General features: G+C 55.8%; 64 protein-coding genes. 41 read left to right on the forward strand and 23 right to left on the reverse strand.

Annotated elements, in window-relative coordinates:
* The first annotated feature begins 704 nt into the window (after positions 1-704).
* From FE784_RS22910 to FE784_RS22930, 5 genes are all read left to right on the forward strand, one after another.
* Positions 705-1,841 (forward strand): amidohydrolase family protein, encoded by a 1,137-nt coding sequence (locus tag FE784_RS22910; RefSeq protein WP_176706447.1) that lies wholly within the window; start codon positions 705-707, stop codon positions 1,839-1,841.
* On the forward strand, positions 1,838-2,209 hold the full coding sequence (locus FE784_RS22915) for a Rieske (2Fe-2S) protein (RefSeq protein WP_139604570.1): 372 nt from the start codon (positions 1,838-1,840) through the stop codon (positions 2,207-2,209). Before FE784_RS22910 ends, FE784_RS22915 begins: the two co-directional genes overlap by 4 nt.
* Before the next feature lie 66 nt (positions 2,210-2,275).
* On the forward strand, positions 2,276-3,172 hold the full coding sequence (locus FE784_RS22920; protein ID WP_246132139.1) for an ABC transporter permease: 897 nt from the start codon (positions 2,276-2,278) through the stop codon (positions 3,170-3,172).
* A 53-nt stretch (positions 3,173-3,225) separates the two neighbouring features.
* Positions 3,226-4,104 carry a carbohydrate ABC transporter permease gene (locus tag FE784_RS22925; protein ID WP_139604572.1) on the forward strand — a complete coding sequence of 293 codons (879 nt, stop codon included), beginning with the start codon at positions 3,226-3,228 and terminating at the stop codon, positions 4,102-4,104.
* Between the two features lie 24 nt (positions 4,105-4,128).
* Positions 4,129-5,643 (forward strand): extracellular solute-binding protein, encoded by a 1,515-nt coding sequence (locus tag FE784_RS22930; RefSeq protein WP_139604573.1) that lies wholly within the window; start codon positions 4,129-4,131, stop codon positions 5,641-5,643.
* Positions 5,644-5,726: 83 nt separating this feature from the next.
* Here the strand turns inward: FE784_RS22930 and FE784_RS22935 are convergent, their stop codons facing one another.
* The gene (locus FE784_RS22935) at positions 5,727-6,512 is read right to left on the reverse strand and encodes a helix-turn-helix domain-containing protein (RefSeq protein ID WP_139604574.1); all 786 of its coding nucleotides are present in this window, start codon (positions 6,510-6,512) and stop codon (positions 5,727-5,729) included.
* 214 nt (positions 6,513-6,726) lie between these two features.
* Here FE784_RS22935 and FE784_RS22940 point away from each other — a divergent pair, with 214 nt between their 5' ends.
* Entirely contained in the window at positions 6,727-9,630 is a 2,904-nt protein-coding gene (locus tag FE784_RS22940) for a family 78 glycoside hydrolase catalytic domain (RefSeq protein ID WP_139604576.1), read from the forward strand.
* Positions 9,631-9,652: 22 nt separating this feature from the next.
* Here FE784_RS22940 and FE784_RS22945 read toward each other — a convergent pair whose 3' ends face one another.
* The 3 genes from FE784_RS22945 to FE784_RS22955 all read right to left on the reverse strand — a co-directional run bounded on the left by FE784_RS22945 (position 9,653) and on the right by FE784_RS22955 (position 11,609).
* Positions 9,653-9,967, reverse strand: coding sequence for a hypothetical protein (locus FE784_RS22945; RefSeq protein ID WP_139604578.1), 315 nt, complete (start codon positions 9,965-9,967; stop codon positions 9,653-9,655).
* A gap of 23 nt (positions 9,968-9,990) precedes the next feature.
* Entirely contained in the window at positions 9,991-10,419 is a 429-nt protein-coding gene (locus FE784_RS22950; RefSeq protein ID WP_139604579.1) for a hypothetical protein, read from the reverse strand.
* A gap of 152 nt (positions 10,420-10,571) precedes the next feature.
* A complete protein-coding gene (locus FE784_RS22955; RefSeq protein WP_139604581.1) occupies positions 10,572-11,609 on the reverse strand; it encodes an ABC transporter substrate-binding protein in 1,038 nt (345 codons plus the stop codon).
* 423 nt (positions 11,610-12,032) lie between these two features.
* On the opposite strand from FE784_RS22955, the gene FE784_RS22960 reads away from it, so the two are divergent.
* Both FE784_RS22960 and FE784_RS22965 read left to right on the forward strand, forming a co-directional pair.
* The gene (locus tag FE784_RS22960; RefSeq protein WP_139604583.1) at positions 12,033-12,845 is read left to right on the forward strand and encodes an SDR family oxidoreductase; all 813 of its coding nucleotides are present in this window, start codon (positions 12,033-12,035) and stop codon (positions 12,843-12,845) included.
* A 485-nt stretch (positions 12,846-13,330) separates the two neighbouring features.
* Entirely contained in the window at positions 13,331-14,014 is a 684-nt protein-coding gene (locus FE784_RS22965; RefSeq protein WP_139604584.1) for an OmpL47-type beta-barrel domain-containing protein, read from the forward strand.
* A gap of 81 nt (positions 14,015-14,095) precedes the next feature.
* On the opposite strand, the gene FE784_RS22970 is transcribed toward FE784_RS22965, so the two are convergent.
* Both FE784_RS22970 and FE784_RS22975 read right to left on the reverse strand, forming a co-directional pair.
* A complete protein-coding gene (locus FE784_RS22970; protein WP_176706448.1) occupies positions 14,096-16,378 on the reverse strand; it encodes a putative bifunctional diguanylate cyclase/phosphodiesterase in 2,283 nt (760 codons plus the stop codon).
* Positions 16,379-16,618: 240 nt separating this feature from the next.
* Positions 16,619-17,908, reverse strand: a complete 1,290-nt coding sequence (locus FE784_RS22975; RefSeq protein ID WP_139604587.1) for an aspartate aminotransferase family protein — start codon at positions 17,906-17,908, stop codon at positions 16,619-16,621.
* Positions 17,909-18,263: 355 nt separating this feature from the next.
* Here FE784_RS22975 and FE784_RS22980 point away from each other — a divergent pair, with 355 nt between their 5' ends.
* From FE784_RS22980 to FE784_RS23020, 9 genes are all read left to right on the forward strand, one after another.
* Positions 18,264-19,028, forward strand: coding sequence for an SDR family NAD(P)-dependent oxidoreductase (locus FE784_RS22980; protein WP_139604588.1), 765 nt, complete (start codon positions 18,264-18,266; stop codon positions 19,026-19,028).
* 116 nt (positions 19,029-19,144) lie between these two features.
* On the forward strand, positions 19,145-19,957 hold the full coding sequence (locus FE784_RS22985) for an IclR family transcriptional regulator (protein ID WP_139604590.1): 813 nt from the start codon (positions 19,145-19,147) through the stop codon (positions 19,955-19,957).
* The gene (locus FE784_RS22990) at positions 19,941-21,719 is read left to right on the forward strand and encodes an IlvD/Edd family dehydratase (RefSeq protein ID WP_139604592.1); all 1,779 of its coding nucleotides are present in this window, start codon (positions 19,941-19,943) and stop codon (positions 21,717-21,719) included. Before FE784_RS22985 ends, FE784_RS22990 begins: the two co-directional genes overlap by 17 nt.
* Positions 21,716-22,552 carry an amidohydrolase family protein gene (locus tag FE784_RS22995; protein WP_139604594.1) on the forward strand — a complete coding sequence of 279 codons (837 nt, stop codon included), beginning with the start codon at positions 21,716-21,718 and terminating at the stop codon, positions 22,550-22,552. The genes FE784_RS22990 and FE784_RS22995 overlap by 4 nt, the downstream gene beginning before the upstream one ends.
* A gap of 25 nt (positions 22,553-22,577) precedes the next feature.
* Positions 22,578-23,738 (forward strand): Gfo/Idh/MocA family protein, encoded by a 1,161-nt coding sequence (locus FE784_RS23000; protein ID WP_139604595.1) that lies wholly within the window; start codon positions 22,578-22,580, stop codon positions 23,736-23,738.
* Positions 23,739-24,007: 269 nt separating this feature from the next.
* On the forward strand, positions 24,008-26,341 hold the full coding sequence (locus FE784_RS23005) for a helix-turn-helix domain-containing protein (protein WP_139604597.1): 2,334 nt from the start codon (positions 24,008-24,010) through the stop codon (positions 26,339-26,341).
* Between the two features lie 582 nt (positions 26,342-26,923).
* Positions 26,924-27,901, forward strand: a complete 978-nt coding sequence (locus FE784_RS23010) for an ABC transporter permease (protein WP_246132140.1) — start codon at positions 26,924-26,926, stop codon at positions 27,899-27,901.
* A gap of 31 nt (positions 27,902-27,932) precedes the next feature.
* Positions 27,933-28,802, forward strand: coding sequence for a carbohydrate ABC transporter permease (locus FE784_RS23015; RefSeq protein ID WP_246132141.1), 870 nt, complete (start codon positions 27,933-27,935; stop codon positions 28,800-28,802).
* A gap of 108 nt (positions 28,803-28,910) precedes the next feature.
* Positions 28,911-30,500: an extracellular solute-binding protein gene (locus FE784_RS23020; protein ID WP_139604598.1), complete on the forward strand. Its 1,590-nt coding sequence runs from the start codon at positions 28,911-28,913 to the stop codon at positions 30,498-30,500.
* A 171-nt stretch (positions 30,501-30,671) separates the two neighbouring features.
* Here the strand turns inward: FE784_RS23020 and FE784_RS23025 are convergent, their stop codons facing one another.
* From FE784_RS23025 to FE784_RS23045, 5 genes are all read right to left on the reverse strand, one after another.
* A complete protein-coding gene (locus FE784_RS23025) occupies positions 30,672-30,896 on the reverse strand; it encodes a hypothetical protein (RefSeq protein WP_139604599.1) in 225 nt (74 codons plus the stop codon).
* 142 nt (positions 30,897-31,038) lie between these two features.
* The gene (locus tag FE784_RS23030) at positions 31,039-32,958 is read right to left on the reverse strand and encodes a hypothetical protein (protein ID WP_139604601.1); all 1,920 of its coding nucleotides are present in this window, start codon (positions 32,956-32,958) and stop codon (positions 31,039-31,041) included.
* A 212-nt stretch (positions 32,959-33,170) separates the two neighbouring features.
* On the reverse strand, positions 33,171-34,079 hold the full coding sequence (locus tag FE784_RS23035; RefSeq protein ID WP_176706449.1) for a DMT family transporter: 909 nt from the start codon (positions 34,077-34,079) through the stop codon (positions 33,171-33,173).
* 144 nt (positions 34,080-34,223) lie between these two features.
* The gene (locus tag FE784_RS23040) at positions 34,224-35,030 is read right to left on the reverse strand and encodes a phosphodiester glycosidase family protein (RefSeq protein ID WP_246132142.1); all 807 of its coding nucleotides are present in this window, start codon (positions 35,028-35,030) and stop codon (positions 34,224-34,226) included.
* Between the two features lie 487 nt (positions 35,031-35,517).
* A complete protein-coding gene (locus tag FE784_RS23045; RefSeq protein ID WP_139604604.1) occupies positions 35,518-35,988 on the reverse strand; it encodes a carboxymuconolactone decarboxylase family protein in 471 nt (156 codons plus the stop codon).
* Between the two features lie 201 nt (positions 35,989-36,189).
* On the opposite strand from FE784_RS23045, the gene FE784_RS23050 reads away from it, so the two are divergent.
* The 4 genes from FE784_RS23050 to FE784_RS23065 all read left to right on the forward strand — a co-directional run bounded on the left by FE784_RS23050 (position 36,190) and on the right by FE784_RS23065 (position 41,310).
* Positions 36,190-37,053: a sigma-70 family RNA polymerase sigma factor gene (locus tag FE784_RS23050; RefSeq protein WP_139604643.1), complete on the forward strand. Its 864-nt coding sequence runs from the start codon at positions 36,190-36,192 to the stop codon at positions 37,051-37,053.
* A gap of 120 nt (positions 37,054-37,173) precedes the next feature.
* On the forward strand, positions 37,174-38,094 hold the full coding sequence (locus FE784_RS23055; RefSeq protein WP_139604608.1) for a prenyltransferase: 921 nt from the start codon (positions 37,174-37,176) through the stop codon (positions 38,092-38,094).
* A 27-nt stretch (positions 38,095-38,121) separates the two neighbouring features.
* Positions 38,122-38,850 carry a DUF6081 family protein gene (locus FE784_RS23060; RefSeq protein ID WP_139604609.1) on the forward strand — a complete coding sequence of 243 codons (729 nt, stop codon included), beginning with the start codon at positions 38,122-38,124 and terminating at the stop codon, positions 38,848-38,850.
* Positions 38,851-39,171: 321 nt separating this feature from the next.
* Positions 39,172-41,310 carry a transglycosylase domain-containing protein gene (locus FE784_RS23065; RefSeq protein ID WP_139604644.1) on the forward strand — a complete coding sequence of 713 codons (2,139 nt, stop codon included), beginning with the start codon at positions 39,172-39,174 and terminating at the stop codon, positions 41,308-41,310.
* A gap of 155 nt (positions 41,311-41,465) precedes the next feature.
* Here FE784_RS23065 and FE784_RS23070 read toward each other — a convergent pair whose 3' ends face one another.
* The 5 genes from FE784_RS23070 to FE784_RS23090 form a co-directional block, all read right to left on the reverse strand.
* The gene (locus FE784_RS23070; protein WP_139604610.1) at positions 41,466-42,176 is read right to left on the reverse strand and encodes an HNH endonuclease; all 711 of its coding nucleotides are present in this window, start codon (positions 42,174-42,176) and stop codon (positions 41,466-41,468) included.
* A gap of 64 nt (positions 42,177-42,240) precedes the next feature.
* Entirely contained in the window at positions 42,241-43,218 is a 978-nt protein-coding gene (locus FE784_RS23075) for an HD domain-containing phosphohydrolase (RefSeq protein WP_139604645.1), read from the reverse strand.
* Positions 43,219-43,523: 305 nt separating this feature from the next.
* Positions 43,524-44,675: a Ger(x)C family spore germination protein gene (locus FE784_RS23080; RefSeq protein WP_139604611.1), complete on the reverse strand. Its 1,152-nt coding sequence runs from the start codon at positions 44,673-44,675 to the stop codon at positions 43,524-43,526.
* Positions 44,672-46,156, reverse strand: a complete 1,485-nt coding sequence (locus tag FE784_RS23085) for a spore germination protein (RefSeq protein WP_139604612.1) — start codon at positions 46,154-46,156, stop codon at positions 44,672-44,674. The genes FE784_RS23080 and FE784_RS23085 overlap by 4 nt, the downstream gene beginning before the upstream one ends.
* Positions 46,137-47,264 carry a GerAB/ArcD/ProY family transporter gene (locus FE784_RS23090; RefSeq protein ID WP_139604613.1) on the reverse strand — a complete coding sequence of 376 codons (1,128 nt, stop codon included), beginning with the start codon at positions 47,262-47,264 and terminating at the stop codon, positions 46,137-46,139. Before FE784_RS23090 ends, FE784_RS23085 begins: the two co-directional genes overlap by 20 nt.
* Before the next feature lie 425 nt (positions 47,265-47,689).
* Between FE784_RS23090 and FE784_RS23095 the strand changes: the two genes are divergently transcribed.
* Together FE784_RS23095 and FE784_RS23100 are read left to right on the forward strand one after the other, a co-directional pair.
* Entirely contained in the window at positions 47,690-49,018 is a 1,329-nt protein-coding gene (locus FE784_RS23095) for an ABC transporter substrate-binding protein (protein ID WP_139604614.1), read from the forward strand.
* A gap of 63 nt (positions 49,019-49,081) precedes the next feature.
* A complete protein-coding gene (locus FE784_RS23100; protein WP_139604615.1) occupies positions 49,082-51,922 on the forward strand; it encodes a stalk domain-containing protein in 2,841 nt (946 codons plus the stop codon).
* 125 nt (positions 51,923-52,047) lie between these two features.
* On the opposite strand, the gene FE784_RS23105 is transcribed toward FE784_RS23100, so the two are convergent.
* Complete coding sequence (locus tag FE784_RS23105; RefSeq protein WP_139604616.1) at positions 52,048-52,923, reverse strand: AraC family transcriptional regulator; 876 nt, start codon at positions 52,921-52,923, stop codon at positions 52,048-52,050.
* A 258-nt stretch (positions 52,924-53,181) separates the two neighbouring features.
* Complete coding sequence (locus FE784_RS23110) at positions 53,182-54,252, reverse strand: beta-propeller fold lactonase family protein (RefSeq protein WP_139604617.1); 1,071 nt, start codon at positions 54,250-54,252, stop codon at positions 53,182-53,184.
* A gap of 136 nt (positions 54,253-54,388) precedes the next feature.
* On the opposite strand from FE784_RS23110, the gene FE784_RS23115 reads away from it, so the two are divergent.
* The 6 genes from FE784_RS23115 (at position 54,389) to FE784_RS23140 (ending at position 61,886) form a co-directional block, all read left to right on the forward strand.
* Complete coding sequence (locus tag FE784_RS23115; RefSeq protein ID WP_139604618.1) at positions 54,389-55,354, forward strand: sulfurtransferase; 966 nt, start codon at positions 54,389-54,391, stop codon at positions 55,352-55,354.
* A gap of 15 nt (positions 55,355-55,369) precedes the next feature.
* Entirely contained in the window at positions 55,370-55,765 is a 396-nt protein-coding gene (locus FE784_RS23120; RefSeq protein ID WP_139604619.1) for a rhodanese-like domain-containing protein, read from the forward strand.
* Positions 55,762-56,022, forward strand: a complete 261-nt coding sequence (locus FE784_RS23125; RefSeq protein ID WP_139604620.1) for a sulfurtransferase TusA family protein — start codon at positions 55,762-55,764, stop codon at positions 56,020-56,022. The genes FE784_RS23120 and FE784_RS23125 overlap by 4 nt, the downstream gene beginning before the upstream one ends.
* A 24-nt stretch (positions 56,023-56,046) precedes the next feature.
* Entirely contained in the window at positions 56,047-57,165 is a 1,119-nt protein-coding gene (locus tag FE784_RS23130) for a YeeE/YedE family protein (protein ID WP_139604621.1), read from the forward strand.
* Positions 57,166-57,356: 191 nt separating this feature from the next.
* Positions 57,357-59,831 carry a hypothetical protein gene (locus tag FE784_RS23135; protein ID WP_139604622.1) on the forward strand — a complete coding sequence of 825 codons (2,475 nt, stop codon included), beginning with the start codon at positions 57,357-57,359 and terminating at the stop codon, positions 59,829-59,831.
* A 222-nt stretch (positions 59,832-60,053) separates the two neighbouring features.
* A complete protein-coding gene (locus tag FE784_RS23140) occupies positions 60,054-61,886 on the forward strand; it encodes an FAD-dependent oxidoreductase (RefSeq protein WP_218103798.1) in 1,833 nt (610 codons plus the stop codon).
* A gap of 90 nt (positions 61,887-61,976) precedes the next feature.
* Here the strand turns inward: FE784_RS23140 and FE784_RS23145 are convergent, their stop codons facing one another.
* Complete coding sequence (locus tag FE784_RS23145) at positions 61,977-62,255, reverse strand: helix-turn-helix domain-containing protein (protein ID WP_139604623.1); 279 nt, start codon at positions 62,253-62,255, stop codon at positions 61,977-61,979.
* Positions 62,256-62,477: 222 nt separating this feature from the next.
* Here FE784_RS23145 and FE784_RS23150 point away from each other — a divergent pair, with 222 nt between their 5' ends.
* Both FE784_RS23150 and FE784_RS23155 read left to right on the forward strand, forming a co-directional pair.
* Positions 62,478-63,785 (forward strand): ABC transporter substrate-binding protein, encoded by a 1,308-nt coding sequence (locus tag FE784_RS23150; RefSeq protein ID WP_139604624.1) that lies wholly within the window; start codon positions 62,478-62,480, stop codon positions 63,783-63,785.
* A gap of 697 nt (positions 63,786-64,482) precedes the next feature.
* Complete coding sequence (locus tag FE784_RS23155) at positions 64,483-68,934, forward strand: copper amine oxidase N-terminal domain-containing protein (RefSeq protein ID WP_176706450.1); 4,452 nt, start codon at positions 64,483-64,485, stop codon at positions 68,932-68,934.
* A 489-nt stretch (positions 68,935-69,423) separates the two neighbouring features.
* Here the strand turns inward: FE784_RS23155 and FE784_RS23160 are convergent, their stop codons facing one another.
* Complete coding sequence (locus FE784_RS23160) at positions 69,424-70,242, reverse strand: AraC family transcriptional regulator (protein WP_139604626.1); 819 nt, start codon at positions 70,240-70,242, stop codon at positions 69,424-69,426.
* A gap of 136 nt (positions 70,243-70,378) precedes the next feature.
* On the opposite strand from FE784_RS23160, the gene FE784_RS23165 reads away from it, so the two are divergent.
* A complete protein-coding gene (locus FE784_RS23165; RefSeq protein ID WP_139604627.1) occupies positions 70,379-71,701 on the forward strand; it encodes an ABC transporter substrate-binding protein in 1,323 nt (440 codons plus the stop codon).
* A 60-nt stretch (positions 71,702-71,761) separates the two neighbouring features.
* Positions 71,762-75,427 (forward strand): cadherin-like beta sandwich domain-containing protein, encoded by a 3,666-nt coding sequence (locus FE784_RS23170; protein ID WP_139604628.1) that lies wholly within the window; start codon positions 71,762-71,764, stop codon positions 75,425-75,427.
* Positions 75,428-75,625: 198 nt separating this feature from the next.
* On the opposite strand, the gene FE784_RS23175 is transcribed toward FE784_RS23170, so the two are convergent.
* On the reverse strand, positions 75,626-77,788 hold the full coding sequence (locus tag FE784_RS23175) for a helix-turn-helix domain-containing protein (RefSeq protein WP_176706451.1): 2,163 nt from the start codon (positions 77,786-77,788) through the stop codon (positions 75,626-75,628).
* Between the two features lie 399 nt (positions 77,789-78,187).
* On the opposite strand from FE784_RS23175, the gene FE784_RS41065 reads away from it, so the two are divergent.
* Genes FE784_RS41065 through FE784_RS23190 form a run of 3 tightly spaced genes read left to right on the forward strand, consistent with a single transcriptional unit; the run spans position 78,188 to position 82,195 of the window.
* The gene (locus FE784_RS41065) at positions 78,188-79,846 is read left to right on the forward strand and encodes an extracellular solute-binding protein (protein ID WP_176706452.1); all 1,659 of its coding nucleotides are present in this window, start codon (positions 78,188-78,190) and stop codon (positions 79,844-79,846) included.
* Positions 79,847-79,893: 47 nt separating this feature from the next.
* Positions 79,894-80,847, forward strand: coding sequence for a carbon-nitrogen hydrolase family protein (locus tag FE784_RS23185; RefSeq protein WP_139604631.1), 954 nt, complete (start codon positions 79,894-79,896; stop codon positions 80,845-80,847).
* 25 nt (positions 80,848-80,872) lie between these two features.
* The gene (locus FE784_RS23190) at positions 80,873-82,195 is read left to right on the forward strand and encodes an ABC transporter substrate-binding protein (RefSeq protein WP_139604632.1); all 1,323 of its coding nucleotides are present in this window, start codon (positions 80,873-80,875) and stop codon (positions 82,193-82,195) included.
* Positions 82,196-82,280: 85 nt separating this feature from the next.
* Here FE784_RS23190 and FE784_RS23195 read toward each other — a convergent pair whose 3' ends face one another.
* On the reverse strand, positions 82,281-84,593 hold the full coding sequence (locus tag FE784_RS23195; protein ID WP_139604633.1) for a helix-turn-helix domain-containing protein: 2,313 nt from the start codon (positions 84,591-84,593) through the stop codon (positions 82,281-82,283).
* A gap of 241 nt (positions 84,594-84,834) precedes the next feature.
* Here FE784_RS23195 and FE784_RS23200 point away from each other — a divergent pair, with 241 nt between their 5' ends.
* The 3 genes from FE784_RS23200 to FE784_RS23210 all read left to right on the forward strand — a co-directional run bounded on the left by FE784_RS23200 (position 84,835) and on the right by FE784_RS23210 (position 88,253).
* Positions 84,835-85,755 carry an ABC transporter permease gene (locus FE784_RS23200; RefSeq protein ID WP_139604647.1) on the forward strand — a complete coding sequence of 307 codons (921 nt, stop codon included), beginning with the start codon at positions 84,835-84,837 and terminating at the stop codon, positions 85,753-85,755.
* A 16-nt stretch (positions 85,756-85,771) separates the two neighbouring features.
* Positions 85,772-86,638 carry a carbohydrate ABC transporter permease gene (locus FE784_RS23205; RefSeq protein WP_139604634.1) on the forward strand — a complete coding sequence of 289 codons (867 nt, stop codon included), beginning with the start codon at positions 85,772-85,774 and terminating at the stop codon, positions 86,636-86,638.
* A gap of 82 nt (positions 86,639-86,720) precedes the next feature.
* Positions 86,721-88,253 (forward strand): extracellular solute-binding protein, encoded by a 1,533-nt coding sequence (locus FE784_RS23210; protein ID WP_139604635.1) that lies wholly within the window; start codon positions 86,721-86,723, stop codon positions 88,251-88,253.
* Positions 88,254-88,910: 657 nt separating this feature from the next.
* Here FE784_RS23210 and FE784_RS23215 read toward each other — a convergent pair.
* Positions 88,911-90,008, reverse strand: coding sequence for a response regulator transcription factor (locus FE784_RS23215; RefSeq protein ID WP_139604636.1), 1,098 nt, complete (start codon positions 90,006-90,008; stop codon positions 88,911-88,913).
* Positions 90,009-90,302: 294 nt separating this feature from the next.
* Between FE784_RS23215 and FE784_RS23220 the strand changes: the two genes are divergently transcribed.
* Positions 90,303-91,208, forward strand: a complete 906-nt coding sequence (locus FE784_RS23220; protein ID WP_139604637.1) for a DinB family protein — start codon at positions 90,303-90,305, stop codon at positions 91,206-91,208.
* 44 nt (positions 91,209-91,252) lie between these two features.
* Complete coding sequence (locus FE784_RS23225; RefSeq protein WP_139604638.1) at positions 91,253-92,029, forward strand: class I SAM-dependent methyltransferase; 777 nt, start codon at positions 91,253-91,255, stop codon at positions 92,027-92,029.
* The last annotated feature ends 72 nt before the right edge of the window (positions 92,030-92,101 follow it).

The raw sequence follows: 92,101 nt of genomic DNA on the forward strand, positions 1-92,101 counted from the left end.
CAACCCCAACCCCAACCCCAACCCCAACCCCAACCCCAACCGACTTAAAACTCCCAAGGCAGCTCGATCCTGCAGCTGTGTACAATTTCCAAACCCGCAGCAGACGGAAGACTCGCGTCTCTCGGCTCGCACTGCATTTATGCACCTCGGTTGGCGGTTAAGTGCAAGTTGCTAGGTTGCTAGGTTGCTAGGTTGCTAGTTGCAAGTTGCAAGTTGCCGGGTGCATGCTGCTGGTTCACGGGTGTGCCGGCTGTTTGGGGCTGAGTGTTGCAAGCGATCCCCTTCATCCGAACCGGCTATTATAAACAGTTTTCATACGCAATAGCGCAAATGATTTTCTTCTCCGGGATGATACCCCCGGGCTCCGCACAAGACTGCCAATACCCGCCTATTCTCGACAAATATGTACAAGCTATAAATCGCTGCATCCTTGTGGCAATAGCCACATGCTTTTTTCCAAATAGATGAAAAGGTTTTCATCTGTAGGCGCATTTCCATCTATTTCTACGCAAAAAAGTGAAAATAAAATCATAAATGAGTGTATGTAAAACGGACAAAGACGGATGTATGATGAAGGCGAGATCTCAATCCGATAGCCGAGAAGGGGGATGCCGGGAGAGAACACAGAGGGCTTGCGCCGATTAGGGACAAAGTCTTTCGGCAACGTAATCTTAGAGAAGGAACGGATAGGAGAGTGGGCTTCGATGGAAACTACGGAGAGCGGCATGCCGGTCAAGAAACAGAAGCTGAAACGGTCCATCATCGATACGGATATTCATGGGAGCGCTCCGCGCGAAGAGCTGCTGAAATATATGCCGCGCATTTACCGCGAGCAGGTCGCGACGTTCGGATGGCGGCTGCCGACGCAGGGCGGCATGTTTCTGAACGGAGGCACCAACGGCAGTATGCAGGACATCAAGCTGCCGCGCAACGACACGCATGAGGACAACTACTTGAACTACGTTCGCGAGCATCATCTGGAGAAGTACAATATCGAATACGGGATTATGACGGGCGGCGGGTATGAGGTGCATGCGGCGACGGACACCGATTTTGCGGCTGCGGTGTGCTCCGCCCACAACGATTACTATATCGAACGGTACTTATCCCGCGAGAACAGACTAAAGGGCTCGATTCTCATCCCGAAGCAGGACCCCGTTCTGTCGGTCAAGGAGATCGACCGGGTCGGCCATCACCCCGGCATGGTTCAGGTAGTCGTCTCGAACGGGGCCCAGAAGCCTTACGGCCAACGGTTTTACCATCCGATCTACGAGGCTTGCGTGCGGCACGATTTGCCGTTTACGATCCATGTGAGCATGGAGGGCATCGGGATCAACAACCCGCCGACAGGAGCCGGTCACGTTACGAGCTACATCGAATATCGGTCAGCCCGCGCGCAAATTATGATGGCCCATCTGGCCAGCTTTATATTCGAAGGCGTGTTCGATAAATACCCTACGCTGAAGCTCGTCATGATGGAAGCCGGAATGCTGTGGATCGCGCCGCTGCTATGGAGGCTGGACGAGGACTGGAAGGCGCTTCGCCATCAGACTCCATGGGTTAAGGAGCCGCCCAGCGAATATTACCGCAAGCACGTGTACGTCACCTCGCAGCCGCTGGAGCTGCCGCCGAAGGCGGAGCTGATCAAGCCGATGTTCGAGGCGATTCATGCGGAGACGAACTTGATGTTCGCGAGCGATTTCCCGCATTGGGATTTCGATTCCCCGCTGCACGCTTTTCCGAAGCTGGACGAGGAGACATGGGACTCGATCTTTTACCGGAACGCCGCCCGCTTGTACAGGCTGCCCCAGCGCAAAGGCGCGGAGGAGGCGACCGCATGACACGTTATCCGGTGGGGCGCGTCTCCGAATGGAGCCCGGGCTCGAAGAAGATCATTCGCGTCGAAGGACGAAGCATCGGCGTGTACAACGTCGACGGACAATTTTACGCGATCCGCAATTTGTGCCCGCACCAGGGAGCCGAGCTGTGTGCCGGAATTACGACGTCCTTCGTCACGTCGAATGCCCCGGGCGAATTTTGCTTCGAGCGCGAAGGCGAAATCGTCCGCTGTCCGTGGCATTTCGGGGAATTCGATATCAAGACGGGCCAAATGGTCGTCGATCCGAGAACGAGAACGAAAACGTATGACGTTACGGTAGAGCGGTATGACGTGACCGTTGACGAAGAGCAAATTTTCGTCCACATGTAGAGCCCGGCCGGTGTCCGAATGAATAATTGAAACAGGCGGTGAGCGGACATTAAAGCTGCGATAACGTTGCTGAAAAAAGATAAGCTGCTTTACTTGATGGCCATCCCGGGAATTTTGTTTTTCATCGTGTTCCACTATGTGCCGATGTACGGCATTCTTATCGCATTCAAAAAATATAACCTGTACCAGGGCTTCGGCGGAAGCCCCTGGGTCGGGTTGGACAATTTCGTCAAGCTGTTCGAAATGGGCGGGTTCCGCAGAGCGCTCGGCAATACGATTATTATCAGCTTCTACCAGCTCCTCTTCGCTTTCCCGGCTCCGATCATACTCGCGATTATGCTCAACGAAGTGAGGCACATGCTGTACAAGCGATTCGTCCAAACCGTCATCTACTTGCCCCACTTCGTATCATGGATTATTATCGCGGGTATTTTGTATGCGTTCTTCTCTCCTTCTACCGGCGTGATCAGGGAGCTTGCGGTTTGGTTCGGCTATGAGGGGACGATTACGAACTTTTTGAGCAGCAAGGAATATTTCCGCGGACTGCTCGTCGTATCGAACATCTGGAAGGAGGCGGGCTTCGGCACGGTGCTGTATTTGGCCACGATCGCCTCGATCGACCCGCAGCTGTACGAAGCGGCCAAAGTGGACGGAGCGAAGAAATGGCGGCAAATTTGGCATATTACGCTGCCGGGGCTCAGGACGACGCTCGTCATATTGCTCATTATCCGCGTCGGACACATTTTGAATGCGGGGCTCGATCAAGTGTATGCGCTTTATAATCCCCAAGTGTACGAGGTGAGCGAAATATTGGATACGTTCATCTACAAGCTTGCCTTCGAGGAGGCAAAATACGATCTGTCCACCGCTACCGGCGTATTCAAATCGGTCATCGGGCTCGTGCTCGTCCTGATCACCAACTATATCGCCAAAAAAATCGACCGCGACAGCGGGCTGATCTGATCGACTCAGAAAAACGAAGTTCGACTTTCCGAAACCTGCAAGGGAGGGGCTGCATGAAACAATCGTTCGGCGAGAAGGCGGGCTACTGGACTTTGAACGGCCTGCTGCTCCTGTTATCGTTGTGTACGCTGTATCCGTTCTGGCACGTGCTGATGTATGCCCTGAGCGATCCGAAGCTGTCGATGGGCGGAGGCGTGTTCCTGCTGCCGAGAGGCTTCTCGCTCGTTTCGTTTCAAATGCTGCTCGACAGCAAAGGCATTTATACCGCTTATTGGAACTCGATCGTCAGGCTGTTTCTCGGCACATTCGTCAATTTGCTGTTTACGATGATGCTGGCTTATCCGCTGTCGCTGCGCCGGTTTATCGGGAGAAATACGATTACGCTGATGATTTTTTTCACGATGCTGTTCAGCGGCGGCATGATTCCGACCTATTTGCTCGTCAAGCAGTTGGGCCTGCTCGATTCGATATGGGCGCTCATCATTCCGGGTGCGATCAGCGCTTGGAATTTGCTCATTATGAAAAATTATTTCCAGAGCATTCCGCCGGAGCTGGAGGAGTCCGCGAGCATCGACGGAGCTTCGCCTTCCCGGGTGCTGTTCACGATCATCCTGCCGGTATCGATGCCGGTCATGGCGGCTATCGCCCTATTCTATGGAGTGGCGCATTGGAACAATTATTTCGACGCCATCCTGTATATCAACTCGCAAAGCAATCAGGTGCTGCAGGTGTTTTTGCGGACGATGCTGAACGGCAGCTCGCTGCAGCAGGTGCAGGGAGCCGACAATTTCGTCTCCCATATCGGGATGGTAACGGAAGAATCGGTCAAGATGGCGACCGTCATCGCGTCCGTGCTGCCGATGCTGCTCATTTACCCATTTCTGCAAAAATATTACGTGAAAGGCGTATTGATCGGCTCGGTAAAAGGCTAAGAATATACCAAGAGGGGGTTCGCTATGCGCAGGAAAACGGTTACCCGGACAGCGATGGCGGGGATGTCGGTGTTGATCGCGACAATTATGGCAAGCGCTTGCAATAATGCCGCGAAGGAGCAGGGAGGGGACCAAGCGAAGCCGGGCGAAAGCCCGACCATAACGATTTTGGCGAGCAAAAGCACCAATTTTCCCGAGAACAACGCCGTCATCCAGGAAATACGCAAACGGACCGGCATCAATGTGCAGGTTATCGCCGTCGACGGGCCGGATTACGACAATAAGCTGAACACGATGATCGCCTCGGGCAGTCCGCCGGACATTTTCCGCGTATCGAGCAAAGCGAAAATGATCGATCTCGTCGACAACAAGGTCGTCATGCCGCTGGACGATTTGCTTGCCAAATCGGGGAAAAACATCGTCGACAACAAAGGCAAATATTTGAAAGGCGCAGGCTATATCGGCGGGAAAACGTACGCGATCCCGAACGCCTACGTGCTGGGCAACGGCTTGGCGATCCGCCAGGACTGGCTCGCGAAGCTCGGGCTCAAGACGCCTGCTACGCTGGACGAATATGAGAGCGTTCTCAAGGCGTTCGCGACGAGAGACCCCGACGGCAACGGCAAAAACGACACGATTCCTCTCGGGCTGTCGGTCGCGTCCGACCAGACGTTCGAGCATATTTTCGCCGCTTATGGCGTTCCGTTCAAAAGAGGCTTGCTCGTCGACGGCAAAGTAACGCCGTGGTCGATCGCTCCCGGCTACCTCGATGCGGTCAAATTTTACAACAAGCTGTATCAGCAAGGACTCGTCGAGCCCGATTTCTCCACGATCCCGTCGCTGCAGGAGTTCGAGAAGCTGTGGAACGGCAAAATGGGCGCATTCCAGTTCAACCCCCCCGGCACGACGCAAAACTGGCTGACCCGCTATATCGAGAATCCGAAGCCGACGTTCGTCTACACGATTATCAAAGGCCCGAACGGGAAGGGCGGCAACACCCGATACGTGCGCGAGGATACGGGACCTTGGACGTTCATTTCGAGCAAATCGAAAAATCCGGAGGCGTCCATGAAGGTGCTGGACTTCCTCGTCAGCGAGGAAGGTGACCGATTGACGTGGGCCGGTATCGACGGCAAGCATTATTCGATGAAGGACGGCAAATTCGAATGGATCAAGCCGTTCGACGATGCGGTCCAGCTGCGGAACGAAGGCGGATTTGCCTACGCCGGCATTATGCAGCGTCTGGACGGGATGGAGTACCAGCTGATGAACGAAACGACCCGCAAAGGGATCGACTTGTCGGTCAACAGCCCGATACCGGATGCTTATATTTTCGGCGTGCCGGAAATCGAGCGGGACAAGAAAAAAATATTGGACGACATGGAGCTGGAATTCCGAACGTCGGCGATCGTGTCCAAGGGCGATTTGGATAAGCTGTATGCGGACTACAAGAAAAAATATTTGGCCGAGGGCGGCAGCGTCTGGATCGAGCAGGCTACGGCCATTTACAAGAAGGAGCAAGCCGAGCTGAACAAGTAAGCGGTTACCCAAGCAAATGAGGTCATGTCGATAATAGCCTCCGTCCGGATCACATCGATCCGCCGGGGGTTTTGTTCGTCCGCCTACATCCGGTAAATGTGTCGGTAAACGGACGGATTGAGTCCGACCTTGGCGCGGAATACGCGGCTGAAGTACGAACCGCTTTCGTAGCCGCACCGGTCGGCGATCGTCTCCAGCGTATCGTCCGTCTTCAACAACAGCCGCTTCGCTTCTTCGAGGCGCAGTCCGGTGACGTATTCGACCGGCCCGACGCCATACGCCTCTTGAAACCGGCGCGTCAGCTGGGGCTGCTTGATGCCGAGCATGGAGGCGATGCTCCGCATATTGATTTCGCCGAACATGTGCCGGTGGATGTAGCCTGCGGCTTGCTGCATCAGGGGATCGACCGTTTTTTTGCTTCTCAGCGCGATCTGCCTCTCCATGTCGCACAGGAACAGCAGATCGGCCACGAGATGGTGGCTTACCTTCGGGATCGGCGCATTGAAGCCGGGTCTGTCTTGGAAGCCTCGCAAATAGGAGTACGTGGAGGACAAGCGCGTCGTATCGCTGATCGATACTTTCCCGATCGGGATCCATTCGTCCGGCTCGTTTCCTTCCGGGTTCAGGGCGAAATGGATAATATGGAACACGACCTCGCCGTGTGCCCTGCGCTTGAACGGGATGCCCGGGGGGCAGAGGACGATGTCCCCGAAAGCGGCGATTCCGCTCTCGTCGCCTACTTCATAATCGAATGAGCCGACCTCCATGGCGATCATCACGTAATCCTTGTACGTATCCTCGGGCTGGATAAAGCCCGGCTGAGGACCGGCATATACGTATCCTTTCATCTCGAATCGGTTGGCTGGCATGGCGGCTGTCCTCCTTTGAACTTAAGGCCGGGCGAACAAACAAACGGAGGGTGGACTTATTCGCCGGACTTCCACGAGTATACGATCAGAATAGCACATCCGTGACAATATAGCCCTACATTTTCGGCAATAACAACCGTTTTCCGCGTACGAAAACAAACTAAAATGAAGGTGATGCAAGCCTAAAATCAAAGGTTTAGAGGATGTGGGTCTGTTGATAAACGGCAAAGAGTGGTCGGCTGAATGGATATGGGGCGGCGAGGAGGAAAGTCCGAGGAACGAATGGCGCTGCTTCCGGCGCTCGTTCGCGCTGCCCGAAGGATCGTCAGGGCCGGCGAAGCTGAGCATTAGCGCCGACTCGCGCTATGTGCTGTATGTGAACGGCGCGCAGGTCGGACGGGGACCTGTGCGTTCCTGGCCTGCGGAGCAATTTTACGATACATACGAGGTCGGGCATTTATTGAAGCCCGGGGAAACGAATACGATTGCCGTACTCGTGATCCATTTCGGCGTCTCCAACTTTTACTACATTCGGGGACGCGGCGGGCTGCTGGCCGAGCTGCTGCTGGAGTCGCCGGAGGGCGTGAGCGTGGCTGCGGGGACGGATGCGGCCTGGAAGACGGCGAAGCTTGCCGCGCAGCATCCCGAGGCTCCGCGCATGTCGTGCCAGCAAGGGTTTGCCGAGGTGTACGACGCAAGGCAGTGGGATGACGGCTGGGCAAAGCCGGAGTATGACGATCGCGGGTGGGGGAACGCCGACTCCGTCGGACAAGTGGGCGAAGGACCGTGGAAATCACTTATTGCCAGAGACATTCCTTTTTTGACCGAGGAGAAGACGGTTCCGGAACGGATCGAATCGCTTCGTCGGGTGAAAGCGCCGGCGTGGACGGCCGCGATCGATCTCCGCGCGGCGATGGTGCCGGACAGCGTCAATCACGCCAATCATGTGCAATATGCGGGGTATTTGGCCGCGCTGCTAGTCGTGAGCGAGCCCGGAACCGTAACGGTCGGTTTTCCGGGCGGACCTCGTACGCCCAACGTATGGATCGACGGCAAGCAGCTCGAGAACGGGTACGGTGTGCGGCCGGAGCGTTATTACGAGGTTGAGCTCGAACGCGGTGAGCATTTGCTGCTCATCGACGTTTCTTCGACCGATCATGGAGCGGCCTATCATGTAGCCGCCGACGGTACGGCCAAGTTCGAGCTTCGTTCGCCGCTGGCGGCGAACGGCGGCGAATCGGCAGACACCCCCTTTCTGATCGTCGGTCCGTTTGACTCCGCGGTCAATATCGATCATCAGGGCATCGTCCCGATCAACCGCGAGCAGCCCGATTTCGTCAGAGCGAAAGGAATTGCGGCGGCCGGAGATTTGCGGCAATTCGCGGCTTGGATACGGCCGCTGCCCGCGGCACTGTACACCGAGGATGACGTATTCGGAGCGGGCGTTTGGCAAATAGAAGCGGAGGCTTATGCGGTTCCCCGCGCGTTCGAAAATGCCATAATCCCGTCGCCGGAGCCGGCCGTGCTTCCGCAATTTGCGCAAGGGGATTGCGAGCTCGTCATCGATTTCGGCAAGGAACGTTCCGGCTTTATCGGCTTCGAGGTGGAGGCGGAAGCGGGAACCGTGATCGATTTGTACGGCATCGAATATTTGAAGGGCGATTACCGCCAGCATACGTACGGACTCGACAATACTACCCGCTATATATGCCGCGGCGGCAGACAGAGCTTCCTGTCTCCGGTGCGCAGAGGGTTCCGCTACCTGCTCTTTACCGTACGCAACTCGGACAAGCCTGTGAAGCTGTATGAAGTGTACGTCAACCAAAGCAATTATCCGGTTACCGATGCGGGCAAGTTCGAATGCTCCGATCCGCTGCTCGGTCAAATTTGGGAGATCAGCCGCCATACGACTCGGTTGTGCATGGAAGACACATTCGTCGATTGTCCGGCCTACGAGCAAGTATTCTGGGTAGGAGACGCACGGAACGAAGCTCTCGTCAACTACTACGTATTCGGTGCTCTCGATATCGTCAAGCGCTGCTTGAAGCTCGTGCCGGGCTCCAGGGAGATGACGCCGCTATACGTCGACCAGGTGCCGAGCGGGTGGAACAGCGTCATTCCGAACTGGACGTTTTTCTGGGTGAACGCCTGCGCGGAATACGTCGAGCATACCGGGGACACGGCGTTTGCAGCCGAAATCTGGCCGGCGGCGCGCTATACGCTGGAGCATTATTTGCAGAAAATCGACGAGCGCGGCCTGCTGTATATCAAGGGCTGGAATTTGCTGGACTGGGCGCCGATCGACCAGCCGCGCGACGGCGTCGTGACGCATCAGAACATGTTCCTGACGCTTGCGCTGCGCAACGCGGTCAAGCTCGCCCGAACGGCCGGAGCGGACGCAGCGGCGGCCGACTCTTTCCTTGCGGCGGCGGATGCGCTGCAGGCAGCGATCAATACGCATCTGTGGAATGCGGAAAAGGGTGCGTACCTCGATTGCATTCACGTCGACGGCCGGCAATCGTCCATCTTTAGCATGCAGACACAGGTCGTGGCGGTGTTGTGCGGCGCGGCGCAGGGCGAACGGAAGGCGAAGCTCGAGGGGTATTTACTGCACCCGCCAGAGGGCTTCGTGCGGATCGGCAGTCCGTTTATGTCCTTCTTCTATTATGAAGCGCTCGTCCAGTCCGGGCAGCATGCGCATATGCTTGAGGATATTCGTGTCAATTTCGGGCAGATGATCGAGCACGGCGCGACCACCTGCTGGGAGATGTATCCGAACTTCGCGCAGAACCGGGCCAATCCCGACCAATTGACGCGCAGCCATTGCCACGCCTGGTCGGCCGCGCCCGGTTATTTTCTCGGGGAAAGCATACTCGGCGTCAAGAGGAAATCCCCGGGCTGGAGCCGTGCGGCGATCGAACCGAATCCGTGCGGACTGAAATGGGCGAGAGGAGCGGTTCCGCTGCCCGACGGAGGTCTGATCGAAGTGGACTGGCGCATCGACGGCAGCCGGATGCTGCTTCGGGTGTCCGCTCCGGAAAGCGTTGAGCTCGATATTCGCATTCCGGAAGGACTGGAGGGCGAAGTGGTCCGGTCCACGACGATACCGCTCCGTTGATCGTACAAGGTCTCGCGTCCGTTCAGAGGCGCGAAGCCAAAATATGCGGCAAAACCGGAAGCAGACGGTGGCGGGTAAGCGAGTCGTCATAATTCCATTTGGCTTCGGCCAGGTGTATATTGCCGCTTCGGAAGGCGTACAGATTTTGCCAAGCCTGACTTTCCGTCAGAAGCCGAGCCTCGCTTCGCGAGCGCCCTTCGCCGGAGATGAGCAGGAACAGGCGGTCGGCGTCATGTTCCCGCACGGAGGCGACCGTTTTCTCCACAGCGTCGGCTGCGCCGGCCATATGATGGGATCGCTGCTGGCTTTCCATCAACAGAGCGAGCAGCTCCAGCAAGGCGGCCTGCTTGCGCAGAGCCGTCAGCTCGTCGCTCTCGTCCGCTGTTCGGTTACCGAGCAGAGGGCGGCAAGCGGGCGGCCGGCAATTTCCTGATGGTAGGGAAGCAAAGGAAATCCGCCGGCCAAGGGACGCGCTTCCCCGAGCCGGCATATGAGAAACTCGACGAGCCAGCCGGTCGGCAGGCCAGGTTGGACAGGCATGCCGAACCGCCCGCCAGGTCTTAGCTGAAGGCAGGTTCCTTGTCTCAACGAGACGGAAATGCCGTCCAGATCGATGATGCCGGGCCCATCCGCAAACAGGGCTATCGCACAACGATAGTCCTCGTTGGCGGCATCGGCGGCGGTCTGTTCTGCGGCTCCGGCAGTTCCGGATTCCCGGGAACATTCGCCGAACGGACGCACGTCTGTAAGGATAAACGTATGAGAATGCATAAAGGCAAGTCGAGCCATATGGGGGGCGGCCTCCCGTTAAGTGCCATTGAGTGAGAATTATTATCAACGTAATAAGTGTAACGAAAAACAGTGACCGTTTCAACAAGATTGTTGAACGGTCACTGTTTTTCTACTCCATTCGCGTGCGCTGACCGGTCGGCGCGGCACGGCTATTTGCCCATGATGCGCAGCAGCTCGTCGAGCAGTCTTTCGCGGGTAATCGGGTCGTCGAAGTTCCACTTCGACTCGAAGGCGTATACTTGTCCGTTTTTGACCGCGGGAATCGCCTTCCAGACGGCGCTGTCGGTCAACGCCTGCTTGGCGGCTACCGTCTCCGCGGCGTTGTTGGATAGGAGGAACACCCAATCCCCGGCGTACTCGGGCAGCACTTCGTTGGAAACGGTAATGAACCGTTTCGATTCGTCGATTATTCCCTTCACCTTCGGAGCCGGCTTGAATGCCAATACGTCGAATACCGTCACCGCGAGACCGCGGTTGCCCATCACGTAAAGCTGCTTGCCGAGCTGAAGCAGTACGGTCGCGGTATCGTCCGGCTTCGTCTTCAGCCGGTCGATCGCTTTTTTCGCCTTCGTCTCGTAACCGGCTATCCAGGCTTCGGCCTCCGCTTTTTTGCCAGCGGCATCGGCAAGAAATCGGAGCCGTTCATACATCGGAGCGGCGGAATCGTAGGCGACGGCAGGCGCGATTTTGACCAGCGATTGGACTTTCTCGTTGTTGACGACGCCGTCGAGCAAAATCAAGTCTGGCTCCAGCGCGACGATTTTCTCCAGGCTGGCCTCGTTGCCGCCGATATCCTCGATACCGCCCAGCAGCTCGGGGTATACGATTTGGCTGGCGATGACACTTAGAGAAGCGCCGACAGGCTTGACGCCAAGCACGAACAGATCGCCGGGGCTGCTGCCGATATATACGATTTTTTTCGGCGCGACCGGAATATCGAACGTTCGTTTCGTGTAATCCGTAATCGAACGCATCGCGGGCTTGGACGCCTCGGCTTTGGCGGAGTCCGCGCCGCCGTTCTTGCCGGCAGCGGATTCGCCCGCGGCGGATTGGGCGCCGGCTGCGGGATTGCCGCCGCCATTGGCCGCGCCGCCAGGAGTGCCGCTCGAGCATGACGCGAACAAAACGACGCAGAGTGCGAGCGCTGCGGCGCATCCCAAAGCGGAGACTAGATTGCGGAGATTCATAAGGTGCCTCTTTCGCTGTATGGTATCGGCTTGTCAGCGATAATGAGAACCATTATCACATCCTGATGTTAATTATAGAAGTTTCGGCCGGGTGGACAATGGATAGACGTCTGTTTTTTTATTGGACAAAACTATATAAGATGAACTAAAGAATCAGCTAAGAGTAGCCTAATGTAATGGAAGAAGGGAATTGCCTTGTAAGCGAGTTTTGGCTCCCAAGTTTCAACCTTTGCCGTAGGCTATTCATTCAAAGAAACTCAAAACAACCTGTCTGAAGCTGCAAGGCAATCCCTTCTGGAATGGAATGAACGTTAAAACCTTTAGTTCAACTTATATAGAATGACGGAGTGCGGCGATGGTAAACATGCAGTTTTGGGTAATATAAGGGGGAGTGGTCAAAAATGGTACAAAGGAGTGTCTAACATGCCGCAAACTCAAGTAAAGGCCGAACAGCAGCTGCAGCGCGTCAAGGATCAGGTCGCCTTCGTCACCGGAGCGGGCTCCGGAATCGGACGCGCGGCGGCCATCCGGCTGGCGCAGGAAGGCGCCAAAGTATGTCTCGCCGATCTGAAGGAAAATCGCGCCGACGAGGTGAAGAAGCAGATCGAAGCGGCTGGCGGTCAGGCGATCGTCGTCGACATCGACGTGTCGGACCCGAAACGGATGAGCGACGGTATCCGTCAAACGTTCGAGCAATGGAACCGGCTCGATATCGTATTCGCAAATGCCGGCATCAACGGCACATGGACGCCGATCGAGACGATGACGGAGGAGGACTGGGACAATACGCTTACGACGAACCTGAAAGGAACGTTTCTGGCCGTCAAGTTCGCGATTCCCCATATGAAGCAAAACGGCGGAAGCATCATTATTACGAGCTCCATTAACGGAAGCCGCAAATTTTCCAGCTTCGGCGCGTCCGCCTACAGCGCGTCCAAAGCCGGACAGGTCGCCTTCGCGAAGATGGCGGCGCTCGAGCTGGCGCGCTACAAAATCCGCGTGAACGTCATATGCCCGGGCGCCATCGAGACGAACATCGGCGAGAATACGAAGAAGACGCCGGAGCTGAAGCAGATTCAGATTCCGGTGCAATATCCGCAGGGGAGCCAGCCGCTGGAGCATAAGGCCGGCAAGCCCGAGCAGGTGGCCGATCTCGTCTTGTTCCTCGCTTCCGGCGAGTCGAGCCACATTTCGGGAACCGAGATCGTTGTCGACGGAGCGGAATCGCTGCTGTAGATGGAAGTGCAGTGTCAAACAGAGAACAATAGAGTCGCGAATCGTTTGCGACTCTTTTTTTGATCTATCCACTACCCATTCCCTCCAACTCGTTAAAGGTTGGGTTTATACGACAGGACCGTTCGGTAAAGGTTGGGTTTATACGACAGGACCGTTCGGTTAAGGTTGGGTTTATACGACAGGACTGTCAGGGTGTTGGGGTATTATGCCGTGGCGGTTTTAACTTGCCTACGAATAAAGGAACTGCATTCCGTTATGGTCCCGAATTCCGTTACTCGCTTGAAGATAACGGAACAGGCTTCCGCTATATTGAGCTTTCGGGGTGAAAATAATCGTGAACAGCGGAATAGCGGAACGGTTTTCCTTTATTATGCGCTCAATACGAGGGCTCGGCTCAATAGCACACTCAAGTTCCGTTATTTGTCGGACTTGCGTTCCCAGACGGTAGCGGGCTTGTCTTCCCAATCGCCGAACGGGGGAAACGGGTGTATACGGTACCGTTGTCGGTCCGGCTCGTGGCGACGGACGAATTTTCCGCCGTAATCGGAACAGTGTACCGACTCGGCGGAGTGGCGGAGTGGCAGCCCTATAACGGACCGATCGGCTTCGGCAACGACGGAATTTATGAGGTGCGGTACCGTTCCGAGGATTCGGCGGGCAATACGGAGACGGCGAAATCCGCAGCGCTCCGATTCGACCGGACGACACCGGCTATCTCGGCAAACGTAACATCATCGGTATATGCGGATTCGGGACAAATCGATTTGCAAATAACGTTCGGCGATGCTGGCTCGGGTACGGATCATTCCCGAACGGTGGTAACGCTTGACGGGCAGCCGATCGCGAAGGACGCGAGCTTGCAGCTGCATACGCTTCCGCTCGGTCAGCATACGATCGCGGTAACGGCCGAGGACTTCGCCGTTAACGCCGCCGGTGCGACATTCCCGGTCCGGACGGAAACGAGCGTTCAATCCGTCGGGGCGCTGATCGACCTGTTCGCCGCGAACGGTTCGATCGATAACGGCGGTATAGCCAATAGTCTCCGACGGCAGCTGGCGAACGGCTCGTTGCAGGCTCTGCTCCATCATCTGCAGGCGCAGCGGGGCAAACATGTGTCGAACGTGGCGGCGGATGTGCTGATCCGGGACGTCGGTGCATTGCTGCAGTAAAGCGTTTAGCGGTGAGCGGAAGGCAGAACGATGGGCGATTCGGCGTGAATGAGGCCGGAGCGCCCGTTTGCCGCAATGTCGTCAAGATGCGCTTTCCATCAGCAATTGTTCCATATCCTGCTTCGGCATCGGCTTGTAGAAATAGTAGCCTTGTATCCGGTCGCAGCCGATCGACCTTAAAAAAACGTACTCGCTCTCCTCCTCCACTCCTTCTGCGACGATCGTCAAGCCGAGGCTCGAAGCCATAGCCGCGATCGCCCTTACGATACTGGCCAAGCTATTGTTGGCCGCAACGTCCCGGATGAACGATTGCGCGATCTTAAGCGTATCGACGCCGAACGTTCGCAAATGTCCGAGCGACGAGTAGCCGGTCCCGAAATCGTCCATCGCGAGACGGATGCCGAGCGCCTTAAGCTCGGCCAGCTTGCTGGCCGCATCGCCGGTTTCCGATATCGCCGCGCTCTCCGTTATTTCAAGCATGAGCAAATGCGGCTGCATGGCCGTTTCTGCCAAAATCGCTTGTACGCGCTCCACGAAATCGTCTTGCTCGAGCTGCTTCGGCGAAACATTGACCGCCATCTCCACATCGAGCCAGCCGGATTTCCTCCATAGCTGCGCCTGCCTGCAGGCCGTCCGAAGCACCCATTCGCCGATCGGGACGATCAGTCCGGTCTCCTCCGCAAGCGGAATAAATTCAGCCGGATTGACGGGCTGACCGGAGCCGGTCCGCCAACGCAGCAGCGCCTCCACGCCGACGATCGAACCGTTTTCCGCGCTTACTTGCGGCTGGTAAAAGAGCATCAGCTCATTTTGCTCGAAAGCTTTGCGAAGCGCATGCTCCATCGTCCAGCGCTTGAACAAATCGCCGTTAAGCTGCTGCGTGTACAGATGATGTCTTCCGCCGCCGAGCGATTTGGCCCGGTACATGGCTGCGTCCGCATTTTTCATCAACGTGTATGCGTCCGTCCCGTCTTGCGGATAGATGGCGATCCCGATGCTGGCCGAAGAGCGGATTTCGTGTCCGTCGACCAGGAGCGGAGCCGCTATCGCGCTTCCGATCCGGTTGGCGAGCCGAGGCAATTCTTCGGCTTGTTCCAGCCGTTCGATCAGCACGGTAAATTCGTCGCCTCCTTGCCGGGCGATTGAAATCGGTTCATGGAGTAGGCTTCGCAGCCGGTCTGCGACGATGCGGATCATCCGGTCGCCGGCCATATGGCCCAAATTGTCGTTGACATATTTGAAACGGTCCAAGTCGATCAGCATGACGGCCAAGGCGAGATGCTCCCGTTCGGCCCGGGCGATCGCCTCGGACAGCTTCATTTCGAAGCAGCGCCGGTTCGGCAAATTCGACAACGGATCGTGATCGGCGAGAAAACGGGTCCGTTCGAGGCTCGACTGAAGCTTTCGGCACAAAGCGTCGTTCTCCAGCAGGACGATGACCTGGCGAACGAGAATACAAACGATGATCAGGGTGCTTGCAACCGAAATCAATTCCCACCGCTCGCCGCGTTCGATCATGACGAACAACAGCGCGATCAGCGCAGCGTAGGGATATGCGATTCGCATGAGATCGGCGTTTGCCGAGTCGTCCCTTTGCGTTCCGGTTACTTGAAGCTCGACGGACGCCATTCCGGCGTAAGCGATCAGAAATAAGCCGAGCGACCAGAACGGGCCGATCCAGAGCGCCGTTTCGAAGTTGCCGTTCGCCATCCGCAGCAGGTACAACGAATCGGCACAGACGTTCAGCAGCAGCCCGAACGTCAACGCTCTCATGACCCGGACATGAAACAGCTTGCCGTAGCCGAAATGGGCCAAAAACAGGCAGCCGATGATGCACACGTCGGCCATCGGGTAAAACGTGACCGTGGCGGTCATCGTCCATGAGCTTGTGGCTTCCAAAATCGTCTCGATAGCCGGCTTTGCAATGAACTCGCAGCTTAGCGCGGTTATGGACACTCCGAGAATGATCGCATCGAACAGGAAGCGAAAGCCCTGAAACGCGTTTTTTACGCGGACCAGCAAATAAACGAGCGCAAAGACCATAAAGACGCTCTGCATCGCCCAGATCAGATCGGCAATGCTGGGGACGGGGGCGGGGATATCGTATATCCATTCGTATCCGCTCCAATACAGCTGCGCGATCGCGTACAAGACGCTTCCAATCGAGAGCAGCAGCCAAAACCACCGCTCATGGCCGGAATGCGCGCGAAATACGGCGAATAAAACAAATGCCGAAATCAAAGGAGGAAGCGCTTCCAATATTAGCGCGGCGTCCAGCTGATTCGGCACGAAATAGATCCATACATATTCCAAGGCGACATACAGAAGCGAGAACAGCAAAAACGATTGGCGGTAACGTAGCATAGCCTTCGACATCCTTTCATGATAGCAAACGCTCGTGCGGGATCGATTCGATCGGCGGGATAATGCCGTAAGGCTGCAGGAAAAGTCTAGGAGAAACAAATAGTTTTTTGTCGAAAAATAGTTCTTTGTGCCTATTATATCAAATGTTTGCCTAAAGGGATAGTTAAATATTAGTGCAAAAAAGGCCTCATCTTTAGAAATTCTCTAAAGATAAAGCCTTTCTGTTTACGGTTGAAGCCTTTATTTGCCGACCATTTCCTTCAGGACCGTCTCGATCGCTTCCAGCGTAAAGTCGACGTCCTTGTCGGTATGGCTGTAGCTGAGGTGGTTGCGCTTGATGTTCATCGGCATTTTATAGATGCCCTTCTCGATCAGCTTTTTCCGGTATGCAACGTAAAATTGCGCGTCGTTGTGCTGCAGATCGGTGTAGTTCACCGGTTCGAAATCCATGAAATAGGTCGTCCAGGTCGAGCCGAAGCCGGCTACGTAAGCTTTGATGCCGAGACGCTCGACAATGCCGCGGATTTCCGTGCGCATCCGGTCGCCCAAGCGGAAAATGTGCTCGTGCACCGGCTCGTTCTCCATCGTCTCGATCGTGGCGATACAGGCGGCGGTGCCTACGGCATGTCCGTTGTAGGTGCCTGCAAACCAAACGTCGCCGCCCGGTTGGGTGTTGAAGCGCTGCATGTACTCTTTCTTGCCGGCAATGGCGGCGACAGGGAAGCCGTTGGCCATCGCTTTGCCCATCGTCGTCAAGTCGGGAGTCACGCCCGCTACTTTCTGATAGCCGCCGAGGTCGTGGCGGAAGCCGGTGATGACTTCGTCGAAAATGAGCAGGGAGCCGTTGGCCGTGCAAAGCTCGCGAAGGCCTTCCAGGAAGCCCGGCTGCGGCATGATGATGCCGATATTGTGCGGGATCGGCTCCAAAATGATTGCCGCGATTTCGCCTTTGTTTTCATTAAAGGTACGCTCGACATCATCGAGATCGTTGAACGTGCAGACGAGCGTATTGTCGATCGCCTCGTCCAGGATGCCGGCCGATCCGGGATCGCGCTTGCCGATTTTGTCCCAGGCGCTGAGCATATTGCGGGCGACATAGTCGTGCCAGCCGTGGTAGCAGCCTTGGAACTTCATAATTTTTCTCCGCCCCGTTACGGCGCGGGACAGGCGGATCGCATGGTAGGTCGCTTCCGAGCCGGAGTTGCAGAGCAGCACTTGCTCGGCGGAAGGGACGTGGGTCGTTATTTTGCGCGAGGCCTCGATCTCCAGATCCGTCGTGCCTACGCCGTACATGTCGGTCGTGCTGAGCGCCTGAATGACTTTATTGTTGACGTAAGGATAGTTGTGACCGAGAATATAAGGCCCGAATGCGGCTTGATAGTCGATATATTTTTTGCCGTCGGCGTCGTAGATGTAGGCGCCTTCCCCTTTCGTAAAGACGAGAAACGGCTCTACGTTCCTTGTTGCGGAATGAACGCCTCCGGGCGTATATTTATTGCTTTCCTCGCGAAGCTTGGCGCTGTTGTTCATGTCGCTCCTCCAAATATTCAGTATATTAAATATCGTTCAATAAGTTGATTATAGGGTGTCGTTATTCCAGAAGTCAACCGGATATTAAGGGAACCCGACATTTTTTAACGATAAAGAAAGTTTAACTTCGCTAAAGTACTACAGCGAAATAAGACTTTCATTACCAAGAGAAACAGTCGCTGAATCGCGGTCGCTCATCTTCGAAATACGTCGATATACGTTTTTCTTATTGTTTTCACGACAGTCGCAACATTCAATTGACAACGAAAAAAGGATTCCACTATTATTATAGTGAATAATGTTCAATATACTAAGTCGACCATTCCGAGATGTTTGTCGGAGGAGGAACTAATTGATGAAGCTATCCGGGAAGAAAGCGTTAATAACGGGCGGGGCTCAAGGAATCGGGCAGGGCATCGCCGAGAAATTTATGCGCGAAGGCGCGGAGCTGTATTTGCTCGATGTGAGAAGCGGGGAATTGAAGGAAACGGTCGAGGCGCTGCGCGGCGAATCGTCGTCGCGGGTCGAATACGCCGTATGCGATCTCAGCGACTTGGACGCCACGGTCGCTGCGGCCGAGCGAGCATGGTCCGAGATGGGCGGCATCGACATTTTGATCAATAATGCGGGTATCGCGTTTCGCGAGCCGTTCACGGGAATATCGCTCGAACGTTGGAAAAAAGTGATGGACGTCAACGTCAATGCGATGTTCGTGCTAAGCCAAGCCATCGCGAACCGGATGGTCGAATGCGGCCAAGGCGGCTCGATCGTCAACATGACCTCGAAGAACGGCTTGGCCGGAAGCTCCATGCTGGCCCATTACAATGCTTCCAAGGGCGCCGTCGTGCTGCTGACCCAATCGATGGCCGTCGAGCTCGCTTCGCACGGGATCCGGGTCAATGCGGTTGCGCCGGGCTTTATCGACACGCCGCTCGACCGGAAGCTGAAGCAGCAGGACCAATCTCTGAACTTGACCGCGCGGACGCCCATGGGCCGGCTCGGCTCGGTGGAAGAGGTTGCGAACGCCTTCCTGTTCCTCGCCTCCGACGATGCTTCCTATATAACGGGAACGACGCTTCCGGTGGACGGCGGGCATCTGGCCAATGCCGGCGAGCTGTAGGCACGGATTTTTTTGAAATTCCGATTAACGAGTCCGAAAAAATGAGAATCGAAATCTAGTATAACCCGAATAAGCATTACGGATACGACCAAGCACGAGAGAAGGAGGAACCGTCATTGAAAAAGCAGCCGAAGGAATATTCGGTTCCCGCCATCGATAAAACGGTAGCCATTCTGAACGCGGTGGCCGATCGTCAGCTATCGATACAAGACATTCATACGACGCTTAACGTTCCGAAATCGACCGCTTTCGTCATTCTCAACGCGCTGGAGCAATATTCGCTTATCCAGAAAACGCCGGAAGGCAAATACAGGCTAGGTCACGGGGTGCTGCGTTGGGGGATCGGCTATATGAAGTCGATGGATCTCGTGACGATCGCCCGGCCGCACTTGGAGAGTTTGATAGCGGATACGCCATTCACGGCTCATCTGGCCGTATCGGAGAAAGATAAGCCGGTGTATGTGGATAAAGTGGAAGGAAACGGGTTCGTCCGCTTCGCCACCAATATCGGACAAATCCAGCCGCTGCATATGTCCGGCGTAGGGAAAGCGATCGCGTCGGGCATGTCGGACGAGGAAATCGCCGTCCTGCTGACGGCGGAGCTGGAGGATGCCCCGGATAAGCTCGGGCGGACGCTGGAAAAACTGATGGAAGACGTCCGCTATGTGCGCAAATACGGGTATTCGATCGAGGACGAGGAATTCGAAGAGGGCATCCGCTGTATCGGAGCGCCGATCCGCAACGAGAACGGGCACGTGTTCGCTTCGATCAGCATCACGTCCTTGAATAAAGATTTGCCCGCCACGAAATTTCAGCAGGTCGGGGAGGCGGTCCGGGATACGGCCGACCGCATATCCGCGGAGCTCGGGTATATGCAGCAGCAGACGATGCCGAAAGGGGAATTGCCGAGACATGGGAACGGGCGATAACAAGGAAACCGGCGCAATCGGGAAACAAACCGGCGACGGCGATCAAGAAAAGCTTCGCGGAGCGAAATATTTTCAGGATCCGGGCTTTTGGGGATTTATCCACCGGTCTTTTACGAAATCGATGGGGTATACGGACGAGGATTTGCGCAAGCCGGTCATCGGGATCGCCAACACGTTCAGCGAGCTGAACAAATGCCATTCCAACTTCAACGAGCTGGTCGACTACGTGAAGCGGGGAGTGTGGCAGGCCGGCGGCTTGCCGATGGAATTTCCGACGATCTCCATCGGTGAGCCGTACGTGAAGCCGACTACGATGCTGCTTCGCAACCTGATGGCGATGGATACCGAGGAAATGATCAAAGCCCATCCGCTCGACGGCGTCGTTCTCGTAGGCGGCTGCGACAAAACGGTGCCGGCGCAGCTGATGGCCGCGATCAGCGCGAACGTCCCGGCGATCGTCCTGACCGGCGGACCGATGCTCAACGGCAGGCTGAACGGACAGTCTCTGGGGGCCTGTACGGACTGCTACAAATATACGCTCGAGCATAAGGCGGGCAACATTACGGACAAAGAGCTGTCGACGGCTGAAGACGCGATTTGCCGCAGCGACGGACATTGCATGGTAATGGGAACGGCCAGCACGATGGCTTCGATCGCGGAAGCGCTCGGCATGGCGCTGCCCGGCTGTGCGGCGATTCCCGCTCCGGATTCGCGCCGCAAGCATATGGCCGAACGGACGGGCAAGCAAATCGTGGAAGTCGTACGGCAAAACATTCGTCCGCGCGATGTCATTACGCCCAAATCGATCGAGAACGCGATTCGCGTGACGATGGCGAGCGGCGGCTCGACCAATGCGATCATCCATCTGGTCGCCATCGCGGGCAGGCTCGGCTACAAGCTGGAGCTGGAAACGTTCGACAAGCTCGCGGCCGATACGCCGTTCCTGCTCAACCTGAAGCCGTCTGGCAAATATATGATGGAAGAATATTTCGAAGCGGGCGGCGTTCCGTCGCTTATGAAAGAGCTGGAATCGAAGCTGCATACGGATTGCCTGACCGTGACCGGCGGAACTGTCGCGGATAATCTTCGCGGAGTATATACGATCAATTCCGACGTGATCGCATCGCTCGATCGTCCGCTTGCGGAACAGGGAGGCATCGCCGTCCTTCGCGGGAACTTGTCCCCGAACGGCGCGCTGATCAAGCAGACAGCCGTTTCTCCTCATCTGAAGAAGCATCGCGGCAAGGCGGTCGTCTTCCACTCGCCGGCCGATTTGGAGGCGCGCATCGACGATCCGGATTTGGACGTGGACGAGAACAGCGTGCTGGTGCTTATAAATGCCGGGCCGAAAGGCGCTCCGGCCATGCCGGAAATCGGGCAAATCCCGATTCCGCAGAAGCTGCTGCTGAAGGGAGTCCGCGATATGGTGCGCATCTCCGACGCGCGGATCAGCGGGACGTCCTACGGCGCTCTCATCGTGCATACCGCCCCGGAAGCCGCGATCGGCGGTCCGCTGGCGCTCGTCCGCGACGGCGACGAGATCGAGCTGGACATCGAGGAGCGCAAGCTGCAGCTGCATGTAGACGATTCGACGCTCGAGCTGAGGAGAAAGGATTGGAAGCCGGCCGAGCCCGCTTACGACCGCGGATACGGCTTGCTGTTTCTGGAGCACGTGCTGCAGGCGGACGAAGGCTGCGATTTCGATTTCTTGCTTCCCAAGGAGCTGCGCGAAGCGCGCAAGAAAGGCGGGAATGACCAATGATCTTCGATTGCCATACGCATCTGTTTTTGCCGGGACAAGTAGGCGGAGAATGGAAAGCGGCGGCCAAACGGGCGTGGAACGTCGACGACGTGATCGCCACCGAGGAGCAGCACCGCGAAAGCGTAAAAGGGTTCGACGGAGCGATCGTGCTGGCGTTCGATGCCCCGGCTGTCGGGGCGCACGTGCCGAATGAAGATGTCGCACGTTATTGCGCCACGGCGCCGGGCAAGCTGTTCGGCTTCGCCAGCGTCGATCCGAACCGGCCGAACGCCGCGCGTCTGCTGGAAGAGGCCATATCCGAGTACAAGCTTGTCGGATTGAAGCTCGGTCCGATTTACCAAAACTTTTACCCGAACGACAAGCAGCATTACGCGTTCTATGCCAAGGCGAGCGAATTGAAGCTGCCGATCATGTGGCACCAAGGCACGTCTTTCATTCCGGAAGGCTATTTGGACGCTTCCCGACCGGTCGAGCTCGATCCGATAGCCCGCACGTTCCCGGACTTGAAGATGATTATCGCCCATATGGGTCATCCGTGGATCGACGAATGCATCTCGGTCGTCCGCAAAAATCCGAACGTCTACATGGATATGTCCGCACTCGGCTCCCGCCCGTGGCAGTTCTACAACGCGCTTGTCTCGGCGATGGAATACGGCGTGACGCATAAAATTTTGTTCGGCTCGGACTTCCCGTTTTTCACGACGCAGCAAACGATCGATTTGTTCCGCAACGTGAACCAGTTCGCCAAAGGAACGACTTTGCCGCAAATTCCCGATCAGGTGATCGAGGACATTATTCACCGCAATACGCCAGAAATTTTGGGGCTCGTATAACCCCGATGGGACGGAGTTGATTCCTATGACGTTGAAGGTAGGTATCGTCGGAGCGCGGGGGCTGAGCAATTTGCTCGGCTTCCGGGCTATTCCCGACGTTGAAGTAACGGCGCTGTGCGATTTGCACGAAGGCTTGCTGAAGGAGCAGGCGGAGAAGTTCCATATTTCTAGCACGTACCGGATTTACGAGGATATGCTGGAATCGGACATCGATGCGGTCGTCATCTCGACGCCGATGCAGCTGCACGTCCAGCAGACGATCCAAGCGCTGGAGGCGGGCAAGCACGTCATGTGCGAAGTGACGGCCGGCGTTACGATGGACGAGCTATGGTGGCTGAAGGAAGCGGTCGAGAAGCATAGCGACAAGGTGTTCATGTTCGCCGAGAACTATTGCTACATTCCTACGAACCAGCTTATCGCGAATATGGTGAACCAAGGCTTGTTCGGCGAAGTGTATTTCGGCGAAGGCGAGTATATCCATGATGTCAAGCATCTGGCATACGGCTACAACCGCCGCGTACCCGGCGAGAAGGCCGCATCGGGCAAAACGTCGTGGCGCAATTATTGGCAGTTCGGCAAGCGGGGCAACTTTTATCCGACTCACAGCTTGGGACCGGTCATGCAATGGTTCAAGGGCGACCGGATCAAGTCGATTTCCACCTTCGCCACCGGCTGGCATACCGCTCCGCAATTCCGCCAGGAGGATACGTCGGTCACGATGTGCCAGATGGAGAGCGGCAAGCTGATCAAGCTGAGACTGGACTGTATGTCGAACCGTCCGCATAACGGCGCTTACTACACGCTGCAAGGGACGAAGGGCTGCTATGAGGCTCCCAGAGGACTGGGCGATCAGCACAAAATATATTTCCATACGGACGGCGAAGATCCGAACAAGGCAAAATGGCGGCCGCTCAGCGACTTCAACGACCTGCTGCCGGAACGGTACCGCAACGTCACGGAAGAGCAGCGCAGTGCCGGTCATTGGGGCGGCGACTACTTCATCGTGCAGGACTTCGTCGATTCGATCCGGAACGGCACGAAGCCGCCGATCGACGTATACGACGCTTGCGAGTGGACGGCGGTAGGACTGCTGTCCGAGCTGTCGGTCACGAACGGCGGCAAAGTGATGGACGTACCGGATTTCCGCAAAACCAGCACTTATAAGGAACAAATTATCCGGCTGTAACAGGCAACACCCGGCATCGTCATGCCGCCCGGCTGCAGGCACATGGGTCCCTCCATGTGCCTTGCGGCATTGGAAGCGGACTATTGTATACCACGGTGGCAATTGTGAACCTTACTTGTGTTCTGCGAAACAATGCGATCTCGCGCGCTCCCAGCCAAACACTATTGACCGGGGCGCGGATGGGATTTATACTGAAGCCCCGTAATAAGTAATCGCTTACATGATCCGTTTGTCGGTGAGACCGTTCCGATATCGAAGGAGTGACGGCAGTGAGGTTGCTGAACAAAATGAATAGCGTATTTTACCGGCTGTTTTTTTCTTACGCGGCTTTGCTGCTTGTGACGACAACTGCCGTAGGGATGACCTCGTACGTTTTTTTCACATCCAGCCTCAATGCGGAGGTGGAGAAGGTGCATTCCCGCATGCTGAGCCATACGGCCGATCAATTGTCGGGCAATGTGCTCGGCAAGGCGCAAAAGCTGATGCTGGAACTCGCTACGCGGCCGGACGTGCTCTATTTTTTCAATAATCCGATACCGGGCAATTACGCCAAAACGAAAAGCATTTCCGACGACCTGCTGGGCATCGCCTCGATGTACCCGGACATCGTCGATTCGGTTGCCGTCTATTACCGGGAAGGGAATGCCGTCATTTCCTCGAAGCAGGGAGTCGCTTTCCTGGACAGCGTGCCGGGCAAGGTGGCGGTCAGCACCGAATGGATCGAGCGGATGGACCGGGCGGGCGTCCCGACGCTATGGATCGAGACGCGCAACGTTCCGGTCAACGTAAGCTCGGGAGGCAGCGGCGCCGATTTGGTGACGCTCGTCGGCTCGTATCCGTACAACTCGACCGGAGAGAAGGCGAAAGGGTATTATGCCGTAAATTTGCGGGCGGAAGCATTCACCGATATGATCCGTTCGTCCGACGAGACGGACCGGGGACAGCAATGGATTGTCGATCGGGAAGGCCATACGGTCGCGGTCGGCAACGACCGGACGGAGGTGTTGGCCGATTCCGGCGCGGGCGTGCTGCGCGAGATCGCCATGTCCGGACGGGACACGGAAAGCTTGAACCGCACATTGAACGGCGTCGATTTCCTCCTGACCTACCGTACGCTGCCCTATAACAGCTGGAAGCTGGTGCAGGCGACGCCAGTGGACGATTACAACAAAAACGCCACGGCGATCCAACGGACGCTGCTGCTCGTCTGCTTGGCCGCGATCGTGCTCGGGCTCATCATATCCCAGGTGCTTACTCTCAACATGTACAGTCCTCTGAGATCTCTTCTGCGAACCGTAAAAGGATTGTTCGGGCCGACCGATCCGATCGGGGGCAAGGACGAGAACGAATACAAGCTGATCGACCGGGCCGTGGCCAACCTTTCGGAGAAAATGAGCGAGCTCGAGATGACGGTACGGGAAAATGTGCCGATTATCCGTCACAATCTCGTCTCCGGCTTACTGAATCGCAATATGACGAATGCGGGGGAGCTGGCCGAGCGGCTGCGCTTCCTCCATATGAGCTGGCCCGAGCCGGCCTGCTGCGCGTTGATCGTCGGGCTGGACGATCTTATGCTGAACGGGCTGAGCGAAGAGGACAAGCAGATCGTCATCTATAATCTCGTCAGGGAGCTGGAGCGGACGGATGGCGTCTCGGCGCAATGTACGGCGATCTCCACGTCCGCAACGGAAATATCCGCGATCGTTCACTCGACGGAACGGAATGAGTCGCTGCTGGCGGGCATGCTGGAGAAGCTGTTCGCCTACTCCGAGGAGCATTTCCGGCTGCAGCCTGCGGCGGCGTGGGGAGGCTGGGTCGAGGATCCGCTCCGGCTGCACGAATCTTATGCCCAGGCGAAGGCCGGCTGGAGCTACCGATACTTTATGCCCGACCGTCGGCTTTTTCCGCATTCGGAATGCTCGGTCAGGGAGAAGAGCCGGGAGGAGGTTCCGGAGGCGCTGCAGGAAGCTTTCGCAGAAGCATTGCGAAGCCGCAGTCCGGAGCTGGTCCGGCAATCGGTGAACGAGCTTGTGGCGAGAATGGAGCGGGACTGTTTGTCCGCGGACTATTGCCACGAGAAATGGAAGCAATGGGTGAACGCGTACCGCCAATATGTGAAGGATATGAACCTGAAGTCGTCCGATGTGGTCGATGCCGAATCGCTCGAACGGTTCCAGCGCATTTCGGATATCCGCGATTTTCGCGAATGGCTGCTGGATGCCGCCCTGCAAACGTTCCGATACGTGGAGGAACGGGCGCGCAGCAGGGGGAGCGAATCGGTCGAGCGGGTCAAATCGTTCGTCGAGGCGAATCTGGGTCAAGATTTGAGCCTGCAGGTCGTCTCGGAACGCGTAAGCCTGCATCCGCGATACTTGAGTCAGCTGTTCAAGGAAGAAACCGGCGTCAACTTTGTCGATTACGTCAACAGACGCAGGCTGGAGGCGGCCGCGCAGCTGATCAAGAAGTCCGAGCTGAACGTGGAGCAAATCGCCGGCAGCGTCGGCTTCAACACCCCGGCGTATTTTATCAAGAAGTTCAAGGAAGCGTACGGCGTTACCCCCAAGACGTACAAAATCAATTACACGACTTCCAACCAGCAATAGCAGCAGTCCAATCCAAATAAGACGTGTCCGGCGGTCCGATCGGCTAAAACCGCGCCGGTACACGTTTTTTTCTGCATCGGCACAATCCTTGTACAATCTGGAGTTTTTTTGAAGAGGCGGGTGAAACGTGCAGTTGTCAATAGAGGAACTGTCTTCCGTTATTGTTCCAGTTTCCGTTACAGGCTTGAAGTTAACGGAGCCGCCTTCCGCTATCTCGAGCTTTCGCGATGAAAATGGGAGCGAGCTGCGGAATAGCGGAACGGTTTTCCCTTATTTTGCAAACAGCAGGGGGACTCGGGGCAATAGCATACGCCAGTTCCGCTATTTTGCGGAACCACAGCCACTGCGAGCGTCGGCGAAGGCAGCCAGCTATCGCCGATCATGCGGTACATGCACAACTGTACGCGAATGATGCCGCCGCAGTTTTTTTCATCAAATGCAAATCGTTTAGACGGGAAAATGCGCCAAATCTTGAACCTGTTCTATAATCTGCGCTATTTGGTATTGTCGGTTTTCCCGCCTCTCTGTATCGTAATGGCATGGCGAGACACACATAACCGAACAGAAAGGAGCGCTTTGCAAATGAATCGTCCCCTCGATCCGAAAGCGTTTGCAGGACAACCTGCAGCTACGGGGACCGGTATGCACAACCGGTTTTTGAAATCGTTCGGCGGCTACTGGAAATACAAATATTTGACCCTGCTGTTCATTCCGGCCGCCGTATACTATTTCATCTTTCATTACGTGCCGATTTACGGCGTGCTGATCGCCTTCAAGGATTACAAGTTCAGTCTGGGCATTATGGGTAGTCCATGGGTCGGCCTCGAGCATTTCCGCGATTTATTCGCGCTGGGCAGCTTTTGGCAAGTGTTCCGGAATACGGTGACGATCAGCTTCTACAAGCTGGCGTTCGGGTTTCCCGCGCCGATCCTGTTCGCGCTGCTGCTCAATGAAATCCGGCTTTCCTTCTTTAAGAAAGCGGTGCAGACGATCAGCTATTTCCCCCACTTCCTGTCGTGGGTCGTCCTGGGAGGGCTGGCCATCCAGTTTTTGTCCCCGTCGATCGGACCGGTCAACATTATTATGCAAGCGCTGGGCTTCAAGCCGATTTTTTTCCTGGGGAGCACCGAATGGTTCCGCTCCGTACTAGTCGTCACGGACATATGGAAGGAGCTCGGCTGGGGAACGATCGTCTACCTGGCGGCGATTACGGGAGTCAATCCGGAGCTGCACGAGGCGGCGACCGTCGATGGAGCCAACCGGTACCACCGGATGCGCTTTATCACCTTGCCGGCCATGGCGCCGGTCATTACGGTCATGCTCATTTTCGCCGTAGGCCGGCTCGTGAACGACGACTTCGATCAAGTATTCAATCTGTACAACAATGCCGTCATGGAAGTCGGCGACGTGCTCAGCACGTATACGTACCGGGCGGGGCTTGTGAACATGCAGTACAGCTTCTCGACCGCGGTCGGATTGTTCAAAAATATTATCGCCTTCGCGCTCGTGCTGACGGCGAACGCCTTGGCCAAGAAGTTCAACGAATACGGCTTATGGTAGCCGCAAGCCGGTTAGAAAGCGGGGGACAGCCTTGAAGCTTCACAGAGGACATATTTTCGACGTCATCAACGCCGTCTTCATGATCGCGTTTTGCGCCACCACGATCTTTCCGTTCCTGCACTTGCTCTCTTTGTCGCTAAGTACGGGGAACGTGCCTCTGACGCAAATCCATTTGATCCCGCCCGAGTTCACCTGGGCCAATTACAAAAAAGTGCTGACGAACGAATTCGTGCTCAGCGGCTTTGTCAACACGCTGACCCGAACGATATTGGGAACCGCGCTATCGCTCGCCGCAACCGTATTCGCCGCTTATCCGCTCGCGAAACGCTATTTCCCGCACCGTTCGTTCTGGACCGCCTTTATCGTCTTTACGATGTTTTTCAGCGGCGGACTCATTCCGAACTATTTGCTGGTGAAAAATCTCGGCCTGATGAACAGCGTATGGGCGCTTGTTCTGCCTGGCTTGGTCAGCGCATTCTCGCTAGTCATCGCGCGCAATTTCTTCATGGCGATTCCCGAGAGCCTGGAGGAGTCGGGCAAAATCGACGGGGCCAACGACATCGTGATCCTGTTCCGCATCGTCATTCCGATTTCGATGCCGATTATCGCCACGCTGTCGCTATGGATGGCGGTAGGCCATTGGAACGCCTGGTTCGACAGCCTGATCTATATGACCGATGCCAACAATCAGGTGCTGCAGGTCGTCATGCGGAGAATCGTGCTGCTCGGCACCAAGGATATGATGGATCTGAACTCGTTCGACGATCCGAACCTGGTTGTCAATCCGGAAACGATCAAAGCCGCCACGCTGATGGTTACGATTATTCCGATCGTCATGTTTTATCCGTTCCTGCAAAAATATTTCGTCAAAGGCGTACTTGTCGGTTCACTGAAAGGTTGATCGAGCAACGAACGGGTTAAACGCGGGGCCGAGTCCGGGTCGGCGACCGCGTTCATGCCATAGATCAGACACGCACAAACTATAGAACTAACGGGAGGTCCGACTACAATGAGAAAAGGATTCAAACCGCGCTTTGCCGTTACGATTTCCGCTTCGCTGCTGCTTGCTATGGCAGCTGCCGGCTGCGGAACGAAAGAGAAAGAGGCGACAGGCGGGAATTCGGGCGACGCCGTCCCGAAGGCGGACAAAACGTATACCGTTTCATGGGTATCCGGCCAATCGACGCCGGTGGACGCGAATGCCAAAATGATCAAATATTGGGGCGAGAAGCTCAACGTGAAGTTCGATATATGGAATATCGAATCGAAAAATTTTACCGAAATGATGAACCTCAAGTTCGCTTCCGGCGAAATTCCCGACCGGATGGTCGTTAACGGCTTCTCCACCCTTCAGCAGTATGTCAATCAGGATCTGCTCGCGGAAATTCCGCTCGATATGCTGAAGAAATACGCGCCGAACGTATATGCGAAAACCGAGAAGGAAATGCCGAACGCCTTCGAATACGCCAAGGTTAACGGCAAAATTTACGGCATTCCGAAGCTCGTCATGTACGATCGCTTCCGCAGTCCGATCGTCTGGAGAGGCGACTGGCTGAAAAACGTCGGCATCGAGAAGCCGCCGGAAACGATCGAGGATTTCGAGAAAACGATCTACAAGCTGGCGAACGAGGATCCGGACAAGAACGGCAAGAAGGACACGTACGGCCTGTCCGCTTCCTCGCTGCCGCTCGTCTACGGGGCGTTCGGTTATTTGCCGGACCGCTGGAGCCAGAAGGGCGACAAGCTCGTCTACGGCGCCGTGCAGCCGGAAATGAAGGATGCGCTGCAGCTGCTGAATAAATGGTACAAAGCCGGCGTAATCGATCCCGAGTTTATTACCGGCGAGAATACGGGCGGATATTGGGCGCTGTCGCACGCGTTCATCAACGGACGGATCGGCTTGACGAGCCTCGGCGCGTTCTACCACTGGAAGCCGCTGCTGTTCGACGGAGATACCGCGTCCCACGATTACGTCGAGATGAAGAAGGTCAATGCGCAAGCGGCCGATGCGCTCGTTCACGGCCAGCCGCCGAAAGGCCCGAATGGCAAAATGGGCGCTCCGCAGGGCAGCATGCTGAACGGAAATTTCATCTCGTTCGGCAAGCCGCTCGAGAAAGATCCGGAGAAGCTGGCGAAGGTGCTGCAAATTATCGATTCGATCAGCGCTTCCTCTTATGAAAGCTATGTAACGGCAATGTTCGGCATCGAAGGGCAAGACTGGTCTTTCGACGCGGACAAAGTGCCGCTGCTGAAAAACAATTTGTCCACCCAGGATCTGGAGAAAATGGGCGCCAACAACGTCATGGAATCGCTGGAGCTGCCGGAATTCTCCTCGATCTCGATGTCGAAACGGAACAAATGGGCGTCCGACAACGGCTATGAGAAGGGCGGCATCCGCAATCAATTGCTGACAGCGCTTCCGTCCCAAGCCAAATTCCAGACGGAGCTGCAGAAGATGCAGGATCAGACGTTCATCTCGATCATTACGGGGGACAAGCCGATCTCCGAATTCGACGAGTTCGTCAAAAAATGGAAAACGGGCGGCGGCGAACAGATGGAAAAGGAAGCGAGCGAATGGTTCGCCAAGCTGAAGAAATAAATGGTCCGGAGCGGTGCGTCCGCATCGGGCTAACGGGACGAAGATTCCGGAGTTGAATAAACCTCCACGCCGCCGGCTTTTTCCGGCGGCGTGGAGGTTTTATTCGTGGCGAGCTATCGTCTTGTTCGTGTCGCTCCAATAAGGGCGGCTTGAACCCCGTATTTAGCGCAATCAGATCAGCAGCACGATGGCGAGCAAATCGAACAGCACGAGCGGCAATATGAAGGGGGCGAAGAAGGTCGTGCCGACCTTGCCTTTCCGTCTGCGCGTCTTCTGCAAGTGCACGTGCGTACCGGTCACCTTGACGATTTTGCCGATATGCGTTTTTCCCGATTTCGTTCTGATCTTGACCCGCCGATTGAGCATGGCACGAGCCGTTTTATAAAATTCCGCCATGTTGTACACCTCCCGTCTGCTACTACCGTATGCGGGTCGCAGAAGATCGTGAGGGCTTGCCGTCGTATATTTGGGGCCGAGCGTCTCCATGATGCGTCCGCCCGCCTGATAATAGCGGAAGCCAGCGTGGAGGAATCGGGTATCAGGGCTGCTGCAGCCGGATTTCCAACGAAAGCAGCTTGTCGGTTTTGTCGATCTCGTAGACGAGAACGATGGAACGATCGGGGAACGGGACTGTCATGCCGAACAGCATTGGCCGTTGAGCGTCGGTTTGCTGCCGCTCCTGCGCGCTGGCGCCGCCGTTTCCGGCTGGCGCCTGCTCTGCCGGCGGGGACAAGCTTTGCGTCTCATGACCGTTCTGGACGCCCGCCTTTGTCATATATCCGAGCATTTCCGCCATTCCGGCCGGCTCGTACAGCTTGCGCAAATAGTCCGTCCATTGCCGCTCGGTCCAATCCGGCGCCGTAATTTGCGCGTTGCCGGCTCCGATCGCCTGAAGCTGCTTCTTGACCATGGCTCCGTCCGCTTCCTGCAGGGCCGCGGCCAACTGGACGAACAGCCGTTTCGGTCCGACGCCGATGTGCTCGTTTTTCGATTGGACCATGGCGAAAACATCTTCCTTGCTCCATTCGGATGCAAACCAGTACGTGTCGAAATCGCCGGGATTTACTTTGCTTGCGCGCGGTACGAAGAAACGACCGTCGGCGGATACGCGAAAGAGAGAGCCGGCCTCGAACCGCGACGGATATTGCATGATGAACACGTGGCGTCCGTCTCCGCTTACGGTCATTTCCAGCGACATCGGTTCTCTTGCTTTATCTTTCAAAGCCAATATCGAAGCGGCTCCATCTCGGCTCGAATAGTAGAAGGAGCCGTCCTCGCTTCGCTCGCGGACGAGCCGGTATACGATCGTCTGCTCCATCGGCACGTTTACGACGCGGATGGCGGAGCTGTTGCCCGAGCGGGTCACGTTCTCTTGGGAAACGTCCCAGTACACGGTAGCGGTACCGCGCAGCTCGCTATAAGAGCGTCCATCGGACATGTCCGGCATGGCGATTCGAATCCGATACGGATTCGGCTGCCATTCGTACGTATTGTACGTTTGATCCGACGCATACATTGCGTCGGAGAAGCCGGATTGAAAAGAAACGCCGCTTAATTCCGTCTTGTCGCCCTTCATCACCCGGTCCGCGGCTCGAATCGGATAGCCTGCGGAAAAATAAACTCCGACAACCGGGACGACAAATAGTAATGCAATCGCGGTCATCGTTTGCAATCGGCTGACCGGAATCGTCTCGGTCCTCATCCGTACGGCGGCCCCGTTCTCTTTGTTCATCTTTTCGTGGAGCCTTCTCATGAATTCTCCGATCATCAGCGTTCCGACGGTGCTGTACAAAAGCATGCATAGGTAATAATCGAGAGGTTTGTCCAGCGTTCCGACAATGCTGACGATTGCGGTAAGGAACAGCGCAAGCAGGGCGAAAGGCACCATCGACCGGAAATGGGCGCGAAAGATCGAAGGTCCGGCCGAGATCGCTTCTGACAACGAATAGTCGCGCAGCACGATCAAATACGGCACGAGGGAATAGAAGAAACCGAGCAAAAAAACGGCGGCTCCGATCGGCCACGCCCACATGGCCAGCATCATGCCGGCAAAGGCAACGGCGGCGTACAGTACAGACCAGCCCAGCATCCGCTTGAAATAACGCCTTCCGTATTCACGCAGCGGCGACGGACGCTCTTGCAGGACCGCGCTTCGCAGTCCGCCCAAATATACGGCTCTCGCGTAGCTCTGCACCGCGATAACGGCGGCTGAGACCGCGATTGTCCGCCAGACCGATACCGCGCCTCCGTAAGGCAGGTAGGAGAACGGTACTTTCAAATCTTGAATGGAAGGCATCCATAACGGAATCGTCCCGTGAATACCGGACTGTACCGGCAATTGCGTATTGCCGAGCAGAAAAATCGGATGAATCGCAAAGCCGAAGTATACGCCGAGGCCTACCATGGCCGTTAGAAACACGTCGGTCAGCATGACCAGCAAGATCAATTTGGGATACAAGCGGCACCCTCCATTTCGTTTATATCTCTATGTAGAAGGAGACGCCTTTTAGGCTTGAATAGTTTCGAAAAAAAACAAATTGACATATGTATTGTCTTTTGTGGATGAGGTTGGAAATCGTTCGCATAAAAAAGGAGGCGCCGCTCATTCGGAGCGGTCGCCTCTTTGTATTCGAGCTCAGGATGCGGCCTGCGCGCCCGAAGACGGGCGAATTATGTCCGCAGCGTCTGTGCGGCCTTTTTGCTCGCGGCATTCAGCTTATAGTTGGACAAGGCGACGCCGAGAAGGATGAGCACGCCTCCGGCGATTTGCGCGGGCCGGATCGGATCGCCCAGCACGAAATAGGCGACGACGATGGCAACGAAAGGAGGAATATTCATAAACATCGAGCTGGTGGAAGCGCCGACGGCGGAAATGCCCTGATTCCACCAGAAGCCGGCCAGTCCTTGGCCGAATATGGCGGCAGCGGCCAATATGATCCACATCGTCGCGTGCGCGCTCACGTGCAGATGACCTTGAATGCCTTCCATCACGGCGGCCGGGGTCATCAGGATCGTCCCGATTACGGTCGCCAATATCGTAATGTCGTAGGAAGCCATGCTTCTCGTCAAACGCCGTATAAACAGCAAGCTGACCGACAAGGCGAGCATCGCGAGCAGCAAGTAGACGTCGCCGTGGGAGATGCCGAGCGCTTTGCCGCCGAACAGCACGATAAGAGCCACGCCCGCCAGAGCGATAAGCGAGCCCGCCAATTTGTAGACGGTGATCGATTCGCCGAGGAACAGCCTCGCGAGAAAGATGGTGGCTACGGGAGACAATGCGATGATGAGAGACGCATTCCCGGCTGTAGAGCCTTGCAGGCCTGTAAAATAAAAGAACTGGTTCAACAGCGTCCCGAAAAATCCGGCGAAGATGAGCAGGGCGATGTCCCGGCCCGTCGGCCGTTTCATTTTGCCCCCTATAACCCCGACCGTAATCAAAAACAATGAGGTCAGAAGCAGCCGCGAATACGATAAAAAGATAGGGGAAAAATCCCTCAGCAAATAAGCGCTCGCCACATAGTTGAAGCCCCATAGCAGCGATACGCCGAGCAGGCGGAACAATACGATTCGATCTTTCAATGCCGCAGCCTCCATGATGGTCATAGATTAATCCTACCAGTATAAGGCCGGTACATGAAAAACGTCAACGCGGTACGTACCCGATTTTAAGCCGAATTTGTGCGATATCGGTCTGAAAAACGTCGTTTAAACGCTATCAAACGGTTATTTCATGACCGCAACCATTTGGTATACCGGCCTCTTGTCGCCGGCGAGACGGAATTGTTCCGTCTGCAATTGGGACGAGCCGTCCCCGTCCAGGAAAATGCCTTCGACGAGCTTGCGGTCGCCCAACTGCTCCATAATGGCTGAACGGAATTGCTCTGCCGTACAGCGGGTCGGGGAAACGATCATATACAGCCGGTTATGGCTGTCGTAGACGAGCCCGGTACGCATATGTCCGTTATCGTAGCCAGGCATTTCCTGGGCGATCATCTCGTTCCGCCAGCCCGCTTTATCGCCGAGACTCATGCTGACGCCGCCTTGCGCCCAATAGTGCCGCTTGTCCGTTACGACAAGCTCGTCCGCTTCCGTCACGATCTGCACCGAGAAACGGTTGACGTTTTCGTCCCACACGAGCGTTCCGCGCTTCAGGTGGTTGTTGATGCCGGTGTTGTACCAGCCCGAGCCGTAATCGCCCGGTGCTCCTTTCAAGGGGCGGTCGTTGACGACGGCGATGCTCAGCAGTGAGCCTTCCCAAAAGAAGCCTCCGTTAACGCCGTAATAGGGGGTTTCGGTAACGTTGGCGTCAATCGTCCGGAGTCGGATACGGTCCGGGGTCGTTTGAATCGCATGCAGCTCGACGCCGTTCGAGCCTATGAATTTGTCATAGCGGTAATGATCGGTGATATCGGTTTTGTCCGGTATTACGATCGGGAATACGAGCAGCAGAGCGACCAGGGTTATGGCGGCGGCTATAGCAAATTTCTTTGAAATACGCGGCGGACGAAGACGTACGACGATTATCCGCACAGTGTCACTCCTCGCAATGGGGATGGGCTTGATAGTATAGTATACTAGTTATTGCCAGAATCATGCAGCATAGCGATAATTTTTTGAAAGAATCGTAGGCTTATAGATCCGTTAAAGGGGGCAAGCAGTGGAGTATCATATAATAGAGGAACTATATTCCGTTATTGTCCAGAATCCCGTTTCACTCTTGAAGATAACGGAACAGGCTTCCGTTATCTGGATGTTTCGGGGTGGAAATGGTCGTGAACAGCTGAAATAACGTAACGGTTTTCCGTTATTTTGCAATCAGCACAAGTATTCGGATCAATAGCATACTTCTGTTCCGCTATTTGCTGGATTCGCGGTCCCGCAAGGCGTCGGCAAAAGCAGCCCGCCTTCACCGATCATGCGGTACATGCACTCCTGGACGCCAATTATGCGGCCGCAAAAAAAGACGGCCAATAATGGACGCCTTTCTTCGTTCTATGACGACGAACCGCCGATGCACTTAACCGGCCGAAACGCTGACCATTTGCCTGGTCGAGACGTTAAGGCGATTCCAGAGATTGGCCGTGGCGATTCCGGCGATAATAGTGGCCAGCGCCTGCTCATCATAGTGTCGGGCTGCCTCGCTATAGATCTCGTCCGTCACCGGGTCTATCCGGTCGCTCAGTCGGGTGGCCGCCTCGCTGAGCGCGAGGACAGCGCGTTCGCCGTCGCTGAAGTGCGGCGTTTCACGCCATGCCGCTACGGCCAGAAGCCGCTCTGCCGTTTCGCCTGCCGCCAAGGCATTGCGCGAATGAAGTTCAACGCAGACGCTGTCTCCATTAATCTGGCTTGCCCGAAGATAGGCAAGGAAGAGTGTCCGGCTCGGAACGCCGGTTTTCTCTGCGGACGCGAACAGGGCTTTGCCCAGTGCTTGCAAGGCTTGGATCGCTTCGGGCACGATCATTGCGGGACTATTCATTCTTGAATGCATGGTAAACACTCCTTCACAGTTCTGATCGGAGCCGATCATCCGGCCCTTCACTACGATGACGGATTGAACCTCAGCAATGTGACAAGTCTGCGAGAGATGCGGATATATGAAACAAGCGCAGTTTTTTTGTCACATCGGTTGATTTTGGTTCGTCAATACTTATAGAGACTAAATTTATACAAAGAAGGAATTCGAATGATAATAATCGAACACGAATGGTTGGCGGAGCAATTCGAAGCGCACCGGAAACACCTGCAGGCGGTGGCTTATCGGATGCTTGGATCATTGAGCGAGGCGGAGGATGCGGTACAGGAGTCTTGGCTGCGTCTCAGCCGTTCGAATACGGGCCCTGTCGAGAACCTGGGAGGCTGGCTGACCACTGTTGTCTCGCGGGTGTGCCTCGATATGCTGCGGTCTCGAAAATCAAGACGCGAGGAATCGATAGAAGCGCACTTGCCCGAGACGCTCGAGAGCCATGAGGGGATCGACCCCGAACGGGAGGCACTGCTGGCTGAACATGTCGGACTCGCGCTGCTGGTCGTACTCGGCAATCTGAATCCTGCGGAACGCATCACCTTCGTGCTGCACGATATATTTTCCGTACCCTTCACCGAGATTGCCCCAATTGTGGGCAAATCGGAGGCCGCATCAAGACAGCTTGCGAGCCGCGCACGCCGCCGGGTGCGGGGGGCGGGGACGGCGCCTGAAGCCGGGCTTGCCGGTCAAAGAGAGATTGTCGATGCTTTCCTTGCCGCGGCGCGGTCCGGCGATTTCGACACTCTGGTGACGGCGCTCGACCCGGATGTTTTGCTTCGGGACGATCGCGAGACACAAGACTCCAGAGAGACTCGAGGCGCAATGGCTCTGGCCAAGCAAGTATCGGGACGTGCACAGGCTGCGCAGTCAGCTCTCGTGAACGGATCGGTAGGAGCCATCGTGGCTCCTCGGGGAAGCTTGCTCTATGTACTTCGATTTACTATGAAGCAAGGGAAGATCGTCGAGATCGACTTGATCTCCGACCGCGAACGCATAGGTCGGCTCGATCTCGCGGTTTTGGACGGTTGACCCCGCAGGGAGATAGGAACATATCCTTTTCCATACAAATACCGATTTAACTTCACTCTCCATATGATTTATAATAAGATCGGGACTTTTCGTTCATTCTAATAGAAAGGGTCATCGATCATGGACAAGCTTAAGCTGTGGATGAAAGCGTCCCGGTTTCGCGTATTGCCGGTGATGGTCGTTCCGGTCGTACTGGGCGGCTTGGGCGCGTATGCATGGGACGGCGCGTTTCGTCCGGTTTTATTTCTTATCACGCTGCTGGGAGCGGCTTGCGTCCATTTGTTTTCCAATATGATCAACGATTTGTGGGATTTCCGAAATGGCGTCGATATTGCCGCGAAAGAAACGGCGGCGGCCATTTCCACGAATTCCGGCTTTTTGGCGAACGGGGTCATGTCGGAGAAGAAATTCGGAATGGTGACGTGGGCGTTTTTCTTTATTGCGCTACTATGCGGAATTGCGGTCAGCTTATATAGCGGATGGTGGCCTCTCGTTATCGGCGGTCTCGGCGGCTTGATCGCCTATTTCTATGTCGCTCCTCCGCTGAAATTCGGTTATCGGGGAAAAGGCTACAGCGAAATCGCGATCGTGCTCTCATTCGGCATTTTACCCGTAATGGGTACTTATTATGTGCAGGTCGAACAGTTCGGCTACCGTCCGCTGATGCTGTCGCTTCCGGTCGGATTGCTGACGACTCTGATTTTGTTCAATCATCATTTCCTGCATTGGAAAGCCGACCGTCAATCGGGCAAGCGCACGCTCGTCGTCGTATGGGGGGAGAAAAAAGCGTTGGCGTTCTCGCGCCTGTTGGCGGTACTGGCGTACGTGTCCCTGATCGCTTGCGCCGCGCTGCGGGTGCTGCCTTGGTATGCGTTGCTTGCGGCGTTCACGGCTATTCCGCTGTTCCGCGTATACGGCAATTTGAAGGACGAGAACGATTCGCGGGCTTACTTGCCTTTAATGGGCGCTTCCCTGCAAGCTTCGATCCGCTGCGGCGGACTGATGGCGCTCGCCCTGCTGCTGCAAGGGTTGCTGCACTAAACTATTCCGACCGAAGAGGTGGCTGACATGGAAATGCAAAAAACGTTCGGAGACTTCCATACGATATTGTCCGAAGGAGAAGTTTGGAAAATTGGCGGCTTTCCGCTGCAGGACGGAACGTTCTGGTCCTATCGCGAGCCCGACGCGGTAGTCATCGTCCGCAACGGCATGCTGTATGTCAGAGCTCCGCTCAGCCGGAAGCATGACAAAGTCCAAATATTGGACAACGCGAAGCATATGTACTACTCGGTAGAGCAAGTAGAGGTGCCGGAGACGGGAGAAGTCAGCTTCGAGCTGCAAATCCGCGCCCGCACGCAAAATACGGCGCCCGGCGATTTGTACGACGGCTATGTTTCGCTCAACCTGCTCGATTTCTCCACGGGCGCCGCGCTCGATTTCTTCGCTGGCAACGACAAGTATGCCAGCGTTTATGCGGTGCTGCCTTTCCCGGGGGTGCAGGTTCCGCCTTCGGACAAAACGCGTTATTTTTGCATTTTTAAAGAAGAGACGAACTTCAACGCCCGGGAATTCAACACATACAACATTACGTATAACCGGGGCGAGGACGAAGTCGTATTTTTCGTAAACGGGGAAGAGGTTCGTCGGGAGCGCAATGTGCCGATCAAATTCAACCGGTTCACGATCGCTCTCGGCATTATGACGGAGAAAGATTTGACGCCGGAAGGAAGCGTATCGGTTCACGGGCAAACCGTCATTGCCGAATATTCTCCGGTTATGGTAACGATCAAGGAGTAGCGTCGGCTTATTGTATCGTTAGACAGCTTGCTTATAATTTCAACGGAACCGCTGAGGCAGCCCTTGCCTTGGCGTTTTTTTTGCCCGCAGATCAATATTTCCTCGATGTATAAAACTATGAAGAGGATTCCGACGCTTGATAAAAGGGTTCTCGCCAAAACGGCGGGGGAAGCGGCCTTGTCCGGTTGGAGACGACAATACTGAACTTCCGCGAGGCTCCTACCAATACCCCCTTTTCCCGTAACGGATCGTTCGAATAGTTATGCTATGACGCAGATATAGAACCGCGGTCCGGACAAGGGGAGAATACAATTGAACAAAATGATGAAGACCGTTGCTAGCGGCACCCGCGCCAGCAGCGGGCAGGCAAAGAAAAAGCGGAGGCAGCCGCCGCGTCTCCGCACGTATTGGCGGCTCTTGCTGAGCGTTGCCCTATTGGCCGTGATTCTCTCGGTCGCCGCTATCGCGCTATGGATTCGTTCCCTCGATATCGGGAAGCTGGCGGACCCGCCGCTGGCGCCGACACAGCTGATGGACCGGAACGGCAAGGCGGCATCGGAGGTGTCCTCTTCCAAAATCGTCCCCGTCAAGCTGGAGCAAATCCCGCTTCATCTGCGCCAAGCCATTGTCGCGGTGGAGGACAGGCGCTATTACGAGCATTCGGGAGTGGACGGCCTCGGCATCGCGCGCGCCTTGTTCCGCAACTTGAAGCAAGGTGGGGTGGCGGAAGGCGGCAGTACGATCACGCAGCAGCTTGCCAAGAACATGTTTTTGACACATGAGCAGACTCTATCGCGCAAGCTGACTGAAGCGGCCTATGCGTACAAAATCGAGCAGACCTACGACAAAGACCGCATCCTGGAAACGTATTTGAATCAGATTTATTTCGGCGAAGGCCAATGGGGCATCCAACAAGCGGCCAAAACGTATTTCGGCAAAGACGTCGAGAAGCTTACGCTCGGCGAAAGCGCGATGCTCGCCGCCTTGCCGAAAGCGCCAAGCCATTATTCGCCGTACAAAAATATGGAAAAAGCGCTCGATAGGCGCAATCTCGTGCTCGGTCTCATGCTCGAGGAAGGCTATATTACCGACGCCGAATATCGCGGAGCGGTCGTGGAGCCGATCGTGGTGAGCGATGGCGGCAATGAGTCGCTGCGTGGCCAGTACGCTTATTACCTCGATCAGGTGATAGAGGAGGCAATCGAACGTTACGGCTTTACGGAGCGCCAGCTGTTGGGCGGGGGATTGCGCATATTCACGGAGCTGGATCCGACCGTTCAATCTTCTATGGAAGCGGCGTACGGCAACGACGCCCTGTTTCCGGCGAGTGCTCCGGATCAGCTGATGCAGAGCGGCGCCGTCATTCTAGATCCGTATACGGGCGGAGTGCGGGGCATAGTCGGGGGCAGGGGAAAGCACGTATACCGCGGCTTTAACCATGCGACCGATCTGAAGCGGCAGCCTGGATCCTCGTTCAAGCCGCTTATCGTATACGCGCCTGCGATCGAGAAAGGCTACGGTCCGACGTCCAGACTGTATGATGGCCCCCTGAACATTAACGGCTACAAGCCGACGGATTGGGACAAAAGAACGCGTGGCGAGGTGTCGCTGAAGGAAGCGGTCATCCGTTCGTGGAATATTCCCGCCGTCTGGCTGCTGAACGAGATCGGGCTGCAAACGGGCAAAGTGTTCGTCCAGAAGCTGGGCATTCCGCTCGCCAAAGGGGATGACAATCTGGCTCTGGCGCTCGGCGGGATGGAGGAAGGCGTTTCCCCGCTGCAAATGGCCCAAGCGTACGGTATGTTTCCGAACCTTGGCGTTATGATGCCGGCGCATACGATCGTCAAAATTACGGCAGCCGACGGTCGCGTTTTGGCCGAAGCGAAACCGGAGCCCGTGACGGTCATGTCGCCGACCGGAGCGTACGCGATGACCGGCCTGCTGCAGGACGTCATAAGGGAAGGAACCGGGGGGAATGCCGCCATGAGCCGTCCGGTGGCCGGCAAGACGGGAACGACCCAACTGCCGGCAACGAAGGAATTCGAAGGTATCGGCGACGGCTCCAAGGACGCGTGGTTCGTCGGCTATACGCCGGAGCTGGTCGGGGCTGTATGGATCGGATATGACCAGACGGACCGCAACCACTATTTGTCCACTTCGGGCGGTTACAACCCGGCGCTGGTGTTCAAAGAAATGATGAGTACGGCGCTCCGGGACGTTCCGGCCGTTTCGTTCAAGCAGCCGCCTCAAGTCGGCAAGAGCGACACCATCATCGCTCCCGGCAAAGGTAAAGGCGACGACAAAAAGGAACCTCCCGGGCAAGCGAAGAAAAACAACGACAAAGAAGAGGAGAAGCGCAAGGAGGAGAAGAAAAAGGAGCAGGAGCGGGAGAAGAAAGAAAAAGAGAAAGAGAAAGAAAAATCGAAAGGCCGCCATAATAACGATGACGGTGATGATTGACCGCTTCATGTGAAAACGATGGAACTAAAAACGCTCCTCCGGCAGCTATGCCCGGGGGAGCGTTTTCGTTGAGCGGATCGTTTGCCTTGGCGTTTCTCACTTTGTAGACTTTCCCAACAGAGCTGCCGATAATCTTTGCATGGACAATAGCCTATTCAGTCCTCGTCGAAATCCTCCATGAATTCGTCCAGACTGCGCGCCGCCTTGCTCTGGTTGCATAGGTTGCAGGCGCATACGCAATTGGCCGGCGTCGTATGGCCGCCCTTGGCGCGTGGCAGCAAATGATCGATCGTATCGCCGTATTCGCCGCAAAAGTGGCACGTATGCCGGTCGCGCATCAAAATATACCGGCGAAACGTTTTATTGTTGTATATGCGGCGGATCGTGTGGCGGTTGACGACGACCGCCGCGTGTTCGCGAACGAGCGTAACCGCCGTCTCCAAATCGGTTTCCTGATGCCAGCGGCGCCCTTTGTCCGTCCTTCCGCGCATCCGGACGATGCCTTGGCGGGTCGGCCTCAATATCGAAGCGTCGGGGCCCTCGGGTCTGGGCGGAAGCTCGGGCAGCGGCCGTTTGACTCGCCGCTTCGGGACTTCGGCCAGCTCCGTCGGCGACGATGCTTCCGGGGAAGGCGGGAGCGGAGCCGTCTCGCCTTCCTCCCCGACGATCGACCGCTCCGCCTCCTTTTTGCGGTTGCGGCAATCGCGGCACGCCCCGCGTCGCGACGATTTGCCCGACCTTTTGCCCGTTCGCCGCAAAAACTCGGTTACCGGCTTCGATTGCCCGCAATGCGCGCAAAGCTTCGTATCGGGGTCTTTTTTATTTTCTGTCGGACTATTTTGTTCCATAACCGGTTCCGGGCCCATCCATATACACCTCAAGTATAGTTTGCATCATCCGAGCGCCGGAGTATACGGCTAGTATCGTCAGCTAAGTATGCAGCGAAACAAACGAATCGATCAAATCCGGGTCGAACGACGTACCCCGATGATCCCGAAGGAAGGAAAGCGCCTTTTCCGACGGCCATATTTCCTTGTACGGCCTTCTTGAAGTCAGGGCGTCATATACGTCCACGATGCTGACGACCCGGGCCTCCAGCGGAATGTCCGTCCCTTGAAGCTTGGAAGGATACCCCGTGCCGTCCCATTTCTCGTGATGGTGCAATATAATGTTTCTGGCTACGGACAACTGATCCTTGAAGAAACTGTCCTGCAGCTCGCTGTTGATTTTCTCCAAAATGTCTACGCCGATCAAAGGGTGCATTTCCACGATCAGCCGCTCGTAGCTGGTCAGGGGTCCGGGTTTGTACAGAATGCCTTCCGGAACGCCCGATTTGCCGATGTCGTGCATGATGCTGGAATGGATGACGCTCTGGATATAATCGTCCGAGAGCTTCGATTTCATCCGTTCGTTGTGTCGGTTCAGCAAGCTTTCGGAGTATTGCTGCACCCTCGTCAAATGATCCTCGATCGCCGGATCGCGGATTTCGCAGGAGATGGCCAATACTTTCAGCAGCACGCCTTGAATGTTGTTCCTCCGGTCTTCCGCGATGTAGATGCCTTCCTCCAGATGCTCCAGCTCCCGGAAAATGCCGACATAATAACAGCTCCCGTCGAATGTATAAGGGGTGATCGAGATGGAGGAATGCCACAGCTCGCCGTTGCTTTTTTTGTTGATGAAAATGCCGGACCAGCTCTCGCCTTTATCCAGCGCCTCGTGCATGCTTTTGTAGGTCGCTTTATTCGTATATTTGCTCTTGACGACACTCGCCTTGGCGCCGAGTATCGTATCGCGTCTATAGCCGGTAATATGTTCGTAGGCTGAATTTACATCCACGATGTAATGGCTGGAATCCGTGATGATAACGGCATCCGACAAGGTGAGGAATAAACGCAGCGATTCGTTCATCATTTCTTCCCCCGTAATCAATATGCAGGCAAAACTATCCATAGTTTATCATATTTCAGGTCCGGCATCATACCGAAATCCGATTCGGGCCTATCATAAGAAGCAGAAAGCTAACCCTGCCGGACGGAAGCTCCGGAATGACGTCTTATCCGCATGATCGATGGAATGGCAAGCACACGTTCCGAATAGACAATGCAAGTATCGGGCAATAATTGCGGCAAACGCCTCCGGCAAGCTCGGAGGCGTTTGCATCTGCATCTGTACGCCCGGCATGGGCGTCATTGCGATCGATTTCCAAGCGGCGGTCACTCGACTCTTCCTTTATATTTGCCGGTATGCATCAATCGGACGGTGACGTCGATCCGGTCCAACGAATGCTCGTCCAGAATGAACTCGCCGTCTTGGTGGTGCTCGTGCCAGACAGCCGGATATTTCCGGTACAACGTTTCGCCGAGCTGGAGGACGTCGACTTTGAGCTTCAGTCCTTTTTCGTACGTTGTCCGGATCTGGTGAGCGATTGCTTTGGCCGCCTCTTCCTCGATTTCTTTTTTGGTAATGTCCCGCGCCATTTCATCCAAATACGATTCGATCATCAGCCTTATACGGAAATATGCCTTTCCGTTCCGGATGAACGGTTCAATGCGGGGCTTCGGCTTGATCAGTATGATCACCGCGTCCGGATCGTCATTGTCGGGAATATTGATCGGAGAGCGCTCCAGCTTTTTCTGGACCCAGCGGTATCCTTCCAGATCTTCTTCCGACAGCCAGCCGATCATTTGCTGCTTGTGGAAATAGTAAGCGCCGTCGATTCTGAACATGGGCATCGCCTTCCGGTCCTCGCTCCAGGACTCCTTGTCGAGAGTGAGTGAGGGAAGCATCGCCGTTTGGGCCGGTTCATTGAATTGCGCGACGATTTTATAGCCGTACATCGGCAAAATGTAAGAACGCTGGGAATAAATTTGCGAAGGCGTATCCAGCAGCGTATCGAGCGGAGACAAATTCAACACCGATTTCTGGGTGAAAATGTCGCGCAGCGATTCCTTCGTGCCATACATCAGCACATTATACCGGATTTCCCTGTACCGGTTCACCATATCGTACGCCTCTCTGACCCGCTGACCGTTCTTCAAAAATGTTTCGGTACAGACGATCGATTTGACATGACCCCAGAAAATGCGCAATTGGGATGTGGAATAAATGTCGTTCATCGATTCGGTAACCGTCACTCCTTCGCCTTTCCCGATCCATACCGGAATGTTTTTGCCGACTTGGGCCGATTCGCTTTTGGCGACGTTGGAGAAGTTGAGCACTTGGACATAAGTCACATATTTGCCGTCCACATAATCGAAACCGAGGGCGGTGACATAGGCCATATTTTGAATATCCTTGGAATTCCAGCAGCCGCAGAGCAGCGCCGTCACGACCGATACGAGAACAAGGACGGCCGCCTTTCTCATGGGTCGTCCTTGCCTTTGTGGTCCGGATCGATCGGATGCAGCGCCTGCGGCCGGTTTTTCATTTTGCTCCAGGGCAGCCTCATGAATCCTTTGAACAGGTCCTTGAAGATGAATGGCGACAATGGCGCCAAGTAAGGGACGCCGAACGATTTCAGCCTGGACATGTAGAACAGGAGCAGAATCAAGCTGAGGAGCAGTCCGTACATGCCGATGATCGACGAGGCGATAAAAATGCCGAGCCGGATCACGCTCACCGATGTGCTCAACGTTTGGTTGACCAGCGTGACGCCCATCACCGCGGTAATGGCCCCGACGACGACTACGGATGGGGAAACGAGCCCCGCCCGGATAGCGGCATCGCCTATGACCAGTCCCCCGATAACGGTCAGCGTTTGGCCGATCGAGCTCGGGAGCCGGACTCCGGCCTCCCGGAATATTTCCATGAGCAGCAGCAGCAGGAACATTTCCATCTGGGCCGACAAGGGGAGGCCGATCCGGGCCACCGAGATCGTCGCCATGAGCCGGAACGGAATTTGATCCTGATGGAAGGCGGACAGCGCGACCCAGAAGCCGGGCAAGAGAAGCGACATCCAGAAGCTGAATATACGGATCAGCCGTGCAAACGAGACGTATTGAAAATTGAAATGGATGTCCTCCGGCGACTTCAAAATTAGCGCGAACGTGGCGGGTGCAATGAGCACCAGCGGATTTCCGTCGACGATCAGGACGAATCTGCCGGCAAGCAGGCCGCTGACCGCATAATCGGGACGGCCGGTAAAGTCGATGAGCGGAAACAAAGAATAGTTGACGTCGGATAGCGCTTCCTCCAGCTGGCCGATGCTGTAAATGCCGTCCACATCGATTTTGCCCAGTCTGGCGCGAATTTCCTTTAACGTGTCCGGAGACAAAATGTCCCGGATATACAGCAAGCCGATCTTCGTTCTCGTTCTTCTGCCGAGAATGGACGTTTCGCAGCATAACGTATTGCTGCGGATCCGTTTGCGGATCAGGGCGACGTTAACCGTCAAATCTTCCACGAATCCGTCCTTCGGTCCCTTGATCGAGATCTCGGTGGTCGATTCTTCGGGAGTCCGTTCCGGCCTCCTGCTAATATTGAGCTTGTACAGGGCATTCGTTTCCAGGAAGGCAATGACTAGATCTCCTTGAAATACCGCATCCATTATTTGCTCTTCCGACGTGTCTTCTTCAAGAGCGTCGAGCGGCAGCGCGCCGTAGACGCGACAATGCCGAAGGTGCTCAAAGCCGTTTGCCTCATAGGCGCGGTTCAGCTCGGGGAGTACGACTTTCCCGATCAGCGAGCTGTCGCACAATCCCTCGGAATAAATCATGAGCAGCACCGAGGAAGGGTCATGCTCCGCGAAACGGTAATGCTGCATGTGCACATCGGAGCATCGCTCGAACAAAAGGCGCAGCCTCTGTTCCGTCCAAGCCTGCGCACACTCAAGCTTGCGTTCCTTCATGTCGTTCCTTTCCCTCCCCGGGCGGTTTGGCGAACCATGCGATGACGGCCCATGCCAATGTAATGAATAACGTCACGAACAAGGAAACGGGGAAATAAAGCTGGTACATCCATAAATAAAACGTATTTTGATCGCTGATCAGTATAGACAGAACGACAAAGCTGAGCGAAATCGCCACGACGGTCCATTTCCGCGACCTCGGCTTCCGGAGAGGAAGCAGGTCGACGAGCAAATATTGGGAGAGACTGATCCTGACGGTCGCCCCGGCCAGCCATTGATAGACCGACAGGAAATCGACATGCTCGATATAGTTGCCCAGTTTGACTAGACGCCACTGCTCGTATGGAGATACCATCTGCTTGGCCGCTTCCTTGGGACCGAATTCGGTAATCGCCCCGATAAGCGGGCCAAGCGTAATATAGACGAGTACGACGCCCAACAGCGTCATTTGCCACACCCGGACTTTCGATTTCAGACGGTGCTGCAGCAGCAGCAGAAGGGCGATTTCCACGAAGGCTCCCCCGGCGTAAACCATCCCCCTGAACGCGGGATACCAGCCGTTCTCCAGGAAAGGTCTCATGAGGGCAAAATCCTTCTCCGAAGTATTGGCTATCGCCACGAAATAGCCGAGAATGACTACGGTCGGGAGCAGAATACCCGCCCCGATCGCGATCGTGCGAAGCCCATGCTTGGCCAAATAATGGCAGACGAGAACCAAGGCGACAATCAGTACGTATTGGGGGGTGGCCGGCAAATAGTTCGTCACGGTCCAGATCGTCGTATGGATAACCGTCATGCTCCCGATCATATACAGCTGTAGGCAGATCGGCACGAGAAGCAGCCACGCCACGACCGGGTTCGTTTGCTTGGCGAGCCAGTCCTGCAGCTTTTGCCGGCCCGATTTTTTCATAATATAAACAAGGAGGCCGCACCAAGGAATGTACAACGCCGATGTCAGCAGGACCGATATCCAGGCATCCCTTCCGGATGAATCGAGCAGCAAAGGGTTCGCGATGACATGACTCGTGAGACCGTTGAACAGCATCATGACCATAAACGCTTGGGTGAAGCTGATCTTACCGATAGAATTCCCATTCGATTGTCCCATATCGTTTTCCCATCTGCGGCAATGAAGTTATGGCGGCGCGACAAGCGTCATTTTGTACCATTTCCTTTATTCGGCAAGGCTATGCATGGAAATTGAAGCAAGCTTTGCCGTTTGCGAACGGGCGTTTCCCGCATGACCGGCCTGAGCGATTCGACAGCCGCCATATTGCGGACTATAGCAAAAAAACATAAATTTTTTCAATAAAGTTACGTAGAGTCGGGTAAAGTTTATCTGCTATAGTGTAAATGTAAAGCGGTTGTAAGCAAGTGGAAGGAGGCAATATCAATGCCGAATGTGTAGCTATGCGCCAAGGAGGCAGGCCTGTTGCCTTCGGAGAAGCATGATGCCCGCAGACGAATACATTCGAAGGGGAAAGCGCTTTATTGCAAGCTGAACGACTATGTACCTTCCAGGAGGAGAGTCAGATGAGAAGGAGTAAAACGATAACCGCTTTAACCTTGCTTGCCGCGATTGCGGTGGTGACGGGATGCGGGGGAAACAAACCGGGAGCCGGCGGCGAAAATGGCCAATCCGCAGATGCTTCCAAAAAACCGGTCGTCAATACGAGTCCGGCGACGCTGAAGCTGTATTTGTCCAACAGCTCGCTGAGCGATCAGGATGTAATAACGCTTATCGAGGAACCGGTGAAAAAACTATATCCTCATATCAGCGTTGAAACGGTCAGAAACGGGAAAGGAACGACGATCGAAGAACTGCTCGCTACGGGCCAAACGCCGGATATTTTCTATACGAACATCGCGGATATCGGCAAATACAAGAGGTACGGCCTATTGGGCGACATTACCCCGTTGCTGAAAACGAATGGGGTGGACTTGAGCCGCTTCGATCCGCAAATGCTTGCCGGCGCTTCGTCGGAGCAGGGAGAAGTGTACGGATTGCCTTTTTTTGCTCACTTCAACGCCAATTACTACAACAAAGCGATTTTCGACAAGTTCGGCACTCCTTATCCGCAGGACGGCATGACATGGGAGGATGTCATCGAGCTGGCCAAGAAAGTGTCTCGCGTGGACAGCGGAGTGACGTACAGGGGGCTTGATCCCGATACGATCGCCCGTCTGGCGATGCCATTGGCGATTACGCTCGTCGATCCCAAGACGAACAAGGCGACGGTCAATTCGGACGGATGGCGGACCGTATTTACGTTGGCCAAAGAAATTTGGAGCATCCCGAATAACAAGCCGGATAAGCTGAACAGCTTTCAAGCCCGGAACTGGTTTATGCAAGATCAAAATATAGCGATGCTGCCCTACAACAATTTATTGAATATCGGACTGGAAGAGGCGACGAAAAACGGATTGAACTGGGACTTGGTTCAATATCCGAGCTATAAGGGGAAGCCGAACCTGTATGCGTTCGTCGATGCGCAAATATTCTCCATTTCCCAAACGAGCAAATACAAGGAACAGGCGGCGCAATTGCTGAGCGTCGTGACCTCGAACGAGGTTCAACTGAAGAGCGCCCGAACGACGGCCCGATTCTCCTCGCTGAAAGATCCCGCGATGAAGGAAGCGCTGGGAGCGGATATGCCGTTTTTGAAGGGGAAAAACCTGAAGTCCATTTTCAAAAGCACCGCGCCGGCCGCTCCCGCATTCTCGCCTTATGATTCTTCGGATGTACGAAATATCTCGTTCAAAAGCTTCGAAGAATATATGAAGGGCAAGGATCTGAACACCGCTTTAAGAGAGGCGGAAGAAAAAATCAATCAATGGATCGAAACCAACAAGATGAAATAAACCAAGCTGAATCTACCGCATTTGAAAGCGCTCTCTCAAGGTCCGGGAAAGGGGTTTCCGCGAATGAATCAGGCATGGAAGAGGCAATATGCACACTATTTGCGTATAAGCTTGGTATTCGGCCTGCTGCTGCAGACGTTCGGTTTCGTCTCTGCAGCGGAGGCAGAGGAGGGCGGTTCGGGATCGTCCGCGCCGGCCGTCAGCATTACCTTCGACGTGTATTCGGATATTTCCGAGGCGAACCTGGCCCTCGGCGGCGGATCGTCCGTTCTCAGTCTGGATTCCGCCGTTTACCGCGGCGATACCGGGAAAAGCGTCAAAATCAGCGGACGGACGCAACTGTATAACCGGGTAAAAATACCGCACGCTTTCGACGGTCTCGATATGCAGGCGGGCAAGCATTACAATATCTCCATGTGGGCCAAGGTCGGCGCGGGCAGCAGCGTGACAAACGGATATTTCTACCTGTCCGTCGTGACTTATCCGGGTACCCGCGGCCCTTCAGACCCGCCTTATTATTCCGATTCGGCCAATTATAAATTTCTGGTCGGCCAGGACGGGTGGACGAAGATTACGCTCCCGTATATGACGACCGGCAGCACGGTGTACGGGATTGCCGTAGAGCAGATCGCTTCCGGCAGCTGGACCGGAACGGTGCCGGTGCTCAATATCGACGATGTGGAGATCGTTGAAGTGCCGCCGCCGACGTCGAAGCTCATTACGTTCGATAATGCCGCAAGCTGGCAACAGGCGAATATTGGAGTCGGCGGCGGACAGCCGACGTGGAATTTGTCTCTGGACAATACGGTCGTGCACGGCGTATATGGCGGCAAAAGCCTTCATGTTGGCGGACGGACCCAGCTCTTCCACCGGATCAAAATCAATGATGCGTTCACGGGGCTCGATGTCACCCCGGGAACCCAGTACGACGTGTCACTATATGCGAGAGTAGGCGCGGCCAGTCCCGTAAAAGCCGGATACTTCTTTATTTCCGTCATCGATATCGACGGCACCTTGTCCGGCAGCATATCCTACTATAACGACAGGGCGAACTATCGGACCTTGGTCACCGATCAGGATTGGATCAAAATTACGCTGCCCTATACGGTCGGGGTCGATCCCCTGTACGGAATTGCCGTCGAGCAGATGTCGCTTCCCGGATACGCCGGAGTTGTCGGCGATGTGTACTTCGACGATGTAGAGCTCGTGAAAACCGGGTTTACGACGGAAATCCCGCCGTCGAGAATCCCGCCCAAAGAGATGCAGATTGTCGTAGACGACAAGCCGGTCGTCTTCCTGAACGCCAAGCCCGAAGTCAAGAACGATATCCCGTTCCTGCAATTGCCCAAAACGTTCTCCGCTTTGAGAGCGGATGTGACCTGGGATGCGCTGACGCAAACGGCGACCGCCGTGAAAAATGGAAGAACGAGCGCGATTGCCGCCGGCGAGTCGTCTGCCCAAGTAAACGGCGCGACAGTCGCTCTGGACGCTCCGCCTTACTTGAAGGACGGGGTGCTGATGGTGCCGGCATCATTCGTCGCGGATGCGCTGGAAGCAACGGTTTCGTGGGATGCGGAACAAAAAGTGGTGACGATCGAATCCAAGAAGGTCAATGTCATCGAGGTGGATACAAGCGAGGTTCAGCAAGAAATATGGGGATTCGGGGCAACGGCCAACGGTCCGGTTCACGATTTGATGAATATCGATACGCCGACCCGACAGATGCTCCTCGATTTATTGTTCGGTATGGAGGATGACCAAGCCGGTCTCTCGATCGTCAGACTGGAAGTGAACCCGTTTAAGAAGGACGATCCCGATCCGGGCAATGCTCTGCAAGCGACGATATTGCCGGCGCCGGGAGTATGGGACTTCGATACGGATCAGCATCAGAGGTGGTTCGCCGATGAGGCCGTCAGCCGTTATCCGTCCATGCGCTTCGCCGCTTCGGTGTGGAGCCCGCCAGCCTGGATGAAGGACAACGGGTCCGAGATTCGCGGAGGACATCTGAAGCCGGAGCACTATGACGACTTTGCGGAGTACTTGTTGACATGGGCCAAAACATATAAGGAAGATTACGGGTACGATTTACGCTGGCTAAGCATCCAAAATGAGCCCGAAGCGTTGATGGACTACGCCTCGGCGATTTATACGGGGCAAGAGCTGAGCAGCGTGGTGTCTGCCGTATACGACGCCTTCGAGACCGATGGAATCGATGTGGGGTTGGGCGCTCCCGAAGGCGGACATCTGGGCTCGACGTGGAAATTACTGAATCAGATGGACCCGGCGGCAGTGCAAAAGCTGGATTATATCGGTACCCACTTTTACACGTGGAATACGTACGACGCATATAATTACGATTTGCGCTCGTTCAACAAACCGCTGTTTATGATGGAATACAGCATGCAGCCACCGAACGATCCCCTGATGAACGGGGCTATCGAGGTCGCCGACCAAATCAATGCCGCGCTGGAGCAAGGATATAGCTCGTACCTGTACTGGCTGTTTGTAACGAAGCCTACGGCGGAGACCTCCTCCTCCCGGCGGGAAGCTTTGGTCAATTTGACGCTTGACGGCAACTATGTCGTGAACAAGCGGCTGTATGCGATGGGGCAGTTCAGCCGGTTCATCCGTCCGGGGGATTACAACTTGAAGGCGGAAAGCGGCAACAGCAACGTAACCGTAACGGCGGCCAAAAATACGACAACCGGCAAAGCGGTGCTCGTGGCGGCCAACCGCTCCACGGAACCGGTAACGGTAACGATTAACGGGATGTCCGGACCGGCTGTCTCGGTATACCGGACGAGCGACACGGAAAATATTGCCTCGATCGGGAGCTACGCGACGGGCGGCGGCAGCTTTACCTACACGCTTGCGCCGAAAAGCGTGACTACTTTCGTCGAGTAGGTACTGCCGGACGGAAACGAGAAAGTGACTGCCGATCATACGGCAGTCTTTTTCTCGTATTTGAACCCCACGTTTGGAATGGGGTTCCGTGCCGATCGGAGGGGCAGGACGCGATTCCTCCGCGGCTACTCCTGACGGACATAACGCTTGCGGAAATCTTTTGGCGTAAATCCGCTCTTTTCTTTAAACATTTTGTCGAAGTAATTAATGTTGCAAAACCCGCAAAGCTCGGCAATTTCCGAAATGGACCTTTCCTCGTCGAGCAGCAGCCGCTTGGCATGATCGATGCGCAGCTGGATCAAATATTGAACGGGAGGCAGCCCGAAAACCTTTTTGAACAGGCTTGAAAAATAATAAAGGCTCATATTCACATTTTTACAAACTTCCTCCATATATACTTTCTCGGCGAGATGCTCTTCCATATAGTCGATGGCCGGCTTCAGCCGCATGTATTGGTTTGCATACTGGTGGGGAGGGTTGCTGTTCAAATCTTGCTGGTATAACCGCAGCATGGGGACGATGATCCTGTACAGGCAAGAGAGAATGCTGTATTCGTGCCCCACTTGTTCCCGCGTGAACTCCTGGTAAGCCTTCTCCATCTCGACATTCAGTTCCGTCCACAGCGGATGGGACTCGGCATACCGGTTGGCAACCTTGTTCGATCTGAGAAAAAGGGACAGCAAGTGCCGGATTTCCAAGTTTTCCAATGTATACAACAGCGCTTTATCGAACACCATCCCTTGAATGACGCCGTTGACTCCGGGATAAGATATGACGGAATGAATTTGGCAGCTGTTGATAAAATAAATTTCGCCGGTTTCGGCGGTAAAGCTATGCTGATCGATTTGGATCTGAACCGGACCTTGTACGATTTTGATCAGCTCAAAATGCTCATGCCAATGGGAAGCCACCAAAATATTGCGGTCCCGCTGCATGCTCATTTTGAACGGAAAACGCTTTCCTTCAAACGTCTCGATCTTCTTGTTTGCCGCAGCAAGCATGGCATGACCCCCTCTCGCGAGCTACAGGCTGCATTCTTATATTATATCACGAAATTGCCGGCGTTCTATGCGCCCGCATGCTGAAATTTCAATCCCGCTCGCATGAAAAAACCTTCGAAGCCGCCGGAGAAGCGGAATCGAAGGTTTTGCGCCGTCAAGCTTTGACGTGCGGATGGGAAAGGCGTTCGAATCGTAAACTTTTGCAGTTTTACGAGGAATGCGTCCGCCTCTCCGAAGTCGGCCTGAGGCCATGCACGATCAGCAGCTGCCGCCGATTCCGGGCAGCGCTTTGATTTGAATCCCGTGAGGGGTGGCGCCTACCTTGATGCGCTCCACGATTTGCCGCGTTTGCGTATCGATGACGGCTACCTCGTTGGAACCGCTGAGCGTGACGTATGCTTTCGTTTGCTGCCGGTTATAGGAAATGTGTCTGGCACCGGCCAGGTCGTTGATCGTCTGGATCGGCTTGCCGGTCGCCAAATCGACGAATGTGGCGGCGTTTCCTTCCATGGAGGTGACGACCGCGCTTAGACCGTCCTCGGCGATGACGACGTCGGTCGCGCCGGCGGCGACGGCGATTTTCGATTCGAGCTTGCCGTCCTGCGTATTATAGATTTCCAACGTCCCGTCGCCGGCACTCGGCACGAACAGCTTCTTGCCGTCGTCGCTTACTTTGACCGCGCGTGGCGTCTTGCCGGTCGGGATGGTCAGAACGGTCTGCTTCGTCTTCACATTGACGACATATACTTTGTTGTTCTCGTGATCGCTGACGTACAGCTTGTCTCCGAACAAGCTTAAGTAGTTCGTCTTGGCTCCGGTCCCGAGATCGATCGTACCGGCTTCCTTGCCTTCCTTCGTGTCTACGAGATAGATGAACTGGTCGGCTACGGCCGCCACGTACAGCGTCTTGTTGTCCGGAGACAGCGCGAGGCCGTGCGGCATCGGGCCGACGGGTACTTCCTTCGTAACCTTGAGCGTCTGCGTATTGATAATGGAGACCGTGCTGCTGTTCATATTGGCCGCGTACGCTTCGCGCATCGTGCTGGAAAATACGACGGTCGAGGGAGCCTCGGACAGCTTGACCGTTCCGACGACTTTCCCGGTAGGGACGTCGATGACGGACAGATTGTTTTCCTTCTCGCTCGGCACGTAAAATTGGACGGCCGTCAATTTGCCCGCATCGGTTTGTACCGTTGCCGACGCTTCGCCCGTTTTGCCGCCGCCGGCCGCAAGCCGCGCCTTGGCCTGTTCTTTCGTCTCCATGGCGCAGCCGCCTAGCAATATCGATACTATCAAAGCCGCCGCCGCCATTTTTTTCTTGTGTCTCATCTTGTACTCTCCTGCCCCGTTCTCGTTGGTATGTCCGAAAAATTAAACCTTGTAAATCACTAGGGATAGATGTATTATACAGTGGAACTCATATTTGTGGCAAGACGCTTACGACACGGAGGGGAGAAAGATAGTTATGAAAAGCAAATTGGCACTTATTTCCTTGGTTCTTCTGGCAGGGATTACGGCCGCCTGCGGCAACAAGCCCGAGAGCAGTCCGACGAACGCGTCCGGAGGCGCGAGCGGCAATAAACCGGTACAAGAGGCGAAGGCGCCCGATACGTACCCGAATGCGCAACTGCTCGCCGACGTAAAGTGGGTCGAGGACAACATCAAGGACGGCAAGGTGAAAATTATCGACGCCCGTTCGAAGGGCTACGAGCAAGGACATATTCCGGGAGCGGTCTCGATCAACTCGGGTCTGCTGAAAGATTCCAAAAACCAGACGATCATTTCTAAGGAAGCTTTTACGGAGCTGTTCCAGAAAGCCGGCATCAACAGCGACACGACCGTGCTCGTCTACGACGAAGGCGGCGCCGGCAACGGCGCGACGCGCATTTTCTACGGACTGGAATATTACGGCTTGAAAGATAAAGTGAAAGTATTGAACGGCGGCTATTTGGCTTGGACGAACGCCGGCAAAGAAGTATCGACCGATACGCCGACCGTGGCCAAAGGAAACTTCACGGCTCAGCCGAATGAAAACCTGATCACGACGAAAGCCCAACTGCTGTCCGCCAATTTGGCGCAGTGCACGCTGCTCGACACGCGTTCCAGTAAGGAATATACTGGAGAAGACCTGCGCGGCAACAAGAACGGTGGCCACGTGAACGGTGCGATCAATACGGAGTGGAGCGAAGCGATTGACCAAAACCCGACAGACGGGGTGCCGAAATTCAAAAGCTTCAAAGATTTGAACGCGATCTATACGAAGGCCGGAGTAACCGATAAGGACAAGACGATTATTCCGTATTGCCAGACGAATATTCGCGGCGCGCATTCCTATTTTACACTACGTCTGCTCGGATTTAAAGATGTTCGCCCTTATGAAGGCTCCATGGCGGAATGGGCCAATAGCGACGACGCTCCATTGGTGAAATAAAGGAGGATTGCCGGCATGGCAGAGCGGATCGAGAACATTTCCCACCTGGATTGGCGGGAGCTGAAGGAAGCGTTGGAGGATACAGGCCGGGCGGCGATCGTAATCGACGTCCGGGAGCCGGAGGAATACGAGGAAGCGCATATTTCCGGCCTGCCGCTCATTCCGATGGGCGACATTATCGATTGGACGGAGCGGCTTGACCCCGAGCGGGAGTACGTATTCGTCTGCAGAAGCGGACGGAGAAGCTTCGAGGTCGCCAAATATTTTCAGAACAACGGCTTTGCCAATGTGCACAATTTTGCCGGAGGCATGTTAAGCTGGGCAGGGGAAGGAAATGCGACGGAAGCCGGCCCAGCCGAGCCGATCGATAGCTACGGACTGGACAAAACGGAAGGGGAGAACAACCAATGAGCCTCAACGAACAGCAGCTTCTCGAATTGAAACCGGATCATGTCGTAGACGCGATCGGCGAAGTTTGCCCTCACACGCTCAATCTGGCTTTGGCCGGTTTGAAGAAGGCGAAGCCCGGGGAAATCGTCGTGGAGATTACCGACCACAGCATCGCGACGAAGACGATTCCGGCCGCGGTCAAAATGAATAAAATCGGAGAATTTTTGGGTGTCGCGAAAAAAGGCGGCCAATATCACATCTTCGTCAAGAAATCATAAAGCTCATAAGGATGGTTGGCAGTAATGGCTTACACATGGGACGTCTTTTTGCTGGCTGCTTTCTTCGGCTTTGCATACGGCTTTTTGCTGCAAAAGGCGGATTTTTGTTTTGTCGCTTCGATACGCGACTGGATCAGCGTCCGGGACACGCGCATTTTGAACGGCGTGCTCGTCCTCATGGCTACGGCGCTGCTCGGATGGGCGATCGTGCTTACGACCGGCGCCAAAGGGATCGCGGACGTATGGACCGTGCCGATCGGCGGAGCGAACCTGCTCGGCGGATTGTTGTTCGGCATCGGGATGACCATTGCCGGCGGCTGCGGATCCGGTACTTTGTACCGGTGCGGAATGGGCTATGTGCAGTTTTGGATCGTGCTCGTATTTGCGATCGCCGGCAATCTGTTGTTCGCGCTCGTGTATGATCCGTGGGGACGCGACGTCATCGAACCGATGACGGTGGTAGATTCCGGGTATTCGCTGTACAGTCTGCCGCTGCCGGTTTACGCGATTCCTATCGCGATCGTCCTCGTCATGGTCGGAATCGCCATCGCCCGCTTCGGGGTCCGCGGCTTCGCCCAAGGGTTCAAGAGCGCCCTGACGGATTGGGAGGGCAACCCGTTCAAGCAGTCGCACTGGGATATCCGCCTCGTCGCGTTCCTGATCGGCGTCGTCGCTACCGTCCAATTCGCGCTAATGTCCAACGTCGGCATCACCGGCCCGGAGACGCGCATCGGAGCGGTTGCGGTCGCCCAGCTGTTCGGAGACGACTTCGTATTCAACAATACGTATTTGAACGCATTGTTCGCCGATTTTCCGAAAGTCGGGCTCGGACCGGAGGAAACGCTCGTTATTTTCCTCGTCATCGGCTCGATGTCCGCCGCTTTGCTGAGCGGGAGCTTCAAGCTGCGCTACCCGCGCAGATCCCGTCTGCCTGCCGCCATCTTCGGCGGATTGCTGATGGGCGTCTCGTCCCGGATCGCGCCGGGCTGCAATATCGCCAATGTCATTACCGGCGTAGGCGGCCTGTCGATCAGCAGCGTGCTCGTGCTGATCGGGATGATCGCCGGTATATTCATCGTCGTGGCGTACGTGTTCAAAATGCCGCTGATGCTGTTTCAGAAGGACGATTCGTTCGGCGCATAAGCTCGAATAAGCAATAAAGTTCCCCGGATGCGGTGCATTCGGGGATTTTTGTCGTCCTTGCCGTTCAAAAATCGGAGAATTATCCAAATAGTCATAGTACGGTTCATTGTGCAACGAGGCGTATGGCACTAAGCTAAATATAGGCAATATTGAAGGATTTGACTGTGTGCGGAATGAGGAGGAAGGAACAGATGAGCGAGGTACGGAGGAAGGAACGCGATCTTCAACGGGTTACGCTGGAAATGAGCCTGAAGCCCTTTAAAAGCATGGAGCCGCAGGCGATAGAGGCCGTGTGCGCGGAGGTGCTCCGGCAATGGCAGCCGTTGGTCGGTATGGCGGATAGTTGCTCCATGCTGCTGTGGATAGCGGACGGCAGCGAAATTTTGACATGGGACGGCGATTTGCGGCGGGAAATCGAATGGGCGCGCTACATCGGGTTCGCCAATGAAGAATGCTTCGGACATATAAAGGATCGCAGCGATCCGAAAATCGCGATCCCGTATATCGAGAATCCGGCCCGAATCACCTATGGGGATTTGCAAACGATCGTCGCAACCTTCAAACGGATCGCCGCGGAACGATACGGCGCCCGCATGGAAGTAGGCGCGACCTTTGACGCGGGCCCGGAATTCGCCTATTCCGATTTCAAATACAAGCTGCACCCCGAAATCAATCGCGCCGAGCTGGGCGGGCAATTTATATCGCTCAAAGCCGATTATACGGTCGTATGCAGCTGGTCCAGCCTGAGGGCGGACGATGTCCGTTATGCCGCTTATCCGGACGGCATTCCCGAAGGCACGCCTTTCGGACAGTTTCTTGGCCGGCAGTGCGCCAGCTTCTTGCCCACGCTCGGCTTCGATTATATTTGGTTTTCCAACGGTTTTGCGCTGTCCTACTTTCCATGGACGTATTTGGGCGCCAATTATAACGGGACGCAGCTGCCGCTCGCCGATTACCGCGAGCTGGCGGACAAAATGATGTCGTTCTGGGACGCGTTCAAGCGGGAATGCCCGGACTACCGGACGGAGCTGCGCGGAACGAATTACGGCACAGGGATGGATTTGGCCAAAGACTGCATCCCGATGCTTGCGCTTTACGACAAAAAGTATATCGAGCTTCCTCCGCCGAATTCGCCATGGGGAGCGCTTAACTTCGACTTTGGCCTGGAGATGACGGGTTACATGTCGCGGATCGCGCATTTGCCGGGTAAAACATACCCGTACCGGTTTTATGCCAACGACCCGTGGTTTTGGCAAAATCCGTGGCGGGATTTGTACGACCGAGAGCCGCACGACATTTATTGTCCGTTATCCGCTGCCCGCGTAAATGCGGAGGGACTTCTGGAAAGCCCCGGTATCGTAGAAATATTGACAATCGATACGGAAAAGGGGGAGCTGCTGGAGGACTGCCCGATGGAGATCGTACCGCATATCAAACGGGCCTTCAAGGATGCGCCGGATGAGCCGGGGCTGCTGACATGGGTATATCCGTTCCGCGAGCTGCACGAGACGATGGCCGAATCGTCCGGGAATGCGCCTGACGCCTTTTTCAACGATTGGTTCGTCCGCCATGCCATTAATCAAGGGCTGCCGGTCAATACCGTGCTCAGTACGGACAATTTGTACGCCATGGAGGCTTCGGCCATCCGCAAGCTCGCGGATACGATCTTGTTTACGTCGGCGTTTTGGGTGAAGGGAAAGCCGGCGCAGCTTATCGCGGACTATGTGCGGGGCGGGGGCAAGGTGTTGCTGTACGGCGCCGTCGAAGATCCTTTGCTGCTGGAGCTGTTGAATCTGGACATGTCGCACGGTCTGGAGGGCGACTTTGCGTTAAGCGTGAATTTGCCGGAGGATACGATCGCGATGGAGGCGGAGAACGAGAAGACGGAGTGCCATTCGCTCCGGCACGAGCCCCTATTGTCCGGCGGGGGGCTGCGCGAAGTCGTCCGCGATTCGGCCGATCCTTACACGGCGATAGGTGCCGTGGCCACTCAGAACGGGCAGGAACGCGCATTTGCGGTCAGCAGATCGGCACCCGAGTGGAGCGGCGGACGGATCGGCTGGATACGGGGCTCGCTGCCGATCAAGCCCGCAGGCGTAACGCATTTGCCTAGACGGCAGGAGCCGGAGTTTACGGACTCCTCGGTCATCGCCCGATATATGCTCGCCCATTTCGGCTACACGCTATTGCAGTCGAAGCACGAGCGCAATGCCAGCTCTGCGCTGTCTTTCGTTTCCAGGCACGACAATGCGTATCTGTTCACGGGCTGCAAGCAGGACACTTCGGTATCGCTGCGGATGCGTTTCCCGGATGGCGTACCCGTCATTACGGGGCAGACCGCTGTTATGGGCGTCGGAGCCTCGACGGTAGCGTTCGATCGTACGTTCCATGACGAGTGCCGCGTCTTCGTGAACCAGTCGGAGTCGTCCCGCGTAACGTGCCGGGAAAATCAGCCGTTCCCGACGCCGAGCAAGCGTGCCGTTCGCCAAATTACGGTATCCAATCTGCGCAGCGCGGACGTGACGATATATCCGCCGCTCGCGGCTTTGCGGTCCGGGAGAGTGGAAGTGAAGAACGGCAATACGTATTTGGACCTGTCCGGAAACGGATCGGATAACCGGATCCGGTTAAGCGAAATTACCGGAACGATCGATATTTCCTGGTAATCCATACCGCGATGCTGTTGCTTCACGGCAAAACCGCTCGTTTCCCATTGTGGGGAACGGGCGGTTTTTATATTTTCCCGTGTCCGTTTAATTTTGTATACAATCGGATTTAAAAGAAGGCATTTCAAAACGGCGGCCGGTTCTTTATGATGGAGGTAAGCATCCGGGATGGCAGCGCGCGGCCTCCCGCAATGCGCAACCATGATATTGGAGGATACCGGCTTGAAACCGAATATAGCGAACGGCACCCGGACGGTGCTCAGCACGCAGCTTTTTATCGCGGGCGGGGGAATGGCGGGCGTGGCGGCGGCATTGGCCGCGGCGCGCAACGGAGCCAAGGTGATTTTGTGCCAGGATCGTCCCGTATTGGGCGGAAACGCTTCTTCCGAGGTCCGTATGCACGTGTCGGGCTCGTCGACGAGGGGAAGGGAGCTGCAGACGGAGTCGAGGGAGAGCGGCATATTGGAGGAAATCATGCTCGAATGCGCGGTTCGCAATCCGCAGAGCAGCGCTTCCATGCTGGATTTGATTTTGTACGAAAAATGCCGCGCCGAACCGAATTTGACGCTGCTGCTCAATACTACCGTCGTCGGGGCAAGCATGGACGGCGACCGGATCGTATCCGTGTATGCGAACCGGGAAAGCACGGAGGACGGCTTCGACATATTCGCGGACATGTTCGTCGACAGCACGGGAGACGGACGGCTCGGCAAAGAGGCCGGGGCGCCGTACATGACCGGACGGGAAGCTTCCGAAGATATCGCGGAATCGGAAGGCCGCAGCGTTCGGGACGAATACAGTCTAGGATCCACGCTGCTGTTTACGGCCAAAGATATGGGCAAGCCGATGCCGTTCATACCGCCGTCTTGGGTACGCTCGTTTACCGAGGAGGATCTGAAGTTCCGTCCCCATCACTCCTGGGAATACGGGTACTGGTGGGTAGAATTCGGAGGCATGCTGGATACGATCAAGGATAACGAAACGATCCGCGACGAGCTGCTGGCCATTATGCTCGGCGTATGGGATCATATTAAAAACAGCGGCGATCATCCGCAATCGGAGAACTGGGCGCTGGACTGGTTCGGTTTCCTGCCGGGCAAGAGGGAATCGCGCCGTTTCATCGGCAAGCATATACTGAATCGGAACGATCTGGAGCTGGCTGTAGATTTCGAAGATACGATCGCGTACGGCGGATGGTCCATCGACACGCATCCTCCCGGGGGCATCGATGCCAAGGACGTGAAGCCGTGCGATCAACCGCTTACCCCCTACATGTACGGCATACCGTTAAGGGCGCTCGTCAGCGCCAAGATCGAAAACTTGATGTTTGCCGGCAGAAATATGTCGGCTACCCATCTCGCTTTCGCCAGCACTCGGGTCATGGCAACCTGCGCGGTGATGGGAGAAGGCCTGGGAACATTCGCTGCGGCAGCGCTGAGGAAGCGATTAAGCTTGCCGGAAGCATGCATGGATAAGGCGATGATCCATGAAACCCAACAACAGCTGCTGCGACAAGGCGCTTATTTGCCCGGCAGGCTGCTGGAGGATCGAAATCTTGCCGCCGAGGCGAAAGTAAGCGCTTCCTCGGAGCAGCCGGAAGGAGCGGCCGCTCAAGTCGTGGACCGGCATACGCGCACCGTATCGGGCCCTCTCGGCGTACGTCCGGACCTGACCTCGCCGGGTACGCACCGTTGGATGTCCGAGCCGACCGATCCGTCTCCTTGGCTGGCATTCAGCTGGTCCGAGCCGGTGGACATCGGCAGCATTACGGTCGTGCTGGACAGCGGGCTTCATCGTCCGCTGGCGCTGACGCACCAGAGCTCGGCGCGAGCCAAAATGCGATGGGGGGCGCAGCCCGAGACGCTGAAGGAGCTCAGACTTGTTGCCGAGCACGTCGACGGACAGACGAGCGAAGTCGCTCACGTCCGGGACAATTACAAGCGGCAGCTGGAGTTCGTCGTCGACTTGACCGCGGTGAAGCGATTGCGTCTGGAAGCGATCGAGACGAACGGACTCGATCATGCGAGAGTGGTGGAAATTCGCTGCAGGCCTTAGACCCTGTGCGTTTACCAATAGATGGACGGGGATATTTGGAGATGCTTCATGAAAATCCGGCTCAAAATAATAGCCGTTCCGGCAGCCGATTCATTCGGCGATTTGATCCAAAGTCAAATTCGTCTCGAGCAGCAAGCTTCTGGCCTGTTCCAGACGGAGCGAGGTCAAGTACTGGAGCGGATTGACGCCGAAATCCGAATTGAATTTTTGCGTAAACCGGACGGGGCTGAATCCGAGCGCAGCGGCGATTTCTTTCAGGCTGAACGATCGATACGCCTTCTTCTGAATCATCATGGCCGCTTTCACCATCGCCGGGTCCGGCTCCTTCAGCTCCGGAAGCTCCGCTGCCGAGCCGTAGATCGTCTTCATAGTACAAAAATTTGCCTTTATGCGGCCAGTACATCGAATAGATCAGGCGCGGCACAAAGCCGCTTGACGGAACCGTGCTCATGGGGATTGCCTCCCGTCATCGGTAAGTGCGGAATACGCTAGCTCGGCGTTTCGAATTCCGAAACGCTCGTTGGTTGGCATTTTAACACGAAAGGGCTTACATTTGAAAGCGTTTAATCGAAAACGACAGGGGGGACTTCCATGAAAAAAATATGGATGGCGTCACTGGCCGCCGTGACCGTACTGACCGCCGCAGGCTGCGGCAACGAGTCGGCCGAACCGTCGGGCGACGGCAAAAAGCCCGCTCCGGCCAAAGCCGAGCCCGTCACGCTGCAAATTGCGAGCCAAGGCGCGAGCGCCACGATCGACACGATATTCCAGACGCTCGTCCAAGAGCACGTAACCAAAAAATATCCCCACATCACGCTCAATTTCATGCCGGAAACCGGAGCGACCTCGCTCGATAATTTGATGGCGACCGGAACGATTCCCGACATCGTCATCTCCTTCAACGGCAACTTGGCTTCCTACAACGACAAAGGGCTCGTATTCGACATGACCTCTTTATTCAAAACGCATAACGTGGATTTGAGCCGCTTCGAGCCGAACTATATCGATGACGTGAAAAACGCGTCCAGCAAGGGCGAGCTGTACGGGCTTCCGTTCAACGTCAACTACCATGCGCTCTACTACAACAAAGATATTTTCGACAAGTTCGGCGTGGAGTACCCGAAGGACGGCATGACCTGGGAGGAGCTGATCGCGCTGGCCAGACGGGTGACGCGCGCGGAGGGGGCGGTCCAGTATCGGGGCCTCGATCCGGGCAACAGCGTCATCTGGATGTCTCAGCCGCTCGGGATCGCGGCGATCGATCCGGCTACGGATAAGGCGACGATGTCTACCGACAAATGGAAGCGGGTTTTCGAGCTGGGCAAGTCGATTTATGAAATTCCCGGCAACGGCTTGATTTCCACTTCGGCGAAGGATCAGTTCATGAAGACGAAGACGCTCGCCATGCTGCTCGATTTGAACATTTTGACCCAATTGACGAGCGCCGACGCCAGCGGGATGAACTGGGACATCGCCCAATACCCGATCTATACGGAGAAGCCGAATACGTACGGCAACGCCAGCGTCTATGTCATGATCGCGAGCAAAACGGGCAAGTATTTGAACGAGGCGACCCAGGTGATGGATCTGATCTCCTCCGAGGAAGTGCAGATGGCGCTGTCGAAAAAGGGCCGCTTGTCTCCGCTGAAGAGCGAGCAGGTGAAGAAGGCTCTCGGCTCGGATAACCCGCAGCTGAAAGACAAGAAGCTGCCGAGCGTATTCAAGAGCAACCCGGTGCCGTATCCGAAAGCGTCGATGTACAGATCGAAGGCGGAAGGGCTCGTCGGGACGAAGTTCCGCCAATATGTGAACGGCGAAGTCGACGTCAATACGGCCTTGAAGCAGGTCGACGAAGAAATTAACAAGATGGTGGAGACGGAGAAAGGGGCGACGAAGTAACCGGCGGGACAACGGGCGCGAGCAGGTTCGCAGAAATCGCACGTAGGGGCGGCGATTTGCGCTATGAGGTTCGGTAATCTCGAGCTGTGTCAGCGGGGGCGGGGCGGGGAGCGATAGCGGAACTCGAGTACGTTATTGCCCCCGATTGCGCTTCGGCAAAAAAAGTAACGGAACGGCGATTCGTTATTTGTCCGTTTCGACCGATTTCTCGTCCTTTTTTTCGAAACAACGGAACGGATTTCCGTTACTTCGGACGACATAGCAGAATAATGCGAAATAGCGGAATTTTATACCGTTAGTGAGTGGGGTTCGGCAGACGGCAACCGGGCTTTTTTTTATTTTTGGATGTCTGGTCAGCTCGTTTTTTGTCGATTCGGCACGGGAAATATTGGATATATTCGTCTAAAAAAAGTGAATGTTCAGAAAAATGGATTTCCATTACAATAATGACGTGTCCGGACCCCTGTTGGATTGAGGCTGCGCTGCATGCGGACGCGTGGGAGACTATGAAGGAGGGATGACGCAGGGTTATGGAGCTTCCGCTTGCGGCGGCGAAAGGCATCGGGCGATGGAAAGGCAAGCGGCCTAAGCGAAACGGTTTTGTGAAAGCGTTTAACCAAAGCTTGGATCGATGAAAGCAGGCGGAACTAACGGCCCGATTTCTGTTAAGACCGGGCTTAGTCAAGGGAGGGACATAATGATGAAAAAAATGACGGTTATGCTGCTCGCGCTATGTATGCTGCTGACCGGCCCCGGCTTCGGCGTTCTTTCCGCGCAGGCGCAGACAGGCAATTCGAGCGGGCAGGGCGTCGTCGGGCAACTGTCCGGCATGCAGCCGGACAAGCATTACATCGTGCTGACGGCGGCGAGCTTTGCTGCCCATATGGGCAACTGGACGAAGCCGGCCGACAAGAGGGGCAGTCCGCTTCCGGACATTATGATGGGAGGCACGGACGGGAAGGATCGCAGCTCGACGCCCGCCGTCGCAAAATACGGGATTCCGTCCGACGGCTTCTACAAAACGATGGTGCATTCCCGCGATTTCTCGGTCAGCCCCGGAACCCGACCGTTCAAGCTGAAGCTCGCAGCGGGCGAGCCGGCCCAATACGGCGCTCACGGCACGGAGGGCTGGCGCTGGGAATCGAGCGGTCCGATGCCGATGATCCGGGGAGAGTTCGATCTGGAGGCGATCGATTTCCGCGGCAATTTCGCCCGGTTCGATATGATCGTCATTACGGACGATTTGAATTACACGATTCAGGACGACTCGGCTACGCTGCAAGCGCTTGCATCCCAGAGATATATACCCGGCACGATCGTGAACGGCCAGCCGGACCCGAATCGTCCTCCCGTCGATATTGCGGTGAGGCTGAACGGCGAATATGTCGATTTGAACGTGCAGCCCGTACTCGCCAATGCAACGCCGATGGTGCCGTTCGGGGAACTATTCGCCGCTCTGGGGGCGGCAGTCACGGTCGATGCGGCAACGTATCAGGAGACTGCCGTCAAGAACGGAAACAAGTTTCAGGTGATGAACGGCCATGACATGGCTTATGTAAACGGCAAGAATGTGGCGCTCCAGCAGACGGTCATGCGCCATGAAGGCGTGTTGCTCGTGCCGCTATCGTTTGTGCAGCAATACTACGGAGCGACAACATATTGGGACGAAGGGGGAAGAACGGTAGTGATTGTCGCGATGATTCCGCAGAATGCGTTTTTGTTCAGGCCTGACAGCTTCGAAGATTTTGGCACATGGACGATGGAGGGGAACATTGACGGAGCGTTCGAGGGCACCGTCCTGCGCGGGATCATTCCGAGTGCGCCGGGAGCTACGCCCGATATGGCCGATCCGTCGTCGGCGCTGCCGGCCGTCGCCCCGTTCCGCACGGAGCAAGCCGGCACTTATAAAATATGGGTGAGGTCGCGCGATTTCGCAACGAATCAGCAAGGAGCGCGGTTTTTCAACATCGGTCTCGACGGTCAGATGATGCCGCAAACGTTCGGCACTCATGGGCAGGACGGATACAAATGGGTGGAAGCCGGCGTCGTCGGGCTGCAGGCAGGGGAGCACACGCTGGAGCTGTACGATACGTCCGGTTTCTACGCCCGCTGCGACGCGGTGCTGCTCACGGCCGATTTGCAAGCGGTTCCGTCGGATCAATACGGGCAATTGCTGCAAATCGCCACTCCGCTCGGAACGGAAGCGGAGCGCTTCCCGGCCTGGGCGTTGGCCGATAACGAGCCGGCGGACAGCATCGCCCTGGAAAACGCCAGCACCCGGGTCGTGTTCTATAAGGTGCCAACCGCTAACGGCCAGGTCGTCCAAAGCGAAGTGTACGCCCGCTTCGAGAACGATTGGGTGAAGACGAAAACCCGGTCGGAGGAGCTCGGCTATGTCGTACTGTCCGCCGATTCCGGCTCGACGGTTTCGACTGCGCGGGATCTGTATTCGTACAAGAGCAAATATACGACGGAAAGCGGCAAGCAGAAGGTGTATGCGGGCACCGATTTGTATAAAGCCGGCCGCATGCACTGGTTTATCCCGACCGATTACGCGACTACGGCGGGAGGCGGGGTGGAACTGCTCTTCAACGAGCCGCTCGCCGACTTCAGCTCGGTGTGGACGCTGGACGGCGACAATCCGGCGCCGAAGGTAACCGTGAGCGCAACGTTCCATCAGGCCGGCAGCTACTCGATCGGGGCGTGGGAAGGACGCGAGTTCACCGACGCGCAGTACGACTTCGCGCTCGCGCCTTACCGGGTGCTGGGCAAGCGGATCGGGCCCGAGGCGGGGCTGATGACCGAGCAATATTTGTTTACGCCGATGGGCACGATTACTTTGAACCCGAACAATGCGTATGCGCCCGGACACGCCGTAACGAAAGGGGTCGTGGCGGAGCCATCGTGGATCCCGCTGCGGTGGGTATACGGCAGCAACGGTAAATTGGGCATCGCGATGCGCGGTTCGGGCTACAGTCCGAGGGGCTCCTTGTTCGCTCCCGTGCTGGGCTCGTCGGAAGCGAATATCGCCGCCGGCCAAAGCTATACGCTGCAATACCGGGTCATCAGCCGGGTGTCGGATTGGTACGATTCATACAAATTCGTGGCTCAGGACCTGTTCGGCGTTCACGATTACCGCCAGAACGTATACGGCAATTTGAACGATGCGATTTTCAACGCCCGCAGACTGATGATGGACGACGATCTCGGCGGTTGGGACGTATACGATAAGGCCCACTATAATATGGAAGGGAAAAATGCGACCTCCTCCGCCAATCCGATGCAGGCGCTGCAAGAATATTTGCTAACCGAGGACAAGGACATATTGACCCGCAGAGCGATCCCTACGCTGGCCAATTTTCTGACGCGCAAAGAACTGCACTTCAACCGGACGCCGGAGTGGGGCGGAGTTGAGTATTGGCAGTCAGCCGATTTGCCGAAATCGATCGGTTCCCCGATCAGCGGCTACAACTTGAATGTGGTCGGCGGGCTTTACGAAATGACCCGCGGAGCCGTCCCTTACTTGTACAAATACGGTCTGGAGAAGGGCAAAGCGACGGTGACCAATTCGTACGGCTCGATCCCTACCTTCTCGAACAACCTGTATTTGTATAAATATACGGGCGAGACGCAGTATTTGGACAAAGCCCGGGAGCAGGCTCGGCAATACGTGACGGATGTCGTCTACAAGCCGCAGACGGTGCCGGTCGACTGGTCGAGCTTTATCTACATCTCGTATTATCCGAATATTTCTTCCTTGATCGATCTGTACGAGGTGACGGGCGATCCGGCCGATTTGGCCGCGGCCGAGCAGGCGGCCCGTTGGCTTACTACAACGCTGTGGGTGCCGGGAATCGACGGCGGCAAGCTGAACCAGCCCGTGACGGTGAACGACATGACGCATATTCGCGGCAATTTCCATTACGGCAACGAAGCGAGCGGCCATTTCTGGTGGCACGGAGACGAGCAGCAGCGTCTCGGGCGTCCGCCCGGCGATCCGGGGAATCTGGCGAGCAATTACTTGATCGAACAGCAGCAGGGGCAAGTACCGGGGTGGATTCCGTCCCGGGTCGGGCTCGGGCTGGAACAGTCTTCTACGTTCGGGCGCAGCTCGAATATTATTATGTCGAGCTGGGTCGGAGACTTGATGAAGCTGGCCGAATACACCGGCGATACGTATTTTGCGGATACGGCGCGCAATGCGATCGTCGGACGTTTTACCAATTATTCGGGCTATTACCAGAATGCGTTTACGACATTCCAGCAAAAACCGGAGTACCCTTTGCAAGGACCCGACTATACGGGCATTTATTGGCATCATCTGCCGCCGTTTCTTTCGATGCTCGAAGATTTCCTGATCAATCAGACGCAGCTTTGGTCCGATAACCGCATCCATTTTCCTTCGCTGCGGCAGCAAGGATATGCTTACTTCAATTCGAATCAATACGGACATGCCCCGGGCAGCTTTTTCGGCGAGCAGGGGATGTGGCTGTGGCTTGACGAGGATACCGTCGAGACGGACAACATGCAAATCGATTGGTTGGCCGCGCGCAAAGACGGGGTGCTCGGCCTCGCCCTGATGAACGAAAGCGCGGCGAGCGTTACGACGAGCGTTTACCTTGGAAGCAAGGTTCCCGGCGGCGGCAGCTTCACCGGCAAAGCCGAGCTGTACGCTCCCGACGGCAGCATGATGGAGACGGACGTAATAAACGGCAGCTTCTCCGTCACGATTCCCGCCAAAAGCTTGAAGGCGGCCGTGCTGCGCATCCCGGGCGTGCAGGCGCCGGCGTTCTCGCAGATGGCCTACGAGCTGAACGGCCAGCCGCAGCTCGGGCAAACCGTATCCGAGCACACTTACGGCAAGGCGATGGTGCTGCAAATGAGTCCCGAGTCTTATTACGCATACGTCTATATGACGGATAAGCCGGCTCAGACGCAAAGCGTGTCGCTCATTTACCGGATCGGGAACGGACCCGAGCTGACGGAGACGACAAACGTGTATCCTTACGAATTTATCGTCGAGGTGCCGGACGTCACGCAAAGCTTCACGTACCGTTTGGAGGCCGCAACCGTCTCGGGCGGCGTGAGGAGCATCTCCGGGGGGACGATTGCGCCGCTGCAAGCTCCCGCTTCCGGGTCGAGTCCGTGACAAGTCGCCCTACTGTCCGGCGAAGAAGCGACGGCCTGAAGCTGTCGGAGCATGGACTGCAACGAGAGCACGGGAGGGAAAATGCAGCCGACATAGGTAGCCGGAGCTAACGGACAGGAGCGAATGGCCCTCATTCGATCCTACTGACGGACAGGAGCGCGCTTATGGGTGTGTAGCCTCGGAACGACCTGTAGGGAGCAGGAAACGAAATGGATGGAGAAAGCATAATTGAAAAACCCGGCAGGTTTTGCCGGGTTTTTTTCTATGTACGCCAAGCATGGCGCCATCTTTAGGGTGTAAGTCCCGAGCGGGTGCTGGCGAGCGTCTACCGTTAGCCAGAGACAAGGGTGCCGTGAAGCCATTTCTGAAGAGCCCGGTACGGGAAATCCGCACGCCGGGTTCTGTGGGGGTTCGGGCCACCGGTTCGATGGCTCTTTTACCCGGAGACATGGTTAGTCGCCACCTTCTACTCGATTCCATGGCGGGCACTCAGTATTGATCGCGGTACTGTTTCGGCGATATGCCGTATTTGGAGCGGAATACCCGGTGGAAATACGTATAGCTTCCGAAGCCCGCCGATTCGGCGATCCGCTCCAGATTCGTCATCGTAAACTTGATGCGGTCGCGGGCGATCGACAACCGTACTTCCAATACATATTGCATGATCGTCTGGTTAAAGGCCGATTTGAACAACGACACGGCCCGGGGCACGCTGATCCCCGCATCTCTCGCCACATCTTCGAGCCTGAGGGGAGAAGTGGCATGCTCCATAATATATTGCTTCATGCGCTGAACGAGCAGGGACGGATTTTTCCCGTGCTTGTCCAGATCGTGCATATTGCGCTCGATCATAAGGCAGAGGACGCGGAGCAGGTAGTCCGAAACTTCAGGCTTCTTGTCCTTCCATCGCCGCTGCTCTTGGACGATTTCTTTGAATATTGTAAGAACGCTTTCGCTGAGAGGAATTTTCAGCTTCTGCGGCTTGTTCGAGAGGGCCCACCATTCGTCCAGCCATGCCCCTCTGCACGACATGTAGTAATTGCCGCTGAGAAGCGCCTTGCCCGAGGGCTGCTCCGGCGGCCTCACGAATTGGATCGCCGCAATGTCCCCGGGGCGGTACAGCAGCAGGTCGCCCGGATGAATGGAAGTCATTTCCCCGTGAACGATCGCCTGGCATTGCCCTTCCACCTGCAGCCGAAAGTAATAGTAGTTCAGCTTCCTTCTGGATGTCTGATACGGTTTGAAATGGTAGGCATAATCCGCTTGAAGCACTTCCGCGAGCGGCCCCGTATTCGCTTCCGGCGTCAAATCCGATCACTCCCGACGATTCAATCAGATTGTTCATCTTGATAGCACATAGTTCATACTCAGTATAATCGATTTTCGCTACAATAACGATTGTTACCGATACAATCGACGGTGCACAAAAAGGGAGGAGAACGTAATGAGACAAAAGGGATTGCTGCTCATCGCCGCGATGCTGGCAAGCGGAGCCGTAATGACCGGCTGTGCCGGCAAGACGCAGCAGGTGGCGGACGGGAAAACCGGGGGAGTTCAAGGGGGAGACGCGAAGCGCGATCCGGTGGAGCTCGTTTTTTATTCGACTTCCGGGGATTTTGATGAAAACGGATTCAATAAGACGTTCGGCGGCAAAATCAAAGAAAAGTTCCCGCACGTGACGCCCAAGTTTATCGCTTTGACGAAAGATACCGCGCTCGATAAGCTGATTACGGTCGGACAGCCGATCGATATTATGTTCAACTCGATCGGGCAAACCTCGGAAACGCTGCTCAACTACAAGATGGAGTACGACGTATCGGACTTGGTCAAAAAAACCGGCTACGACCTGTCCCGTCTGGAGCCGGTGACGGTCGACATCGGCCGGCAAATCGCCGGGGGCGGCCTATACGGGCTTCCGGTGTTCACGACGACAACCGCGCTGTATTACAACAAAGATTTGTTCGATAAATTCGGCGTGGCGTATCCGAAGGACGGGATGACTTGGGACGACTTGTACGAGCTCGCCAAGAAAATGTCCCGCGCTGACGGCCAGCTCCAATACCGGGGGCTCGGAATATCGTTCTCGCACACGTCGTTGCTCAATCAGAAATCGATCCCGTACGTCGATCCGAAGACGAACAAAGCGACGTTTACAAGCGACGCCTTCAAAAACGTATTCGATATGCTGACCAAGCTGTATGACATTCAGAACAACGGTGTCGACAAAGATACGGTCGGCTATACGAAGCAGCTGCAATTTTTCGAGAAAGACCAGACGACGGCGATGTTCCTCGCGCTCAGCACGCTCGGGTCGGTCCGGTTCAAGGAAGGGCTGAACTGGGACGTCGTCTCTTATCCGGTATATAAAGATCAGCCGAACGTCGGGCCGCAGTCGTACCCTACGTACTTCTATATCAACAACGCGAGCAAGCATAAGGACGATGCCTTTTCGGTTATTTCCTATTTGACTTCGGACGAGTTTCAGCGACATTTGGCCATGAACGGCATATTCCCGGTATTGAAAAACCGCGATGCGATGAAAGCGTACGGCCAGGGAATCCCGTTCATGAAAAATAAAAATACGCAGTCGTTTCTTCCGAAGCAATTCGCCCCGGCGGCTCCGGTCAGCAAGTACCAGAGCATCGCGTTCAACAATTTGAACAGCGCCTACAATGCCGTACTGCTCAAGCAGAAAGATATCAACACGGCGCTCAGGGAGCAGGAGGAGAAGACGAACAAAGACATCGAGGCGCAATTGAACAAATAAACGAACGACGGCAAGCAAAAGTATCGGGCAAGAACATGATGGAGAAGGGGTGAAGCTCTCATGTTGACTATTCGGATCAGGTCGTCCCGCACGGCGGCCTTCGGATTGCTTGTCATTCTGCTGACGGTAGCCGGTATCGTCCAAATGCCGGCTGACGCTTTCGGCGCTGCTTCCGCCGTATCGATCGACTCGCCTTCCGACGGGGCGGTCGTGACGGCCGGAACGGCGAGAGTCTCCGGAACATTCGCCGGGGTATACGACATCAAGCTCGTCATTAACGGGGCGAAGCAGGCGGATGTCGTATCGGTCGATCCGGACGGGGATCAGTCGGGTACTTGGTACTATGATTTGAACGCGAGCCAATACGGCGGGGAGATCGCCATGAGGGCGAAAGGAACGGACGCGTCGACCCGTGCAACCGTATGGTCGAACACCGTTACGCTGCAGGTAGATCACGATCCGGTCCATAAACCGGTCGTAACGGTGGCAAGCCCGGCGGACGGCGCCACGGTCGGCGGCGTCGTAACTGTCCAAGTGGCGGTAGACGCGAAAAATCCGCTGATGAGCGTGCAAGTCCGGATCAACAGCGGACCGTGGCAGATGGCGTCGCAGAACGGCGCGTATTACGAGCTGTCCTGGAACGCCATCGGGCTTGGCGACAAGACGACCGCCATCGAAGCGAAAGCGACCGATACCGCAGGAAATACCGGGTTCAGCATGACTACTTATGCGAAGACGGGGACAGGCGCGAACGAACCCGTCGCCGTCCGCAATCAGGACCGGGCGATGTGGATATGGGAACCGGCGTCCTATAACCTGTTCTTGAATCCCGGCTCGAGAATCGTCTTGAACGCGTTCTCCAAAGATACCACGACATTCGGCTCCCAGCCGGTGTCGACCTTCTATGTGGCGGTAGGGGCATACGGCGGCGTCAATATTTTGGAGGACGATCCGGATAAAGTACGGGATTTCATTACGTGGGCGCATCGCAACGGGTTCCAAGTGCACGCCCTGATAGCGGGCGGCACGACGCCGGCCTACTTGGGAGCTTACGCCAAATATCATGACAAGGCGACGCGGCAGCTGGAGAGAGTGATCAATTACAATCTCGCTTCGGTACCGGAGGCCGGATTCGACGGAGTGAACGTCGATATCGAGCCGTACATCTCGCCCGATTTCAAGAGTCCGGACCGGTTTTTGCAGAAGCAATATTTGGACGGCTTGAGCAAAATGATCGAACGGCGGAATACGTCAGGCACGCGCCTCGCCATCGGTCCGGCAATACCGCGATGGTACGACTCTTCCGTCGATGCGAAGGATATCGATTGGAACGGATCGGTGAAATGGCTGTCCGAGCATGTTCAGGATATCGCCGACTATATTTCGATCATGGACTACAGGGACACGGCTGACGGCTCGAACGGCATTATCGCCAGCGCGTCGGGAGAGATCGCGTATGCGGAGTCGATCGGCAAGCCGAATTCGGTCGTTGTCGGCGTAGAGACGATCGATGTGGCGAACAGCGCCGATCCGTACGATGTCACCTTCAGGCAGAAAGGGCGTCTCGCGATGGAGCAGGAGCTGGACAAAGTATATTCCGCTTTCGGCAGTCGTGCTTCCTTCGGCGGAATCGCCGTTCACCAATACGACTCGTACAGGGCACTGCCGTCCTATTGGGGTCCCGGCAGCACGTTCTGGAGCCCTCCGGAAGATACGGCTCCACCTGCGGCCGTCAGCGCAAACCCTACGGCTGCAACGGTCGATTATCGCCAAATCACCGTTCGTTACGGTATAGCTTACGACAATACGGAAGTGGACAAATACAACATTTACCGCAGTACGGTCAGCGGCTTCGCGCCAGCCTCGTCCAATCTGGCCGGCACGTCGAGAAATTTAACGTTCCAAGACATCGGACTTTTGCCCGATACGACGTATTATTACAAGGTGGCCGCAGTCGACGCGAGGGGCAATATCGGCCCGATATCCGCGGAAGCGTCGGCCAAGACGGCAACGACGACATTGAAGCCGATGATCGTGAACGGGATGAAGGTCGCTTATACCGGCAGCGGCGCGAACGTGACTTTAAAGGTAAGCGAGCTTGCTACGGGAGCGCCGGTAACCGCGACGGTCGGAGGCAGGTTCACCTATTCGGGGGGGAAATACGTTACGGCGGCAACAGGCCCGGACGGAAGCATGACGGCGGATTCCGAGCCGATTCCAACCGGAAGACAGGTCGGCTTCATGCCGAGAACGATAGATGCCCCCGGCTATTACTGGGCCAAATCGTACGATAAACCGCCTGCAGCCTCGCTTTATCCCGAGGAAGGAGCGGGATTGACCGGACTTTCCGTCAGCGGCGGTACACTGGACCAAAACTTTTCTCCGTACGTATCGCTGTACAAAGTGAACGTGGACAACTCCGTCTATGGAATTACCGTAACGCCTGCGGCAGCGGCACCGGATGCATCGGTTACCGTGAACGGCGCGCCGGTCGCGAGCGGCTCCGCCTCGCCGATAATACCGCTCTCTCTAGGGCGCAATACGGTCAAGGTGGAAGTGACGGAACGAAGCGGCACCGCTGCGGTGTATGCGATCGCGGTATTTCGGGCCGGCGATCCGGGGAACGTATTTCCAATAACGGAAGCTTCCTATGTCCATGAGAAGCGTCCGACCGATCGATTCGGCAGCGCTTCGCTGCTGGAAGTGATCGATATTCCGGGCGCTTCGGGGGGCGGGGACCGGATCGCATTCATGAAGGCCGATTTCGGGGGCTTCATGGACACCGGTGTGGAAGAGGCCAAGCTGTATTTCTACGTGGATGAAAATGTGCCCAAATCCGTAACGCTATCGGTCGACGGGTACGCACAAGCGGTCTGGAGCGAAGCGACGATCGACTGGAACAACAGACCCAAGGGGGGGTCCGTCCCGCTCGGAACGGTCGCCGTCACCTCGGCCGGCTGGTATGCCGTCGATGTTACCGGCTTCATCAATTCCCGGATGGAAGGCGACCGGACCGCGACGTTCCGGATAATGGACCCGAGTACGAAAAATACGCTGGTTAGCATTCGCGGCAGGTCGTACGAGCAATTCCAGCCTTATTTGATCGTCAATCCGTCCCGCAGCGCCGAGCTGAGCGGACTTGCGATCAGCGGCGCTTCGCTCTCCCCGGCGTTCTCCGCAGACGTTGCCGAGTACAGGGCCGGCGTAACCAACAGCGTATATGCGGTTCGTCTCACGCCTACGGCAGCGGACAAATACGTCCGAATTGCGGTGAACGGAGCCGCTGTGCCAAGCGGCCGGCCGTCTGCGGACGTTCCGCTGCAGGTCGGAGACAATCCGATCGCCGTTAACGTTACCGCTCAGAACGGCCAGTCGAAGACGTATTACGTGACAGTGACACGTGCGGCCAATTCCTCCTTAAGTGGTCTGACGTTGAGCGAGGGCCGACTCGCACCGGCCTTCTCGCCGGAACGAACCACTTATACGGTCGATCTGTTCGCCGGCGTCCCGAAAATCAAAATAACTCCCGTCACTGCCGACGAGGCGGCTGCGGTAACGGTTAACGGCGAGCCGGTTGCGCGCGGGCAAGCTTCAGGGGAAATCAAATTGAAGATCGGCGGCAATACGGTCACGACCGTCGTAGCGGCGACGGACGGCACAACTACTGCTTATACGCTACAAGTCAACCGCATCCCGCCGGGGCAGCAAAACCATGAGGAACCTTAAGAAAGTATTGCGGGTATAGTCGGCCTTGTCGGCCTGCTGCTACTGCTGCTGTCATGCGGGGCGTTGCCCGGTCCGATGCTTGCGAGCGTCGCGGCCGGGCATTGTTTTTCCGGGGGCTCGCCATTCAGCAACCAAATAGCGGTCTTTTGCGACTCTTAAGGACGGAGAAGGAAGACGGGGGACACGACCGGGATTCGTTCACTCTCCCGCCTCCTCGGTGTTCCCCGCTTTCCGGTAGTCGCTCGGCGTCATGCCGGTCACTTTCTTGAACATGCGAATGAAGGAGGTGACGTTGACGTAGCCGACCCGGGTCGCGATATCGCGCACCTGGACGTTCGACGTGCGCAGCAGCTGCTTCGCTTTTTTGATGCGCACCTCGTTCAGGCAATCGGAGAAGTTGCTGCCGGTTTTTTCTTTCACGTAACGCGACACGTAGCTGGGAGTAAGCCCGAGACTATCGGCGATCATTTCCAGCGACAAGTCTTCGTTATAGCGATTTCGGATCGTGTCCAGAACGAATTCTGTGACAGGATCCTTTTCCTCGTTTTTGTCCGCGATCCTTCGGGCCGCATCGCCGAGGAACCGTTCGAGCAGCTGCCGGTAGTCGTCCGCATCGATGCACTGCTTCAGCTCCTCGTAAGGCGACCTATGGTCCAGAACGTCGCCGATCTCCACATTTGCGGCCACCATCATCTTGACCGTCTTGGCGATCGTTTCCTTGGCGAACGATACGTGCTGCTCGGCGGTCGCTCCTTCCTTGTCCATCCTCTGCAAAACGCGGTTCGTCAGCAAGATGACGCGCTCCGCCTGTCCGGCCTGCAGGTTGGCGTACAGCTCTTGTTCCTGCGCCGGCGCGAAACCGACATATAGCGGCTCCGGCCCGAGCGAGGTAATGATTTGGGTATCGGGCGACAGCTTGCGCCGCTTGACCATTTCCACCGTTTCCTCGTAAGCATGTGTAAATGACCCCGGACTGTGCACGTGCGGCTCGAACGCCAGCGTCAGATAGCAGTACTCTTTGTCCCGGTCGAACACTTGCCGCAGACGTTCCACTGCCCGCCATACGTCCTGCACGTCATTGTCCGTAAATAGGAGCGCCAAAATTTGATCCTTCTCCACTTGCAGCGTAACCGATTCCGGAAACGTCTCGGCCAGCGAGATGCTGATGAATTCCTTTATATAGTTCGCCGCCTTGTCCTGCTCCGCGGTCAGCAGCTCGCGGAACCGTCGCGTCGTCGTCAGATGGAACAAGATCAAGTAGAACGGCTGCTCGGCCAGCGACAGCTCATTGGGGCGGGTATAGATGCTCTTCAGCTTGCGGATATAGCCGAGATGCGCAAGCTGGGATTGCTGCCGGCGCATGTCGCGGCCGATATCGTTTCTCGTTTTCAGAAACTGCTTGACGTTCTCTTCGATAAAATGCAGCTCGTCGATTTTGCCGATGGCGTGCTGCTGCATCGTCTGCGGGCTGTCCCGCTGGATCGTCCGGATAATGTTCTGGATCGGCGTATAGAACCGGATGCTCACGACGACCGACAGCGTGATGCTGACGACCAGCGCCACCGCCAGAAGCAGGAGCAGGACGAGATTGATCCGGGACATTTGGCTCGCGATTTTCTCGTTCGGAATGACGAGAACGTAGGAGAGGCCGGTAACGTCTCCTTTGCGTAAAAATAAATACTGATTGTCGGATTTGATGAAATCCCGGCTGCCGTCGAGTTCGTCCGGAAGCGGCAAATGCAACGGAAGCCGCGGATTGGAGCGGAATACGGAGGTTCCGTCCTCATCTATAATGTGGAACTGCGCGTTGGAAACGCTGCTGAACGCCTTGAACATTTTGTCCGAGTCGAGCAAAGCGGCGATGTAAATATCTTCGTTCGTGGTCGATTTCAGCACAAGGGGTACAAAGCCGCCGGCCCGGTTATTCTGGGAGTTGTAAAAATCCGCCTGCGGGTATACCTTCAGCTTGTAGCGAAGGCCGAACTGCTTCCTCCAAAAGTCGGCGTCGTACGGTTCGCTGTGGTACGTTTGGGCATACAGCGTATCCAGCCGGTCCGGGCCGCCCTGATGGATCAAAAAAGAATCCTGCTCGTATTGAATGATGATATCATGGAGGTAGAGCATCTCGTTCTCGCGGATTTCCCTTACCCGCTTCACGAGCTGGTTGACCGCATCGTTGGCCGACGACCGGTCCATATCGCTCCAATAGGTCAGCTGATTATGGAAGTACAGCCCGACAAGCGTCAATTGGATCGTCTGGAATTGCTTCTCGTACCGCTCGACGATATGCTCCAGATTTTGGGTGCTGTTGGTCGTAATTTCCTTATGAAGGTTGCGGTAAAAAAACGTATAGGAAAGCACATTGAAGGACAGCAGCAGAACAATAACCGCTATGAACCCGGACAGCAGCTTGATGAAAAGCGAGTTCGTTCTCAGATGCCGTCACTCCTTGCTTGCCGCTTGTTGTGGAAGCGTTTTCTAGAGAGAGGGGAAGAAGCCGTGAAGTCCGAGCCGATTCGTTCCGCCCATCCAAACAATCGTATTACGCCGGGCCGCCCCGAGTCAATAACGGAGAAGTTGTCATTTGATGCACTAGTTATCCTTTTTCGCACTGGAGCAATAACGGGCAACAATGGCAAAACGGGCTGCTGGCGCCATAAAGGCATCGGGAGTATGTTTAAGGCAGTGCTCCGGCATGCAAGTCTTTGGCTAATGCCTTACCGGGAGTACCGCTCGGATGATCCGAAGGGGAGATTGCACATGAATGGGGGAGGAGGGAGCAGAAAGGCTGTGTTCGGCTTGGCGGCGGCTATGGCGATGACCGCCGTGCTCGCGGGCTGCACGGATGATGCGGAACCGTCGCCGGCGATACCGTCGGCCGAGCTTTCGGCGCAAAAGGAGCCGGCAAAATATAATCCGCCGATCGAGCTGTGGACGGTAGGGACGACCGCAAATGCGCCCGTTTACGCCCAAGGCGACGAGATGAACGATAACGAGTGGTCGCGTTATTTGCGCGACAGCTTGGGCATTATCGTCAAAAAACGGTGGGAGGCGCCCAACGACCAGCTGGAGCAGAAGACGAATCTGATGATCGCCTCCGGGGATATTCCGGATTTCTTCGTCGCTACGCCTACGCAGCTCGTACAGCTGCAGCGGGCGGACCTGATCGAGCCGTTGTCCGACGTTTATCCGCAGTATGCGTCGGTGGCCGTGAAGACGGTCATCGAGCAGGCCGGCCCAGAGGTGCTGGAGGCGGCGAAAATCGACGGCAAGCTGATGGGCATCCCGTTCACCGGGGTGGCCAAGGAATCGGTGCCGGTGCTGTGGATTCGCGAGGATTGGCGCCGGAAGCTCGATTTGCCGCAGCCGAGAACGATGGACGATCTGCTGCTTATCGCGGAAGCGTTCACGAACCGCGATCCGGACGGCAACGGCAGCAACGACACGTTCGGGCTCGGGCTGGACAAATTGCTGAACATGGCCGTAGGCTTTTTCAACGGCTACCATGCTTACAAAGGGATCTGGATACGCGACTCGGCCGGTCAATTGGCGTACGGGAGCATTCAACCGGAGATGAAGAAGGCGGTCGGCAAGCTGCGGGAGATGTACCGGGCGGGACAAATCGACGCCGATTTCGGCATCAAGGAAAGCGCGAAGGTGTACCAGACGTTAGGGAGCGGGAAGCTGGGGATGGTGTTCGGCTCGATATCGGCGGCGACGTTGTATCAGCAGACGCCCGACAGCCGTTGGTTCGCCTACGCGGCTCCTTCGGCGGATTCGCGCAAAACGATGGTGCAGCACGGCTTGAATCTGAATAATGGTTTTTGGGTCGTCAAGAAGGGTACGCCGAATCCGGAGGCGATTTTGCGGATGGCCGACGAGTTTGTACGCATGTTTTACGCCAATACGAAGGATGACGTGTACAGGCGGTACAACTTCGATATCGCGAGCAAAACCTCGATCTGGATGCAGTCGCCGGTCAAGCTGTACAAATCGTACAAAAACGCGGAAATATCCGCCCATCTCGAGCCTTACCTGAGAAGCGGGAAAGACCCTGGCGACGGGGAAAAGGCGCTGCTGACCCCCGAGGAACGGGAGAAGTACGTACAAATCAAAGACTATTCGTCCGGCAAATCGGCCGACTGGTCGGTAATCGCGCGCAACGGCCTCGACGGAGGCGGGACCGTCATCCTCGAATATGTCAAGAACGGCCAGATGCTCCCCGACCGGTATTACGGGCCGCCTACGAAAAGGATGGTGCAGAAGCAGGCCAACTTGTCGAGGCTGGAGGAAGAAGTGCTGACGAAAATCATCATGGGAGCCCCGTTGGAGGACTTCGACAAATTCGTCGACGATTGGAGGCGGCTGGGCGGAGACGAGATGACGAAGGAAGTCAACGAATGGGCGGGAACGAAATAAATAGCGCCGGACGGCTGTCTGCAGCCGTATAAGGAGGAGAGTTAAGGATGGCACGTTATGTGAAAATCAGTTGCTTGTCGGCCCCGCAATTGAGAGTGGACCCGAAGACCGATCTGCAGGAAACGGTCGAGCTCATGATCCGTTATTGGGAACGTCAGCTGGAGCAGGTGCTGCCCGACAATCCGGACATTATCGTATTGCCGGAATGCTGCGATCGGCCGGAGAAATCCGGATATCCGCTTGACCGAATGAAGGAGTATTACCGGCACCGCGGCGATCGGATCCGCGATTATTTCGCCGGAATCGCACGTCGGCATAGTTGCTACATCGCCTATTCGGCCGTACGCGAGCTGGCGGACGGATCGTTCCGCAATTCTACTCAGCTCATCGACAGACAAGGGCAGGTCGCCGGAATTTACAACAAAAACCACCTCGTCGAAGGAGAGCGGACAAAAGGAGACATGCTGTACGGCAAAGACGCGCCCGTGTTCGAAACCGACTTCGGCCGGGTCGCCTGCGCGATCTGCTTCGACTTGAACTTCGACGAGCTCAGGCTGAAATACGTCGGGCAGCGCCCGGAGCTGATCCTGTTCTCGTCCGCTTACCACGGCGGGCTAATGCAGCAATATTGGGCGTACAGCTGCCGGGCTCATTTCGCCGGATCGGTCTATACGCACGCGCCCAGCTCGATCATATCGCCGGTCGGTGAGATAATCGCCACCAGCACGAACTATTACCATTACGTGACCCGGACGATCAATCTGGACTGCGAGGTCATCCATATCGATTACAACGGAGCCCACTTCCGGAAGATGAAGAACAAGTACGGGGATAAGATCAGCATCCATGATCCCGGATTGCTCGGCTCCGTCATAATAGCAAGCGAAACCGATGAATTTACCGTTCACGACCTGATCCGGGAATTCGGTCTCGAGCCGCTCGACGATTATTGGCAGCGGGCGTTGGCGCATCGCTGCGCGCCGGGCAATCTGGAGGAATAAGAAAAGAGCGCGGGGGGGAAGCGAATTGCGAAAACCATATATAACGTTGAGCGTCGCCACGCTGCTGCTGGCAAGCGTCACTGTCGGCTGTGCGGGCGGCGGCACTAAGGAACGGTCAACCGAGTCCGCTGCCGCCAAGCCGGAAGCGGGTGCGCCAGCGGCGCCGGTCAAGCAGCCGGACCCGGTAACCGTCAAAATCGCGGCGAACAAGGCGGCGCTGACGGCGGAGGAGATCAAGATGTATGTAACAGACCCGCTGGCCAAGAAGCATCCCCACATCACGGTGGAAATGATCGATACGGCCGAGAAAGGAAAAACGTTGACGGATTTGGTCGCGGCCAAAGAAATTCCGGACATATACGCCAATTTCCCGCTCAATATGAACGAGCTGGTCGATCTGAAGCTGGCGTACAACATGGAGGAATTGGTCAAAACGTACAAATTCGATCTGAACCGCCTGCAGCCGGAATTCGTGGAATCGATCAAGATCGGGAGCAGCCTCGATTACTTGGCCGGATTGCCGATGTTCAACCAATCGTTCGCTTTGTTCTACAACAAAGACTTGTTCGGCCGGATGGCCGTTCCTTTTCCGAAGGACGGAATGACGTGGGAGCAGGCCAGAGACTTGGCCGTCAAAATGACGCGAAGCGAGGGCGGCGTCCAATATTGGGGCATGTGGCCGGACGGCGTGTACCGGGGGGCCTACCAAGCCAGCTTGGCATGGGCCGACTTCAAAACGAATAAAGCGGTATTTCAGACCGAGGGCTGGAAAGATCTGTTCAATATGTGGTACGACCTGTACAAAGTGCCGGGCTTCGCGCCGAAGGGCACGAACTACACGAAGGAGTTCAACGAAGGACGGCTGGCGATGATGAGCGGCTCGACTTCGACCTTGAAAAACATGCTGGCCGTCAAAGACCTGAATTGGGACGTCGTCACCTATCCGCAAAATCCGAAAGCGCCCGGAGTCGGTCAGCGGGTCGATTCGTTCGTGCTGGCGATCACCTCGCAGAGCAAGCAGAAGGAAGCCGCCTTCCAGGTCATTTCCGTCATTTTGTCGGACGAGGTACAGAAGCTCATGTCGCGAAACGCACGGTTGTCCGTATTGAAGGATGCGGGCGTTCAGGGAGAGTTCGGCAAAAACGTAGCCGAGTTTCAGTCGAAAAATGTAATCGCTTTCACTAAGCCGAAGCTGGCCATCCTGCAAACGTTCAAAAACCTCCCGGCGGCGACGATCGTCAACCAAGCGTTCGACTCGATGCTCTACGAGGGCAAAGACGTCAATTCCGCATTGCGCGAAGCCGACGAGAAAATGAATCAGGAAATTCAGAAAATGCTGAGCAAATAGCCGCACTCGTCATGTTCGACCCGTCCCATGCCTGTCAGGGGACGGGTTTTCTGCGCGCGCCGGCAATCGTTGTCTTATCGTTTCGTTACGGCTCGCTCGCCTGCTGCAGGGCGATGCGCCGAAACTCGCCCGGCGTCAGGCCGCACATCCGCTTGAACATGCGGATGAACGAATTGACGTTCCGATAGCCGACTTCCGTGGCGATATCCTGGATGCGGCTGTCGGTTTCGCTCAGCATTTCCTTCGCTTTCTGCATGCGCAGGCCGTTCATGTATTCGCTGAACGTCTGGCCGGTTTTCTCGTGAAAATAAGAGGACAAATAGCCTCGGGACAGGTTGCATTTGTCCGCCACATGCTCGAGAGAAATATCTTCCCCGTAATGCTTCGCCACATAATCGAGCACGAAGTCCCGGATCGGGTCCTGCTCGGCTTTCCGCTCGCGTACGAGCTCCGCGGCTTCGCCGGTGAATCGGCGGAAAAAACCGGCATACTCCTCGACGCTCCAGCAATTTTTCAGCATAATAAACGGAGACTCTCCGTCCAGCAGCCGGCTGATGTCGTATTGATGCTCCAGCAGCAGCTTCAACACTTTGGCCGACGTTTCTTTGCCGAATTCGGCGAATCGGCGGGCGTTGGCACCGCGCTGCGCCATCTGCCCGAGCAGCTGGCCCAACAGCTCGGCGGCCTTGTCGCCGCTTCCGGCCAGCAAGCCGGACAGGAGCTCCTGCTCTTGGGCCGATGTCATCGGGACCTCCAGTTCCTCCGCAGGCAAAGCCGTAATGATCTGCGTCTCGCGGTTCAGAAGGCGGGAGCCGAGCATCGCTTGCGACTCCTCGTAGGCTTGCGACAGCTCGCTGGGGTTCCTCTTGGCGGGATGAAAAGCCATCGTCACGAAGCCGTAGTCTTTGTCGCGGTCGAATACTTGCTTCAAGCGGAGCAGCGTGTCGGTAACAGCCGAAGCATCCTCCGCTCCGAACAGCAGAGTCAATATTTGCTCCTTCTCCATCTGCAGCGTAACCGAACCGGCGAACCGCTCGCTCATTTGCAGATTGACGTATTCATGGATATAATACGCCGTTTTGTCCTGATCCTCTTGCGCCAGCTGGCCGAATTTCTCCGTAAACGAGAGCTGGAAGGCAACGAGGTAAAACGGCTTGCTCGTCTCGATCAGATCGCGCACGTCGTTCCAATGGTGGATGCTTTTGATTTTGCTCATATAGCCGTACGTTTGCAGCAGCTTGTTTTTGCGGCGCAAGTCTTGATGATAGCCGTGATTCGCATGGAGCATCTCGGATATGCTGCGGCCGAGCCAATCGAACTCGCGGATGTTCGTCTTCATCTTGTCGGGCTGGCCCGATTTCTGCAGCAGCCGGATCATGCCCTGAATCGGGCTGTTGAACCTTATGCTGAGCCATACGGAAATGAGCAGGCTGGCGACGACGGCGGCCGCCATGATCCCGAGCAGCATCAGATTGAGCCGCTGCACTTGGGAAGCGATGCGGACGTTCGGAATGACGTTGACGTAGATCAGCTCCGAATCCGCCCCCCGTTTATAGAAGTAATAACGGTCATCCCGGAAGCTGTAGCCTTCATTCCCATCGAAGGAAAGATCGTTCGGCAACGCCCCGTTCCATGCGGATTTTCCGACGGCCGGCTCGACCGGCTTCGAACGGTACAACGGCTCGCCGGCCGGATCGAGAATGAAGAAATGGTCCTCGCCGTTGTAATGCAGCGACCGGAACATGCTCCTGGCGTCTAGCAGGGCGGCCACGATATACTGGCTGCTGAATTTGTTTTTGATTACGACGGGCAGCAGCTCCCCTTTGTCGGCGACCGTCTTGTCGAATTTGTATTCGCGGAAATCGGCCGCCGGATAGACGCGGAACGTATAGTTTTCCGCGAACTGCCTTTGCCAGAACACGGGTCCGTACGGCTCGCTCACGTAAAATTTCGTAAACATGTTGACCGTGTTGGTCGTGCTCTCCTTCTCGATGACGAGCGTATTGTCCCGGAACAGGATGAACACGTTTTCCAGCTTGAGCAGCTTGTTGGACAGCAGTGAGTTCATCTCGGTTTTGACCGCGGCGACCGAGTTGTAGTTCGGCTGATCGTTGGCTCCAACGAGGGTGGCGAACCGCTCGTTGAAATAAAACCGCATCAGATCGCTTTCGACGTGGCGGAATTGCTGCTCGTATCCGTTCACCGTATTTTTCATATTGAGCGTATTGTGGTCGATAATCTCTTTTTGGATATTCGTCTGGAAGAAGGCGAAGGATAGCACGTTGAAGGAGAGCAGCAGCCCGATTACGAGCAAAAAGCCGCCGAGCAGTTTGACGAACAAGGAGTTCCGGCGTACGGAAATCGTTTGCTTGACCCGGTGTATCACTCTGTCGTTCATCGATGTATCCCCTTTCCCATATGCAATGTGTCCGAAATTATGCAATTCGTCCGATCCCGTAAGAGCGCTTACAAAGTGACGTATTGGCGATAGCCGCAGCCCGCCCCGCCGGAGTATTGTCGACGTAAGCCCATTGTAGCAACAGGCGAGAACGTTTCGCAACAAAAGAAATGGGAAAAGAGGAGGGGAACCATTGGACGCGAACCGGATGACGGAAAGCTTGCCGCATCAAACCGTGCGCATGAATGCGAGCGGACGCTCTCCGTTCGTCAAACGATTTCGCGAGAGCCGCTTTTTGCTGCTGCTCGTACTGCCGTGTTTCGTTTATTTCATCTTGTTTCACTACATTCCGATGTTCGGCATCGCGATTTCGTTCCAGAGGTACAATTTGTTCAAAGGCATTTGGCACAGCGAGTGGGTCGGATTTCACTACTATGAGATGTTTTTCAGCAATCCGGACTTTTTCAAGCTGCTGCGCAACACGTTCCTGCTGGGGCTGTACCGGATCGTTTTCGGCTTTCCCGCGCCGATCCTGCTCGCCCTGCTGCTGAACGAGCTGAGGAGCGCCGTATTCCGGAGACTGGTGCAGTCGGTCAGCTATTTGCCCCATTTCATCTCGAACGTCGTCGTAGTCAGCATGATCATCGTATTTCTGTCGCCCTCCGGCGGCCTGGTCAACCGGCTCATCGAAATGGTCGGCTTCGAGTCCGTCAATTGGCTCATGTCCCCGGACTGGTTCCGCACGATATACGTGGGCTCGGGCATTTGGCAAGGGATAGGCTGGTCGTCGATCATCTACTTGGCGGCGCTGACCGCGATCGATCCGCACTTGTACGAGGCCGCGGAGATGGACGGGGCCGGGCGTTTCCGCAAAATGGCCTATGTCTCGCTGCCCGGCATCATGCAGACGGTCGTCGTGCTGCTTATTCTGGAAATCGGGCACGTGCTCGGCGTCGGGTTCGAGAAAGTGTTCCTGCTGTACAATCCGGCGACCTACGAGACTGCCGATATAATAAGCACGTACGTGTACCGGGTCGGCTTGGTGCAGGGCAATTACAGCTACGCGGCCGCGATCGATCTATTTACCGGAATCGTCAACCTGGCGTTTCTGCTCGGGGCCAACTATGTGAGCCGAAGGCTCGGGGAGAACAGCTTATGGTAGAGGGGGCGTTCGGGGCATGAAAAGGAAAGTCGGCTTGTTCGATATCGTCAACGGTTTGCTCATGCTGTTGCTGCTGATCGTTACGGTATATCCGTTCGTGTATATGATCGCCGTATCGTTCAGCGACAGCGTGTCGGTCATGAAAGGAAATGTGTATGTTTGGCCGAAAGGTTTTAATACGGACATGTACCGGATCGTGCTGAACGATCCGCGCATATGGAACGGCTACCGCAATACGATTCTGTACACGGTTACGGGCACGGCAGTCTCGCTCGTATTCACGTCGATGGCCGCCTATGCGCTGTCCAAGCGCAAAATGCTGTTCCATAAGCCGCTTACCGTCCTGATCGTCATCACGATGTTTTTCAGCGGGGGGATGATTCCGACGTTTCTGGTCGTGAAGAGTCTCGGACTCGTCGATACGTTTTGGGCTATGATCGTGCCCGGAGCGATCAGCGCCTGGTATTTGATCATGATGCGGACGTTTTTCGCCGGGCTGCCGCAGGAGCTGGAGGAAGCGGGTAAAATGGACGGCCTGAACGACATCGGCTTGTTTATCCGCATCGCGCTGCCTCTGTCCCGGGCGGTGCTGGCCACGATCGGTCTGTTCTATGCGGTAGGCATATGGAACAATTTCTATACGCCGCTGCTTTATTTGCGCAATCCGGATTTGGTGCCTTTGCAGGTTATTTTGCGCAACCTCGTGCTGGCGGGCCAGACGAACATGGACGGCTCGTTTACGCTGGGGAAGGATCAGGTGATCGTCGAGGAGTCGCTGAAGTATGCGACGATACTCGTAGGGACGCTGCCGATCCTGGTTACGTATCCGTTCCTGCAAAAGTATTTCGTCAAAGGCGTAACGGTCGGATCTCTGAAAGGATAAACCGAATCGATAAACCGAATGGATTCCGAAGGGAGGAAGGCGTTCTTCGTTCCGGTACGGGAGCGGGAGGGCGCCGAAAGGAATGAAAAAAGCGATTGCGGCATTGACGGTACTGATGCTGGCGGGAATAACGGCCGGCTGCGGCGGAGGGGGAGGCGCCGGGGGAGACGGCGGCAAGAGCGGGGAAGGGACGGCGAACGGCGATCCGGGCACGGGCGCGAGCACGAGTTTATCGATGCTGGTGGGGAGCCAGTCGAACTGGACATACTCCAAGGACAAGCCGATCTGGAAGGCGATCCGGGAGAAGACGAATGTCGACATTCAAGGCCAGGTTCCTCCCGGGGACAATTACAACGAAGCGCTCAACCTGACGATCGCGACGGGCAACATGCCGGATCTGATGTTCATGGGCAGCTTCGTCACCGCGAATAAATACGGACAGCAGGGCGCGCTTGCGAACATTATGGACTATATCGACCTGATGCCCAACTTCAAAAGCTGGCTGGGCAAATATCCGGAGCTGAAGGAGCGCTACACGTCCGCGGAAGGCAAAATGTTCATGTTCCCGAACGAAGGCTTCGGTCAAGGCGAGCGGATCGGCTGGCTGTATCGGGAGGATGTGTTCAAGAAGCATAACCTCGCACTGCCGGACAGCTACGACGAGCTGTACGAGACGCTCAAGAAGCTGAAGCAGCTGTACCCGGACAGCTACCCGTTCGTCACGCGCGGAGCGTTCGGCACGATTTCCCGGATGGCGCCGCAGTTCGAGACGTACAACGACGTCTATTACGATTTCGACAAGAAGGAATGGCGGTACGGTCCTACCGAGGAAAATTACAAGAAGCTGGTCCAGTTCCTGAACAGGCTGTACAAGGAGGGCCTGATGCCGCCCGACTGGCTGACGGTCAAGGGCAAGCAGTTCGACGATTTTATCGCCAACAACAAAGCGTTCGTCTTCCTCGACTATCTCGTCATGGATTATTACAACGTGCCGCTGCGCAAAGACAACCCGCAGTTCAACATGCTGTTCATGCCGCCCCCGGCGGGCTTCGCGGGAGCGAAACGGCTAAATATCAACATCAATACGGTAGATTCGGGCATGACCGTATCGTCGACCTCGAAGAAAATCAAAGAAACGATGAAATATATGGATTTCTTCTATAGCGAGGCGGGAAGAGAGCTGTCCAGCTGGGGCGTTAAAGGCGTCACTTACGAAGAGTCGAACGGAACGAAAAAATATATCGACTCGTTCAAGACGATGTCCGATTTGCGCGAGAAGCCGGGCTTGCTCAATTACGGCACGTATACGTGGATCGACTACAACGCTTTGCTGACGCTCAGCGGCAAGGAGACTAAGGAAGCGTATGCCGTAGTCGGCAAATACGATTCCAAGCTGCAGCCGAAGCCGGCCTTGACCGAGAAGGAGAACGAGGTGCTGACTACGGTCGGGCAATCGGTCTCGAAGCACCGCGAGGAGAATATAACCAAGTTTATTATCGGCGAGAAAGGCATGGATCAATGGGATGCCTATGTCAACGAAGCGAAGAAGCTTGGAGCCGAGCAAGTGATCAAGGTGTACAAAGATGCTTACGACCGGGTATTGAAAGCGAAGTAGCCGGACGGCTGCTTCTGGTGCATGTAAGCATGTATTCAATCTGAGGCATCGGCTTAATCGGCGGATACATGAGCTGAAGGAACAAATTGCGCAATGACGTCCACGTTCAACTTATACCCGGACGCGTGCTAGAAAAAGCACGACCCAGAAATAGAGGAACGCTTTTCCGTTAAGGTCAAAGCTACAGGATGCCGCACGGAAATAACGGAACGATGTTCCGTTAAATCGTTACACTTCGGAAAGCATAGACCCGCATGAAACAAAATAACGGAATCAGGTTCCTTTATTTCGCGGTCTGTCCTTATTTTTAAGTAAATAACGTACTGAAATTCCGCTATTCTCCGAATCGGGTTCGCTCGAATTAGCTCTGGATAAACGGCAATGGATAATAGATTCGAGCCGGAGAAGAGGAGTACCGGAAAGCGGCTGGAACCAGAGGGTAGAGCCTATTGGGACAAAGCAGTAATAGAAACGGCAAAACCTCCAAATCCACTAAATTAAGCGGGAATGAAATCCACTAAATTAAGCGGGGATGGAGGTTTATAGCGGGCGCTTAAAGTCAGGAAATCACTTTTGGAACAGCTCTTTCGCTGCCGGTCCCACAGCCCGCCAATCCGGCGGGTTCGTGCATTTTCCAGCATCGCATGCACCGGCCGGTCATGTCGATAATTGCGCCGGCGGGGAAGCGAACGCGGCATCGGGATGCCGGGTCACGCTGCGGTACTGCAATGGAGTCGTGTTTTCGTTCTTCTTGAATACTTTCGCGAAATAGTTCGGGTCGGGGTACCCGATCCGATCGGCAATCGCCTGAACGGATAGCTCGGTATCGCTTAGCAGCCGCCGGGCCTGCTCCATCCGCTGCCGGGTAATCGCGGCGCTAATGTTGTCCCCCGTCCACTCCCGATATACCGCGCTTACGGAGCTCGGGGATAGGCATAGCTCGGCCGCAACGGAGTATACGGTAAATTCGGGATCGCCGTATTTGCAAGAGATCAGGCTGTTCACGCATTCGACGACGAACATGGCTCTCGATCGTTTCCGTTCGATGGCGTACTGCGTCACATCGTCGATCAAATCATGCACGAGATCGTGCAGCTCGGCTTTCGTCTTCGCTTGGGCGAACCGCTCCCATATTTGCTCCGGGGGCAGCCCCTGATAGTCCGTATGCAGCCCCGACGATTTGCCGGCTTCGAGCAGCACGGCGACAAGCTTGGAGCCGATGTCTCGGACGACGTGGTCGCGAGCGGAGCGGAGGCTTTGGAAAGCGCTTTCGAAAAATGCGTTAAACGAATCCGGTTCTCCTAGCTTCAGCTGCTCGACCCATTTATCCCTCATATGGGCGTCGTCCAGTGTTTTATGGAAGCGGTCGCGCAGCTTGCGTTCCTGCGAGAGGCGTCCGATCCGGCCGGCCAGCTGGTCCAGCTTGGTCTTATGTAGGGGCTTCAATATATAGTCGGTAAATCCGTAGCGAATGGCGGTTCGGGCATATGCAAAATCTTGAAAGTCGGTCAGCATGATCAGCGATACGTCGGGGAGCAGCTTATGCAGCCGCTCGGCCAGCTCGGGTCCGTCCACGACGGGCAGCCGGACGTCGGCGATGATCAGGTCGGGCTGTTGTTCCAGCGCTATTTCCAGAGCTTCTTTCCCGTTGGAGCATTCGGCCAAAATTTTCGCATCCAGCCGCTCCCAAGGAACCAGCCTTCTAAGGCTGCCGCAAACGGACGGCTTATCATCCGCAATCAACACTTTCAGCACGGTTAGGCTGCCTCCATTCCTAAGAGGTTACAAAGCCATTATACTATTCGGGGAACGGTTTTTAAAGAGGGAAAAGGTTGCTTTGGAAAAATATGAAAGGCTTGAATTCACCAACCTCGTTTAATGAATCCATTCTCTTTTTGATTTTCTCGGCAACGCGAAAGCTTAACCATATCCGATTATCCAGTGGAAACGGCATTCAAGCTTGCACTACAATAAGGAGGGCTACCGTCTGTCGTGCGGAAGACGGGCTTTTTTTATGAAGCGGTTATAGGAGGAGGCTGAGCTCTCGCTATGAATGGCAAGGGAACGGAAGCGGCGGACCGCAAGGCGAAAATCGTGCTGGAATCGGCCGGCCTGGAGATAGCCGAAAGCTTCTATTGCGGCGTATTGGGCTGGGAGCGGGAAGCGGCGAAGCATACCGGCGGCGGGAAAGGGCATGCTTGGCTGCGTATGCCGGACGGGGAGCTGGCGCTGCTGGTCGATTCGGGCAAGGCGGGGAAAGGGGAAGTCGGTACGGATCAGGAGGCGGAAGCCTCCCGAATTAAGCCCGGGGACCGTTTCTACATAAGAATAACGGAGGCGTACGGTTCGTTGGACCCGCTGAAGAGGCGGGCCGAGGCCGTCAGGGCCGTCGATGGGGACGAGCTCGAGCCGAACTGTTGGCGCACCTTAAGCTTGCGAACGCCGGAAGGCTATAAAATTGCATATTGGCAGGAGTTCGAAGCGTCGGAAGAAGACATTGTCGCCATGTATGCCGCCGGGCCGGACAGGCTCGAGGCGGCGCTTGCCGGCTTGGACGAAGACGGACTGGACGAGGCGATTGCGCCCGGCAAGTGGACGATCCGGCAGCAGGTGCTGCATCTGGTCGATTTGGAGCTGGCGGCCGCCCATAAGCTCAAATATATAGTGGCAGACCCGGAGCCGGGCCGCGCCTACGTGTCGAGCCGGTTCGGGCAGGACGCCTGGGCGGAGGGCATGCGGTACGACCGGCGTCCCATCGCGACCGAGGTAGCTTTGTTCCGGCTTCTGCGCGAGCATATCCTGATCGTCTGCAGCCATATTCCGGGCGCGCTGCACAGAAGCGTTGTCGTCGGTGGAGGGCGGACGGAGACGGCGCTCCGATTGATGAAATCGATGGCGGGCCACGCGAATGCGCATATTCGCCGGATCGCCGACATACGGGCAAAGCGTTGTTAAGCGCCTGAAAGAGACTAAACGGGCAAAGAGAGGAGAGAGAACGATTGGATATTTTGGAGCATAACCGGATTGCCTGGAACAAAAACGTGGACACCGGCATCGAATGGACCAAGCCGGTGAGCAAGGAGGTCATCGACAGGGCGAGGAACGGAGAATGGGAGATGCTCCTCACCCCGACCCGTCCGGTTCCGCGAGCATGGTTCCCGCCGTTGAACGGCTTGAGGGTGCTCTGTCTCGCTTCCGGTGGCGGTCAGCAAGGACCGGTGCTCGCAGCCGCCGGAGCCGATGTGACCGTATTCGATTACTCGGAGAAGCAGCTGGAGCAGGACCGATACGTGGCCGAGCGGGATGGTCTGACGATCAATACCGTCCGGGGCGACATGGCGAACTTGGCATGCTTCGCGGACGGATCGTTCGATTTTATCGTGCATCCGACCTCCAACGTATTTGCCGAATCCATTATTCCGGTATGGAAGGAAGCGGCCAGAGTGCTGAGAGACGGAGGCATTCTATTATCCGGCTTCGTCAACCCGCTCGTGTATATTTTTGATGTTGAGGCGGAGGAACGGGGAGTATTGGAGGTCAAGCATACGATTCCGTACTCGGATGCCGCGGATTTGCCGGAGGAGCGGCTGGCCGCCCATATTCGGGAAGGTGCAGCGCTTGAATTCGGTCATTCGCTGCAAGACCAGTTGAAAGGTCAGACCGATGCCGGCTTCGTCATCGCCGACTTTTACGAGGACGGTTATGGAGGGAAAAGCCTGCTGGACCGGTATATCAGTACGTTTATGGCGACTAAAGCGGTGAAGCTAAAGCTTTAGCGGGAAGTGGGGAAGTGCCGGAAGGGTAAGGAGTGCAGGAAGTGCAGGAAGTGCAGGAAGTGCAGGAAGTGC

The organism is Paenibacillus hemerocallicola, assembly GCF_006265175.1.
Lineage (GTDB): Bacteria > Bacillota > Bacilli > Paenibacillales > NBRC-103111 > Paenibacillus_AB > Paenibacillus_AB hemerocallicola.

Excerpts from the sequence above, each read along its gene's own strand:
- FE784_RS22910 (WP_176706447.1), top strand. The coding sequence starts at position 705 with ATGGAAACTACGGAGAGCGGCATGCCGGTCAAGAAACAGAAGCTGAAA.
- FE784_RS22915 (WP_139604570.1), top strand. The coding sequence starts at position 1,838 with ATGACACGTTATCCGGTGGGGCGCGTCTCCGAATGGAGCCCGGGCTCG.
- FE784_RS22925 (WP_139604572.1), top strand. The coding sequence starts at position 3,226 with ATGAAACAATCGTTCGGCGAGAAGGCGGGCTACTGGACTTTGAACGGC.
- FE784_RS22930 (WP_139604573.1), top strand. The coding sequence starts at position 4,129 with ATGCGCAGGAAAACGGTTACCCGGACAGCGATGGCGGGGATGTCGGTG.
- FE784_RS22935 (WP_139604574.1), bottom strand. The coding sequence starts at position 6,512 with ATGCCAGCCAACCGATTCGAGATGAAAGGATACGTATATGCCGGTCCT.
- FE784_RS22950 (WP_139604579.1), bottom strand. The coding sequence starts at position 10,419 with ATGGCTCGACTTGCCTTTATGCATTCTCATACGTTTATCCTTACAGAC.
- FE784_RS22955 (WP_139604581.1), bottom strand. The coding sequence starts at position 11,609 with ATGAATCTCCGCAATCTAGTCTCCGCTTTGGGATGCGCCGCAGCGCTC.
- FE784_RS22960 (WP_139604583.1), top strand. The coding sequence starts at position 12,033 with ATGCCGCAAACTCAAGTAAAGGCCGAACAGCAGCTGCAGCGCGTCAAG.
- FE784_RS22970 (WP_176706448.1), bottom strand. The coding sequence starts at position 16,378 with ATGCTACGTTACCGCCAATCGTTTTTGCTGTTCTCGCTTCTGTATGTC.
- FE784_RS22975 (WP_139604587.1), bottom strand. The coding sequence starts at position 17,908 with ATGAACAACAGCGCCAAGCTTCGCGAGGAAAGCAATAAATATACGCCC.
- FE784_RS22980 (WP_139604588.1), top strand. The coding sequence starts at position 18,264 with ATGAAGCTATCCGGGAAGAAAGCGTTAATAACGGGCGGGGCTCAAGGA.
- FE784_RS22990 (WP_139604592.1), top strand. The coding sequence starts at position 19,941 with ATGGGAACGGGCGATAACAAGGAAACCGGCGCAATCGGGAAACAAACC.
- FE784_RS22995 (WP_139604594.1), top strand. The coding sequence starts at position 21,716 with ATGATCTTCGATTGCCATACGCATCTGTTTTTGCCGGGACAAGTAGGC.
- FE784_RS23000 (WP_139604595.1), top strand. The coding sequence starts at position 22,578 with ATGACGTTGAAGGTAGGTATCGTCGGAGCGCGGGGGCTGAGCAATTTG.
- FE784_RS23010 (WP_246132140.1), top strand. The coding sequence starts at position 26,924 with ATGAATCGTCCCCTCGATCCGAAAGCGTTTGCAGGACAACCTGCAGCT.
- FE784_RS23020 (WP_139604598.1), top strand. The coding sequence starts at position 28,911 with ATGAGAAAAGGATTCAAACCGCGCTTTGCCGTTACGATTTCCGCTTCG.
- FE784_RS23025 (WP_139604599.1), bottom strand. The coding sequence starts at position 30,896 with ATGGCGGAATTTTATAAAACGGCTCGTGCCATGCTCAATCGGCGGGTC.
- FE784_RS23045 (WP_139604604.1), bottom strand. The coding sequence starts at position 35,988 with ATGCATTCAAGAATGAATAGTCCCGCAATGATCGTGCCCGAAGCGATC.
- FE784_RS23055 (WP_139604608.1), top strand. The coding sequence starts at position 37,174 with ATGGACAAGCTTAAGCTGTGGATGAAAGCGTCCCGGTTTCGCGTATTG.
- FE784_RS23060 (WP_139604609.1), top strand. The coding sequence starts at position 38,122 with ATGGAAATGCAAAAAACGTTCGGAGACTTCCATACGATATTGTCCGAA.
- FE784_RS23065 (WP_139604644.1), top strand. The coding sequence starts at position 39,172 with ATGATGAAGACCGTTGCTAGCGGCACCCGCGCCAGCAGCGGGCAGGCA.
- FE784_RS23070 (WP_139604610.1), bottom strand. The coding sequence starts at position 42,176 with ATGGGCCCGGAACCGGTTATGGAACAAAATAGTCCGACAGAAAATAAA.
- FE784_RS23075 (WP_139604645.1), bottom strand. The coding sequence starts at position 43,218 with ATGAACGAATCGCTGCGTTTATTCCTCACCTTGTCGGATGCCGTTATC.
- FE784_RS23080 (WP_139604611.1), bottom strand. The coding sequence starts at position 44,675 with ATGAGAAAGGCGGCCGTCCTTGTTCTCGTATCGGTCGTGACGGCGCTG.
- FE784_RS23085 (WP_139604612.1), bottom strand. The coding sequence starts at position 46,156 with ATGAAGGAACGCAAGCTTGAGTGTGCGCAGGCTTGGACGGAACAGAGG.
- FE784_RS23090 (WP_139604613.1), bottom strand. The coding sequence starts at position 47,264 with ATGGGACAATCGAATGGGAATTCTATCGGTAAGATCAGCTTCACCCAA.
- FE784_RS23095 (WP_139604614.1), top strand. The coding sequence starts at position 47,690 with ATGAGAAGGAGTAAAACGATAACCGCTTTAACCTTGCTTGCCGCGATT.
- FE784_RS23100 (WP_139604615.1), top strand. The coding sequence starts at position 49,082 with ATGAATCAGGCATGGAAGAGGCAATATGCACACTATTTGCGTATAAGC.
- FE784_RS23105 (WP_139604616.1), bottom strand. The coding sequence starts at position 52,923 with ATGCTTGCTGCGGCAAACAAGAAGATCGAGACGTTTGAAGGAAAGCGT.
- FE784_RS23110 (WP_139604617.1), bottom strand. The coding sequence starts at position 54,252 with ATGAGACACAAGAAAAAAATGGCGGCGGCGGCTTTGATAGTATCGATA.
- FE784_RS23115 (WP_139604618.1), top strand. The coding sequence starts at position 54,389 with ATGAAAAGCAAATTGGCACTTATTTCCTTGGTTCTTCTGGCAGGGATT.
- FE784_RS23120 (WP_139604619.1), top strand. The coding sequence starts at position 55,370 with ATGGCAGAGCGGATCGAGAACATTTCCCACCTGGATTGGCGGGAGCTG.
- FE784_RS23125 (WP_139604620.1), top strand. The coding sequence starts at position 55,762 with ATGAGCCTCAACGAACAGCAGCTTCTCGAATTGAAACCGGATCATGTC.
- FE784_RS23130 (WP_139604621.1), top strand. The coding sequence starts at position 56,047 with ATGGCTTACACATGGGACGTCTTTTTGCTGGCTGCTTTCTTCGGCTTT.
- FE784_RS23135 (WP_139604622.1), top strand. The coding sequence starts at position 57,357 with ATGAGCGAGGTACGGAGGAAGGAACGCGATCTTCAACGGGTTACGCTG.
- FE784_RS23145 (WP_139604623.1), bottom strand. The coding sequence starts at position 62,255 with ATGAAGACGATCTACGGCTCGGCAGCGGAGCTTCCGGAGCTGAAGGAG.
- FE784_RS23150 (WP_139604624.1), top strand. The coding sequence starts at position 62,478 with ATGAAAAAAATATGGATGGCGTCACTGGCCGCCGTGACCGTACTGACC.
- FE784_RS23155 (WP_176706450.1), top strand. The coding sequence starts at position 64,483 with ATGATGAAAAAAATGACGGTTATGCTGCTCGCGCTATGTATGCTGCTG.
- FE784_RS23165 (WP_139604627.1), top strand. The coding sequence starts at position 70,379 with ATGAGACAAAAGGGATTGCTGCTCATCGCCGCGATGCTGGCAAGCGGA.
- FE784_RS23170 (WP_139604628.1), top strand. The coding sequence starts at position 71,762 with ATGTTGACTATTCGGATCAGGTCGTCCCGCACGGCGGCCTTCGGATTG.
- FE784_RS41065 (WP_176706452.1), top strand. The coding sequence starts at position 78,188 with ATGAATGGGGGAGGAGGGAGCAGAAAGGCTGTGTTCGGCTTGGCGGCG.
- FE784_RS23185 (WP_139604631.1), top strand. The coding sequence starts at position 79,894 with ATGGCACGTTATGTGAAAATCAGTTGCTTGTCGGCCCCGCAATTGAGA.
- FE784_RS23195 (WP_139604633.1), bottom strand. The coding sequence starts at position 84,593 with ATGAACGACAGAGTGATACACCGGGTCAAGCAAACGATTTCCGTACGC.
- FE784_RS23200 (WP_139604647.1), top strand. The coding sequence starts at position 84,835 with ATGAATGCGAGCGGACGCTCTCCGTTCGTCAAACGATTTCGCGAGAGC.
- FE784_RS23205 (WP_139604634.1), top strand. The coding sequence starts at position 85,772 with ATGAAAAGGAAAGTCGGCTTGTTCGATATCGTCAACGGTTTGCTCATG.
- FE784_RS23210 (WP_139604635.1), top strand. The coding sequence starts at position 86,721 with ATGAAAAAAGCGATTGCGGCATTGACGGTACTGATGCTGGCGGGAATA.
- FE784_RS23220 (WP_139604637.1), top strand. The coding sequence starts at position 90,303 with ATGAATGGCAAGGGAACGGAAGCGGCGGACCGCAAGGCGAAAATCGTG.